Origin of the sequence: Pseudomonas sp. MAG002Y, assembly GCF_019400845.1 — a bacterium.
In the GTDB taxonomy this organism is placed as follows: Bacteria; Pseudomonadota; Gammaproteobacteria; order Pseudomonadales; family Pseudomonadaceae; genus Chryseomonas; species Chryseomonas luteola.
In genome coordinates this window covers 1-94777 of record NZ_WOEJ01000021.1, presented here as the reverse complement: position 1 = coordinate 94777, position 94777 = coordinate 1, and the positions used below count along the sequence as shown (strand labels likewise).

The 94777-nt window shown below is 54.1% G+C and carries 66 protein-coding genes and 4 pseudogenes; 26 read left to right on the top strand and 44 right to left on the bottom strand.

Annotation, left to right across the window (positions count from 1 at the left end):
- Window positions 1-590, bottom strand: a 590-nt coding sequence (locus GM154_RS22610) for a cache domain-containing protein (protein WP_219653439.1), incomplete at its 3' end; no start/stop codon positions are given.
- Window positions 591-857: 267 nt separating this feature from the next.
- Between GM154_RS22610 and GM154_RS22605 the strand changes: the two genes are divergently transcribed.
- From GM154_RS22605 to GM154_RS22595, 3 genes are all read left to right on the top strand, one after another.
- Complete coding sequence (locus tag GM154_RS22605; protein ID WP_150346264.1) at window positions 858-1454, top strand: NAD(P)H-binding protein; 597 nt, start codon at window positions 858-860, stop codon at window positions 1452-1454.
- Window positions 1455-1597: 143 nt separating this feature from the next.
- The gene (locus GM154_RS22600) at window positions 1598-1819 is read left to right on the top strand and encodes a hypothetical protein (RefSeq protein ID WP_219653438.1); all 222 of its coding nucleotides are present in this window, start codon (window positions 1598-1600) and stop codon (window positions 1817-1819) included.
- Window positions 1820-2117: 298 nt separating this feature from the next.
- On the top strand, window positions 2118-2894 hold the full coding sequence (locus GM154_RS22595; RefSeq protein WP_019366715.1) for a hypothetical protein: 777 nt from the start codon (window positions 2118-2120) through the stop codon (window positions 2892-2894).
- A 78-nt stretch (window positions 2895-2972) separates the two neighbouring features.
- Here GM154_RS22595 and GM154_RS22590 read toward each other — a convergent pair whose 3' ends face one another.
- The 4 genes from GM154_RS22590 to GM154_RS22575 all read right to left on the bottom strand — a co-directional run bounded on the left by GM154_RS22590 (window position 2973) and on the right by GM154_RS22575 (window position 7798).
- Window positions 2973-4910: a diguanylate cyclase gene (locus GM154_RS22590; protein WP_219653437.1), complete on the bottom strand. Its 1938-nt coding sequence runs from the start codon at window positions 4908-4910 to the stop codon at window positions 2973-2975.
- Window positions 4911-5023: 113 nt separating this feature from the next.
- Entirely contained in the window at window positions 5024-5305 is a 282-nt protein-coding gene (locus GM154_RS22585) for a hypothetical protein (RefSeq protein ID WP_219653436.1), read from the bottom strand.
- 374 nt (window positions 5306-5679) lie between these two features.
- Window positions 5680-6939: a hypothetical protein gene (locus GM154_RS22580; RefSeq protein WP_219653435.1), complete on the bottom strand. Its 1260-nt coding sequence runs from the start codon at window positions 6937-6939 to the stop codon at window positions 5680-5682.
- 649 nt (window positions 6940-7588) lie between these two features.
- Window positions 7589-7798, bottom strand: coding sequence for a hypothetical protein (locus GM154_RS22575; protein ID WP_010798826.1), 210 nt, complete (start codon window positions 7796-7798; stop codon window positions 7589-7591).
- Window positions 7799-7934: 136 nt separating this feature from the next.
- On the opposite strand from GM154_RS22575, the gene GM154_RS22570 reads away from it, so the two are divergent.
- The 4 genes and pseudogenes from GM154_RS22570 to GM154_RS22560 all read left to right on the top strand — a co-directional run bounded on the left by GM154_RS22570 (window position 7935) and on the right by GM154_RS22560 (window position 12315).
- Window positions 7935-10196, top strand: a complete 2262-nt coding sequence (locus GM154_RS22570; RefSeq protein ID WP_219653434.1) for a bifunctional diguanylate cyclase/phosphodiesterase — start codon at window positions 7935-7937, stop codon at window positions 10194-10196.
- 152 nt (window positions 10197-10348) lie between these two features.
- A pseudogene (locus tag GM154_RS26095) lies at window positions 10349-11122 on the top strand (PAS domain-containing protein); the annotation flags it as partial.
- Between the two features lie 18 nt (window positions 11123-11140).
- Window positions 11141-11662 carry a methyl-accepting chemotaxis protein gene (locus GM154_RS26090; protein ID WP_374940342.1) on the top strand — a complete coding sequence of 174 codons (522 nt, stop codon included), beginning with the start codon at window positions 11141-11143 and terminating at the stop codon, window positions 11660-11662.
- Window positions 11663-12150: 488 nt separating this feature from the next.
- Window positions 12151-12315 carry a hypothetical protein gene (locus GM154_RS22560; RefSeq protein WP_010798829.1) on the top strand — a complete coding sequence of 55 codons (165 nt, stop codon included), beginning with the start codon at window positions 12151-12153 and terminating at the stop codon, window positions 12313-12315.
- A 333-nt stretch (window positions 12316-12648) separates the two neighbouring features.
- Here GM154_RS22560 and GM154_RS22555 read toward each other — a convergent pair whose 3' ends face one another.
- From GM154_RS22555 to GM154_RS22545, 3 genes are all read right to left on the bottom strand, one after another.
- Entirely contained in the window at window positions 12649-13674 is a 1026-nt protein-coding gene (locus GM154_RS22555) for a WD40 repeat domain-containing protein (RefSeq protein ID WP_219653432.1), read from the bottom strand.
- Window positions 13671-15020: a GTP-binding protein gene (locus tag GM154_RS22550; RefSeq protein ID WP_219653431.1), complete on the bottom strand. Its 1350-nt coding sequence runs from the start codon at window positions 15018-15020 to the stop codon at window positions 13671-13673. The genes GM154_RS22555 and GM154_RS22550 overlap by 4 nt, the downstream gene beginning before the upstream one ends.
- Before the next feature lie 195 nt (window positions 15021-15215).
- On the bottom strand, window positions 15216-15440 hold the full coding sequence (locus GM154_RS22545; RefSeq protein WP_219653441.1) for an iron chelate uptake ABC transporter family permease subunit: 225 nt from the start codon (window positions 15438-15440) through the stop codon (window positions 15216-15218).
- A 1034-nt stretch (window positions 15441-16474) separates the two neighbouring features.
- Here GM154_RS22545 and GM154_RS22540 point away from each other — a divergent pair.
- Window positions 16475-17491 (top strand): LacI family DNA-binding transcriptional regulator, encoded by a 1017-nt coding sequence (locus tag GM154_RS22540; protein WP_010798833.1) that lies wholly within the window; start codon window positions 16475-16477, stop codon window positions 17489-17491.
- A gap of 49 nt (window positions 17492-17540) precedes the next feature.
- On the opposite strand, the gene deoC is transcribed toward GM154_RS22540, so the two are convergent.
- Complete coding sequence (deoC, locus tag GM154_RS22535) at window positions 17541-18218, bottom strand: deoxyribose-phosphate aldolase (RefSeq protein ID WP_219653430.1); 678 nt, start codon at window positions 18216-18218, stop codon at window positions 17541-17543.
- Window positions 18219-18455: 237 nt separating this feature from the next.
- Between deoC and GM154_RS22530 the strand changes: the two genes are divergently transcribed.
- Both GM154_RS22530 and GM154_RS22525 read left to right on the top strand, forming a co-directional pair.
- The gene (locus GM154_RS22530) at window positions 18456-20915 is read left to right on the top strand and encodes a glucan 1,4-alpha-glucosidase (protein ID WP_219653429.1); all 2460 of its coding nucleotides are present in this window, start codon (window positions 18456-18458) and stop codon (window positions 20913-20915) included.
- 235 nt (window positions 20916-21150) lie between these two features.
- Window positions 21151-21423, top strand: coding sequence for an HU family DNA-binding protein (locus GM154_RS22525; RefSeq protein WP_010798836.1), 273 nt, complete (start codon window positions 21151-21153; stop codon window positions 21421-21423).
- Window positions 21424-21477: 54 nt separating this feature from the next.
- Here GM154_RS22525 and GM154_RS22520 read toward each other — a convergent pair whose 3' ends face one another.
- The 4 genes from GM154_RS22520 to GM154_RS22505 all read right to left on the bottom strand — a co-directional run bounded on the left by GM154_RS22520 (window position 21478) and on the right by GM154_RS22505 (window position 26394).
- Window positions 21478-22422, bottom strand: coding sequence for a DNA replication terminus site-binding protein (locus GM154_RS22520; RefSeq protein WP_258019996.1), 945 nt, complete (start codon window positions 22420-22422; stop codon window positions 21478-21480).
- A gap of 1337 nt (window positions 22423-23759) precedes the next feature.
- Window positions 23760-24650 carry a plasmid replication initiator TrfA gene (gene trfA / locus GM154_RS22515; protein ID WP_185749714.1) on the bottom strand — a complete coding sequence of 297 codons (891 nt, stop codon included), beginning with the start codon at window positions 24648-24650 and terminating at the stop codon, window positions 23760-23762.
- Entirely contained in the window at window positions 24643-25593 is a 951-nt protein-coding gene (locus tag GM154_RS22510; RefSeq protein ID WP_010798839.1) for a ParB/RepB/Spo0J family partition protein, read from the bottom strand. Before GM154_RS22510 ends, trfA begins: the two co-directional genes overlap by 8 nt.
- Before the next feature lie 9 nt (window positions 25594-25602).
- Window positions 25603-26394, bottom strand: coding sequence for a ParA family protein (locus tag GM154_RS22505; RefSeq protein ID WP_026004067.1), 792 nt, complete (start codon window positions 26392-26394; stop codon window positions 25603-25605).
- Window positions 26395-27582: 1188 nt separating this feature from the next.
- Here GM154_RS22505 and GM154_RS22500 point away from each other — a divergent pair.
- Window positions 27583-28491 carry a hydrogen peroxide-inducible genes activator gene (locus GM154_RS22500; protein WP_010798842.1) on the top strand — a complete coding sequence of 303 codons (909 nt, stop codon included), beginning with the start codon at window positions 27583-27585 and terminating at the stop codon, window positions 28489-28491.
- Window positions 28492-29448: 957 nt separating this feature from the next.
- On the opposite strand, the gene GM154_RS22495 is transcribed toward GM154_RS22500, so the two are convergent.
- The 6 genes from GM154_RS22495 to GM154_RS22470 form a co-directional block, all read right to left on the bottom strand.
- On the bottom strand, window positions 29449-30426 hold the full coding sequence (locus tag GM154_RS22495) for a tripartite tricarboxylate transporter substrate binding protein (protein ID WP_219653427.1): 978 nt from the start codon (window positions 30424-30426) through the stop codon (window positions 29449-29451).
- 33 nt (window positions 30427-30459) lie between these two features.
- On the bottom strand, window positions 30460-32574 hold the full coding sequence (locus tag GM154_RS22490) for an efflux RND transporter periplasmic adaptor subunit (protein WP_219653426.1): 2115 nt from the start codon (window positions 32572-32574) through the stop codon (window positions 30460-30462).
- Window positions 32575-32576: 2 nt separating this feature from the next.
- Window positions 32577-33950 (bottom strand): HlyD family efflux transporter periplasmic adaptor subunit, encoded by a 1374-nt coding sequence (locus GM154_RS22485; RefSeq protein ID WP_219653425.1) that lies wholly within the window; start codon window positions 33948-33950, stop codon window positions 32577-32579.
- A complete protein-coding gene (locus GM154_RS22480; RefSeq protein ID WP_219653424.1) occupies window positions 33947-34897 on the bottom strand; it encodes an efflux RND transporter periplasmic adaptor subunit in 951 nt (316 codons plus the stop codon). Before GM154_RS22480 ends, GM154_RS22485 begins: the two co-directional genes overlap by 4 nt.
- Window positions 34894-36456 carry a TolC family protein gene (locus GM154_RS22475; protein ID WP_219653423.1) on the bottom strand — a complete coding sequence of 521 codons (1563 nt, stop codon included), beginning with the start codon at window positions 36454-36456 and terminating at the stop codon, window positions 34894-34896. The genes GM154_RS22480 and GM154_RS22475 overlap by 4 nt, the downstream gene beginning before the upstream one ends.
- Window positions 36457-36667: 211 nt before the next feature.
- Complete coding sequence (locus GM154_RS22470) at window positions 36668-53257, bottom strand: Ig-like domain-containing protein (protein WP_219653422.1); 16590 nt, start codon at window positions 53255-53257, stop codon at window positions 36668-36670.
- Between the two features lie 311 nt (window positions 53258-53568).
- On the opposite strand from GM154_RS22470, the gene GM154_RS22465 reads away from it, so the two are divergent.
- Entirely contained in the window at window positions 53569-54300 is a 732-nt protein-coding gene (locus tag GM154_RS22465; protein ID WP_074828548.1) for an N-acetyltransferase, read from the top strand.
- A 63-nt stretch (window positions 54301-54363) separates the two neighbouring features.
- Window positions 54364-55473 (top strand): alpha/beta hydrolase, encoded by a 1110-nt coding sequence (locus tag GM154_RS22460; protein ID WP_185749713.1) that lies wholly within the window; start codon window positions 54364-54366, stop codon window positions 55471-55473.
- Between the two features lie 47 nt (window positions 55474-55520).
- Here GM154_RS22460 and GM154_RS22455 read toward each other — a convergent pair whose 3' ends face one another.
- From GM154_RS22455 to GM154_RS22400, 13 genes and pseudogenes are all read right to left on the bottom strand, one after another.
- Window positions 55521-56579: a chemotaxis response regulator protein-glutamate methylesterase gene (locus GM154_RS22455; protein ID WP_219653421.1), complete on the bottom strand. Its 1059-nt coding sequence runs from the start codon at window positions 56577-56579 to the stop codon at window positions 55521-55523.
- A gap of 16 nt (window positions 56580-56595) precedes the next feature.
- On the bottom strand, window positions 56596-57108 hold the full coding sequence (locus GM154_RS22450; RefSeq protein ID WP_219653420.1) for a chemotaxis protein CheD: 513 nt from the start codon (window positions 57106-57108) through the stop codon (window positions 56596-56598).
- On the bottom strand, window positions 57101-57907 hold the full coding sequence (locus tag GM154_RS22445; protein WP_219653419.1) for a protein-glutamate O-methyltransferase CheR: 807 nt from the start codon (window positions 57905-57907) through the stop codon (window positions 57101-57103). The genes GM154_RS22450 and GM154_RS22445 overlap by 8 nt, the downstream gene beginning before the upstream one ends.
- Window positions 57908-57912: 5 nt before the next feature.
- The gene (locus tag GM154_RS22440; RefSeq protein ID WP_219653418.1) at window positions 57913-58431 is read right to left on the bottom strand and encodes a chemotaxis protein CheW; all 519 of its coding nucleotides are present in this window, start codon (window positions 58429-58431) and stop codon (window positions 57913-57915) included.
- Window positions 58432-58436: 5 nt separating this feature from the next.
- Entirely contained in the window at window positions 58437-60089 is a 1653-nt protein-coding gene (locus GM154_RS22435; protein WP_219653417.1) for a methyl-accepting chemotaxis protein, read from the bottom strand.
- Window positions 60090-60107: 18 nt separating this feature from the next.
- Window positions 60108-60659, bottom strand: a complete 552-nt coding sequence (locus tag GM154_RS22430) for a chemotaxis protein CheW (protein ID WP_219653416.1) — start codon at window positions 60657-60659, stop codon at window positions 60108-60110.
- Window positions 60660-60662: 3 nt separating this feature from the next.
- A pseudogene (locus GM154_RS26085) lies at window positions 60663-61667 on the bottom strand (methyl-accepting chemotaxis protein); the annotation flags it as partial.
- Between the two features lie 189 nt (window positions 61668-61856).
- Window positions 61857-62798: pseudogene (locus GM154_RS26080) on the bottom strand (MCP four helix bundle domain-containing protein); the annotation flags it as partial.
- 36 nt (window positions 62799-62834) lie between these two features.
- Entirely contained in the window at window positions 62835-65018 is a 2184-nt protein-coding gene (locus tag GM154_RS22420) for a chemotaxis protein CheA (protein ID WP_219653414.1), read from the bottom strand.
- Window positions 65019-65028: 10 nt separating this feature from the next.
- Window positions 65029-65346, bottom strand: coding sequence for a lipid asymmetry maintenance protein MlaB (locus GM154_RS22415; RefSeq protein WP_219653413.1), 318 nt, complete (start codon window positions 65344-65346; stop codon window positions 65029-65031).
- 18 nt (window positions 65347-65364) lie between these two features.
- Complete coding sequence (locus tag GM154_RS22410) at window positions 65365-65739, bottom strand: response regulator (RefSeq protein ID WP_125888892.1); 375 nt, start codon at window positions 65737-65739, stop codon at window positions 65365-65367.
- 24 nt (window positions 65740-65763) lie between these two features.
- The gene (locus tag GM154_RS22405) at window positions 65764-66561 is read right to left on the bottom strand and encodes a methyl-accepting chemotaxis protein (protein WP_374940341.1); all 798 of its coding nucleotides are present in this window, start codon (window positions 66559-66561) and stop codon (window positions 65764-65766) included.
- A gap of 588 nt (window positions 66562-67149) precedes the next feature.
- Window positions 67150-67555, bottom strand: a pseudogene (locus GM154_RS22400) (low affinity iron permease family protein).
- A gap of 164 nt (window positions 67556-67719) precedes the next feature.
- On the opposite strand from GM154_RS22400, the gene GM154_RS22395 reads away from it, so the two are divergent.
- From GM154_RS22395 to GM154_RS22375, 5 genes are all read left to right on the top strand, one after another.
- Window positions 67720-68241: a hypothetical protein gene (locus GM154_RS22395; protein ID WP_125888891.1), complete on the top strand. Its 522-nt coding sequence runs from the start codon at window positions 67720-67722 to the stop codon at window positions 68239-68241.
- Window positions 68242-68250: 9 nt separating this feature from the next.
- Window positions 68251-68697 carry a DUF421 domain-containing protein gene (locus GM154_RS22390; RefSeq protein WP_219653412.1) on the top strand — a complete coding sequence of 149 codons (447 nt, stop codon included), beginning with the start codon at window positions 68251-68253 and terminating at the stop codon, window positions 68695-68697.
- 140 nt (window positions 68698-68837) lie between these two features.
- Window positions 68838-69269 carry a DUF3597 domain-containing protein gene (locus GM154_RS22385; protein WP_010798861.1) on the top strand — a complete coding sequence of 144 codons (432 nt, stop codon included), beginning with the start codon at window positions 68838-68840 and terminating at the stop codon, window positions 69267-69269.
- A gap of 309 nt (window positions 69270-69578) precedes the next feature.
- On the top strand, window positions 69579-69956 hold the full coding sequence (locus GM154_RS22380) for a VOC family protein (protein WP_219653411.1): 378 nt from the start codon (window positions 69579-69581) through the stop codon (window positions 69954-69956).
- Between the two features lie 310 nt (window positions 69957-70266).
- Complete coding sequence (locus tag GM154_RS22375) at window positions 70267-70698, top strand: HIT family protein (protein ID WP_219653410.1); 432 nt, start codon at window positions 70267-70269, stop codon at window positions 70696-70698.
- 118 nt (window positions 70699-70816) lie between these two features.
- On the opposite strand, the gene GM154_RS22370 is transcribed toward GM154_RS22375, so the two are convergent.
- The 3 genes from GM154_RS22370 to GM154_RS22360 form a co-directional block, all read right to left on the bottom strand.
- Window positions 70817-71350, bottom strand: a complete 534-nt coding sequence (locus GM154_RS22370) for a glyoxalase superfamily protein (protein WP_219653409.1) — start codon at window positions 71348-71350, stop codon at window positions 70817-70819.
- A 378-nt stretch (window positions 71351-71728) separates the two neighbouring features.
- Window positions 71729-72898: a Gfo/Idh/MocA family protein gene (locus GM154_RS22365; protein WP_219653408.1), complete on the bottom strand. Its 1170-nt coding sequence runs from the start codon at window positions 72896-72898 to the stop codon at window positions 71729-71731.
- Window positions 72899-72923: 25 nt separating this feature from the next.
- Window positions 72924-73847 (bottom strand): TIM barrel protein, encoded by a 924-nt coding sequence (locus tag GM154_RS22360; protein ID WP_219653407.1) that lies wholly within the window; start codon window positions 73845-73847, stop codon window positions 72924-72926.
- A 371-nt stretch (window positions 73848-74218) separates the two neighbouring features.
- Between GM154_RS22360 and GM154_RS22355 the strand changes: the two genes are divergently transcribed.
- Window positions 74219-75280, top strand: coding sequence for a LacI family DNA-binding transcriptional regulator (locus tag GM154_RS22355; RefSeq protein ID WP_258019989.1), 1062 nt, complete (start codon window positions 74219-74221; stop codon window positions 75278-75280).
- A 174-nt stretch (window positions 75281-75454) separates the two neighbouring features.
- Window positions 75455-75706, top strand: coding sequence for a DUF1654 domain-containing protein (locus tag GM154_RS22350; RefSeq protein ID WP_051370278.1), 252 nt, complete (start codon window positions 75455-75457; stop codon window positions 75704-75706).
- Window positions 75707-76190: 484 nt separating this feature from the next.
- Here the strand turns inward: GM154_RS22350 and yghU are convergent, their stop codons facing one another.
- Entirely contained in the window at window positions 76191-77030 is an 840-nt protein-coding gene (yghU, locus tag GM154_RS22345) for a glutathione-dependent disulfide-bond oxidoreductase (RefSeq protein WP_125888883.1), read from the bottom strand.
- Window positions 77031-77715: 685 nt separating this feature from the next.
- Here yghU and GM154_RS22340 point away from each other — a divergent pair.
- A complete protein-coding gene (locus tag GM154_RS22340) occupies window positions 77716-78594 on the top strand; it encodes a glycoside hydrolase family protein (protein ID WP_074828490.1) in 879 nt (292 codons plus the stop codon).
- A gap of 269 nt (window positions 78595-78863) precedes the next feature.
- On the top strand, window positions 78864-79235 hold the full coding sequence (locus GM154_RS22335) for a hypothetical protein (RefSeq protein WP_074828489.1): 372 nt from the start codon (window positions 78864-78866) through the stop codon (window positions 79233-79235).
- 402 nt (window positions 79236-79637) lie between these two features.
- On the opposite strand, the gene GM154_RS22330 is transcribed toward GM154_RS22335, so the two are convergent.
- Window positions 79638-80414 carry a hypothetical protein gene (locus tag GM154_RS22330; protein WP_074828484.1) on the bottom strand — a complete coding sequence of 259 codons (777 nt, stop codon included), beginning with the start codon at window positions 80412-80414 and terminating at the stop codon, window positions 79638-79640.
- Between the two features lie 517 nt (window positions 80415-80931).
- Between GM154_RS22330 and GM154_RS22325 the strand changes: the two genes are divergently transcribed.
- Window positions 80932-82338 carry an APC family permease gene (locus GM154_RS22325; RefSeq protein WP_010798877.1) on the top strand — a complete coding sequence of 469 codons (1407 nt, stop codon included), beginning with the start codon at window positions 80932-80934 and terminating at the stop codon, window positions 82336-82338.
- Window positions 82339-82421: 83 nt separating this feature from the next.
- Here GM154_RS22325 and GM154_RS22320 read toward each other — a convergent pair whose 3' ends face one another.
- The 6 genes from GM154_RS22320 to GM154_RS22295 all read right to left on the bottom strand — a co-directional run bounded on the left by GM154_RS22320 (window position 82422) and on the right by GM154_RS22295 (window position 88428).
- A complete protein-coding gene (locus GM154_RS22320) occupies window positions 82422-82883 on the bottom strand; it encodes an ester cyclase (protein WP_074828481.1) in 462 nt (153 codons plus the stop codon).
- 90 nt (window positions 82884-82973) lie between these two features.
- A complete protein-coding gene (locus GM154_RS22315; protein WP_219653406.1) occupies window positions 82974-84203 on the bottom strand; it encodes a multidrug effflux MFS transporter in 1230 nt (409 codons plus the stop codon).
- A complete protein-coding gene (locus tag GM154_RS22310; protein WP_167517181.1) occupies window positions 84200-84808 on the bottom strand; it encodes a TetR/AcrR family transcriptional regulator in 609 nt (202 codons plus the stop codon). The genes GM154_RS22315 and GM154_RS22310 overlap by 4 nt, the downstream gene beginning before the upstream one ends.
- 308 nt (window positions 84809-85116) lie before the next feature.
- The gene (locus GM154_RS22305; protein WP_219653405.1) at window positions 85117-85305 is read right to left on the bottom strand and encodes a hypothetical protein; all 189 of its coding nucleotides are present in this window, start codon (window positions 85303-85305) and stop codon (window positions 85117-85119) included.
- Window positions 85306-85516: 211 nt separating this feature from the next.
- Window positions 85517-87223, bottom strand: coding sequence for a bifunctional diguanylate cyclase/phosphodiesterase (locus tag GM154_RS22300; RefSeq protein WP_219653404.1), 1707 nt, complete (start codon window positions 87221-87223; stop codon window positions 85517-85519).
- Window positions 87224-87510: 287 nt separating this feature from the next.
- Window positions 87511-88428 (bottom strand): LysR substrate-binding domain-containing protein, encoded by a 918-nt coding sequence (locus GM154_RS22295; protein WP_219653403.1) that lies wholly within the window; start codon window positions 88426-88428, stop codon window positions 87511-87513.
- Between the two features lie 98 nt (window positions 88429-88526).
- On the opposite strand from GM154_RS22295, the gene GM154_RS22290 reads away from it, so the two are divergent.
- On the top strand, window positions 88527-89732 hold the full coding sequence (locus tag GM154_RS22290; RefSeq protein WP_010798884.1) for an MFS transporter: 1206 nt from the start codon (window positions 88527-88529) through the stop codon (window positions 89730-89732).
- A 12-nt stretch (window positions 89733-89744) separates the two neighbouring features.
- Entirely contained in the window at window positions 89745-90671 is a 927-nt protein-coding gene (locus GM154_RS22285; RefSeq protein WP_219653402.1) for a TIGR03571 family LLM class oxidoreductase, read from the top strand.
- A 37-nt stretch (window positions 90672-90708) separates the two neighbouring features.
- Here GM154_RS22285 and mrdA read toward each other — a convergent pair whose 3' ends face one another.
- The gene (gene mrdA / locus GM154_RS22280; RefSeq protein ID WP_374940340.1) at window positions 90709-92556 is read right to left on the bottom strand and encodes a penicillin-binding protein 2; all 1848 of its coding nucleotides are present in this window, start codon (window positions 92554-92556) and stop codon (window positions 90709-90711) included.
- A gap of 306 nt (window positions 92557-92862) precedes the next feature.
- Between mrdA and GM154_RS22275 the strand changes: the two genes are divergently transcribed.
- Entirely contained in the window at window positions 92863-93801 is a 939-nt protein-coding gene (locus GM154_RS22275; protein ID WP_219653400.1) for a L,D-transpeptidase family protein, read from the top strand.
- Window positions 93802-94777: the final 976 nt, after the last annotated feature.

The window sequence follows — 94777 nt, the reverse complement described above, 5'->3', positions numbered from 1 at the left end:
ACCAGAATCGCATGACCGATACCGCCCAGGTCGAGCGAATTGACGATACCCACCATCGTCTGCAGACTCAGATCGCCTCCCAGAACACCCGCCAGTTGCCCCTCGTGCATGACGGGTGTGGCAAGGCTCATGATCAATCCGCCCGAAGCGGCATCTACATAAGGCTCGGTCAGAATCGAACCGGCTTTGGTTTGGGCGCCCTGATACCAGGGGCGTGTTCTCGGGTCATAGCCGGCAGGCATACTGATAGAGGGTCGAACCGTAAACGTACCGTCCGCCTGCCCCAGATAGGTCAGGTCAAAGCTTGAGGTATATGCTTTCTGCTCCAGCACTGCAGTGAATGCCTGAGGGGCAAGATCACGCTGTACCGCCTGCGCCTCTCCTTCAAGCAGCGTGATACGCCCACTTACCCAGTTAGCAATATTGCTGGAGGCACTGGTGCCCAGTTCATTGAGGCGAACGGTCAGGTCCCGGGTGATTGCCGTACGTTGCAGATAATCGTTGTACGTCATGAACAACGAGAAGGCAGCAATCAGCACTACCGAGGCCGTTGCCAGGATCTTGTGGCTGAACTTTATTCTACTGAGCATACGACTCGGCCCTACTGAAGGTGGGGATATACAAGGTCTGGCTAACAGATTTCTGTTTGGCTATAGAGGCTATCGGCCAGTCATGTGCGGTCTTCAGCGGCGCGATAATATTTTCTACAGAGCGATGAGAATTGTCCTACTGTTTTCTTAAAGCCTATGACAATTCGGCCGATGTAGCCTAAGCAGTGGGATGGCCGGTACGGTCGCGGCAGAACCTTGGGCGCTCCGTCCGGTCAGTCATCTAGGATTGACAGAGGCGAGGTTCTCATGACGTATGCAGCAGCGCGAGCGCTCAAAGTCGCGGTCTACGGCGCGCAGAGCCCGCTGGGCCAGGCGTTGATCAACGAGTTGCTTAATCGCGAACATGAGGCCGTGCCGCTACAGGCGGATCTCAAGGCATTACCGCCCCGCCCCTATCCCCAATCGACCCCTGGCCATATGTTCAGCGCCTATAAAGTCAGCCAGGGGGTGGCGGGAATGAAGGCAGTCGTCGCGGTACTGGAACCACCTCGCGTAGTAATTGAGGTCGAAGATCCCAACTACCTGATCGATGCTGTGGCTGCACTCATCAGCGGCCTACGCAAAGGCAAGGTATCCCAGCTCATGCTAGTGGGTGATTTCGCTGCGCTGGAAGATGAGGATGTCGACCCTCGCTGGCGACGTGTCTGCCAGAAGATTCACGAGCGGCTCGATACCAGCCCGCTTCACTGGACGCTGGTCAACTGTCCCATTCTGGATGAACGGGAAGCCGACGACTCGACCAGTCTCGAAGAAGATTATGAGCTTCTTCATCTCGCCGCCGAGGTCGCCGATGTACTTGAAAAACCCGGGCATAGCGGTCGCCAGCTGAACCTTGATCCCTGACCGGCTCGTTCGCTGGCCTGAGGCAGCATGGCCGCCTTTATCAAACAGAAAGCTGGACACTTCTTATACGCACCGCTTCACAAATCCATCAGTTGTGATATACCACGCGCCCCGTTACCCATGAGCAGGAAGCAGGAGTCATCATGGACCCGTACTGGAAGCGTTATATCCGCTGCATCAAAAACCCGGACAGCTTGGGAGAGATTCGCTGGAACAAGAAGGCGGCTGAATCCTATGCCTCGCAACTGCTGCTGGAAAACCTGATCACGGAGGATCAGTACGCGGCATTCCTGGAACAGGAAAAAGCTGGCCGGTATATCGATGAGGATGTCGTTGAGCCTCAGCAGGGCTCACAAGCGAGCTAAGCCTCACTCTTAAAAAATTGCTCTTATTAGGCAAACAAGACTATTTAGTCTTGATTTTAGCTATTATTTAGCTATTAAATAGCCACCATCATCGAAATCTTGGGAGATTTTATTTCCCTGAACTTTGCACGCGTTCGCCGTTTCGCTTGTTCCAAATAGCAGTACGTGACTCCCCGCACAGTCACTCCTTATAAATACCGCCTCCTCCTCGCACAATGCGCCCCCGCAAACGCACCAGGATGCCGTTTGCAGCCCACACCTATTGTTTAACCCTCATAAATGTATGGAGGATAGGGTCTTGTTCACCCGTTCCCTGAAGCTTGCCACACTCTTTGCTGGATGCATCGCCAGCGCACATTACGCCGCTGCTGCTCAGAGTTCTGAGGCTTCTTCGTGCACCATTCGCATGTTGTTCGTTGGTAACAGCTACACCTATGCGAACAGTTTGACGACCACCCTGATGGGAATGGCGTCACGCGCCCACGACAGCGCATCATCGTCTTGCACCATCGAGGCGGACTCGATTGCCAAACCCTCATATACCCTTGAGCAGCACTGGAACAGTGGAGCGGTACAAAGCAAGCTGGCAAGCAACACCTATGACTATGTTGTCCTGCAGGAGCACGCCGCTCGGCCATTGCTTCAGCCAGAACGGCTGGAAGAATATGCGCTGAAATTCAATGACCTGATTCGTGCCCACCATGCCAAGCCGATTCTGTTCGAAACCTGGGCCAACGAGAATCAACAGGGTAAGCAACCACAGATCTATAAGGAGTACGTGAGCCTGGCGCGCAAGATGGGCGCCCAACTCTCCCCTTGCGGTGAGTCTTGGAAGGGTACGTTTGCAAGCGATTCAGTGGCCAAGCTGTACATAGCTGACGGGCGCCATGCCTCTTTCTCAGGCGGGTATGCCTGCGCCGCCTCCTTCTACACCTTGCTATTCCGTCAGAAGCCTCTTCAGCCCAGCGCAGAAGAGGCCAATATCCTCGCGTCGGATAAGACATCCGCACCGGAGCTGCACCAGGCGGCTCACCAAGCCGTCGGTAAGCTGGCTCCCGATGTACGCGGCTGGTAAGCGCTTGGTCATCTACTGATCGCGCATACCGCAGGCCAGTCTCTTGCAGGCTGGCCTGTTGCAGGAGAGGTGTGCTGACTAATGGACAGTAATGGCAAAACAAGACTGATTACGTCCTGCGGCCTTGGCCTGGTAAAGCGCTGTGTCAGCCGCTCTGGAATAGTCGACACGCGTATCGTCTGGTCGAGGAAAGCGGCATTCAACGCCAATGCTTACCGTAAAACGCAGCGTTCCGCTGTCCGTCTTGATGCCAAGGGAGGCCATGTCGACTCGAATACATTCGACAAGCGTTGCCATTTCAGTCGGGGTGCGATTCATGAAGAGTAGAATGAATTCCTCTCCACCAAAACGCGCCGGATGATCGCCTGCCCCCTGGGTATGATTCAGCAATACCTGCCCAGCCTTGACCAGACATTCGTCACCTGTCGAATGACCATAGGTATCGTTAATTTGCTTGAAGTGATCGATATCGATCATAACAACACTCAGCATTTGCCCAGTTGCCAGGGCCTGTGCAAGCGAGGCGGTAAAGTTTTCTTCAAAAGCACTTCGGTTTTGTAACTGGGTCAGGGCATCCAGTCGGCTCAGGCGTGACAGCTGAAGGTTTGCCTCCTCCAGGGCCAGAGTCCGCTCCTTCACTCGCCGCTCGAGTGCTTCGTTGGTTTCCTGCTGAAGAATCAATAGCTTCTCTTGTGCCTGCAAGGTCGCCAACCGCTCTCGTGCCAGATGCTCGCTGGTTCTTATCGCCTCCTGCTTTGCCTGTATTCGTGCTGCACGCTCACGGTTTATCCGCTCGGCCAAGGCCATCGACAGCAACAGGAACTCAAGCGCGAACCCAAGCATCTGGACATACAACGGATTGACCCACCCTTTGCTCAAGCCGGACATGACCAGCGTCATATATAAGGTGGCTAGATTGAGCACTACCCAGGCGATGGTGAAATAACGGGCCGATACATGGCCTCGCCACCACAAGGCAAGGCCAACCCATAGCCCCGTGAGGCAGCTGAGAAAGACCATGACATCGATACCGAGAAACGGAATGAACGCAGGGTCGATCGCGATAATCAGCGAGGCGCCAAGCCAATAGATCAGAAAGCTTTTACACAAGACTGAAAAGAAGCGGCTGTGGCTGGATAACTGAAGAAAGTGCTTGATGAACTGGGCGGCACCGGCTATGCAAAGCGAAATGGACAGAACGGTGGCACGCACTGCCAGTTCAGTCCATTCCGGCCACAGATACAACCGTCCAAAGCCGGTCGCACAGACCATATAGAAGATGGCACCAGCGAGATAACCGCTATACCAGAGATAGGCCCGGTCCCGTATGAAGACATAGAGTGATAGGTTGTAAGCCAGCATGATTACTGCTGCGCCCAGAAAGGCGCTCAGGCTCAGGGCTGTTTGCGTATAGATGCGTTCATACGCGGCAGGAGACATGATCTCCATCGGAATGGTCAGCGGCTGGCTCGCACGCATGCGACCGTACAGAACCATGGCCTGATTGGGCGGCAAGTCAAGCGTAGCGACCGGATAAGGGCCGCTGGTGGCTTGCCTACTCAAGGGTATGCGATTACCAAGCGATTCGACTGAAGACCACCGCTCCAGAACAGGATCGAACAGGCGCAGCTCAAGCTGATCGATCAGAGGGGTTTCGGCCACCAGTAACCATCGGCGAACCTCGGACGAGGGGTTTTCCAGCCTTAATCGGATCCAGCTACCGTCCTGCTGATACCCAAGACTGATTAATGCCTTTGCGTTCGGCTGCCACGCGCTATCAGGTACAGCGTAGCGAATAGCCTCGAATGTCTCGGCGAAGGGGTGCAACAGATAGTCCGTCTGGTAGCCTGCAGGATAGTTATCCTGGTTATCCAGAACCAATACGCGTCCTGGTGCAGCAGGTGCTTCTGCTGCCAACGTGGAGCAAGCGATCAGCACCACGGCGAGCGACGTAATACCTGCTGAACAGGACAGCCTTCGAAGGCAAGCGTGTAATACAAAAAGCAAAGCGCCCATCGAAGAACCTGTCATACATCATCAAGAATAAAGCAGATCGTCAGCCTTACGAGTGGCTTGTCACTATCTGGCTCCATAATGAGCCGGTTACCAGCCAGCTACTTAACGGCGGCTCATTCAACACCCAACCTTTCCAAACGGTGTGCCTGTACCCGAGAAACAAAACCGCCGATCAACATGGCGGATGTTCCACTGACAAGCCCGGCCCCTTCCAGCGCAATCATGAAACCGTCAATCTTGGCAGCGGCCAGCTCCAGCTCAGATACATTCCGGGCGGTACGCAAAGCGTCCAGAAAGAAGTAGAAGCTATCGATATTGGCGGCCGGCAGTCGGGCACCGCAAATATTGTCCAGCCGGTTTTTCAGTTGATAGCAATCGAATTCGGTCAAGATCATGGATGTCTGCCCCTACCCAGTCGAACTGCCAGCTGATGTCTAGATGACACTTCGACTACAAGGAACGAAAACGTTTCCACTCGATATAACTGAACACTGCCGCTCTGCTTGCACTACCTGATGTATTGCAACAAGTATAATGGCGCGCAGCCATCATCGTAATCAGCAGTGAGCGCTACTGGATAAATGGAGCAACAGAGGTGACGGCATGACAACAATAGACTGAACGGCTAGTACCTTTAGCATGTACTGGTGTATCGGTTTATCTTTTTCATGCATTCATGCACGCATTGCCTGATATTTCCAGCTCGGGATACGCAGGCTGGTAGGTAAAAAAACGGCCCTCCACGGGCCGTTTTAATGTCAGATGCGGTTCAGGCCAACTGATAAGGCTCCCGCTCAGGATGATTGGACAGCGATTCGTTGGGCATCTGGCTATGAAACGTTTTAAGTGCCTGGAAAACAAATAACAAGGCAGTCATACCCTCCTGATATTCGAAGATACCTTGCAAAGGCCAGATAGAAAGATGGGCCAGGAACACAGCCAAGGTAAAATCCAGACTGGGATTCAGCCGCTTGGCCACTTTGAAATACACCAGGAAGCTGACCGGAATGATCGCGATGGTTAGAAAACCAAAGCGGAACAGCGTACCGATCACACCTACATCGGAAAGGAAGAAGTAGTAACTGAAGTAGTGCTTGAAACCATCATTCCACATCAGGCTCAGACTACCGCTGGGTACCCAGTTGTACTCATGCAGATGATCCATGATCTGGGCGATGGTAGCCTCGCGCACATTATCCGTAGCGCCGTTCTGGGCTGATTGCATGTAGAAATCGATATTAACCCCGAAAAGCTCGAGCAGGTCAGGGTCGATAACGAAGGGGGAAACGAGCAAGCCGCCAATCACCGCCAGCTTCACGGACTTAACCCGCAGGCACAGGAACGTAAAGATGATGCACAAGAGAATGACCTGCCGGGTCTGTGTGACGAACACCAGTGTCGCAAGGTAAACGAGCGCCAGCAGTCCATAGCGAAGACTGGAGCGAGGGCTGCCGTCTATAGGTGACTTTCCTTTGCCCCAGAAGTAGATGCTCAGGCAGTAGCCAATGATTAGGGCAAATGCCCCGGTCGAGGCACGGCCCGGTCGGCTGAGGTCCAGGTCTATCCCATCTCGCAGATCTGGCAACACCTCGAAATAGCACAGCCAGGACAGGACAACAGCCCCTAGCGCCACGATCAGAATGCAATTTTCAAACTGTGCCGCCGATACATGTTTGGCTAGGTACAACAAGGGAATGACACTAAAGCAGAGCAGCACCCTGCGTTCTTCGATTACCCCATAGACCAGCGGCTGACCATAAAAGAGCTCGGCAAACAACGCCGGGAGGAAGGTAAAGGTAAAAGCCGAAAACAGACAGAACAGGAACGCAACACTGTAATCTTTTCGTTCAGCTCCAACGGTTCCCACTAGAAACATGGCGCTGAAACCCAAACAGGCGGCCAGATAAAGCTCTGTCAGGTATTTAATACCAATAGGGTTCTGGGGATTCTGCTCAAGCAGCCCGAAATGCAGCACAAACGCCAACCCCAATAAACCACAGTACAACGTATTTGTACTTACTTTCTTCATTGACTACCCGTCCTATTACCTGGACATGACGTGCCGCCTGATGCGGCTACACAACCGATACGCAATCCTTGATTGCACCACTCTGAAACACCAACAACCTGCCGCGCTCACGCCATGTGGACGCACTTGCTACTGAAGTCACTGGTCAAAAGCGCGAACGCAACTGATCGACTTGCAGCATAAAATGGTTACATTTATACATACAAAAATAACTGAAATTGACTTGACAGGACTAAATGCCAACAGTCGGACTCTAGGATTTAAAAGAGTTCAATAGGGCGCAATGAAAGCCATCAAGGCGATGCATAAAGGGAGAAGTCGCTAACACTTACGGGTGAGAGGAACCAAGAAGATACTGCGCCCAGCAGATACAGGGCGCTGCGCAAGAGCCTTATACGCAATAGGACAGAACATCGCGCCTGTAATGCCAAGCGGCGAGTTCATTCAACAGTAGTGGCGTTGACACAAGTTAACCCTGAATGGCAGCGTTGAGCTTTTCCTCCGTGTCGACATCCTCGGTCACGGCCAGCTTGCCCTGGGCATGACATAGCGAAAGGATGGATGCGAGGCTGCTCAAATAAGGGACATTGCCAGCCGCTTGACGATAGGCATGTCGAGCCTGATGGTGTCGGTAGGAAATTGGTGGGCATTAGCCAAAGAACACGACAGCGCCTGCAAGAACAAAGGCAAACAGTCCGATATAGGCCAGAGGCCGATCAAGGCGAACAGTACGTGTCGCCTTATAGCTGCGCCCCATGTGCCCTAGCACAAGCGCTACGATCAACATCCCTGCTGCAATGAACATTCCTGTTAAACCTGTACTCAAACCGCTGCGCTGTTCTATTTCAGCGCTTGCCATTGACAAACGTCCCGAATAACGGGCTCAGATCGCTGTTATCCGACGATTGGGCCGCATTTATCTAGCAATTTTGACTCAGACGTCTATCTGAATGCCAGTACGGAATTGCGCCTAGGCGAAGGAGACCAAGGTCGCCATGTTTGTGGATTTTCTTTCTAATGCCGCTCTACTTCTGGCGCTCTGCTGGCTACGGGACTACCTCTGGCGTACCTGGCCACACAAGGTACTGTCATCGGAACTGATTGTTGGATGTGCAACGGGCCTGATCTGTATTGCCGTCATGATACATCCCGTACCGATTGGCCTCGGGATCTTTGTAGATGCGCGGCTGGCCATACTGTCGGTAACTGCCCTGATGGCAGGTCCCCTGGTTGCCAGTATTGCAGCAGCAATGACGGCACTGTATCGGTTCTGGCTAGGCGGCGTAGGGGCCTACCCCGGCGTATTGAATGCCTTCATGGCCGTGGCGTTAGGTCTCGCTTATCGCATGGCCTACCACCGAGGCTGGATCAGGCAAGGCCCTTTTCAGGTACTGTTGCTGGGCGGTGCGGTACATGCCCTCGCCCTGCTCACGCTTACCCTCGTATATGGCCCTTTCGGCCAGGCGGCTCAACGTACCATGCTGGCCATGATGGTGACGATGCCCCCTACAGGCCTACTCGTCTGGCTTCTGCTTCGTGACCAGGAGAAACGTAACCAGGCTGAACAGGCCCTTGCGCGAAGCGAAGCGCGACTGAGCGCCATTACCCAAGCGATTCCTGACATCCTGCTGGTTATCGATCAGGACGGTCGCTTTCAGGAGGTCGTCTCGTCCTCTCATGATGCCAAGAAGATCAATGAGCATTTGGCGAAGGTGGGCCAGCGATTGCAGGATGTGCTGCCTTATACCCAGGCGAACTACCTGACCACCTGGGTCAGAAAGGTCCTGAAAAGCCCGACACCTCTCACCGTGGAATACCAGCTCAGCTCTCCTTCGGGGGAACGCTATTTCGAGGGCAAGGCCCAGGCGATCGCTTCGGATGCAGAACATAAGCAGGCGATCGTCATGGTAACTCGTGATGTCACGGCCAGGCATGAGTACGAAGAGCAGATCCGTCGGCTGGCGTTTTACGACACCCTGACCGAACTTCCCAATCGGCGCTTTTTCCTGGAGCGGCTCAAAACGGCCCAGCTTGCCTGCCAGCGACACGGACATAGCGGCGCCCTGCTATTCATCGATCTGGATAACTTCAAAAACATCAATGATCTGTATGGCCACGATGCCGGCGATACCGTCCTCAAGGAAGCAGCACACCGTCTGAAACAGATCGTGCGGGTAACTGATACCGTGGCTCGTCTGGGAGGAGACGAGTTTGTCATCCTGCTGGAAGGCTTGTCGGAAGACGAGCAAGCTGCCGCGCACCAGGCAAGTCACATCGGCCAGCAGGTGCTGGCGGCCCTGGAGCGTCCTTTCGAATTCGAACAAGGTAATCAGACTATTAGCGGTAGCGTAGGCATTGTGTTGTTTGACAGCAGAAGTGCAAGCCACGACTTGCTTCAGCAGGCCGACATCTCCATGTATTCAGCCAAGAGCCACGGCAAGAATGCCATTCGCTTTTATGATCCGAGCATGCAAAGCAGCATTGCTGCCCGCCTGCAACTGGAGCAACAGATCCGGCAAGGGCTGCTCGACAATGAATTCCGCGTTTACTATCAGCTTCAGTGGAGCGATCAGAGAGGGCTTATCGGCCTTGAAGCGCTTCTGCGCTGGCAGCATCCGGATTGGGGCTTGGTAGGCCCTGCCGCGTTTCTGGAAGTCGCAAGCAACACAGGATTACTTACCGAACTGGACCGCTGGCTGCTCGATGAGGTGTGCTCGCAGTTGCTTACCTGGTCAAAAGAGCCTTCTCTCGCCCACCTACCGGTTTCGGTCAATGTCTGCGCGTCCCATCTACGGCAATCCAGTTTTGCCACTGAAGTCATGGACGTCTTGAAACACAAGCATATCGACCCTGCCCTGATCAAAATCGAGCTGACTGAGGCAACTCTGATACTGGACCTCGACCAGGCCTGTTCGCATATCGAAACACTCAGAGGACAAGGTGTTCGCTTCGCCCTGGATGACTTCGGTACCGGGTACTCATCACTCAACTATCTGCAGAAGCTGCCCATCGATCAGGTCAAGATCGACCAGAGCTTTGTGCAACGGCTGCCAGGGTCGGAGAGTGTTGCTATCATCCAGGCCATTTCCGGTCTGGCTACGACCTTTGGCCTCGATATCGTAGCAGAGGGTGTGGAAAGTGAAGCGCAGCGCCAGCTGCTGGCCGAAAATGGTTGCACCACCTATCAAGGCTATCTGTTCGCTAAACCCTTGCCGGCTAGAGATGTAGTTCGTGCGGCAGAGCTGGCCAGCACCTGAAGGGAGTGATTGCCCAATTTGACAGACCAGCTGCCTAATCCTGCCGCTGGTCTGTCATAAATATTTAATGACCATCTTCCTTTAATTAAATCCTGTGGGCGCCGATAAATGAACCAAGCCTCCCCTTCCGGCCATTCACCCAAGGATCAATCATGTTCTTCAAACGCCTCAAACAGGAACTGGCCGCCCTGCGGGAAAGCCTCTCGGTTGTACAACAGGTCAAACAAAGCCTCGACACATCGATGATAGGCTTCACCCTGAATTCACGAGGCGTGATTGAACAGGTCAATGAGCAATTCATGCTTGAAATGTTCTACAAGAGCCATGAGATCATCGGCCGCAATATTGATGAGCTGGTTCCAGCACCTATCAAGCAAACCGATATCTATCGCCGGATGAAGATTGCGCTACAGAAAGGTGAGCATTTTAGTGGCGTTGTTCGTCTGCTCAGGGCAGACGGTAAGGAGGCCTGGCTACGCTGCCTATGGCAACCGATACGCAACGCCTCGGGTCAGGTTGATCAGTTTTATATCTACGCCAACAACCTGACCCGTACGATCGAGACTTCCCGCGAGCACGAAAGCCTGATCAAGGCCCTGTTACGCTCTACCGCCGTCATCGAGTTCAACCTGAACGGCGAAGTGATTACCGCCAACGACCGCTTCCTCAGTGCTATGGGTTATACGCTGGATCAGATCAAGGGCAAGCATCACCGCCTGTTCTGCGAGCCGGCCGAATACAATTCGTCTGAGTATCAGGATTTCTGGGCCAAGCTCAATCGCAGCGAGTTCGTCAACGGTCGCTTCAAGCGCGTGGACCGATATGGTCATGTCGTCTGGCTTGAGGCCTCCTACAACCCCATCCTCAATGCGGAAGACAAGTTGTGCAAGATCGTGAAGTTCGCAACGGTCGTCACAGATCAGGTCAACCGTGAAAACGCTGTCATCGAGGCGGCCGGTATCGCCTACGGTACGTCGCAACAAACCGATGCTGCAGCCAAGAAGGGCGCAGGCGTAGTCAACCAGACCATCGGTATCATGCAGCAGCTGTCCAGGCAGATGGAACACGCTGCTGAAGGCATTGAGGCATTGGATAAGCAGTCGCTCGTAATCGGCTCGATTGTTAAGACCATCAGTGGCATTGCCGAGCAGACCAACCTGCTGGCACTCAACGCGGCTATTGAAGCCGCCCGCGCAGGTGAGCAGGGCCGTGGATTCGCAGTAGTGGCCGATGAAGTGCGTCAGCTGGCAGCCCGAACGAGCAAAGCAACCGAAGAAATCGTTGGCGTCGTCCAAGAGAACCAGGCACTGGCTCAGGAAGCCGTCTCCCGCATGTCTGAAGGCAAGAACCAAGCAGAACAGGGTCTGGCGCTGGCCTCTGAAGCCGGTGTGGTCATCGTTGATATCCAGGACGGTGCCCAGCGTGTAGTTGATGCAGTGGGCCAGTTCAACCAGCTGACAACATAAGCCACACAGCGCCTTCTCGCATAAAAGGGCTCTGAGAGTGACTGTTTGCAGACCGCGTGCTGGCCAGACCAAGCTCTATGGAGCTTGGTCTGGCGCTGAATGTATACAGTTCGTCCAATAACGTAAAAAGCAACCCAAAAAAATTAAATTTTTTTTGGGTCAGCTAAGTCCGTGCCAGCAAAAGATTTTTTTACACGTCAATGCAATATTACGGAAATATTTGCGTGCCATTGGGCAGAACCCCCTAGAGGGAACGAGCGGTCATCATTAGAATGCGCGCCCCTAACCCATGGAACTCGAACCGGTAGCGGCTAAAGGTCGTTGCTAGGCAGTCCATGTGCGCACGGCGGCCGGCAGTCCACACGATATGCCTTGGCCCTGTGAAGTCGAATTACTCATTGAAATTGACAGACCTCCTGTGAGAACGCCTCGCGCGTACTAACAGGAGGTAATACGCCATATCGATCTGATTATCCCACGAGGACATGATGGACGTTACCCAATTTGATACGCTTATCCAGCTGCTTGAAACGCTTCCCCTGCATAATCTGACCGAAGCCCAACTGGACCGTCTGCATGCTGCAGCCGATGTCTGTTTCTGTGAAGTTGAAGAAGAGTGGGACAAGCGGGAAAGCACGACGGTAGTCGCCTGATACGCCTTGCTTGGCTACAGGGGGCGCCTCCCCTGTCTGAAGAGCCCGCCGGTTGTTTTTATCTCCATCTCGTGACAAGACGCTCAGTCTGAAAACACAGCGGCTCGATGATCAAACAAAGCCGCCCCTGACCCAGGGGCGGCTTTGTCGTTTCTGGGTATAACGATCAACTCTGCCTATCCACTCTCACAAATAACTGCTTCATACGCTGGGCTTTACCGGGGCCACTAAGACATTTGACCACCAATAGGTGTACGGAGACGTACCGAACCCGACAATTCTGTAATTCCGCCGACGCAGTGCGGCACGCCCTGGCGTACTGCACTGCTGCGTTCAAGGCTTCACAGGCACCGGGCACAACCGCAAGCGGCCGGAACTGTAGCCAATCGCCAGGACCTGATCATCTTCGCTCCAGGCCATGGAGCTTACACCCGCCTCATCCAGCAAGCCTGCCAATGGTTGACCACGGGCCAGATCAAAAATAACTGTGAGACCATCGTCTCCACCGGAGGCTAGGCGGCTGTCTGCATGGCTGAACACAATAGAGCTGATGGGTTTGGTATGTACGGGCAGTACTACCGGCTTGCTGCTTTGTGGCCCTTTACCTGAACAATCCCAGATAATCAGAGAAGCTGCACCGCCTGTTGCGAAGTAGCGGCTGTCAGCACTCCAATCAAAATGTCTGACCTTGGATGGGTACCCACTCATGCGAAAATCTTCGCCGCTTTTCAGATACCACAGGTGAATAGCATTGGCCTGGCATCCGGCGGCAATAAACCGCTGATCTGGACTGACCGAGAGACTCAGCAGAGAGTCTTTCCAGGGGAAGTGCCGCAGGGGCTGCTCACGCTCCGCAGACCATTGGTTGACCAGCCCATAGCAGCTGCTGAGCAGGGTAGCATCAGCCAGCCATAACAACCCTGTGACCGTACTGGCGGTCTGTCCAAAGCTTTGCTTCAGCTGGCCTTCGGCGGTCCAGAGCTGGATCTGCCGGCCAGCTGCTGAAGCCAATCCGCCCTCGGCTGACCAGCATAAGAACTCAACCCAACTACGTCCGCTATCCAGCTGATGTACTTTACTGCCCGTATCGGGTTCCCACAGGATAATACCGCCCTGCTGCCCACCACTGGCCAAAAGGTTACCGTCAGGTGACCACGCTAATGCACTGGTCGCCAGCCCATGCACCGCATGACGCCATACTTCGCGACCATTAGCCGTGTCATACACCGCAACCGAACCGTCTGCATAGGCCGTCGCCAGCCGGGTATTGTCTGGCGACCAGACCAGCGTGTTGATGTGCTCGCCACCCTCCACTTGCCAGAGGCTCTGCAGGCGTTGTACCGCTGTGGAGTCGCTCATGCCAGGCAACCTTTCAGTCCTGCTATCAGCTCTTCGCGGTCCAGATTACGGCCAATGAATACGATTTCGCTCTGGCGTTTCTCATTGGGCTGCCACAACCGATCCGGGCCGCCATCAAGCAACATATGAACGGCTTGGAAGACGAATCGGCGATTCTCCTGTGCAATGTTTAGAATGCCTTTGGTTCGCAGGATGTCCTGCCCCTTCCGAGCCAGTAGCGGACCTAGCCATTGATTGACCTTTGCCTCCAACAGCGCCCCTTCCAAGGTAATGCCAACAGAGCTGATTTCTTCATCATGGCTATGGGACGCGGCAAACTCGCGTTGACTGCTCGGCTCAAGGCGAACGCCTGACTGCTCCAGTCGCAGCCCAAACTCTTCGGGCCCATGCTCAGTTACCAGAGCATAGTATCCCGCCGCCGGAATCAGCAGATTAACCGTCTGCTCTGCATCGTCTTCCGGCACTTTCAAATTGACGGCCTGACGACCAGGCATCAGCTTGGTACCTGCACGGATCTTTTTGGCCTCTCGATCAAAGGCTCCTTCGGCGATAACAACAGCCCTGTCCAGATCACCCTCACTGTCGCCATTGACAGGCATCAGCAGCGCGCCAATAAACGGATCGGGGCCTGCCCCATAACGGAGCTCGGTAATGCCTGCCGGCAAATGCCAGATTCCAGCCCACTCAAACGGATATTCCTTCTGTAGAAAGTCTGGCCGTTGGTCCAACACCCGTTCCAGATCAAAGCCGCCCACGTTCATGACAGTAGGAATGTCGACTTCGGCATTGACGGTCCGATGGATACGAGCCAACGAATTCATCTTGCGGATTCGTGTTTCCAGCTCGTCCAGCCTGGCGGGCTCGACCAGATCCGTCTTGTTCAGCAGGATGACATCGGCAAAGGCAATCTGTTCTCCTACCTCACTGCTGTCCTCCAGGTGCAACCAGACATGGTGAGCATCGACCACGGTAATGATGCCGTCCAGCTGGAGCTGCGCTCGGATTTCGTCATCGACAAAGAACGTTTGCGCCACCGGGCCGGGATCGGCCATGCCCGTGGTCTCCACCAGAATATGATCGAACTTGTCACGCCGGTTCATCAGGTTGCCCAGGATCCGGATGAGGTCACCCCGTACCGTGCAGCAGATACAACCGTTATTCATCTCAAAGACTTCTTCGTCGGCATTAACCACCAAGGCGTCATCAATGCCGATCTCGCCAAACTCATTTTCAATCACAGCAATACGCATACCATGCTGCTTGCTAAGGATGTGATTGAGCAACGTCGTTTTGCCTGAACCCAGAAAGCCGGTCAGCACCGTGACAGGGACGCGTAGATCTGACATAAAACACCCAACCGGTAATGTTATGAGATAACGTAACCCATCAAATAGCTAGCGTCTATATGCGCTTGATAGGGTAATTAGCTAATCCGGTGTCCCTAGTCGGGAAAAACGTCCTGTTTCATCGAGTAACATGTAGGTGTCATGTACTCCCTTTCGAGCAAAGGCTTCATGTTTTCTGGATTCATCGTTTCTGCCTCAATATAAGAAAGAACCGCCGCCCAGAACAGCCGTTGCGATACCAATAGGAAGATCGTCGGATGTGAATAAGGTATGCGCGGCCATGTCAATCCATAGCAGAAACAGCCCGCCTAGTAGTGCTGCCACCGGTAAAGGTTGCCGATGTTTGGCCCCGATAAACCGCCTCGCCAGATGTGGGAGCATTAGTCTGAAAAATCCAATGGCGCTGCTGACCACCACCATGACACCTGAAAGCAAAGAGGCACAGATATAGGCTAGCAAGGGAACCCTGGTTTACTCAGGTATTACTGGCTTACTGAGTAAGGTTGAGCTGAAAACTGAACTGCTCTTTCAACTATCCTTCGCCATCAAAGGCCATCTGCCACAGGTCATAGCTGCCGTAGCCCAAACGTAGATGATTTTGGATCGGCTCTTGCAGGGACTGTTTTGACAGGACGTTGTCCACTACACCAGCCGCGACTTCGCCATGAAATAGAGAGGCGAGTCCCCATAGCAGCTCAATCAGTCCAACTAATTACAGGTCCGTTGGAAACGTAGCCGTCCCGTAATCGATATAAAGGCTCGTTCCGTCATGGAGCTGAATGACCAAACGTTACTCCGTAAAACCACCACGCTCATGCAGTACCGTACCACCCTATATGACTAATAAAAGGGCAACCGTAAAAAAGCGTCTTAACAGATAGATTTACATCCGATGAGCCTCCTCCTCGTCTATCCCCGACTGGGCTGGCAGACCTTTCCGGAGGCGTAAGACTACTCAAGGAGCTGTTACAACTTCGGTTTTAAGCCTGTCACCGGGTTGCACTCCAAACCAGACGCCTACCGTCGCATCTGGTAATGCTGGCGGTGTCTCGGCAGCCATAACTGAAAAATGAAAAGATAACGTTGCCAGGCCATGCAGCACGCTTCATGGGATACGTCCACGGTATAAATTGAGAGGATTAGCAATCCAATAAGTCAGCTGAATCGGTTACGTTATGACGTATTATTAATGAAGGAGTGTAGGCCCGATCTAAAATTCAGAAGCCTGCTGCCAGCTCCTAGGGAGAGTGTTGTCTCAGCGAGACGCAATCCTTTCAGCTTTGATGGTAATGCAAAACCATAGGTGTGCTAAGAATTGCCTCGTCTTCTGCATTCCCGAGCCGCCTTATCCGTCCAGATAGAATCATTTGCTTGTAAGCCCCTCTTGGACAGCGCTACCTTAGACGACTATATCCCGGATGTACGACTCATAACAACAACGCACTGATTAACCTATGCCCAGAACAGGTTCCCGTACCACTGGCCGCCCTACGCTGGCCGAAGTAGCCAGACTGGCCGCTGTTTCGCCCATTACTGCATCACGAGCCCTGCGAGGGGTTGCCACGGTTGCGCCCGAGCTGGTCGAAAAAGTCCGCGAGGCCGCCCGTGCCCTGGGTTACGTTGCCAACCCTGCCGCCCGCACCCTGGCCTCCGCACAAAGTCAATCCGTTGTGGTGCTGATCCCTTCGCTGTCAAACCAGCTATTCATTGAGAGTCTGGAAGCTATCCATCAGGTTTTAAGACCTCACGGGCTGGAGGTACTGATTGGCAATTATCACTACTCGCCTGAAGAAGAAGAAAACCTGATTCGCAATTATCTGGCGTATCAGCCCAGGGGAATTCTACTGACAGGCTTTGACAGAACGGAGCATTCACGTCAGCTATTGGCTGGCAGTCGTGTTCCTTGCGTATATATGATGGAACTGGATGCGGATACGGCTACGTGCAGCGCTGGTTTCTCTCAATATGCTGCGGGGGCAGCGGCGGCCCGGCACCTGATTGAGCGTGGCCGCCAACGCATTGCCTATATTGCGGCCCAGCTCGATCCACGCGCGCTAAGGCGTGGCGATGGATTCCGGGAAACCCTACAGCAAGCCGGCATGTATGATCCTGCTTTGGAGATACTTGATGTCCGGCCCTCCTCGATCGAATTGGGAGCTACCTTGTTCACCGATCTCATGCACCGGCATCCTGACGTGGATGGGATCTTCTTTTGTAACGATGACCTGGCACACGGAGCGATCTTTCAGGCCCAGCGCCAGGGTATTTCCATTCCCCATCAGGTCGCCCTGGTCGGCTTCAATGATCTGCCGGCCTCGGCCCACATGGTGCCACGCCTTACGTCCATCCGGACACCCCGGGAAGCCGTAGGTCATCAAGCCGCCACGTTACTTCTGGACCTGATGGCAGAACGTACCGGACCAACCCAGATCGACCTGGGATTTGAGCTGGTTGTGCGGGAAAGCAGCTAGGCTGGGTGATATAGGGCCATCTGTTGGAATGCATGCTCATACGCAGCGGTTAGTAGGGCTTGTCTGATCCCGCCCCTTGTACGATCGCCACACCAGAGCTGGTACCAAGGCGGGTAGCACCCGCCTCAATCATGGCAACGGCGGTGGCGTAATCCCGAACACCGCCCGAAGCCTTGACCCCCATATCAGGCCCGACGACTCGGCGCATCAGGCGAATATCTTCAAGGGTTGCGCCCTGATGACTGAAACCGGTAGACGTCTTTACAAACGCAACGCCCAGCTCCCGACAGATCACACAAGCCTGCTCCTTCTGCAGATCATCCAGCAGGCAGGTTTCCAGAATGACCTTGAGCGGAACGGAACCGCAGGCAGCAAGTACCTGCGCAATGTCGCTGCGGACCTCTTCCAGCAAACTATCCTTCAACCAACCGATATTCAGCACCATATCGATCTCCTGAGCACCATTTGCAATGACACGTTCGGCCTCGAACGCCTTGGTTTCGCTTAACCCTGCTCCAAGCGGAAACCCCACTACAGCGCACACACGCGACGGAGCCTCTTTCAAGCATTGAGCCACATAGGGCACATGCGCCGAATTTACGCATACGGAATAAAACCCATACTGCTGCGCCTCTTGGCACAGCTGCCGAAGCTGTTCGCGCGAGGCATTGGCAGCCAGTAGCGTGTGGTCGATGTAGTGAGCAAGGCTAGCCGGTTCGATAGTCATGGCGTTACGTCCGTAGCGGTCGCATTAAAGACGCGTACGTTAAATAAAAAACAGCCTGCAAGGCAAACGCCTGCTGGCTGCTCTTTTTCCCCTCACTCTCAAGATGACTGGGCAGTCATATAATCCTTGTCTATAGTTGCCTAGGACTGGCGCTGCGCTTATTCGACATCCTCGCAGGGGCGTCGCTCTATAGCCGCAGCGTGCTCCCCTACCTCATAAGAAAAGCAAGAAGGTCCTATGCGCATCACGTTGCTTCGAAACAGCCTGCTTACCCTGTGTGTAAGCCTTTCCACTGCCGTCGCTGCCGATTCGGCTGTTGCACCCGGGGCACCGGGTAAATCGCCCTTTTGGTCGTATTCAGGCAAGACTGGCATCGGAACGTCCTATGAGCAATACCATAACGGGGCTTATTCCAGCGATGCCGCGACAGGACAGGTGTCCAGGGTGTGGTTTTCCCTGGCCAACGGCATCGTGACAGAAACCATGTTCGGCCTGATACATGAGGCACAGCTGCGTGCAATGCAGGTAGTGGTAAAAGGACCTGACTTTGTCGATCTTGAAGAAGCCGATACGACCAGCGAAACGCACTATCTCTCTACCGACAGCGAGGGCAGACCTACGTCCTTGGCCTACCGGCTGATCAATCGCGCCAAAAACGGCCAGTATGAAATCGAAAAGCATGTATTCACTGATCCAGACTCCGACGCATTGGTCATGCGAGTCATCTTTCGCAGTACCAACCCTGCACTCGAGGCTTATCTCCATATTGACCCTGCCATAAATAACAGCGGAAGCGGTGATCATGCCTTTACAGAGCGAAACGCACTGTATGCCCAGGAACAGGAAACCACTCTGGTGATCAAGGCTAGTCGTGATCTGGAGCTACCAACCGTGGGCTTTGCCGGAGTCTCGGATGGGCTTGAGGAGTTGCGCAAGAAAGGATCGCTCGAGTCACGCTATACCACTACCGGCAATACACCCGGCAATGTAGCCATGATGGCCCGGATACCCCGTACGGGGGACTTGACCACCGTCGATGTCGTAGTCGGATTCGGTCGTACTCGACAGGCTGCAGACCAGGCAGCCGATAGCACCTTGCAGCGTGGCTACGAACATGTGCTTGCGCACTATAACGGTGAGGGAGATGCTATAGGTTGGCAGGACTATCTGGCCTCGCTGACCAGTCTGCCAACGATGCGGCAACAGACGACAGATAACGGCAAGCTGCTCAATGTCAGTGCGATGGTGCTGAAAGCCCAGGAAGACAAGACTCATGCAGGCGCTCTAATCGCCTCGCTGTCCAACCCCTGGGGTGAAACGGTACCCGCTACCAAAGGCACTACCGGCTACAAGGCCGTCTGGCCACGGGACTTTTACCAATGTGCCATGGCTCTGCTGGCTCTGGGCGATACACAGACCTCCAGGGTAGCGTTTGAATATCTGAAAAAGGTCCAGGTCACAAAAGACACACCTCCCCTGCAGGCAGATGGCTCTGCCTATATCCATGAGCAAAAGCAAGAGAGTGCCCAGAAAAGCGCTGAGTCTGGAGCAACCGGCTGGTTTCTTCAGAAGACCCATGTCGACGGCACGATTGAATGGGTAGGTGTTCAGCTCGATCAAACCGCCATGCCGATCATGCTGGGCTACAAGCTCTGGAAAAATGGCGTGCTTTCTGACAACGACATCACCCGGTGGTATCGGGAGATGCTCAAACCGGCCGCGGACTTCCTGGCTCAAGGTGGGCAGGTCAGGCTGGGCTGGAATGACTGGACCGTAAAACCTCCACAAACACAGCAGGATCGCTGGGAGGAACAATGGGGCTACTCCCCCTCTACCACCGCGGCCGTCATTGCAGGTCTTGTAGCCGCATCGGAACTGGCCACCCAGGCAGGTGACCAGGAAGGAGCCAAATCCTACCTGGATACTGCCAGGCGCTACTCCAGTCGTATCGAATCCAGCATGTTTACACAAAAAGGTGTTTTTGGAGACAAGCGCTATTACCTGCGGATCACACAAAACGATAACCCTGACGACGGCGGGATGCTGCTGGACAACAACAGCCGGCCAGGCCTTCCAGAAAACCAGATACTGGACGCGGGCTTTCTGGAGCTTGTCCGTTACGGTGTTCGTCCAGCCACAGACACCCACATCGTCAATAGCCTGAACGTACTGGACAATCAAGCCATTCCGGAAAACCTCAGGGTCAAGTACACCTTTACCTACCCGGGCGTTTCAGGAGAATTTCCCGGCTGGAGACGCTACGGAAACGATGGCTACGGTGAAAGTGAGACCACGGGTATCAACTATCCCGCGACTGAAGAGCCGGTCATGAACTCAGGGTTGCGTGGCCGTGTCTGGCCTATTTTCACAGGCGAGCGCGGCCATTACGCCCTGGCACTTGCCAAAGCGCAGCAGCCGGGTGGAGAAAAGATCTTATCCGAGGATCAGTTAAAGGGAATCCGTGACACCTACGTCAAGGCCATGGAGCTTTTCGCCAATCAGGGGTTCATGCTTCCCGAACAGGTATGGGACGGCGTGGGTAATAATGAACGTCATCAATATACCAAGGGCAAGGGGACTGACAGCGCAACGCCCCTGGCATGGTCCCATGCCGAGTATGTCAAATTGGTGCGTTCGCTCAGTGATCAGCGTGTGTGGGACCGTTACCCCGTTGTCTCAGAGAAACTCCAGCCATAAGGCCGGAATACGGTATGCTGAGCGGGATACACTTCATCCTGACAGTTCCATTGAGCAGAATGAAAAGGAGTTCACGCTGTTGGATGAGAAAAAGACCTTATTGGGCATCAGGTTGTCTGTTGAAGAGCCTTATCTCTTTGGCAGGCTTCCTATACCATCCGGGATGAGAGATAACGCATAATGGAAAGCAAGGCCGCGATTCCATCAAGACAACTGACTACTCTGGAGTATTTGCATGAATAAAGGGGAATTGATCGATCAAGTGGCTGCAGCAGCAGGCCTAACCAAGGCTCAAGCTCAAGCAACTGTGACCGCCATCACCGACACTATCAGCCAGGAATTGGCCAAGGGTAACGATGTTGCTCTGGTTGGTTTTGGTACCTTTACCGTCAAAGAGCGCGCCGCCCGTGAAGGCCGCAATCCTCAGACTGGCAAGACCATTAAAATCGCAGCTGCCAAAGTGCCTGGCTTCAAGCCTGGCAAAGGCCTGAAAGACGCTGTGAACTGACAGACGTCCGACGCGGTAACAAAAGGCCTGCTTGAAGCAGGCCTTTTTCATTTCTCAGGGCTTATACCCTGTCCGGGCCCGGTAGGTGCTTTCAACGACTAATGGACTGACCTCCAGGCCAGGACGCGACCTCCCCCACAATTCGTCCTCATCCATATACAGACCGTATTCGGGAAGTACAGGAATTCGCTGGCTGCTCTTGTTGCTGCGCCGTAGTGCAATGCGGTTTTCGATATTGAAATTCTTTAACCCCACCACCTCTGTAGGCTGCTCACCCGCCAAAAAGAACAGGGGTAGGTTGGCGTGCAACATGGCGTCGTAGCGAGAGCGATGACTGAAAAACACATTGACTCTTGGGTGAGGCGCTACCTTCTCGACCTTTACCAGCCGGGCATGATCGGCCAGATTGAAGATCACCCTCAAGGCCGCGCCTGCTGGTGTCCCTTCAATATCGCTCCCCTCACGCTGTGCCTGTAGCTGAGCCAGCTTCTCCAGCCGACGTCTCACCTCCCCCACGGGTACTCGCTTGGTCTTGCCGGTATGGCCTGCCCAGGTAAAGCTCAACAGCCGCGGTGTCGCATCAAAGGCCTGTATATGACGTGTTAGTTGTTTAAGGCTGATACTCGCTCCCAGGGCCTCTCTTACCAAACGGGTACGCGCCGTCTCAGCCAGTCCCTGCTTCAGCCTTACACGCTCAATAGCAGCCTCTACAGCCCCTTTCATTTGATTGACCTGTCGTATCGGCTCCAGCATTGATTCGCTCAGCAGAAACCAGCCTGGCAAACGCCTGACTGTTCCCGGAGCCTGATCGGCTTCCCGTTCGAACTGCTGAAGTACTGCTTGGCTGAGTTCAATGGCCTGCCTACCTCGCACGGACACGGGAGTAATCGCTTTCGGTGCAGCTTGCTCAGTGAGTGTCGGCAATGACCACACCTCACCTGAAACCACACAGGTAGACCATCGCGAATTCAAATCGGCGACAGCCTGCTTAAGGTGCATATAAGCAGTTTCGATACTTTCAGGCATTTCTTTTAATACCACTCCTCATATATACCTCATATTAACATCTGTTTATCGTGATTACTTTACCTGTACCCTGGAATGAAAGCTTTTAAAGTCAATATGAGGTATCTGCAAGCTTAATCGTATAAATTCCTGTATGGAGTGGTATTATTACGAGTATAATAGGTGCAAGTGATTCCCTTCCTGATAGACAAACGTGCTGAAGTCATGGCTCTTTCAAACAGTATGGATTGTCTCGACTGTGCAGGCCGAAGCATGGGCCTGTGTAATCAATAATCCCAGGACCGTTTATTAATATTGTCAGCTTGAGGTAGAACGCGACTTCTATAGGAGGTTCTACCCTCTCATTTCACCCACGTTCTGTCTTCTGTACAGACTCATGAGCTTCGCTCAGCACTGTAAACAAATCGCTTTACCCATAAAAATACACTTTAATGGGTTAAAAGATGGTTATTTAAGGTTAAAGAACGGTTAAGGGCTGTGGATATAACTGCTAACTTATTGATATATAAGGGTTTTATTGGGTATGTGGAAACGTCAACATGACGTTTATATACGTCAACATGAGGTATGTGCCTGTCAACATGACGTATAGATGCGTCATGTTGACGTATATCGTACCCTAAAGCCCTTCTTAACAACGTAACTCATTGATTTTTAAACACTTTTTTAATATTCAATACCTAAGTCATTATGAGGTATAGATACGTCATTATGACGTATCATATGTCATTATGAGGTATGGTTTTCCATAAGTTACTGATATTTAAGTACTTTGTTCCATTGCCCAATCGGTCTGACAGACCATTTTGAGGCCATCAAACAAGGGTGAGCCCTCCTTTTTTGGTGATAACTCCCTAATTTTTAAGCGGTTTTTAACTTTTCCCTAGGCTTGCAGTACCTTCGCTCCGTTTACTTAGCTAATACAAAGCCAATGTCAAAATGAGGTATTTTTTCATAAGACATTGATTTATAAAGACTTTTTATAGAATTGACGTAGAGTAAGTAGTCATTTGCTTAAAATGTCGCCATTATTTCCAGCGCATACTTGTCAAGCCATGCCCTTTCGCTGCTTAAAAGCTACCTCATCCTGACATGCAGCTTGGAAAACCTCCGGTTTCAGCAGAAAAACTACCTCATCCTGACATTTTCGCCGTCTTTTACTCTTACAAGATCCTAAAATGGGTTCTCGACCGCTATAAAACCCCTGAATTAGATGATTTAGCGGCATGAATCGGTGTTAATAGGCATACAGAATAAAACACTTAATAAAAAAACGGAGCCACTAGGCTCCGTTTTTCGAGAGTTTTACGTTATTCGCTCTTTAGTAAGGGCCTGTTGTTTCGGACTACCCTTACAATATTGTCTTTGCCTATATCCCATTCCTTGAGAAAATCGATGTTCTTTAACTCATCGAGTGCGTCCCGCAACATCTGTTTGAACTTTGCCTCTGTCTTGGCTTTGGATCCACATGATTCCCGGATGGTTTCTACCTTAATGCCATAGGGCTCACGATGGGTACCATAGAAGCCATGTAACCACTTAGCCAGCGGACGTAGTTCCAGGCGTGACTGCCAATCGAGACGTGTTGTATACACATCGGCTGCAAAGAGAATAGCCATTTCTGGCTCAATTTCGACATGCCACGTGTCGCTCAAATCACCTTCTTCTGTTGTGTACTCAAAACGCCGCAATAGAGAGACGCCCACCCCTTTACCCAGGCGGGTCGATTCGATACGAACAGACGTCGCTTTGAGGCGCTCCAATACATTCAGGAGCTTTTGGGTGTAGTCTTTCCCTCTCGGCCAGCGCAATTCCTTCTTCATTTCCGAAGGGCGGAAACTCACTCGGTTGCCAAGCTTCTCTGTACGAGCCATATGGACAACCTGCAGCCAGACATCCATATCGTCTTCCTGACGAAGTTCCTGGCCGGTGTAGTAGATTCTTGCGTTACCGTAACAGTGCAATTCACGCCCATTGATGAACTCGCGGGCCTGGTTTCGGTTACCAACCGTAAACAGCGCACTACGCAGCATTTCATTGGGCGCACTGCGTAAATCATCTGCCCATAATGGCAGTTGATTGACCTTTTCCTCGATTACCTTTTCAGCGCGCTGTTGTATGCGAGTAAGTGCTGTTTCTCGGGGGGACCTGCCTTTACGCTCCGTTTTTTCAGGAGCGGCTGGCTCTTTCTCATCACTCACGAGGTTCTGCTCCCTGTTCAGCCAGATTACTGATCAGAGCTCTTAGCTCTTTGAGTTGGTCATCGCTAAATGTTTTGCGGTCCAGCTCAAATATCACCCTGTCCTTCTTGGTGGAAACGCGTGCGACCTTTCGCTCACCAATAACGATATCTTCACTGGGCGTCGAAGCCTTGGGTGCAGAGACTGATTTGGTCAGCAAGTCTTCACGAATACGTTTGGCCAGCCCAGCTTGTGCCAGTTTTCCGTTGGCCAGATCTCTAAGGGCCTTGTTCAAGGCAGACTCATAATCAAGACCTGCTGCCTGAACTTCCTTAATAACAGGTTTCAACGCATCTACTGCGTTCGCGCCCAGCATTTTGGGGTTGGCCTTGAGCATATTAAGGCTCGACTCTGGCAGAGCGCCAAAAGCCATGATGCGGTAGAGCTGAGATTTGCTGATATCCAGTTTGCGCTGCAAATCATTGACTTGAGTGAACGAGGTGCGCATTCGGGTAATAGCATGGTACTTCTCAAAGTCCGAGAGGTCCTTGCGGTGTATATTTTCGAACAGACTGCGCAGTGCGCTTTCGAAATCATCGACGACTTCTACCAGGGCATCGATATATTTCTTGCCAAGCTTTTTGTGAGCACGTAGTCGGCACTCTCCGGCAATTAGCTCATAGCGCTCACCAGCGATTCGAACGTTGATTGGACTTAACAGCCCTTCCTCTTCAATCGATAATGCCAGCTCTTCAATATATTCCTCGTCAAAAACCAGGCGAGGTTGATAGGGGTTAGCGTCAACCAGATCGACAGGAATCGAGCGCGGTACTCGATGGGACTTTAAATTCTCTACCTGTTGAACCGCCGAATGACGAGATATCTGGCTGACCAAGCCCTGAGCGAGAATGGAGCCCAACTTTTGCTTGGGTGCGTTTTGTGAGGAAGTCGATTTCTTTTCCATAATATGCTCTTACGCTGCGGTCTCTTTGTCGATGTACTTGGCCAATTCCTTGTACTGCTTAGCCACTTTGTTCGTTGAGTCGAACATCCGCAGGGAGGTTTGAACGGTTGATGACTGGTTGATCTTCGTTGTTGTTCCTATCTTTACTGGAACAAGCTTGCCAAATAGGCCCATCGCTTTTTGCTCGATGTTCTGACAGACCAGCTGACGATCATCATGACGAATCAGCAGTGCGCCTAAGTTGATCAATGTCGGGTTGATCCGCGTGATCTGCTGAACTCGTTTGGTCAGATCAGCGAGGCCGTACAAGCCATAAGGCGATCCTGACTCTACGGGAATCAATAAATGGGTCGCCGCGGCCAATGCATTGGAAGTCAGAAGCCTAAGGCTAGGCGGGCAATCAATGATGATGTAATCCGCTTTACCCAGTAGAGGCTGAAGCCGGTCCCGTAATACTTCATTAGGGCGAGGCTCCATGCGAAGTGCATCGTCTGCATTATCCAGAGCCATGCTTCCATAGATAAGTGCAACGCCATCGATCCTAGTTTCATCATGAACAAAATAGGTGAGTGGTAGTTCAGGATTCGTCAGTAATTCGGCTGTTGTATAATTTATCTCAGCAGGGTGAGACATCCCGATATGTTGACTTGCGTTAGCCTGGGGATCCATGTCTACGACACAAACCAGTTTTCCCATTTGTGCCAGGTTATCTGCCAAGTTGATACAGGTTGTCGTCTTGCCAACTCCGCCTTTGTGGTTGGCGATAGCGATTACAACCGTTTTCTTCTCTTCTTTCTGCACAGCCGATCCACTCCGGGCCATTTTCTATCCTCTTCGTTGAGGCCATGTGTTGGAGTAATCGTAACAGACAAACATACTGCTTTTAACGGTTATTTGGCTTTGGTCAGGATGTTTTAGGTCTATATCTCCTTAAGAGTCCCTAGTAGGGAAAATACTGAGGTTTGGTATGCTTAGAGGATTAGTAGAGTCCCTAGTAGGGAATTAATGTTATAGGAAGCTACGACCTGTTCTTTGCGTTTATTAAATTCTTTTAAAGTCTATTTATACGATAGGGCAATATGCATAACTATTAAGTCCCTACTAGGGAATCTATTAAGCGTGACTCAGCAGATATGGATAGCTGTTCTATCGACAGGGTAACCAAATAACTTTCCAAATGAATGCTTTTTCTTGCTTAATCTTATTGAGACTCGCAAGCGGCATGCCTTGTTGGACACGGGTAGGTAAGCTAGGGTAGACGTAGTAACCTAGGATAAATAAGGATGCGCTGAAAGACGTGGCGTAGCCGCTGTGTTAAAGCAGACATGGCTTAGGGAGGTCAAGCTATAAAAAAACGCCCTGCAGGCGTTCTTTTATAAGAGGATATGAGGTAACTACACACCTCATACTGACATAGCATTAGCGAGTCCGACTGTTACGTCTGGAGTTCAGTCGCTCAGACCAGTTTCCCAGGTCTTGTAGGGAAACATTGTCATCCCAGGCGTTTAGGGAGAATCCCTTATTGGTAAGCTCTCTTCTTACTTTACATAAGTAAAGACGCAGCGCACGCCGATTGGCGTAAAACAAGGGCACCAGTCGTTCTGACCTGTATACGATGCGACCCGATTCGTCGGATGCAGTAAAGGTCATGAAACCGAGAGTTGTTTTGGGTGTGAAATGACAGACAAGGGGCGCTAACCCTGCGCAAATCATTTCCTGAGCCTGCTCATGATGAGGCACTACCATATCGCTTACCGTCCTTGTGATATGTGAGAACCACTAGACACTTTCGATGGGGTTAAGTTCCTGCTTCTTATAAACCGTAGACCAGGATCGTCAGTATTGACAGGCAGAGCAGGTCGCGGGGGATCAAAGGTCGGAGCATGACGTCATTGCTTGGGGCTGTCATACGGTTTTACCCAAAAGAAATCGAGCTTTCAGCCGATAAATGATTCAACAAACCTAACTGCATAAGTGTGTAGATCCAAGATGACTCTGACAGAACTGCGCTATATCGTAACGCTTGCCCAAGAACAGCATTTTGGCCGTGCCGCTGAGCGCTGCCACGTCAGCCAGCCAACGCTGTCAGTAGGCGTCAAGAAGCTTGAAGACGAGCTTGGTATTCTGATTTTTGAGCGCAGCAAAACCAATGTTCGCCTTACACCTACCGGCGAAAGCATTATTGTTCAGGCGCAAAAAGTCCTGGAGCAGGCGCAAGGTATTCGTGACCTTGCCAAGGCCGGTAAAAATCAACTGAGTGCACCACTTAAAGTGGGTGCTATTTATACGGTAGGCCCGTATCTCTACCCTCATTTGATTCCGCAGCTGAATCGTGTTGCGCCGGAAATGCCCCTCTATATAGAGGAAAACTTTACACCGGTTTTGCGTGACAAGCTGAGAACAGGCGAGCTGGATGCAATCATCGTTGCGTTGCCTTTTAGCGAAGCGGATGTACTGACCAAGCCGCTTTACGATGAGCCGTTCTATGTGATGATGCCGGCGAAGCACCCCTGGACAGAGCTCAAAACCATCGAAAATGCAAAACTGGACGAAATGAGCCTCCTGCTGTTAGGGGAGGGGCATTGTTTCCGAGAACAGGTGTTGGAAGCGTGCCCAACGATCAAGAAACCAGGTGTGGAGTCCAAGCATACCCAGGTCGAGTCCTCATCTCTGGAGACGATTCGTCATATGGTTGCCTCGGGCTTGGGCGTGTCGGTGCTTCCCCTCTCTGCTTTGGAAAGCCACCATTACGCACCAGGAATGATCGAGATTCGACCATTCAGCGCTCCCGTGCCTTTTAGAACAATTGCAATTGCATGGCGTGCAAGTTTTCCACGTCCCCAGGCCATTGATGTGCTTGCCGATTCTATCCGGCTATGCTCGGTTAATAGGGACTAACAACGACGCTCGCGTAGCCTGTTTCTCCCACAGGCTACCGCTATTTCAGCCTGTTGAAGCCTGGGGTCTTGCGCCTAAACGCTACCTGCTAATTCTTATAAACAGACCTTTTACGTTTGTCTGATCAAGCGGTGGGGTCGTAAATTCTACTAATTTAGGTGGCTGAGCTAGGTCTTGCCCAAACGAACCGTGCAGTCAATAAAGAGACTGAGGCGGCTTGTATCAAGTATTGAAATTAACCTGAAGTACTAGGCCCTCCTTGGTGTTGCCTAAAGGGGAGAGTTAACCGTGATACTTAATGGTATAGCGGATAGGTATAGCCATGATGTAGCAGCGGACATCAAGCGGGGCACTAAGTGGAATGGCCCATGTTCCACCATAGGACTGTTCTTACCTTTAAGACGCCGCGATTAAATACGACCGGAAACAAACAGGCCGATCTCTTTACTGGCTAGCTATTCGCTTGGTAGCCCCATCTTTGTTGACATCGCATGCTTAGGTCAGAATGACATATCAGCCTTCTCTTATAGGTTTGGATAAATAACCACTTTAGAGAAGCAGGTTAAAAGACATGCGACTCTTGTGCTGTAGATGGACCAAAACCATTTATATTCAAAAAGATAACGGTGCTCTGACCCTCAAAAGCGGGAGGTAAAGTGGTTTGTCTGGATGTGTTTCACTTTTCTAGGTGTCAGGATGAGGTATCGCCTGAATGAAAAAGCCCGTGCTCGGGCTGTTTCAGAAAAATTACTGCATTTTCAATTTCTTCACTCAAGGCAGTAAAGACGTGGCTTCTGGTTAGCGTATGTCTAAACTAGACGTCTTGTGCCTTACAGAAATAAGCCTGAGATACCACCTGAATGACCGATGTCAGGATGAGGTATAAAGGATAGCGCTAGATGGAATGCGGTTATCCAACCTTTTATAGTTGAGTCTAGACGACCTAGGTCTTGATTTTCAGCTCATCTGACTTAATCCGTACTCTTGGATCAAGGCTCGGTACGTAGTGATTTCCTGGCGTATGCGTTCAGTGATTTGCTCGGATGACAGCGAGACGGGAGATATCAGCATCCGGCTTTGAAACGTACTGAACTCATGAGCACTTTGTAGAAGTGCAATACTTTTAAATAGCGAGCCAGATACAGCGGAAGACAAATGCGCAGGCGCAAACCATCCTATCCAGCCATTGATATCCGTCGGGACGCCTTGTTCCCCCAGTGTCGGCACATTAGGCCATTTGGTGAATCTTGTCCTACTCGTGACCGCAAGCGCACGTAGCTGGCCTTGGGCCTGACTTGAAGTGACTAGTCCCGTCACGATGATAGAGGCAGCCAACGATTTGTTGAGCATGTCCTTAATCGCGGCCGTCACTGCCATGTAAGGCTGTATGCGTAAAGCAATGTCTTTTTTTCGCGCGAGCATAAGGCCCGCCAGATGACCAGGGGAGCCATATAACGCTACGCCCAAGTCCCGGTATTCAGGATTTCTCGATACCCAGGCAATGTAGTCATCAATGGTATGCACGGTGGGCGGTACCGCAGGACCAACCGCCAGCGTATAAGTAAAATCGCCGACCACCATAAGCGGTGTGAAATCCTTAAGAGGGTCGTAAGGCAGATCGGTATAGACGCTGGGAAACAAGCTCATGGAAGCTGACATGGTCTGTAGCAGCGTCTTTCCATCGGGCCGTGCCCTTTTGACAGCTTCTCCTGCTGCTCGGGTATTGCGCTGAGTAACGTACTGCACCTGGTAATCGAGCCCGGCATAGGTTGCTAGCATGGGTAAGAGACCTTCTGCGACCTTGGCGCCGTAGCTACCCGGAGGCTGGCCGAAAATCAGAGCCCCGTTCGCAACTCTCTCCTGTCCCAGCGAGGGAAGGGCGGCGCCTAGCAGCGTAACTCCGGAACCATACAGAAAGGCCCGACGATTGATCATGGTGTTACTCTCCAGCAGTAGAGATAGGCTGCCCTAGGTGCGCCATTCGGTAATAAGCAGGTGCCATAGCCGATCAATAATCTGTTCGACCAAGCTTACAGGCGCTGCGTTCAAGAAGACCGTGCCGCGCATTTTGAGCGGCGAAGCGAGTACCTCTGTACCCTCAACTGCGAAATTGGCACGATGCTGCGCGGTTACCGGCACGGATTTGCCCTGGTCGTTTGGTTGTGTGGGAATAGGGCCGCCATGATGAGAGCTGAGGCTGTCCGGCGATATGAATTCGCTGGCTGTGGTTTCGATTGCATTCAGTGTGACGTTAAATCGAGGAAGTGCAGGCTCGTCAGCGATAAATACGCCCGTATTTCCTGGCGATAAGCGGAGCAGGTCCTTTGCCGCGACGTAACCATTAGCATCCAGATGTTCACCGTGGAGCAACCGGCCTAGATTCTGATCAGGCCGAACCCATTGTCCAGCCTGAAGCGTTGCTGGCATATCGACGAATACGCCTGCTTCTGGAGCATGCCACTCAAGCAGGCGTGCACGTTCTGAAAGGCCTTCCAGCTCGGCCTGCGCCTGTTGCTGTTGCTGTGAGAGAACTATCGTTTCGGTGCGATCCTGAGCGTCGCCGCCAATACGGTTGAGCCGTTCATTGGCAATGGCCAAATTGAGTCGGGCCTTGGCCTGTTTGCTTTCCAGCTCGGGTGAATAAAAGCGAAACAGCAGCTGACCTTTACTGACAAACACTCCAGGCTTAACCAGAATGGCTTCAATGCGTGCGTTTTCAGGCGCCTGGATCGGTGTCTCATGCTGCCAGCCAAGCATGACTGGCACGCTAACCTGACGATCCAGGGGCAGGCAGAGCAGCACAAGCAGAGCGCCACCCAGGCCGCCCAATACAACCCACCGCTGCAAACGGATCTGGTCACGCAACTGCCACCAGTGCTCTATCACGTGGAGGAGTCTGCGTATGACGTAATACCAGACCGTATAGAGCAGAATCATTACTCCAAGGCTTTTGAACAAGGTCTGGTATGCAAAGTAGGCAATACCACAGCTCAAGGCCATCTGATAACACCAGGAAAAGGTGCCATAAAGGACAAAGAACGCTGCACGTTGACGGGTCAAGGGCTCCGGTACATCCTCGATCGAGCCGAACAACAGGCGTCCCAGCAGCCACTGATTATAGGCGAAGGCCCGGGGCTGAAGATTATCGATACGCAGCGCATCGCTCAGGAAGTAATAACCATCAAAGCGTGACAGAGGATTCAAGTTAATCAGCAGGCTGGTTAGCCAGCTGGAGGTAGCCAATACGAACGCAACGCTGCGTACGGTTCCATCTGGAAAGACAGCCCAGGCCAGTGTCGCCAGACCGGCTACGAAGGTCTCGGCCATTACACCACCTGCAGCAATCCACATGCGCTGATGGTAATTGTCCAGCCGAGACACATCACCCATATCCGTATAGAGCATGGGCATTCCCATGAAGACTGTGATACCCATGCTGCCGACCCGGCAACCTTGTACCGTAGCGACATAGGCATGACCCAGCTCATGCAGTATTTTCAACCCGATTAGCGCACAGCCATAGGCCGCCAGGCCGGCGGGCGAGAAGAAGTCACTGAAGGTACCGATGAATTCGTCCCACTGACGGGTCGTTAGGTAGAGCCCCAGCCCGGTCAGTAGTGTCCAGATCAGTATGAGGGTGCGCTGACCTAAAAGGGCAATAACAGGCATCAGAATATGCAACAGCCGATGGGGATTCCAGAGCGGCAGTCTGAAAGCCAGCAGACGGTTCAGCAGACCGGTAATGCCCTGACCACGCAGCGAAGCGCGCTTCTCGGCCAACCGATCATATGCCTGGCGATTCGTGAGCTGCAGTAGATGATGCGTATTGAGAAAGCGCAGCAAGCCCTCGAATAGTTCATCATCCAACCGCTGTTTTTTCGCACCCATGGTGGTGCGTAGCGCTCCCAGGGTTCCAGCTGACCAGCGTGACAGCAGCGCTACATCTTCTTGAGAGATGAGATAGAAGCGGTGCTGCAATGGATCATACAGACGCCAGCGGGGAATACCTTCGGAGTTTGCCGAGGCAGGCTCGAGGCGTAGCTCCTGACGTAACGGGGGAAGTTCCAGGTCATCGCTGAGCATCATCAAAAACCTACGAATTGACGTACTGCAGCAATGGGGCGACGCAGCAACTGATAGATCAGCGGCGCATATTCCCCATAAACCCGAGCTGTACCGCGGGCTCCAATAGTGGGGGTAGCGCCATCATCGGGCACAGCGGTAAGAGTGTAGCTGGTGGTGCCGGCCGCTGTAGTATGTGGGGTGTAGCTGATCGACTGAAGTGAGCCCTTGAGTCCTCCCAGAGGCACATTTTCAAGGTAGACGCCTACTGGACTGCCTGGCTTGAGTGAGATGGCATTGCCAGTCGCCAAGTCTATGCGATAGCTCACATGAGTCGGATCGGCTACCTGCAGGATTTCTTCTCCAATCATCACAGAGCGACCTTCCCAGTCCCGTCGGTCCGTGTAGACCGCCAGCCCCTTGAGGGGGGAGCGTATAAGGGTGCGCTGCAGGACTTCCAGGGAGTAGTTGTAACTGAGCTGAGCCAGCTCGTGCTCCGCGCGGGTAATGGCCATCTCATGCGTGGCCGTCCGGTCAGTAAACGCGGCGGCCGAGGTTTTGCTGTCCTTTGCCTGTGCCACGGCCAGTTGCTGCTGCGCCAGCACCATCTCATTGCGTGGCTGTATGTCTTCGAACTGTACCAAGGGCTGATCGAGTTGCACGGTTGTGTTGGGCGCAACCAGGATGCTTTTGATCACGCCATTGATAGGCGATGTCAGCACAAAGGGATTGCTGGCGGTTACCTCAACAGGCGCCATGACGCTGAGCCGTACCGGTATGCAGGAGATCCCTATGCTCAAGGCAGCGGCAATAGCCAGGGTTCTGCGTGACAACGGTAGACTGTCCAGCACGCTGCGGCGCTTGCAGAAGGCTCGCCAGGCATGCCCATTGGTTTCCCCCATGCGTTTCAGCAGACCTTGCTCCCGTTCTGTAAACGGCGTAGCGCGCAGGTACAGTACTCCTGCCATCAACCGGCCGTTACGGTCTGCCAGTGGCGTCCATACGGCGTGGCGCAAGGGGAAGTCCACCAGGCCTGACAATGCCTGCTCATGGCCTGCTGGAAGAGGAAAGGTTTCTGCATGATCAAGGCGCCCGGCCTTATCGTATTGTCCGATCAAGTCTTCTACGGCGCGTGCAAAGGGTGTGTGCCGGTCGGTTACCGGCAGACCCGAGATGAGGTTTAACCGCAGCGGGCGCCTGGTGCGTGTGCGTTTCAGGACGACTGCCTGTCCATAGGGCACCAGTTCCTGCGTGGCATTGGCCAGGTGAAAAAACAGCTCCTGTTCACTTTTCTGCTGGCGTACCTGTGCCTCGAACATCAGTAGTTGCAGGGCTGCGTTATAAGCCTTTTCCGTTTCTCCCGGCATAGGCGGGGAAGCTTGTACTTGGATGGTCATGGCAGTTTTTCTTCACGGGCAGCAAACAGACCGGTACCGCTCATGCCGGGCAGGATCAGATCGTTTTTGGCTTTTTCTTCAAAGTGGCCAACAACTTTGACGGTTTTGCTAACGGGGTCTACCGAGGGCAGTAATCGATCAATGACTGCGGTGCTGGTCACGCCGGTTTCATCAACGTTGAAGCTGAGCTTGTGGCCGGGCTGAAGCCATTGTAGCCACGAGGATGGAACGATTAGCTCCAGCTCAAGCACTTGTGTATCCACGATATGCAACAGGGGATCGCTGAGCGAGACGGACTCATACTGGTGAGCCATACGCTCCATAACCCGGCCTGCAAAAGGTGCATATACCTTGCAACCTTTAATTTGCGCCTTGAGTGCCTCGGATTCTGCCTTGGCTTTGTTCAGTTTGGATTGCGAGATCAGCAGCTCGAACTTTCCAATGGACTGAAAGTGCTCCAGTTCTTCATTGGTTTCTACCGTTTTCTTTTCGACCTGGACGGCGGCTTCGGCTGCTCGGGCCTCAGCCATTGGCCGCTCGCAATCGAATTCAACCAGGAGATCACCTTTCTTGAAGGATGCCCCTTCGCTGAATGGCATCTTGAGGATTTGAGCAGCCATGCTGGATGACAGGGTTGCCTCATGGGCAGCCCGTACGACGCCTCGGGCGCGCCCCGGCTCTGCCGCTATAACAGCCTTGTGGGTGTCAGATGATGACTGCACCGGTTGCATGGTAGCAGCGGAAACCGGTGCAGCCGGCGTGGATACCGATGTGGTGGCGGCTGCTTTGACCAGAACAGGACCTTGCGCGGTGCCGGCAAGGTTTTCACGCCAGGACGCGGGCATCATGTTCGCACCCTGAAGGTCAATTGTTGCATACGCTGGCGATGTAACTGCCACAGCGCTTAACAGGCCGAAGAGTAGAATGGAGTAAAACGAGCGGTTCATGAGTGCTCCTCAGGTTCTTCGGGCTTCTCAGGTAGCGGTGGGAGGGTGGAGGCGTGCTCTATCCAATGCTCTTTGAGTTGGGCGGCAATGATTGCAACCGACGTATGAGCATCGATATTGATATCGAAATTATCCAGCCCCATGGAGGCATACAGGTTGGCGTAGGCGTTCTGCACATCCGCGTACGCAGCGTCATAGCTGACTTCGGCCAAAATCGAGTTCATCTCCTCCCTGACCAGGTCTTGCTGACTGACGGTATGGGCTTTAAAGCCCCCCCGGGAAAGCTTGAGGATATTGTCCTGCACTTGCTGCGCTTTGCGGATGGTACCCAGCTCCTGGGAGAAGCGAATAAAGCGAACCCGGGCGACATGCACCTGCGTCATGATAGCCATGGTCAGTGCCAGCTCGCGCTGCTCGATGACTTGCCCCTCTGCCTTGATGGCGTCCCGTTGCCGGGGATAGCGGATCAGGCTCATGAGGTTCCAGCTGACCTGGCTGCTATAGCTCAGCCACTCGTTGTCCGTCAGGTATTTATTGGAATCATAATTAAGGCCAAGCACGGCTTTGACGCTTGGGAAAGCCTTGATCAGCGCAGCGTTGAGTTCGTTTGCGTTGATTCGTCGGCGATAAAGCGACTCGTGCATTTCGGAACGGAACCGAAGGCCGGTAATGACCATTTCGCTGGCAGAGCCGGGCAGCTCCGGTACCACATCGGTACGGTCCGGCAGGATCAGCGTAAAACGTGTGTCAGGCTTCAGGTTGATCAGCGCGGCCAACTGGTTTTTGGCCAGAGCTAGCTCCCGTTGTAGTTTCTGTACAGAGTTCTGAACTTGAAGCAGATCACGCTGATACGACAGGACGGTCAAGGGAGGTACCAGACGACGGGCTTCCAGCTGCTCGGTCTGCATCAATGCTTTCTGCGCCAGCCCCTCAAGATCTACAAGCTTCTTGTAGTTACGGTCGGCGCTCACGGCACGCCAGTAGGCGGTACGGACGTCTTCGAGGATACGGTTGATCACTTTGCGGCGATGTTCTGCCGAGATAAGCTTTTCATCAGCCTGCTGCTTGGCGCGGAAATAGGACAGGCCGAAGTCGAGCACATCCCAACTGGCTGACAGGTCGGCAGTGTTGACCTGTTTTTCGCTGGAGGTGGACGGCTCAAGTGATTGCCGACCCGACAGTAATGAGCGACTGCTAGAGCCGGCTTCGTTGTTCCGGCCGCTATAGCCAAAGGTGGCGGCTATGTTGGGCAACATGGCAGCATTGCTAAGGTCCAGCTGCTTCTCCTTGAACACTTCATCCATTAACTCGATTTTCTGGTCGAGGTTGTACTTGAGCGCCCGTGCCATGGCGTCGTACAGCGAAATAGGTCCATTGACCGGTTCTTCGGATTCGATGATGGCGTCTAGCTTGGCCTTGAAGGATAGGGCTTCAGCATCGAAGTCAGCCGGAACAGGCTTTACGGCGCAGGCCGTAAGGCCCATGCCAAGTAAGGCGACCAGCACGATGTGCTTGAGCGTCTTGCCAAAAGGCTGTGGGGTAGTCCGTTGAATGGCCATGGTTACTGCTGGGTCTACACAAGAGTCATGGGATGAAACAGGCCAGACCAGATGAGCCGTTTCGCGCTGTGTCCTTTAGCGTCAAACTCGGAGGTCAACCGACATGCAAGCCGATGAATAGACGCAATGTTGCTTCTACTTCATCGGCCCTGCCATCGGGATCTGTAGACCTTTCATCCCTTACTCAGACAAAAGTTGTACACAGGGAGGGTTAGCCTATGAACAGGCGGGACAAGGCCTCCAACTGTATATCTCGCTGGCGAGTGGCCTGTTGAAGCTGCTGCTCCAATGTAAGCGGTATCTGGACTTGCGCAATGGCGTCCTGAGTTGTCTGGCTATTGGCCCCCTGGGCAGTCGCGGGAGCATCCTCTGGCGTGAAGGGTTGATCGGCAACCACCGTCGACGGGGTTGTAGCATCTCCTTGATTTTCAGCATTCTGGTTGATCTGCAGAGGCTGACGAAGCGCCTCGTTCAGGTCCCCCACTGCATGCGCCATGGGGGCCTGGTTCTCTTCGATTTCTAGATTGCTGCCCAACGGCTGGATACTGTGGGTCACGCCTGCAAGCGGCTGGTCAAAATCCAGTGCCGCTACCTGATTGAGCCGCTTGACTCCATCGATGGTATCCAGAAGTACAGGCTCGTATTCGGCCTTGCGGCGTTCTTCCAGGCGTTCATCCGAGGCCGTTTCCGGCAAACGCCCCAGGCCGCTACGGTTGACAACGAAGGGGTCGATATCCGCTGCGTCCATGTTCCGCGGCGAAACCGTAATCAGAAGCGATGCACGGGTACTGGATTGGCCGTCGCTTACGGTATAAACAAGCGTATCCGTACCGGTGAAACTATCAGTGGGTATGTAAGTCAAGGTTCCATCAGGATTGATCGCCACCGAGCCGTTGATGGCTGATCCATCTGTTATGGTAAGAATGTCGCCATCGGCATCACTGACACTCCCTAACACCGGAATGGTGACGCTGACGCCTTCTGATGTCGAAGCCGTACCACTTGGTATGGTGAGTGCGTCGTTCGCCGGTGTGACGATGATAGTTATTGTTGCGGTGGTAATACCGCCGTTACCATCGTTCAGCGTATAGCTAATGGTATCCGTACCGTTGAAATTCAGTTGTGGTGTGTAGACGACTGTGCCGTCTGGATTGACTGTAACGGCCCCCTGCTGAGCGGTGACGGTGGTTAACGTGAGCGGGTTACCTTCTGCATCTCTTGCCGTACCGATAAGGTTCAGCGTGGCAGAGGTATCCTCGGCAATGGTAACCGTACGGCCAGACACCGTTGGCGCATCGTTCACTGACGTGATCACCAGGGTTACGGTCGCTTGTGTCACGGCCCCATCGGTATCGCGGACCTGATAGACGAAACTGTCGGTACCGTTGTAGTTGGCAGCAGGTGTATAGGTGAAGCTGCCATCGGCGTTCAGTACGAGCGAGCCGTGGCTAGGCTCTTCGCGAACGCTGAAGCGGACAGGATCATCGTCCTGCCCCACAAGTCTGCCGGTAATTGCAGTGTCTTCAGCCAGGGTAAGGGTGCTTGAGGTCGATACAGGGAGGGGGTTGGTTACGATGAGCACAAAGGTCTGGCTCACCGATAGACCTTGCTCATCCCTGGCCGTCACGTTTACGGTGTAACGGCCATCCGTAACCTCTGAGGACGCATTGTTTAACAGGGTACCGGCGATCTGGCCAGTGACCGGGTCTATTTGCAGCCCCGCAGGCAGGTCCGTGGCACTGTAGTTCAGCGTTCGGCTGCCCATATCGCTGAAATAGCGGCCTACGTCCAGATTGAATGGCTGGCCGTCAATCGCCTGCTGAATGCCGATCGGTTGAGCAATAGGTGCATCGTTGGCAGGCGTGATCGTGACGGCGACCGTGGCTGAAATCGCACCGCCCTGACCGTCATCGAGTGTGTAAGTAATGACATCCTGTCCAACGAAATGGCTGGCTGGTGTGTAGACCAGTATTCCGTCAGAGCCAATGACAACGGTACCGTTGCGAGCTTCGGCCTGCGTAATGCTCAGGCTATCTCCATCGACATCGTTGGCACTGCTCAAGACATCCAGGCGTAGCGGCGTGTCTTCCAGCGTAGTCGCGGTTATCGGCGCTGCTACCGGTGTATCGTTGACGGGGGTTACCGTGATCGTTGCAGTCAGAGTAGTGGTGCCGCCTATACCGTCACTCACGGTATAGGTCAGCGTATCGCTGCCATTGAAATTGGCCGCAGGCGAATAGGTAATCGTACCGTCAGTGTTGATCGTTACCGTACCATTGCGGGCCGAGGCGTCCGTGACGACCAGCGGATCTCTATCGGCATCGCTGGCCAGTGCCAGAACGTCAAGCGTGACGGGAGTGTCTTCTGCCGCTGTCGCCGTCAGGTCGCTGCTTTGCGGAGCCTCGTTGCCATCAGTGTCTGGAGCCGAAACAGACGTAACGGAAACGCTGACGGTTGATGTGACCGTGCCGCCTTTACCATCACTCAAGGTGTAGGTGACGATGTCGGTTCCGCTAAAGCCGGCATCAGGTGTATAGGTAAGTGTACCGTCCGGGTTGGTTTTAACTGTACCGTGTGCTGCCGCGCTTTCAACAATGCTCAGGCTGTCACCATCCGCATCGATGGCGCTGGCCACAACATCAAGCACAACCGCTGTTCCGGCCGTTACCGCCACGGTGGTGGGGGCAGCTACAGGCAATTGGTTGACTGGCGATTCCGGGATAACCGGCGTGACCGTTACCACAACGGTAGCGGCAACGCTGACGCTACCATCACTAACCTGATAAGTAATGGTATCGGTCCCGGTAAAGCCGGCGGAGGGCGTATAGACGAGACTGCCTTCAGGGGTAACGGTCACGGCGCCGTGGCTTGCCGTTGCATCTGCAATCGTTAGCCTATCTCCATCCACGTCGCGGGCATCAGCCAGGACGCTCAGGACGATTGCGTTGTCCTGTGCTGTTGTCGCTGTTTTGTCTACAAGAGTAGGCGCATCGTTAACGGGTACGATCACGATGGAAAGTGTGGCTCGGGTAGTGCCGCCGTCACTATCGGTCACCTGATAGGTAAAGCTGTCAGTGCCGTTGTAGTCGGCATCAGGTGTATAGGTATAGCTACCGTCTGTGTTCAGCGCCAGCGTGCCATGTGCCGGACTGTTGATCAGGCTAAAAGTCAGTGCGTCACCGTCTGGATCAGCTGCCACGAGTGTGTCGGAAAGGGGGACGTCCTCGACCGTGGTAATCGTAGTATTTGGGCTCTCCGGCACCGAATTGGTTACGGTAAACGAGACCTGCTGGCTAACGCTGCTACCCAGCCCATCGCTAGCCGTTAGGGTCACGGTATAGATGCCATTGTTACCTTGGCTGGATGCATTGCTGGCCAGAGTACCCGCAATCAGGCCGGTGACAGGATCAAGACTCAGGCCTGCCGGCAAGCCGATGGCCGTGTAAGTCAGCTGTGCGTCATCGACGTCCGCGAAGTAAGCGGAAATATCCAAGCTGAACGGCTTGCCATCAGCAGCCTCCTGGCTAAGTAGCACGCCCTGGCTGACCGGCGCGTCGTTGACGGGGGTGACGGTGATTACCACCGTTGCGGTGACCAGGCCGCCGTTACCATCGCTTATGGTGTAGGTCAGCGTGTCAGTGCCATTGAAATCGGCGTTGGGCGTATACAACAGCGTACCGTCAGCATCGAGGGATACGCCGCCATTGACTGCCGAAGCTGATACTACGGTAAGCCCGTCGCCATCCACGTCACTGGCATTTGCCACTACATCCAGGCGCAGGGGTGTGTCTTCAGTCGTTGTGGCGGTGTTGGAGCTGGCAACCGGTGCATCATTAACCGGCGTGACGGTAATATTGACGGTAGCGGTTACCACGCCACCGTTGCCGTCAGTGACGGTATAGATCAGTGTGTCGATACCGTTGAAGTCAGGCTTGGGCATGTAAGTCAACGTACCGTCAGGATTGACACTGACAAGACCATTGGTTGCCGAGGCGGTTACGATGCTCAATGCATCACCGTCGATATCGACGATGTTTGCCAGAGTATCGAGTGTAATGGGTGTATCTTCTAACGTAGTCGCCTGTGTTGCTGACGCAATGGGCGCATCATTAACGGATGCTACGGCGATTGCTACCGTGGCAGTTGCTACACCTCCATCGGCATCGCGGACCTGATAGCTGAAGCTATCAGGTCCGTTGTAATTGGCGTCAGGAATGTAGATATAGCTCCCATCGGCATTGAGCTGCAGCGAGCCATGAGCGGGTGCGCCTACCAGCTCGAAGCGCAAGGCATCACCATCCGGATCTGTTGCCTGCAAGGTGCCTGACAGAGGCGTGTCTTCCTGAGTCACGATCACGGAGTCAGCCGTTACCGGTAGCGGGTTGGTAACAGTCAGCAGCAAGGGTCGACTGACACTACCTCCCTGGCCGTCGCTAGCCGTGAGGGTAATACGGTAGGCACCATTAATCGCTTGGCTGGAGGCATTGCCTGCCAGCGTGCCGCTAATGACTCCAGTTACCGGATCGATGGACAGGCCTGCCGGCAAGCCACTCGCGCTGAACGAGAGCAGATCAGTGTCGACGTCGGCAAAGTAGCTTGAGACATCAAGGTTGAATGTGCTGCCGTCGTCGACCGTCTGGTCCGGCATAGGACCATTCGAGGTTGGGTCATCATTGACCGGCGTAACCGTGATAGTGATAGTCGAACTCACAGTGGCGCCGTTGCCGTCACTTACGATGTACGTCAGTGTGTCGCTGCCATTGAAATCGGCGTTCGGCGTATACAGCAAAGTACCATCAAGATTGAGGCTCACTGTGCCGTTGAGTGCCGAGGCAGTGGTCACCGCCAGCGTATCGCCGTCGATATCGGTCGCACCGGCCAGTACGTCCAGACGGATCGGGGTATCCTCCGCTGTGGTAGCGGTTTGTGCCGGGACGACCGGGGCATCGTTGACGGGCGCAACCACAATGGTTGCCGTGGCGGTTGCCAGCCCGCCATCGGCGTCGCGGACTTGATAGATAAAGCTGTCGGTGCCGTTGTAATCAGCCTGGGGTGTATAGGTAAAGCTGCCGTCGGCGTTCAGCACGAGCGAGCCATGGGCCGGGCCCTGGATCATGCTAAAGCTTAGCGCGTCGCCGTCAAGATCGGTGGCAACCAGCGCACCGGTCAGGGGTGTGTCTTCAGCGGTGCCAAGCGTTGCAGGCTGCGCTATGGGTAGTGGGTTGGTGACGGTCAGGGTAAAGCGCTGGCTGACCTGGGCGCCCTGATTATCCTGGGCGGTAACGGTCAGGGTATAGACGCCGTTGTTTCCGCCGGTAGAAGCGCTGCTAGCCAGCACGCCGCTGATCAGGCCGGTTGCCGGATCAAAACTCAGGCCCTGGGGCAGGCCGGTAACGGCATAGCTCAGTACTGGGCTGTCGATGTCGGCAAAGGCAGCGGAGACATTCAGGCTGAATGCGCTGCCATCGGTGGCCTGCTGGTCAGCCAGCGGCGCTGCAACAACCGGGGCATCATTGACCGGAGTGACAATGAGCGTCAGGGTTGCCGTGACAACAGCACCATCGGCATCAGTGACCTGGTAAACAAAGTTGTCCGTCCCGTTGAAATCAAGGTTGGGCACATAGATAAAACGCCCGTCATCATTCAGGCTCAGTGTGCCATGGGCCGGACCCTGTAAAATCGAAAAGCTCAAGGCATCGCCATCTGGATCGCTGGCTAACAGCGTGCCGGTGTATAGGGTGTCCTCATTGAGTGTGAGTGTTTCTGTCAGGGGAGCAGGCAAGGTATTGCTGATAGTCAGAGTGAGCGTTGTGCTGGCTATCGCACCGGCAGAGTCCTGAGCGGTGATGGTAACGGTGTAGACGCCGTCCAATGCTTGGCTGGACGCACGGCTGTCGATCACACCGTCGATAAGCCCTGTTGCAGAATTGATATTCAGACCTGCCGGTAAACCGCTGGCACTGTAAATGAGTACATCGTTATCACGGTCACTAAACAGGCCGGAAACGTCCAGGCTGAACGGGCTGCTATCGGTAGCGGAACTGTTGAAAGGAATGCTGACTGAATCAGGTGCATCGTTGACGGGTGTAACAGTGATAACCACTGTTGAGGTAACGGTTTCGCCGTTGCCGTCGCTCAATGTATAGGTGAGTGTATCGATGCCGTTAAAGTCGGCATTGGGGGTATAGGTCAGTGTGCCGTCGGCATTGATTATTACCGTGCCATTAATTGCGGTCGCCGATACCGGAGACAGGACATCACCATCGATATCGTTGACGTCAAGTCTGGGATCCAGCGTGACAGGCGTATCCTCGGTGGTAATCAACGTGCCCGAGACGGCAGTAGGCGCATCGTTAACCGGCGTCACGGTGATAGCGACTGTCGAAAGCACGATGGCGCCCTGACCGTCCGTCACGGTGTAGGTAATGATATCGGCGCCGTTGAAGTTCGTGTTGGGTGTATAGGTGATCGACCCGTCCGGATTCAGGGCAACGGTTCCATGAATGGCCGAGGCACTGTCGATACTGAGCAAATCGCCATCCACGTCGCTGGCATTGGCCAGTACATCCAGGCGGATCGGTGTGTCTTCCGGCGTTGTTGAGGTCGCGGGTAGAACAACCGGGGCATCATTGACTGGTAGCACTGTAATCGTCACGGTGGACGTTACCGTACCGCCATTGCCATCGCTTACGGTATAGGTGAGCGTGTCGGTACCGTTGAAATTGGCATTGGGCGTATACGTCAGGGTGCCATCAGCATTCAACGTGACGGTGCCTTGGGTAGCCAAAGCACTTGAGAGGCTAGGAGTATCTCCTTCGGGATCATCGATACCTGCCAGAACATCAATCGTCAGCGGTGTATCTTCCCGCGTGCTGGCGCTACCGGGGAATGCACTAGGCGCATCGTTGACCGGTGTTACAGTAATAACAACCGTGGCGACGGTAGTGCCCCCGTCGGCATCAACGACCTGATAGGTAAAGCCGTCCGTACCGTTGAAGTTGGTGTCTGGTGTATAAGTGAAACTGCCGTCAGGGTTTAGTGCCAGCGAGCCGTGTGCAGGGTTGATTACCTTTTCGAAACTCAGCCTATCGCCATCTGGATCGATCGCGGTGAGTACGCCTGAAGCAGCTGTGTCTTCGCTGGTGGTGATAACCGCTGCGGGAGTCTCCGGAGTTGGATTGGTCACTGTCAACAACATGGTCTGGCTGATGGATCCGCCCAAGCCGTCGCTGGCAGTAAACGTAATGGTGTAAAGGCCATTATTGCCTTGCGTTGAGGCATTGCCTGCCAGGGTGCCAGAGATCATGCCGGTTACAGGATCAAGGAAGAGGCCTTGTGGAAGGCCGGTTGCGCTGTAACTCAGGGTATCACCGTCCACATCAGCAAAATAGCCAGAGACATTCAGGACAAATGTACTGCCATCGCTTACTGCTTGATCCGGTAGGCTGGTACGAATGCTTGGCGCATCGTTGACGGGCGTGACGGTGATCAACACCGTTGAGGTAACGGTGCCGCCGTTGCCATCGCTCAGGGTGTAGGTCAATGTGTCGCTGCCGCGGAAGTCGGCGTTGGGCGTATACAGCAGCGTACCGTCAACAGCAAGGGATACGCTGCCATTGGTTGCCGAGGCGGATACTACAGTGAGTCGGTCGCCATCCACATCGCTCGCATTTGCTGTTACATCCAGGCGCAGGGGCGTGTCTTCCAGTGTCGTGGCAGTGCTAGGGCTTGCAACCGGTGCGTCATTGATCGGCGTAACAGTAACTGTCACGGTCGCAGTTACGGTACTGCCATAGCGATCGGTAATCGTATAGGTAACGGTATCGACACCATTGAAATTGGCCTCCGGTGTGTACAGCAGGGTGCCGTCCGTGTTGAGGCTTACCGTGCCGTTGAGCGCCGAAGCGGTGGTAACGGTCAGCGTGTCTCCGTCCACGTCGCGGGCATCAGCCAGGACGTCAATCCGCACTGGAGTGTCTTCTGGTGTAACGGCAGAATGTGATGCAGCGACAGGTGCGTCATTCACCGGAGTGATGGTAAAGATGATCATGGCGCGGGTAACTGCACCGTCTGCATCCTGTACCTGGTAAGTAAAGCCGTCCGTGCCGTTGTAATCAGCCTCAGGAATGTAGGTAAAGCGGCCCTCTTCACTGAGCAGTAATATGCCGTGGGCCGGACCTTCTATAACGCTAAAGCTTAGCGCATCACCATCGATATCGGTGGCAACAAGCTGTCCGGTATAGGGAGTGTCTTCAGCGGTGATCAGACTGGCTCCCGCTGTTATAGGGAGTAGGTTACTTACTGTCAGGGTAAACTGTTGGCTGACCTGGGCGCCCTGATCGTCCTGTGCGGTCACGGTAATGCTGTAGCGGCCATCCGGTGCGCTGGAAGAAGCATTGCCTGCCAGCGTGCCACTGATCAGGCCTGTATTGGGATCGATTGAGAGACCCACGGGCAACCCGTTGGCACTGTAGCTCAACTCAGGGCTGTCGAGGTCGGCAAAGTAGGCTGCGGTGCCCAGCGAGAAGGGCGCAGCATCGGTAGCGCTCTGGCTGACTATGGTTCCAATAAGCACTGGCGCATCATTGACCGGGGTGACAGTAATACTAACTGTTGCGGTTACTAGTCCGCCATTACCATCGCTTATGGTATAGGTCAGTGTGTCAGTGCCATTAAAGTCCGCGTTGGGCACGTAGACCACCGTGCCATCTGAACTGAGTGTTAGTACGCCGTTCAAGGCAGAAGCGGCTGTAACGCTTAACGTGTCACCATCCACGTCACTGGCACCTTCAAGAAGATCCAGAGTGAGCGGCGTATCTTCCAGTGTACTGGCGGCTCGGTCAGAGACGGTGGGTAGATCGTTAACGGGCAGGACGGTAATGATCACGGTCGCGGTTACCAGACCGCCGTTACCATCGCTTACGGTATATATCAGCGTGTCGGTACCGTTGAAGTTGCCCTTGGGTGTATAGGTCAGCGTACCGTCTGGATTGACCGTAACCGCTCCGTTTGCAGCAGAGGCTGTTGTGACGGTAAGGCTGTTACCGTCAATATCAATAACATTGGCCAACACATCCAGCGTAATGGCGGTATCTTCGGTGACCGTGGCAGTGCTCGGGGCAGCGACAGGCACATCATTGACTGGTGTAACCGTGATGCTGATAGTCGCGCTAACCGTGGCGCCATTGCCATCGGTAATGGTGTAGGTCAGCGTATCGATGCCGTTGAAGTTGGTGTTCGGCGTGTACAGCAGCGAGCCGTCGGCATTGACCGTGACCGTCCCGTTTGCCGCAGAAGCGGCCACAACGCTGAGCGCATCACCATCCATGTCCTGGGCATCGGCCAGCACGTCCAGGCGGATCGGGGTGTCTTCGAGGGTGGTTGCACTGGCAGGCGTAGCGGTTGGGACATCGTTGACCTGCGTAACCACGATCGTGACCGTTGCCGTCACACTGCCGCCGCTACCGTCTGTGACGGTGTAGGTCAGGGTGTCCGTGCCGTTGAAATCGGCGTTCGGCGTATACAGCAAAGTACCATCAAGATTGAGGCTCACTGTGCCGTTGAGTGCCGAGGCAGTGGTCACCGCCAGCGTATCGCCGTCGATATCGGTCGCACCGGCCAGTACGTCCAGACGGATCGGGGTATCCTCCGCTGTGGTAGCGGTTTGTGCCGGGACGACCGGGGCATCGTTGACGGGCGCAACCACAATGGTTGCCGTGGCGGTTGCCAGCCCGCCATCGGCGTCGCGGACTTGATAGATAAAGCTGTCGGTGCCGTTGTAATCAGCCTGGGGTGTATAGGTAAAGCTGCCGTCGGCGTTCAGCACGAGCGAGCCATGGGCCGGGCCCTGGATCATGCTAAAGCTTAGCGCGTCGCCGTCAAGATCGGTGGCAACCAGCGCACCGGTCAGGGGTGTGTCTTCAGCGGTGCCAAGCGTTGCAGGCTGCGCTATGGGTAGTGGGTTGGTGACGGTCAGGGTAAAGCGCTGGCTGACCTGGGCGCCCTGATTATCCTGGGCGGTAACGGTCAGGGTATAGACGCCGTTGTTTCCGCCGGTAGAAGCGCTGCTAGCCAGCACGCCGCTGATCAGGCCGGTTGCCGGATCAAAACTCAGGCCCTGGGGCAGGCCGGTAACGGCATAGCTCAGTACTGGGCTGTCGATGTCGGCAAAGGCAGCGGAGACATTCAGGCTGAATGCGCTGCCATCGGTGGCCTGCTGGTCAGCCAGCGGCGCTGCAACAACCGGGGCGTCATTGACCGGAGTGACGATAATCGTGACGGTAGCAGTAACCAGCCCGCCATTACCGTCAGACACTGTGTAGGTGACGGTATCGGTGCCATTGAAGTTGGCACTGGGAGTATAGGTCAGTGTTCCATCGGTGTTGACGCTGACATTGCCGTGATTGGCATACGCGGCGCTGACCAGTAGGCTATCACCATCCACATCGCTGGCATTGGCCAGCACATCCAGGCGAATCGGGGTGTCTTCCGGTGTTATCGCCGTAGACGGCGTGGCTGTGGGAGCATCATTGATCGGGGTGACGATGACGATTACGGTCGAAGTGACCGTACCGCCATGGCCATCACTGACCGTGTAGGTAATCGTGTCGGTGCCGTTGAAATTGATCTTAGGTGTATAGGTTAGCGTACCGTTCGGATTGAGCGTAACGGTGCCTTGTTCAGCCGAGGCATGGGAGATAGTTAAGGTATCGCCGTCCGGGTCGGTGACGTTTCGCAGGACATCCAGCGTAACAGGCGTATCTTCTGGCGTAGTGGCCGTGCTGCTAATGACGGTAGGGGCATCGTTGACGGCCGTTACGGCAATCGTGACGGTTGCCGTACTGATCCCGCCGTCTGCATCACGGACCTGATAGGTAAAGCTGTCTGTACCGTTGTACCCAAGGGTCGGCACATAGACATACATGCCATTGGGGTTAAGCGTCAGCGTCCCATGAGCAGGTCCTGTTACGGTGCTGAAACTCAAGGTGTCGCCATCGGGATCGCTGGCCTGAAGCATGCCGGTGTAAGGCGTGTTTTCCGGTGTAGCCCAGGCGGCGCCACTCGTAACGGGTAGCGGATTGGTTACGGTAAGCGTGAAGCTTTGACTAACCTGACCGCCTTTTCCATCGCTTGCAGTGACCACGACGGTATAGAGCCCGTTAGGCGCCAGGACGGACGCATGGCTATCCAGCGTACCGGAGATGAGACCAGTAGCCGGATTGATACTAAGGCCTGCCGGCAATCCGCTGGCCTTGAAGCTCAAGGTGTCGCCATCGATATCACTGAATGCTTTTCCGGCCTCGATAGCTAATGTTTGGCTGTCCGTTGCCGCTTGGGAGGGGAGCGGTGCGGCCACGGGATCGGCATTGGGAGCGGTGTTGACCGTCAATGTGACGGTTGCGGTTTCGTAGGTCCCGTTAGAGTAGACCGTGTAGGTAAAACTATCGGTGCCCGCATAACCGTTATCTGGCGTGTAGACAGCATTGCCCTGGGCGTCCAGCGTCAGCACGCCATGCGCTGGCGTGGTAAAGCTCGAAATCGCTCGCGCCGCGTTCTCAAACGTATCGTTCGCCAGTACGTTAAAGCCAGCCGTCTGGCCTGTGACCAGAGACACATGATCATCCATGATGTCGGCCACCGGTACGATCTGCACGGGCAGGTCTGCCTTGACACTGAGCAGTTGCCCCAGCTGACCCAATTCAAGAGTGATCTTGAGCGGGCCGTTATAGTCGGCGCCGGGGGTATAGACCAGGCTGTTCAGGGCAGCGTTGATGTCTGCCATGCTGCCGGAGACGCGCAAGGTACTGCCAGCGGTGCCGCCGTTACCTTCGCTAAAGGTAAGGCCTGCGGTCTGGCCCAGCATAAAGGTGCCTACCGGGACGCTTAGCCGCAGGTCAAGAATCTGCCCATCTACATCGCCTACGCTCAGATGCTGACCGAGCAGGTTGGCGAAGATCAGCGGTGTGTCCTCGTTAAGCAGAGGAAGGTTTGGGAGCTGTAGCGTGGGCAGATCGGCAACCGGTTGCAACGTGACGGCTATCAGGCCGGTTGCCGTACCGCCGTCACTATCGACCACCGTATAGGTGATGGTATCGAGACCGTTGTAGTCAGCGTTCGGCGTATATGTCAGTGAGCCATCAGCATTGATCGTCACCGTGCCATGCAGGGCAGTGGCCTTGGTGATGGTTAGACTGTCATTATCCGGATCGGTAATGTTCAGCGCTGTGATATGCAGGGGTGTGTCTTCCTGCACGATGATTGTACCCAGGGACGTTACCGGTGGTGGGTTACTGACGGTGATGACCAGGAGCGAGGATACGGACGCGCCAGCCAGATCCGTTGCAGTCACCGTAACGGTATAAGCGCCGTTGGGGGCAGCGGTCGAGGCATGATTACCGAGCACCCCGCTGATCAGGCCGGTGGCGGAGTCAATGGCCAGCCCCGCAGGCAGGCCGCTGGCAGAAAAGCGTAAGGCGTCGAACAGGTCGGTATCTCGGAATGCCTGTCCAGCCGGGATAGCAACCAGGGCACTGTCCAGCGTGGCGACGGTTCCAAGCGAGCCTGCCGTGGGCGGTGTGTTGGTTCCCACCGTGACGCTGACAATGACCTGCTCGGTGACGCCACCGGAGCTGACGGTGTAAGTAAAGCTGTCGACACCTCGATAACCCGGCGCTGGTATATACGTGACAAGACCGTTCTGGCCAAGGGTTACGGTTCCGTGCTGCCCCTGGCTGACGGCTTCAAGACGGGGCGTACCCTCGAAGGTATCGTTTGCCAGTGGATTGAAAACCACCGGTGACAGCGGCTCCGTGTAAAGACTGTCCGGCACGCCGTCGGTAACTGGCGTGAGGGTGAGCAATGTTGTGGCCAGTTGAACAGGCGCCTTGCCGTCGCTGGCCTGCAAGGTCAATGTGGCTGTGCCGTTATAGTCAGCCGTAGGGGTGAACGCAAGGCCTTCTAGCGCGGCATTGATGGCGCTGACCTGACCGCGGAAGGTGAGGGTCGCATCGTCTCGCCCATCCCCGGCAATAAACGTCAGACCCGACGTTTGAGACAGTGTCAGGCTGCCGTGGTTGATCTGCAGGGTGACGGTCAGCTCATCACCATTGGCGTCGTTTACGCGAAGTGCGGTACCGGTAGCCGATGAAAAGATCTGAGGCGTATCTTCAGCCAGGGTCAGGCTTGCCGGCATGGTGATGACAGGCGCGTAGTTGGGCAGGGCCGTTGTCAGGGTAACCGTAGCCGTTTCGACGGTGCCGTTCGACGTCACGGTATACGTGAAGCTGTCGGCCCCCAGGTAGCCGACGTTAGGGGTATAGACCGCGTTACCCTGAGAGTCGAGCGTCAGGTTGCCATGGGCCGGCAGGGTATAGCTGGTCAAGGTGCGGCTGGCATTTTCGAACATATCGTTCGCCAGTACATTGAAGCTGACTGGCGTATTGAGCGTAACGTTGACCTGATCGTCAAAGGCATCCTGTACAGGCGCAATGCTAATGGGTAGCGTCGCCTGGACTTTAAGCAGCCCTCCTGTAAGTTGACCAAGGTCTATCGTGATCTTGACCGGGCCGTTATAATCAGCCGCGGGGGTATAGATCAGGCTGTTCAGCGCGGCATTGACCTCTACGGCGGTTCCCGAAATACGCAAGGTACTATCATTAACCCCGTCGCCTTCGCTCAGCGTAACATTGGCGGTTTGGGTAAGGGTAAAACTGCCGACCGGCACACTTAGACGCACGTCCACCAGGGTGCCATCGATATTGCCTACACTCAGCTGTTGTCCCAACAGGTTGGCGAAGATCAGCGGCGTGTCTTCGGTAAGCAGAGGAATGCTGGGCAGGTTGATTACCGGCAGATCGGGAACGGCCGCCAGTACCACAGCAATGGAGCCGGTTGCTGTTCCGCCATCGACATCACGAACGGTGTAGGTAATGGTATCCAGGCCGAAGTAATCAGCGTCCGGTTGATAGCTCAGCGAGCCGTCGGTATTAATCGTGACGGTTCCGTTCAGGGCTTTTGCCTGAGTAATGGAAAAGGCGTCGCCGTCTGGATCGATGATGCCCAGGGTATCAAGGCTGATTCCGAGCAGCGTGTCCTCTGAGCCGCCCAGTGTCAGGCCCACCAGCGGAATCGGAGCCGGATTGCTGACGTTGAGAACTAGTGTGCTGGTCGCTTTTGCACCGGCAAGGTCGGTGGCAGTCACGGTCACGGTATAGACGCCGCCGTTGACCATCGAGGCGTGCGTATTCACCACGCCGGTAATCAACCCGGTAAGCGGGTCGATGCCGAGCCCAGCGGGCAGGCCCGTGGCGCTGTAAGTCAGCTTGTCGAGCAAATCCGGGTCGCGGAAGGCCTGGGCGGTAGACAACAGGACCAGGCCGCCATCAAACGTAGAAGCCGTACCCAGTGACGTACCCACAGGTGCAGAGTTGCCCACGGTCACGTTTACCGTGACCTGTTCCGTCACGCCACCGGACGTTACCGTATAGGTGAAGGTGTCCGAGCCGGTATAGCCCAACGAGGGCGTATAGGTGACCGTACCGTTGGGGTTAAGCAATACCACGCCACGTGCGCCCTGGCTGACAGCCGTAATACTGGGCGTACCCTCGAAGTTGTCGTTGGCAAGTGGGTTGAAGGTGACAGGAGCTAAGGGGCCGGTCTGGATCGAATCCGGCACGCCATCGGCCACGGGCGCCAAGTTAAGGGCAATATTAGCTGTTTGCACGGCAGCAGTGCCGTCACTGACGCTAAGGGTGATGGCAGCCGTGCCATTGTAATCGGGTGTTGGGATATAGCTCAGGCCATTAAGCGCCGTATTGATGGCGGCCACGCTGCCACTGAACTTCATAGTGGCGTCGGCTACACCATCTCCGCTGATAAAGGTCAGCCCGCTCGTTTGCGAAAGCGTCAGGTTGCCCTGTGTTGCCTGTAGGGTAACGGTCAGAGTATCGCCATTAGCATCCGCCACCGTAATAGCATTGCCATTGCTCGAGGAAAAGACGCATGTAACGTCTTCCAGAAAACTCTGTGTGCCAGGAACGCTGAGAGTAGGAGCATAATTCGGAATAACCGTTGTTACCGTGACGGTTGCCGTTTCCGTTGCGCCGCCGGAGGTTACGGTGTAAGTGAAGGTATCGGTGCCGGTCCAGCCACTGGCGGGTTTGTAGACAGCATTACCCTGTGCATCAATGGTAAGGGTGCCGTGGCTGGGGGTGCTGTATCCCGTGACGACACGCCCTGTGTTCTCGAAATGGTCGTTACTGAGAACATTGAATGTACTGGACGTATCTTTGTAAGCCACCACGCTGTCCGCCACGATATCCGTGACAGGGGCAAAGTTCATGGCAATGGTTGAGCTTGCACTCAGGCCGGTTGGATCCTGTGCAGTAACGCTCAGGTTTACCAGACCATTGGCGTCGGCTACCGGAGTGTAGACTAGTCCATTCAAGGCATTGTTGATGTCTGTAATCGAGCCGGAAAGCGTCACGCTTCCCGTATTGTTTCCGCTGACGGTAAAGCCGCTCAAGAGGCCTGACGTAATCGAGGACAGGACGTTACTGTTAATTGCCAGCGTGCCCTTGGGAACGGAAACCACTACTGTCTCGCTGGTACTGTCGGCGTCCGTTACCCTGATCTGGGTACCCAGTGCGCTGGAGAAGGTGACGCTGGTATCTTCGACAAGACCGCTCAGGGTCGGTACGGTCAGAACAGGTGCCGCATTGACGATAATGCTGACCGTGCCGGTGGTTGAAATGGCGCCAAGCAGTGCATCACGGACGTAATAGGTGAAGCTGTCCGTTCCGGCATAGCCCTTGGTAGGCGTATACGTAACTGTATTGTCGCTATTCACGACGAGACTGCCGCTCTGTGCAGGACTGGCGATGACCAGCTTGGGCACGCTGAGCACCAGTACATCATTGGATAGCGGGGCGATTCTAATGCTGCTGCCCTGGTTGACCGTTACGCTGTCATTAACGGCAACGTTTGCCAGTAGGTCATGGTGCCAGTCAGTCGCCTGGAGCGATGTGGTTTCGATGGAGCCAATCTGCTGCTCCAGTACCCAGTCTCCACTGCTGCCTGTAGTATTGTCAGAGGCGGCAATATCAGCGCTCAGCGCATGTGAAAGCGCCCGAAGCGTTTCTTGACCCTCTGCACCAGCGGCAAGATTACACCCGTAGATCAGTACATCCGCTTGGCTATCCAGATGCCTGCCGATTTCGGCAAGTACATCATGAAATTGGCTTTGGATGGAGGTCGCGGTCAACTGCGTTGAACCTACCTCAAGAGCGCCTGTGTTGGCATGGGTTACGATATGCAGGGCATCTATGCCGCTACGCCCTTGGAGAGCAGAAGCAATCTGTTCCAGACCGTCTTTTGCCGGGTCAAGGTAAACGATGTCTGCGCCCTTGGGCAGCGCAGCTAGCAGCGAGCCCTGATCGGGCAGACTGCTGTCAATAAAGTAGATTTCCTGGCGGGCAGAAGAAGCCGATGCGGCATCTATCAGAGGATGCATCTGATCCGTTACATCAGGATGCGTATGAACGGCGGGCTGCGCCGATGCTTCATGGGCAGTACCGTCGCCGCTGGCTACCGCGTGAGCATGATCGGACTGGGGCTGTACCGCTAGCAGTGCTTGGCTTAGCGCCTCGCTGGCCTCATGGCTGGCTTGGCTGGCCTGAGCCTCATGAGCATGATTGCTATCGTGGAGCGTATTCTCCGCTGTGACGACAGCTGCTGCATCGAACATCAATCGCGTTTCCAACGCGATTCGGATAGAGGCCCCTAGAGAGTGACGACGCTTCATGCGAACTCCTAGCTGTAAAGCAACGGCAGGTCCTTAGCTTGCTAATAAAACAAGTGGACAGTGCGAAAGATAGGCTTAAAGAGCTATCGGTAATAACCTCGTAAAATTAAGGGACTTGAACAGCGAAACGGCAGTACCGGGCACTGTTGTCGACCAGTGGTCGTACCACGTCAATTACAAGGCGGTTGGAGAAGCTTGAGCAAATCTTGTACCGAGCTGATATCGATGTAGAGGAAATCCGACCAGCTGCATCGCACTTGAATTATCGTCTTGTGTGAGCTCATGCTTAAGGAACAGCACAGGAGCGATTCATGACTGATATCTTTACGTTGGAAGCCTGTGCCTTTAATGCCTGGCCTGCACAAAAGACGGTCTTTCACGAGGGGTGGGTGCTGCGTCTGGCAGGCGGCTATACCAAGCGCGCTAATTCGGCCAATGCCTGGCAGCCAACGGCCTCGTTCGATAGCGTACGCTCCTATATCGAGTCGCTGTACCGCCGGCAGGGTTTGCCTGTCATCTTTCGATTGACGCCTCTGGCAGGTGATGCGCCGGGCAGGCAGCTCGAAGCGGCGGGTTATGAGCGGGTCGACCCTACCGAGGTGATGACGCTGGGCTTAGGTAATCTAAAAGAGAGCCAGGGTACGGTCACGCTTGAATCGTTGCGTACACAGGCCTGGGGTAACGGCTTTGCCTTGCTCAGCGGCCTGGATGCGCCCCGTCGCCAACACCATGATACCTTGCTGGACGCTATCGTCTGGCCTGTGGCCTACGCGACGGTTTACAGAGAAGGGCAGCCTGTTGGCTATGGCTTGGCAGTGGCGGAAGGTGACTGGGTGGGCCTGTTTGATCTGGTGGTAGCGCCAGCCTGGCGTGGGCGTGGTCTCGGGCGTCAGTTGGTTAGCGCACTGTTAGCGTGGGGAAAGCGCCAAGGTGCCCGACAGGCATACCTGCAGGTAACAGACTCAAACACCTCTGCAATAGGCCTTTACCACTCGCTCGGCTTTGAGCGTCGCTATGGCTACCACTACCGTGTTTTGATGTGAAATGGCAACGTTCCTGAACCTGTGTGGTCGTTTTTAACATGACATCACACAACAGGAAACCCTATGCGTTTACAACCTTCCCGACTTAAGAACGGCATTCTTCTCATGGCTGCGGTGGGCATGGGCGTGTCGCTGGCGGCCTGCAGCAACCGGTCGCCGGAAAAGAGGCCCTTGTCCGAACTGGCGATAAGCGGGGCTAAAAGCTCGGTACGTAATGATGCGGACATGCAAAAAGTACTGAATCAGTACGCCCGCTTCGATCCGAAAGCCATCGAGAAGATCACTCCGACTGAGGCGCGTCAGCAGCCAACCATTGCAGACGCGGTAAAGGCGGTGCTTGAAAAGGAAGGGCGCGACAGTGCGCCTGAAGCACTGGTCCCCGGGGTCAAAAGCGTGGATACCAGCGTATCTGGCGCCGCAGGTACGTTACCGGCTCGCGTGTATACTCCTGAAGGCAAGGGGCCTTTTCCAGTCATCCTGTACTTCCACGGTGGCGGCTGGGTGTATGCGGATCGCAATGTTTATGATGCAGGTGCACGTGGGCTCGCGAAGCAGGCCAATGCTATCGTGGTTTCGGTCGACTACCGTCTTGCGCCCGAGCATAAATTCCCGGCTGCCCATGATGATGCCATCGCAGCCTACCGTTGGGTGATCCAGAATGCCGGCTCGCTGGGTGGTGATCCTAAGCGCCTGGCACTGGCTGGCGAAAGCGCCGGTGGTAATTTGGCTGTTGCAACGGCCATTGCCGCAAAGAAGGCCGGCCTGACGGCGCCCAAGCATATTCTATCGGTTTACCCGGTGGCCCAGACCAACACCCACACCGAATCCTATGACAAGTACGCCGATGCGATGCCACTCAATCGACCCATGATGCTGTGGTTTGTGGCCCAGGCTACGAAGTCTCCGGTCGACCTGAACGACCCACGTATCGACTTGGTCCATGCCGACCTGAAAGGCTTGCCGCCAGTCACAATTATCAATGCCGAGGTGGACCCTTTGCGCGATGACGGTGCTCAGTTAGAGACTGCCCTGCGCAATGCGGACGTAGCGGTAGATCGTCAGTTATATTCAGGGGTTACGCACGAGTTCTTTGGTACGGCAGCGGTCGTTGAGAAGGCCAGACAGGCTCAGCAGTATGCAGGCGAGCAGTTGAAGGCGGACCTTACGCGTTAATTGAAATCCTACGGACAGGCGCCATGCTGCGATTGTCCGTAGAATGCCTAGCGGGCCATGTTCAAAATAGCTGCCGGAATCTGGTCCAGAGGCAGTTCACGCTCCACGGCCCCCAACTTGAAAGCCTCCTTGGGCATTCCATAAACCACACAGCTCTGCTCATCCTGGCCTAATGTCTTGGCGCCTGCTTCACGCATTTCCCTAAGACCTCGTGCCCCGTCGTCTCCCATACCGGTCATGATGATACCTAGGGCATTCTTGCCGGCGCAGCGCGCCGTTGAACGGAACAGGACATCAACAGAAGGGCGGTGACGGCTTACTGGCGGCCCGTCAACGATCTCTACCTGATACTGCGCGCCATTGCGCTTGAGCAGCATGTGCCGTCCGCCGGGTGCGATCAAGGCGCGACCGGGAATGACGCGATCACCATGCTGGGCCTCGCGTACTTCGATCTGACAGAGTCCGTTCAGGCGCTCGGCGAAGGCGGCCGTAAAGCGCTCGGGCATATGCTGAACGATGACGATGCCTGGACACACCCGTGGCAGGGCGGTCAGAACCACTTCCAGCGCCTGCGTACCGCCAGTAGAGGTGCCAATGCTGACCACTGTATCGGTCGTGCGGGTCATCGCCTGGCCCGGCGGCAGGATGACATCTGCGCTGAGTTTCGGCGGCGGGCTGGCCGGTGGCGCGGACGTTGCGATACGGCGAACGTTGGCGCGGGCCGCTGCCTTGACCGCGGAAATCAACTCCTGGCTACTTTCTACCAGAAACTGTCGGAGCCCAGCCTGTGGCTTGGTGACAAAGCTGACCGCGCCGGATGAGAGAGCCTGCATGGTGGTCGCGGCACCTTTTTCCGTCAGCGTCGAGCAGATCACAACCGGAGTAGGGCGCTCGGCCATGATCTTCTTGAGAAAGGTAATGCCGTCCATGCGGGGCATTTCCACATCAAGGACGATGACATCCGGCCATTGCTTATTCATCTTGTCCATGGCGAAAAGCGGATCAGCCGCCACGCCAATCACTTCGATGGCACTGTCGGCAGACAGCGTCGTGGAAAGCACCTGACGCACCACGGCGGAGTCGTCGACGATCAACACTTTGATCATGGGTAATAGGTTCTCTTCAACGCGACGAGAGCTTTACTGGAGGTAATTGCTCCAGGCTGATTTCACCATTCCAGATGGAAAAGCTTAGACGGCGATGGCCTACGCCTTCTACGTGGCTTGCGCTATACACGAGACCGTAGGCTTGTACCAGCTGTTTTGCCGCTTTGACATTTTGCAATCCGATATGGTCTTTCTCGTTTCGGGCGATGCCTGGAAACATGTTGCCGCCTCCAAAGATGCGCAACGTAAACTCGGTTGGGGCGGCGCCGGTCGCTTCGATATATTGCAGCAGCAGGGCTAATGCCTCGTCCCCATAATGTCCGTCAAGCCCAGGCGATGACGTCGCCGCACCTTTCTTGCTGCGGGTAGGCAATAGGTAATGACACATACCGCCTAGCAGGCGCTGAGGGTGCCAGAAGACCAGCGCCACACAGGAGCCCAGCAAGGTGCGTATGCGGGTATCCGAACCGCCGAAATGCAGATCGCCCGGCTTGAGATACACATCCCGGATAACACGAGATTCAGCCATGGGGTTTCTGATAGATCGAAGGCTTGACCATTTTGAGTGCCTCGGTAATGCCGTTAAGGCTTTCAGAATGGCTAACCAGAAAATAGCCGCCTGGCCGCAGGTGATGCAGCAAGCGCTGAACTACCTGGCGTTTGGTGTCATTGTCAAAGTAGATCATGACGTTTCTCAGAAAGATCACATCGAACTCTCCAACATCAGGCAGACGGGTATTCAGGTTGATCTGCTGAAAGGTGATACGCGCCGCCAAGGCAGGATCCACGATAAAGGTTCCCGCATTTTGTCCAATGCCCTTGAAGCAATGTTTATGCAACAGCGGCTTGGGAATTCCCTCGGCATCCTCCAGTGGATATTGCCCCTGCCTTGCTTTTTCCAGTACCCGGGTGCTGATGTCGGAAGCAAAGATCTCCCAAGGGCGCATTCCGAGCACGTCCGCCAAGACCAGTGCAAGCGTGTAGGGCTCTTCACCGGTGGAGCAGGCACCACTCCAGATCCGCAGCGGCGACCGATCCCGACAGGCTGGCAGGATGACGGTACGAAGAAACTCGAAATGCTTGGGCTCGCGGAAAAAATAGGTTTCGTTGGTCGTCAGCAGATCGACCGCCGTCTGAAATTCATGGCGGTCATTCATTAGGGTATCGAAATAAGCGCTGTAGCTCGTCAGCCCTCGCTGGCGTATCCGTTTGGCGAGCCGGCCACTGACCAGCGGTTTCTTGGCATCGGACATGCTGATGCCAGCGGCCTCGTAGATCATGCCACGAAACTTTTTGAACTCGTTATCTGACAGGGCTAGCGTATCCATAGTGATTACAGCGTCCGGTTCAGCCCCTGGGCTGCAAGGTGGTCGAAGTCTGCGGTATCGAGTACCTGCTCGATGTTCAACAGGATCACAAAACCCTGCGCGCGCTTGGCCATACCGGTCATGAAGTCGGTGCGGATATTCGTACCGAATCGAGGGGCCGGCTCAATATCATTTTTGGCAATCTCAAGCACTTCATTAACCGCATCCACAATGATGCCAAATACCTGCCGCTGACCATCGATAGCCAACTCCAGCATCACGATGCAGCTACGGCGGTTGGCTTCGGTTGGCACACCTGCAAAACGAACACCCAGGTCAAAGACCGGCACGGCAGCGCCACGTAGATTAATGACCCCGCGAATGCTGGGAGGCAGCATCGGCATATTCGTAATCGGCCCGTATTCGATGATTTCCCGGACACAGGTCGTGCTCACCGCGTACATCTCGCCGTTAAGCGAAAAGGTGAGGTATTGCCGCGGCTGCTCAATTGCCGCGGAGGTAACTTTAGCCTGATGAATACCCATGGCGGTTAGTCCTTGAAGCGAACGAAGCCTGCCGGAACACCTGCTGCCTGGCCCATGGTCGGCGCGAAGTCACGGATAGGCGCTGAAGCCTTGCGGGCAACAGCTACTGGTAGCTGACTGCGAGGCGTTTCCATTGGCATAGCCACAGACATGGCCGATACCGTGAAAAATTCCATCAGTTGCTGCAACTGCTCAGCCTGACCGCTCATTTCCTCGGAAGTGGCGGCAAGTTCTTCCGAAGCCGAGGCGTTTTGCTGGGTAATCTGGCTAAGCTGACTCATGGCGGTGTTGATCTGGCCCACACCGGCGCTCTGCTCTTCCGAGGCAGCGGCAATCTCTTGCACCAGATCGGACGTCTTGCCAATGGAGGGCACGATTTCATCCAGCAGCGTACCGGCGCGTTCGGCCAGCGCCACGCTGGTCTTGGCCACTTCGCCAATTTCCTGGGCCGCGACCTGACTACGTTCGGCCAGCTTGCGTACTTCAGCGGCTACCACGGCAAATCCCTTGCCATGCTCACCGGCACGGGCGGCTTCGATAGCGGCGTTCAAAGCCAACAGGTTGGTCTGGTAAGCGATGTCATCCACGATGCCGATCTTCTCAGCGATCGTTTTCATCGCGGCGACAGTATCCTTTACAGCCTTACCACCCTCGGCGGCCTCTTGGGCGGCCTTGCTGGCCATGCCGTCGGTAACCTTGGCATTTTCGGTGTTCTGGGCAATGGACGCCGACATCTGCTCCATGGACGCACTGGTTTCTTCGACGGATGCGGCCTGTTCGGATGAGGACTGACTCATGCTCTGAGCCGTGGCTGATACCTGCTCGGATGCACTGGAGAGCGCATCGGCCGAGCCACGTACTTCGCTAATGATATAAGCCAATTTGTCGGACATCGTCTTGATGGCAGCCAGCATGCTGGTGGTATCGCCAGCCTTGATTGCCACGTCAGCACTGAGATCACCTGCTGCAATGCGGCCAACCACTTCAGCGGCATAGGCAGGCTCGCCGCCCAACTGATTGAGTAGGCTGCGGGCAATAATGAAGCCCAGCAACAAGGCGATGATTACCGCAGCAACACCAATGCCAAGCATCAGCAGGCGGGCCTTTTCATAGGCCTGGGTCGCCGCTGTACCCGCCGCTACCATTTCCTCACCCATGTAGGTATTCAAGGCTTTCAAGGCCTCGACATAGGCATTATTGGTAGGAGCAAAATCATCCAGCAGATAACGGGTTGCCTGGTCGCGGTCTTGGTCGACCAGCTTGAAGAGCGGCTCGTATTTGGCCTGCAAGGCCGCACGCTTAACGCTCAGTTCCTTGAACAGCTCCTTGCCACGCGCGCTATGGATGCTCTGCTCGAGCTGCGTCATGGTTTCTGCGTTACTGGCGCGGTTCTTCGCAACCTGATCTTCATAATCCTGGATTTTGGCCGGATCGGTAACCAGCAGCATGTTGCGCAAGATACGGCCGGTGTCCAACGCGATACTGATCATCTCGTTGGACATCACAGTTTTAGGGTAGCGGTCCTGGGACATGTTATCCGAGGATTGTTTCATCGAGGCCATATTGACGATGCCTACAATGATGACCAATGCAAGCAGGGCGACAACAGTGCCAAAGCCCAGGCCCAACTTGGTGGTAACGCGCATGTTTCTAAACATGGCTAAAGCTCCGGAAAATTATAACGAGCGCTGCGGGAGGGCCGCACGCGCGTTACCGACAGACGTTTGATAGCTGACAAGCCCTGCGATTTCAGTGAGCGACAGCACCTGGTCAACGTTCAACAACACTACAAAGGCTTCTTCGATCTTGACGATGCCCTGAATGAAATCAGTGCGAATACGGCTGCCGAAGGCCGGAGCAGGGCGTACCTGCTCCAGGGAAATCTCGAGCACCTCGCTGACAGCATCCACTACCACGCCAACAACCTGAGGCTGGTCTTCATCCATGACCTCCAAGATGACGACACAGGTGCGAGGTGTTACCGGTGTACGGGCTCCGCCGAAGCGCGCCTCCAGATCAATGACCGGGACAACGGCCCCCCGCAGGTTGATTACCCCACAGATGAATGCCGGCATCAGCGGTACGACCGTCAGCTGGCCGTACTCGATGATTTCCCGCACCCGCAACGTATTCACGGCAAAGGTCTCGCCCTTGACCACGAAGGTCAGATGCTGGCGCTCGGAGTCGCCCGGTTCACTTTCCAGAAATGCAGTCAGATCAGTGCTCATGCTTTATTCCTCGAACCGGACAAAACCATCCGGTGACGAACCCGTACGCAGCGGGCGTTGCACAATGCGGCGCTCTCCACCCTGCACCGGCCGGTTGAAACTGGCCGTGCCATGGTCCATGGCACGGTGCAGTTCACCCACCGCACGGTTGGCAGAGAAGAAGCTCATCATCTGTTGTAGCTTTTCGGCCTGGCTGCTCATTTCTTCAGCCGTGGCCGCCAATTCTTCCGAAGCCGATGCGTTTTGCTGAGTGATCTGGTTGAGCTGGCCCATTGCCGAGTTGATCTGGCCTACGCCGGCGCTCTGTTCTTCCGACGCGGCTGCAATTTCCTGTACCAGATCAGAGGTCTTGGTAATCGACGGGACGATCTCATCCAGCAGACTGCCGGCACGCTCAGCCAAGGCTACGCTACCCTTGGCAACATTGCCGATTTCCTGGGCGGCAACCTGACTACGCTCGGCCAACTTGCGCACTTCAGCGGCTACCACAGCGAATCCCTTGCCATGCTCACCAGCACGGGCGGCTTCGATAGCGGCGTTCAGAGCCAGCAGGTTGGTTTGATAGGCGATGTCATCCACGATACCGATTTTCTCGGCAATGCTCTTCATGGCGGTGGTGGTTTCACGTACTGCCTGGCCACCTTCGACGGCTTCCTTGGCGGCCTTGCTGGCCATGCCGTCCGTCATACGAGCGTTATCAGTATTCTGGCTGATGGACGCTGACATCTGCTCCATGGAAGCGCTGGTCTCCTCGACAGAGGCGGCCTGCTCGGATGACGACTGACTCATACTCTGGGCGGTAGCGGAAATCTCTTCCGATGCACTGGCAAGCGCATTGGCGGCATCGCGCACATCCGTGATGATCTGGCCCAACTTATGGATCGTAGTATTAACCGACTGCTTGAGCTCCAGCAGCTGGCCTTGATAATCGCCTTCGATCGTGCGGTTCAGGTCGCCATTGGACAGCGCGGCCATTACGCTCATCGCTTCGTTTACCGGAGCTACGATGGCGTCCAGCGTGCCGTTGAAGCCCTCAATGATGCGACGGAAATCACCCTGATGCTGGGTTGCGTCGGCACGGTTCTGTAGCTGACCGGCGATGGCCGAACGGCTCAGGCTGTTTACGTCTGTGGTCAATGCCTTGATATTGGCACGAACCTGCTCGATGTTGTCATTGATGACTGCTTTCTTGCCTGGCAAACGTGCCAGCGGGGCATCCAGATCACCTTCACCAAAACGCTTTACACAGGCCATGGCGCTGTGCGAATCGCTCAAGTGGCCTTTGACCATGTCGTTGACGCCCTGAGCCATGGAGCGGAAGCTGCCCTGGAACGATTCAACTGGGATAAAGGCATCCGTTTCGCCCTTGTCATGTTCGGAGGACATGCGGCTCATCTCGCCCAGCAGGTTGCGCAGTGTACCAACCATCCGATGCATGGCTGCCATCAGGCTGGTGGTATCGTTCGCGCTTACCTTCAAGTCATCAGGCAGGTCGCCGGCTGCCACGCGATTGGCTACAGCAATGACCTGTTGCAGACTGCGAATGATAAAGAAGCCAAGCAGACCGATGATAATGAGTGTTGCCAGCGCAATGGCGATAGCCGTTAAAGTGGCGCTGTCCTTGATCGCCTGTGCCCGTTCCGCCCCTTCGCTACCGAGCTTTTGGTTGAGCTGGCGGTGGGCGCCCAGGGTATCGCTCACCTTGCTGAAAATAGCGCGGTTGGCCACCAGGGTGGCCTTGGCTTCGTCAATGCGGTTCTGGCGTGACAGGTCGAGCAGCTTGTTTTCAAAAGCGATCAGCGAGCCGATGATTTCGCGATCTGCGTCCAACATACGACGGTCTTCGTCACTGTCAATATTCTCTTCATAATGCTTGAGTGACTCCTCAATCTTGGCTTGCAATCCTGCAAGGTCCTGGTCGATCTTCGCTTTTTCGGCGGCATCATCGCTGAGCAGGTGCAGATACAGATTACGGATAGAACGGTTCACCGGATCGTTGATGGCCGTGATGGCCAACAGACTGGGAACTGTGTTGCTGTTTCCGAAATTGGCGGCCTTGAAGACCTGTCCGATCTGATATTGAGCAGTACCGGCCAGCAGAACGATGCCTAGCAACGCTGCAACTACCAGCAAAACCATCTTTTTCGTTTCGTTCATGACTGTAATCTCTTGGCATCAGGCCGTGATGGCCATTGCAGCGTTTGGAAGAGGTTGAGGCTGGCGCTCGGCGATCTCCTGCACCACACCGGAAATATTCAGGATCAGCGCCACGGCGCCACTGCCCAGGATGGTGAAGCCACCCAAGGCCCGGTTATTGTCAAAAATCTTGCCCAGCGGCTTGATGACGGTCTGGAACTCACCCATAAGCTGATCCACTACCAAGCCGACCCGCATACCCGCGTAGTTCACCACCACGACGTTCTGCCGACGGGGAGCGTCTTCCTCGATGGCAAACAGCTCTCGCAGTTTTACAAAGGGCAATGCATCGCCGCGCAGATCTATAAAGTGACTGTTTTGGGTCGCTGTTGTCGATTGCTCTTGCGTCAATTCGATGCATTCCTCAACCATGTCGAGCGGCACCACATAGGTGGCTTTGCCAACGCCGATCAGGAAGCCGTCGATAATGGCAAGAGTCAGTGGTAGACGAATCCGTGTAGTGGTCCCTACGCCTTCCACGCTATCCAGCTCGACGGTTCCACGCAGGGCCATGATGTTTTTCTTGACCACATCCATGCCGACACCGCGACCCGACAGGTTGCTGACCTGGTCTGCGGTAGAGAAACCTGGCTCGAAGATTAGGTTGAAGATCTCCTTGTCGGTCAGGCTCTGGTTGTCTCCGACAAGGCCGCGCTCGGTGGCCTTCCGTAGAATGCGATCACGATTCAGCCCGCCGCCGTCATCCGACACTTCAATGACAATGCTGCTGGATTCATGATAGGCGTTGAGCCGTACGGTGCCTTGCACCGGTTTACCACGCTCCAGACGAACCTGGGCTGGCTCGATGCCATGGTCCATAGAATTGCGAATAAGGTGAGTCAGCGGGTCGCCAATCTTCTCGACAACCGTCTTGTCCAGCTCGGTTTCACCGCCGGTAATCTCCAGCGCAATATCTTTGCCCAATTCCTTGGAGACATCCCGAACGACACGCTGGAAGCGATTAAACGTGGTCCCGATCTGAACCATGCGCAGGGTTAATGCGCAGTCGCGGACTTCTTCAACGAGGCGGGACAACACGCCTGTGGACTCGACCAGTTCTGCAGCGCCGCTTTGCTGGGCGACCAGCTGAGTGCCGGCTCCAGCAATGATCAGTTCGCCGATCAGGTTGATCAGCTGGTCCAGCTTGCCGGCATCGACCCGTATCAGGTTACTCTCGGCCGTGCGGTTGTCCTTGACCTGCTTCTGCTTTTGCAACGCCGCGGTTACAACCTGCGGCTGTACGGCCTGCTCGTTGATCAGGACCTGTCCAATGGGTTGAGGCGATACCTCCGTGCCTGACTGCTTGCGTAGGGCTTCGTCCAGCTCTATTTGCGTTAGGGCACCACAGCGCACCAGCATTTCACCCAGGCGCAAATCTTCCTCGGGCATATCGCTGATCAGCTGAATATAATCTGCTGTTTTGCTGTGCGGCGGGAAAATGCGAATCTGGCTGTCTTCTCGGACGAACTCGAACGCGCCCTCAATGGTTTCCTTGTCAGCATCGGTCGCAAAAGCAACTTCGAACCCCAGGTAGCAGGTCTCGGGATCCATTTCGGCGGTGGCAGGGATGTGCTCGGTCAGCGTCACGATGTGAACGATCTGCCCAAAGGTGTTGAGGTAGCGCATGAAGGCAAGCGGGTCCATGCCGTTACGCAGTACATCAGGGCCGAAGCGAAGCGACAGGTGCCAATGCTCGCCAGGTTTGTCACTGATTTCACGGGCTACAGGCGCAGGCGCTTCCACAATTGAGGCCGGCGCGGTAGTACCAGACAGATACTGGCTCAAGGTGTCGACCAGTGCAGCGCCCTGCTTGTGGAGAGCCGGTTCCAATTCATCCAGCGAGCCACCGGCTTCGACATGGGCCACCAGCGCATTGAGTTGATCGCATACCTGCAGGAACAGGGCGGCCAACGCATCGTTGAAGGCAAGCTCGCCACTGCGAATGCGATCCAGAACGCTTTCTGCCACATGAGTAAAACTAACGATACCGTCCAACCCGAACAGGCCTGCCGAACCCTTGATCGTATGGGCTGCCCGGAAAATTGCATTGATCAGGTCCGGGTCATGCGGGTTCTGCTCAATCTGAAGCAGGGCGTCCTCCATCTGCTGGAGAAGCTCCTGACTTTCGGCAATAAAAATTTTCAACACGTCATCGATATTCATAACGTGGCCTTCATGCCATCTGCGGCTGAATGAGGAGAGGGTCGCCGAAAAAGCTCACAAGCCCGCTCAGTTCCAGAAGTTCTATGACAGCCGGACTGTGGTTGCACAGGCTAAGCGTGCAATTGATCCGCGCCGCTTCATGCTTGGCGAGGATCAGAAGTTGCAAGCCAGCGGAGTCAAATTCGTCTACTGCTGCCAGATCGAATTCGACATGCGCATTGGCCTTGAGCGGCTCAAGTACCTTGGCCTTGCTTTCGGCGGCGGTGTAAATGGTCAACGGCCCCTCGAAAATTACAGGGCTTTGCCGTTCGGAAAAGGCTTCGGTCATGGGACGCTCCTAGAGCGATTACGGCATTATCAGTTTGGAAACAGCCGCCAGCATCTGAGCGGGCTGGAAAGGCTTGACCATCCAGGCTTTGGCGCCTGCGGCCTGACCGGCTGATTTCTTGTCGGCGCCTGACTCGGTGGTCAGCATGATGACCGGCGTGAACTTGTAGGCTGGCAGCTTCTTGGCTGCTGTAACAAACGCAATGCCGTCCATATTGGGCATGTTTACGTCGCTGATGATCAGGTGGATCTTGCGGCCGTCGAGCTTGCCCAGTGCGTCCTTGCCATCACAGCCCTCGATCACGTCGTAGCCGGCGCCCTTGAGTGTCATGCCGACGACTTGGCGGATCGAAATGGAGTCATCAACGATAAGAACGGTTTTTTTCGTGCTCATAATGGTCTCGAACAGAAGGGTGGCTTAAAAGAAAGTGATATCGGACGAAGCGGCTGACGTCGGCGTTTTGCCGTGATGAACAGCCAGTTGCTCCGCCGTGGTATACGTCCTGGCCAGCTCATCGAGCCAGGCTTTGGTATCGATCGGCTTTAACGCCGCGCCTTGCGCTGCCTGCGTACGCCGGTCAAGCAGGCGCTGCTCTAGCTTATTCAGGTCATTGCGGATATGGCTCAGCATCTGGCTGACGCGATCCTGGAATTGCAGCGCTACCAGGACGTCCGAGATTTCAGCGCCCACGGCTTCGCTTTGCTCGCGCAAGGTGTTGCTCTGCTGCACCAGATGACTGGCGTTGGCATTGAACTGGGTGATGACGTTTTCAATGACGCTTCCGGAGTTCGCCAGGGTTTCAGCATCCTGACGGGCGTACTGCTCGGACGCCTCCAGGGTGCGGCGAATGGCGGCATTAACGGTCTCCACCGTTTCGCTGATCTTCTGTCCGGTGTTGCCTGACAGAGTCGACAAGCTGCGAACTTCATCGGCGACTACCGCAAACCCACGTCCTGCCTCGCCTGCACGTGCAGCTTCGATAGCCGCGTTCAAGGCCAACAGGTTCGTCTGCTTGGCAACATCGGCAACATCCTTGGCCATGGCTTGAAGTTGGCCGGTGAAGTCGTGCAATTGAGTAATTTCACGCTGAAGCACTTCTTTGCTCGACAGGGCTTCACGCAGGCCGGTAATGATGCCGTTGAGTTCGTTCTGGCTGGAGGACAGGAGCGCAACAAGCGCCTGAGCACTGCCATCATGGGAACCTTCAACGGACATCTGGATACGGCCTGCCAGTTCGGCAAAGCGATGGGTCAGCTGGGTAACGGCTTCTTCCGTGTGGCTGCGTGCTGTTTCGATCTGCTGTGCCCACACCGGGAGCACTTCAATACAGATCCCATCTACAGCACCTTCTTGGGCCTTTTTGCCAGTCGTACCGCGTGCCTCACTTTGTGAGGCAGAAAGTGCTTTCAACATCTGCTGCTGGCGAGCCTGGCCCCAAGCGCCCAAAAGTCCGGTTACAACAAGTAGTGCAGCTGCCAGCACCCAGCTCAATAAGGAAACGTTTCCCGCCCAGACGATCCCGGCTCCGCCAGCTACGCCACACAGCGCAAGCGGTATCCAGACGGCACCTGTCATCGAGGAATGGTTGGAAGCTCCAGAAATGGAGTGATCGAGAGAAACATCAGAGGAAGGCATCAAGCACCACCATTAAGTCGATTGCGCAGAGAACCGCATTGGGTTGGTTATCGTTTTCTACGCTTGAAACTTGATGGCGCTTTTTAAATTTATTTATATGTCAATGATGTAGTGATGGTTTAGTGCCATTAATAAGGGTTAATTTTTATAATCGTGATTTATGTCACGTTAGTTTGAGGCCTGTTCAGTCTTTTCTTCGGCCTCCAGGTCCCGACTCTTGAGCGCACTGGCCTCTTTTCCTATTTCCTCATACTTCTTGCGCAGCGCTTTAAATTCATGGCGTCGAGACTTTCCAGGTAGAGCAGGCGATCCTGGGCGCCTTGGGTAATGCGCAAGAGTTCGTCGAGCTTGATGTGCAGGGCATCGTTGTCACGGTTCTGTGTGTTCTGAATCAGGAACACCATGAGAAACGTAATAATGGTCGTGGAAGTGTGATGATCAGCTGCCACGTATCGTTGTAATGAAAGATCGGGCCTGTAATAGCCCAGAGAATGATGCCTGCGACAGCCAGCTGAAACGTGCGGGCTTGGCCTGCCCAGTTTGAGAGTTTTGCCGAGAGTTCATTGAATGTCATGGTGCCCCTCAAGGTATTACCTGCAGACGTAATGCTTAAGGGCTTGGTTCCTGGCTGCTGTATGCGGTGTGCTGCAATAGGGGATGAGGCGAGGCACGGCGTGTGCGCGCAGAACTAATGAGTGTCCCGGCTTTCAACCGTAACAACAGGCCAGGGATGTAAATATGTCAATGCCAGACGATAAGAACGAGTTTTCCAGCCGCCAGTATCCGATCCAAGAAGACCTTTGCGTACAGAAACGGATCTGGATGATCGAGCGTATAGGCTGGTACGTGCTGTGCGCCATTGTCATCCTGACGTTGCTTGGTCTGTTCTCCAAGGGTCCACTAAGTCATACCGAAATCCAGAGTCCTGATGGCGAACTGATCATTGTCTACGAGCGCTTTGCACGTAATGGTGCATCCATCCCGATTACCATCAGGGCCAAGGCTGGGGCAGATGGAAAAGCGACCATCCTGCTCGACGGCAGTCTGCTGGACTCATTCAGTGTCGACAGCCTGCAACCCGAGCCAGTCGAATCCCGCAGCTACGGTTCAGGGATGCGCCTTACCTACCTGGCTGATGATCGAGGCTGGGTCCAGACGCACCTGAGTCTTCGGGCACAGGGGGTTGGTCTGTCTCGCAGTGTCGTTTCAACGCTGACTTCAGGGCCCGCCCTGCAACTGACGCAATTCATTTATCCGTAAGGAGCAATCATGGACGCGGTATTACGCGCTGCGGCGGTTTATCTGGTGGTCTTTGTTATCTTCAAGATTGCCGGGCGGCGTACCCTGGCTGAAATCACAACGTTTGATTTTGTGCTACTTCTGATTATTGGCGAGGCGACCCAACAGGCGTTGCTGGGCGATGATTTTTCCGTAACCAACGCAGCGCTCATCATCGTGACCCTGGTAGTCATCGATATCGGGTTATCGCTGGTCAAGGAGCGGTCGCCCAAGCTTGCGCGGTTCATAGACGGGATGCCCATGATCATCGTAGAGAATGGACAGGTGCTTAAGGCGAGACTGAACAAGGTACGTCTGGCCGAGGAGGACATCCTGGAGGCGGCCCGTACCACGCATGGGCTTGAGCGAATTGATCAGATCAAATATGCGATTCTGGAAAAAAATGGTGCCATCTCCATTATTCCGAAGGAGAACTAACACCAACTGGAATGAAGATGTTGGGTCTGGTCTCAAACTAATGGCATTTATTTCAAACTAATTCCATGACACAGCGGTCGGAAGATAGGCAAGCCCTGCACAAGCAGGTCACCGTCTCGATTGATAGATGAGGAGTTTATATGAGCCTATTTGGCAATATCCTGTCCAAGCTTGGTATTGGTAAAGAAGCACACGCTGCCGAACCTACCGCGCAGCAGCCGGGCAGCACTGATGCAGCGGCAGGTACGCCCGCTGGCACGTCATCCTCGTCCACGGATACAGCTACCGGAGCCGCACCACAGGCCATCAGTCAGGTGGATGTGGCTGCCAAGCTCGACGGGCTGGCGGCCAACCATGCCGAAAAGCTCAACTGGAAAACGTCCATCGTCGATCTGCTCAAGCTGCTTGACCTGGACAGCAGCCTGTCTGCTCGTCAGGAGCTCGCCAAAGAACTGAACTGCCCAGCAGACAAACTGCAGGACTCCGCGCAGATGAACATGTGGCTGCACAAAGCTGTACTGCAAAAGCTGGCTGAGAACGGCGGCAACGTACCCGCAGATCTGCTGGACTAAGCATCACTAGCGAAGCCTTACTGATGAGCGCAGGCAGGTAATATCTTGGATAAATAGGCCAAGGAATATCTAGCCTGCGCTCGTGAGAAATAACATTGAAACTGACCGATAGCTGCTATAAAAAAATATGTAGCCGTTGAGTTATATCCCAATGTCTACTATGAAGTTGCTTTCGACTGCTTCTAACTACTCGTAGTTAGAGTCGGCTTTTAAAGGAGGTTGGCTTTTTAATTTTTGGTTTTCGAAGTGGTAGTTGCCGAAGCGGTATATGCTCGACTCCATTCATAAATCAAAAAGCAGGCTACAAGCATGTACCCAAAGCTGAATCGCATCATGCTGTACGTCAGAGACGTTCAGGTTACTTGCACCTTTTATGAGCGCTATTTCGGTTTCGCTAGTAAGATTGACGTTGATGATCTTATCGCTGAACTAATACCAAAAGATAAAAACGGCGGTGCCATTATTATGGTTCATCCTGCCGGGAAGGGCATAAAAGTAGGACAAGCTGCCGTCAAACTCGTTTTTGATGTTAAGGATGTAGATAGCTTCAAAGAGCAGTGCATGACCCAGGGGTTAAGGTTTGGCATTACTCATCATGCTGACGGTTATTCTTTTGCGAATGCTAAAGACCCAGACGGCAACTCAATATCTATATCCAGCAGGGCGTTCGCTGTGCTCAGTAGATAAGACAGTTGAGGTCAATCCATAAGCTCTACCTCTTACCTTAACTGATATGCCTGTATGGTATGCGGTAGTCGCTGGGTTATATCTGGAAGACAACAGCATTTTAAATGCAAATTATTGGCTGGAAGTGATAATTCGAAAATTTAATCAACGCTGCCTTTTTAAAGGGGCGCCACACGCTTTAGTGTTTGATACGGAAGATTTAGTACTTGCGAGAAAGTGCGGTGGCAATCGTCATAAGGGAAATGATCAAACCAAAGTCAGAGAATTCTGAACAAAGACCTAGCCGGTAATGCCGCTATTAAGGACACGCATGTCACTCATTTCAGATCGTGTGGCGCTCGCACGTACTGGAGCAAACGACAAAGTTATTTGCCGTATGGCCTCTGGCTGGGCAGTGATGGGCGATGTACAGTTTCTTCCAGGCTATTGCCTGTTGCTTCCAGATCCTGTTGTTCCTAGCCTGAATGATCTTGATGCTGAATCTAGAACCACCTACCTACTCGAAATGACACGTATCGGCGATGCTGTTCTAGAGGCTACCGGGGCACTGCGTATGAATTATGAAATATTGGGTAATTCAGAACCAGAACTCCATTGTCACATTTTTCCCCGCTATGCATCGGAACCCGAGCAGCATCGTAAAATGCCTGTTTGGTTCTATGACTGGAAAGCCGCTCCCCCATACACAGAAGAAGTTCATGGAAATCTGCGTAAGAAAATTGCTCAACTTTTGGCTTCATGAAGCTGAGTGGTTGCTTTACCGAGCAGAATCAAACCTCCTTTTGGCTGATCGCTATTGTCATTCAGGGCTGGGTAGTCGTTGAGCTATACCCAAGCGACTATCCAGCTCAGTGAGCTAATCAGTCCTGGCAGAAACGAATGCGATTACCAAAAGGATCATGGACTTCCATAACCTTTCCCCACGGCTGGTGAACAATCTCTGGGCGTCCGTAGCTATAGTGTTTTGCTAATAGCTCATCGCGAAAGGCCTTGATGTTTTGCATCGGTACAAAGATCGTGGACCCCGGACTGGCGTCGCCATGATGTTCGGATAAATGAAGTTTGAGACCGCCTCGGTCAATACCAAGGTAAAGCGGCAGATGAGCTTCAAATCGATGTTCGAACTCGACGCTGAAACCCAGGAAGTCCAGGTAAAATTCCCGTGCCTTGGTTTCATCAAATATCCGAAGTATAGGGACAGATCTTCCGAAGATAGGGTTGTTTTGCGTTTGGTCTTCTTTTGAAAGTGCTGCTGAGGCAGTGTTCCAATCCTTGTAACCCAGTTGATGTGAGACCAACTCAAGCGCAGTAGAGTGGGGTATGTCTTGATTACGCTCTGCCAATGAAGCACGCAATCTTCTAGCCATCTGTTTGGCTTGCTCAATTGAAATCATCGTTCCTCCTGAAAGCGAAGCATTCTGGAGCTCGCATTACCAATGCTTCGGTGATCAGAGAAGCGATTTGGGAGAAAACATGGATGCTTTCACCTTACCCAAGGGGTGCGAGCGGCAGGCAGCAACGACCCGCCACGATAGTACTCCTTTAAGCCCTTCATGCCGAGCCGTTTAGAAGGAGCCTACCCAATTCCAAGGGGGCAGGCAGCGGTGCCTGATCAGGGCAGGTGGTTGCTATTATCTCATGCGCAGCGAGGAAGCCAGAATGAGTGGTATTTTCAGTGATGAGAAACTTTCGCTGAGCAGGTCGCAGCTGCACTGAATGTAGGTTGTTCATAGAGACGACCATCGTAAAGGCTTAGCTGTTCAGGATGCAGGTCAATAGTCAACCCATGCGCCGTCCTGATCTGCAGACTGTACGCAGCGCTCAACCCAACGCACTCCCTCGACGCCAGCATGGATGTCTGGGTAACGAAGCGTTTTTAATAGCGTGCTATCGTTACGGTCCGTCGCGTCCATGGCCAGGGCGAAGCGGTAGTAGAGATTGGCCCACGCCTCGAAAAGCCCCTCGGGGTGGCCTGCGCCGATGCGGTCGTCGATCAGGGCGTTGGCGTGGAGGTAGGTCATGCCGCGCTCCAGCACTTGAGCTGGTTGACCCTGGATTTCGAATGAAAGCTGGTTAGGACGTTCATCCCACCATTCAAGACTGGCCCTGGAGCCGATCACGCGGACCTTCTGACCATGCATGGAACCTGCGTTTACAGCACTGGACCAGACCATGCCCATGGCACCACTGTCATATTCCATGAGGGTATAGGCATTGTCCTCCAGCGGGGCACGGCTTTTGACAAAGCTCTGGCGCGAGCACATCAAGCGCTTGATCTTCAGATCAGGCAGCATAACTTCTGAAATATACAGCGGATGGGTACCTATATCGCCTAGTACGTAGCTAGGGCCCGCTATGCGCGGGTCCATACGCCATAGGGCGGCCCCGTTTTGTGACTCTACGGCGTCACTGTGAAAACCGTGGGCAAATTGCATGTGTACCATCCGAATTTCGCCCAGTTCGCCTTGGGCAATCATTTGGCGGGCCTGCTCGATCAGTTGATGGCCGGCGTAACCATAGGTCACGCCTACGATTCTGTTTTTCGCCAAAGCTACTTCACGCAATGTTTCAGCTTCCGCCACTGTAAAGCACAGGGGCTTTTCGCAGATTACGTGCAAGCCTGCCTCCAGAGCCGCCTTGGTAATAGCGTAATGCGTGCCATTGGGTGTGGCGATGGATACCGCCTGAATACTATCTGGTCGCTGGGCCTCCTGTTCAAACAGACTGAGGTAGTCCGGGTAACAGCGTTCAGGATCGACACCTAGTGTTATGCCAAATTCGAGACCGCGTTCAGGATTGATATCGAATGCTCCGGCTACCAAGGCAAAGTTCTGATCACGCAAGGCGGCCGAACGATGAATATAGCCGATCTGGCTATCACGACCGCCTCCTACCATGGCCCAGCGGATGGGGTGGGGGATACGCTTGCTGCCATTAATCATTGTTATTGTCCTTTAGCAGAGTGGGTTAGAAACCGATCGTAGAGAGATAGCTGCGGCTGGCCGCAACATCGTGCAGGGTACCCTTGGCGTTGCGTGGGTCGCGCTCCTGTTCGACGGTGATGTAGCCCTGATAACCCAGTGTTTGAATGAGTTCGTATAGGGCGGGGTAGTTGATGACGCCGCGTCCAATTGGGCACATGACGCCTTTGGCACAGGCATCAAAGAAGCTAATGCGTTCATCCATGACCTGATCGAATATCGCCTGATCGATATCTTTGAAATGCAGGTAGTCAAGGCGACTTCCGTACTGGCGGAGCGTCGCTACCGGGTCCATGCCGGCGTAATACAAATGGCCTGTATCCAGGCACAAACCCGCAACATCGTCGGAAATATCTTCCACCAGCTGCGCCAATTCATCGGCGAACTCGATATAGCCACCGGCGTGCGGGTGAATCACCGTTCGCACGCCATATTCCTTCCAGCTGAGGTCGGCTATGGTACGGATGTGACTCATCATGTGCTGCCAGTCCTGCTGGGGAAGACGCGGAGCTTGGTCAGAATGGCCAGCGTTATAGTCGCGTTCTTCATGTCCCCAGTCGATTACAACCAGATAGGGCATACGGAAACGTTGGCCGGGCTCCTGCTCGATAACGGGTAGGTGCGTAAGTAAGGAGCAAATAGTGTGCGTCTGCTCTAGAAGATTTGACAGGTTTCGAGGGTCAACAAGGTTATCGAAGATAGTTCCGGCAACCACATGCAGATCATGTGCGGTCAGAACATCACCAACTGTGTGAACGTCTAGCGGAAGATATCCATAAGGACCTAGTTCAATCCCGCGGTAACCGGCCTGCGAGGCTTCGTGCAGTACATGCTGCCAAGGGGGAAGAAAAGGATTGTTGACGTCATCAACACCCCAACAGCAAGGGGCAGTGGATATTTTTATGGCCATGTTGCGCTCCGAGGCTTGTTGTTATGACGGGGCTGTAGAACGTGATCGAAAGGCTAGAAGGCCTAGAAAAGTAAAGCTAGAGAAGGGATGGCGTTATCTGTCAAAACCTTTCAAACAAATAGAGTAGACTTTCATTTCCTGGCAGAAACGCACGCATGCCATTTAGGAAGGCATTGAAGTCTTTCTGGTGGACTTAACTATCGAAAAGAGAACGCATAAGTCTTAAGAGAGCTATGCTACAAACAGCGTGTAAGCCAATCCATTTGTAATAGAGTAGCCTGCAGCGCAGGGCCTCTTTGCTAGTAGCAGGTGCTATAGTCGCGACGGAACCTATCAAAACCTGTCAAACAAGCGGCTTAGGTAATCCACGCATGTCAGAGCCTTCTAGTGTCTCGTCGCGTCGCCCTACTATGGAAGATGTAGCCCGTCTGGCAGGGGTCAGCCTGTCAACAGTGGACCGGGTCATCAATCTGAGAGCCAGAGTGCGTGCAGACACAGCGCGGCGTATCGCCGATGCCGCATCTCAACTGGGTTTTCATGCACGGGGCATTATCGAACAACATCTGGCAGGGCAGCGGCCCATCGTGCGGCTGGGCTTTCTGCTCATGAAGCAGGGCGTGGCGTTTTACCAAAGGTTAGCCGAAGCGCTAGCCGAGGCAGCCGCCACCACGCTTAAGGCACAGGTAAGGGTTGTGATTACCTATCTGGATGACTTCGACCCTTCTACCACGGCGCAGCGGATTCTAGCGTTGCGTGGTCAGGTAGATGCACTAGGTGTCGTTGCAGCCGATCACCGCGAAGTATGCGAAGCGGTGGCCTCCTTGCGCGCAGACGGTATGCCTGTAATCGCACTAGTGTCTGATCTGGCAGCCTCTGCGGGTGCAGGTTATGTAGGGCTTGATAGCCGCCGGGCGGGACGTACAGCCGGCTGGTTCATTACCCAGCTGGCTCGCCAGCCAGGGGCGGTGGCGCTATTGATCGGCACTCAGCGCTTCCAGTGTCAGGAGCTGTGTGAAATGAGCTTTCGAAGTTATTTGAGCGAGCGGGCCGGGGAGTGGGAGCTTCTGGTGCCCAGGCTTACGCTGGAAGATGAAATGTTCGCTTATGAGAACACCTTGGATTTATTAAGAGGCCAGCCTGATCTGGCAGGGCTGTACGTGGCGGGAGGAGGGATAGAAGGGGTACTGCGTGCGCTCAGGGAGGTACGCGAGCGGCAAGGACGCTTACCCGTAGTGGTCTGTCATGATCTGACGCCTCTTACCCAGGCTGCCTTGAAGGATGGTCTCGTCCAGGCGGTATTGTCGCATCCGCTCGGTGTCATGGCGCAGGATGCTGTGCATGAATTGGTAAAGGCGGCTCTTGCTGCACCAGAGCAACTGCCGATGGGGCGAAATGCGCTTGCGCCGCATATCAGTACACCCGAAAGTGTGTAATCACTCCTTAAGTAATAACTTCGTGGAGGGCCGAACGTCCTGTGAGAGGACAGCCACACACAGGATGAGCATCGGTCGCGTAACTACATACGCTCGGGAGCTGGTTCATGAAACGGCATGATCTCCACACCACAAATATAATACTGTAAATATATACAGTATTGAACTATGCGTATGGCTAAGAAAACCACATCTTCTCCACCTACCCCCAAACCCTATGACTTACTTGCTATGCGTCTTCAGCGGGTTATCAACAGTCCAGCCGCACAGCGCGCAAAAACAGCCCTGCTTGAGCGGCTCGAAAGCGATCCGGATGAGGTGTGGGAGCAGATCATGGCGGAGCTTGAGGAAACCGACAACGTAACCTTGGCTTTTCGTGATGATGGGAACGTCCAGATTTTTTGGACCGTTCCGCAGGAGGGCTAATCTAAAGTCTTTTTTGGTTTCTGTGCGGCCCAATAGATACAGAGACCTAACTGTGTACCGTTCACAATGGATCCAGCCATGAGGTTTAGCTCTGGATTACCAGCTGGCTGGCTTTAGAGATGTAGCTCTAAAAGTTCATTTCGATAAGACATCTGCTCAGTTTATAAATACAACGTTTTCCGCTAACCGGACAGTTCAATGTTGCGTTGCGCCTGGGCAGAAACAATCACTATCGTAATACGGACATCAAGAGCAAAAGGAGACTTTCGTCTTCCAAGCGCCTGAGCGGAGTACTTCTAAATGACTAATATATCAAGGCGTTAAGACTCTTTATGCTATTAGAAAGAGTTTAATAACCTGTTGAGCTTAACTGGCACCACTTTGGCAAATAGTGTTTAACCCGAAACAAGCAGGACGGTGACTGAAAGCAGAGCCGTTTGCTTGCGTGTGGCGTCGGCCATCAGATGGCCGACGCTGCTGACGATCAGTCCAGATCCGACGCGTCGTGCCGCTCGGGTACTTGGTCTGTCTCTTCACCCCATGTGCGGTTGACCTTACGTCCGCGAATCACGGCGGGGCGTTTGGCAATGTCAGCTGCCCAGCGCTGCACATGAGTGTAGTCCTGCACCGAGAGAAACTCGGCGGCATTGTATAGACCACCCTGTACAAGAACGCCGTACCAGGGCCAAATGGCCATGTCGGCAATGGTGTACTCATCGCCTGCAATATAACGACGTTCGGCCAGCTGCCGATCCAGCACGTCGAGCTGGCGCTTGGTTTCCATGGCATAACGGTTGATAGGATATTCGAGCTTTTCTGGAGCATAGGCATAAAAATGCCCGAAGCCGCCGCCTACGAAGGGGGCCGAACCCATTTGCCAGAACAGCCAATTCAGGGTTTCGGTACGTGCCAGTGTGTCGGTTGGTAGAAAGGCACCAAACTTTTCGGCCAAATAGACAAGAATGGAGCCCGATTCGAATACTCGAACAGGCGTGTCACCGCCATGATCGGCGAGAGCAGGGATTTTTGAATTAGGGTTGACCTCGACAAAGCCGCTGGAGAACTGGTCGCCCTCGCCAATCTTGATCAGCCAGGCATCGTATTCGGCGCCGGTATGGCCCAAGGCAAGCAATTCCTCCAGCATGATGGTGACTTTTACGCCGTTTGGCGTAGCCAGCGAATACAACTGCAGGGGGTGCTTACCAACCGGAAGAGCCTTTTCATGTGTTGGCCCGGCTACAGGGCGATTGATATTGGCAAAGGTACCACCTGAGGCAGTGGTAGGTTTCCAGATCTTGGGTGGGACGTAAGTGGTATCACTCATGACAGTTTCCTTGGCCGGAGCTAATAAAGTGCGGTCGTCAAATGTGATGATGGGACCGCCTGACCAGCAGTACGTTTCCAGTTGCGCCAGGCTATAGGCTAGCGAAAGAGCAGAAGCACTCGGCATGGCTGGAAATCAACGCCCTGACTGAGGGGCAGCCGCGGGTATGACTGCATCAGACTGACTCAATCGCTTTGAAGCGTTTCAACCGAGTATGACAGAACAGTAGCTTTATGATGGAACCGTATCTGCTCTTTCATGATGCAGTAAGCGAGCATAAGTCAACGAAGATCAAGATACCTGCCCATCGTACTGGATACAACGAATAGACTTGGTATTCGCTTAGGATTATGTATATCGATGTTTAAGGGCATATCTTTAAGAGCGTATATTCAAGCGGTATAAAATATATAAAGGCTACTGCTTGATATATTCTTGATTTAATAGAATGGCGGCTTTAGTCAACTATTTATACGGGTATGTCGTTGTAATGATTAAACTTGGTTGTGCTATAGCTAGACTTGGACCTATTTTTAATAAGTAAGGTGACTAGACTATAAAAGTCTCACCGTAATCTGCTGAAATTGACCAGTTAAGCGTCAGGTTGACAGAGAATTATAGTCGCCTACGCTCCATAGATACTGTCTGAAACGGCACTTCTGAGGCATTTTTACAAGGAGAGGGGATGAGATCTTTTATACGGCGACTAGCAGTAACGCTGGGCATACTCGTTACGCTTGTAGGTTCACCATTGATTCAAGCGGACCCATCTAGTAAAAGTCCTAAACGGGGCATTGCATATGATCTAACCTCTGGAAAGGATATGAGTGCGTTATCTTCGGGCATAAGTTGGTGGTACAACTGGAGTCCCCGTCCTAGTGATGCCGTAAGTGCTTATAACTATGCGGACGTATATAAAATGGATTTCATTCCCATGGTATGGAATGAGAACTTTAATGATGGAGAGTTGCAGATGTATCTGACAGCTCATCCCGCTATACGTTATCTGCTTGTGATCAACGAACCCAATCTACTGGATCAAGCTAATTTGACGCCCCAGGCAGCAGCCGCCCTGTGGCCTCGCCTCGAGGCCATCTCCCGCAACACGGGCGTCAAGCTGGTGGGTCCAGCAATGAATTGGGGCACTCTTTCAGGCTATTCAGACCCGGTTGCGTGGCTCGACGCTTTTTTTGCTGCATACAGTTCGGCCCACGCAGGTCGAGATCCGCAAATCGATTATCTGGCATTTCATTGGTACGACTATGGGCTGTCTGGAATGCTTGATCGCCTTGCCCGCTATGGTCGGCCGTTCTGGGTTACTGAATTTGCGAATTGGCATTCCTTGCCTGACGGAGCGCAGATCGACTCCGTAGAAAAACAGAAGCAGCAGATGACCGAAATGGTCGCCCTGCTAGAATCCCGTTCCGATGTATTTCGTTATGCCTGGTTTTCCGGTCGAGTCGATAATGATGTGCATCACTCGAGTCTCCTGGCCAATGACGGCACGCTGACGGAGCTGGGCCGACACTATATATCGCTTCCATTCAATCAGGGCGCCCAGTAAATATCGTCTTTATAGCCGTTATAACAATGTGTGGACAGGCCGCTTCGACGTTTGCTCGTCCTGTAAGCAGCTAGCTTAATGAGAGCGCTGTTGCGGTTTATTCTGAGCAGCTCCTTCAGCAGGTGCCAGATTGAATGAGGTGACTGACGCAGGGGCCGGACTTGAGAGATAACTATCTTTCAACGTAATAGAAGGTATCTCGGCAAACAATTTTTTGAGTGTCAGGTTGCCTCCTACCATAGTGCTCATACCCACCTGAGCACTCAGCCATGACTCTCTCATCTCTCTTTCATAACGCCAGCATGGGCGCCTTACTGTTCGGACTGATCCTGTTGTCAGGCTGTGCCACTTCCCAGACGGCTTATCTGCAGGACGGAACAGCTGGATACGCCGTGGAGTGCAACGGCTTGTTAGGCCATTGGTCGTCCTGCCATTCGGAAGCGGCGCTACTGTGTGGAGATGAGAGTTATCGTGTGATCAGCCGCAACCGTCTGGATGGCATCACAGAGGAAGAGGCGGAAACCCTTTCCTCCCGCGAAGCGTATCGTGAGCGCAGCATGCTCGTTCAATGTAATGGTCATCAAATTTCCTGGCGTGTAGGCCTGCTGCCACACAGATCATCCCTGGAGCGCTCCTCTTGAGACCTGACGGCTATTCAAAGCGGCTTTGGTAGAGCAAAGGGTTCGCCTGCCTCATGCGGAGGGAACCTGGAGAGATGGGTCTAGCACGATTGAACGGTGCGCTATCGATACCTGCAAACGTCAGGCGTTCATCAATTTGCCTACCCGGGCAGCAAGAGCATGTCGATTGCAAAAGGTTTGGTCAGTATCTGCATGCCAGGATCAAGGTGACCGTTACCAATAGCTGCGCTTTCGGTGTATCCCGTGATAGACAGGGTTTTCAGCGTGGGACGAACTTCTCGCCCTGCATCGGTAATTGCTGACACAGATAGGGGAGTATTAATTGAATGAATATGAGCATGGCCGTTTTGCTTATGGCCATGCCCAGTGGTAGTAACTTGAGCGTCCGCTTGGACGAATAGCTTATTGAATGACGCGTGCACTATTGCCGGTTCCTGTCTGGGTCAGCGTCGTGTTACTGCCCGCATAGTGCCGTAACTGCTCCACGTAGGCATTATTAAACGTCCCGGTTTGTGACATAACGGTGTGGCTGGCGCCTTCGTATGAGGCCTGATCTATAAAGGCGCTATTGAAGCTGCCCTCTTGATCCAGCCTGATCGAACCGGTGTATTGTCCACTCTGCTGTATCTCTACGGTATTATTATTGCCTACTGTGGTACCGGCAATGGTCTCATACATAGTGGCTTGGTCAATGTGAACAGTATTGGCATCTCCAACCACATCATAGTCAAGGCTGTTACCATCTGAACTTTGCTTGATGGTGATACTGTTGTCGTTACCTTGAGCATTGGTGCGTATGGTTGAGCTAGAAAGATACTCACCTGATGATATGAGAAGTTCGTTGTTAGAACCGACCTGCGATGCAGTTACGCTGTTGTAATAAGTGGTTTGCTGTATATCAGCCTTGTTGTTACTACCACTCTGAACTAGATCGGTTTGGTTACTTTCTTTCCTTTGTGTCACTACCGCTTGGTTACCGTCGCCCTGTAACTGTTGAAGATTAACAACACCCTCATTGCCTTGCTGATAAACAATAGCATGGCTATTGGTCGCTGTTTGTTCAATTGATGCAGAGATACGATCCCCTTCCTGAGTAAGTTCTGCGGTATTCATTTCCGCTAAAGCACTAAAACTGACTGACAATAGGGCAGTGACAACAAGTGGTTTATGGCCAAACATAGCGCGCTCCATCCTTTCCATGACAGTTGACCGGGACGAACTGAATTCTGATTCTCTGCCTGTAGCCAGGATCAGGCTATCGCTCTAAAGGGTGGAAACGATGCGGTTTACTGGTTTAAAGAATTAGCTCTAGGCCTTAATGCAAATGTTTCAATAGCACTTGTGCTGACCGTGAGTGACCATGACGTTCCAAAATCAGGTTTCGACATGACAATAGCCGCAAGACTCGCATGACCAGTCTGTAACAGGCAGGTCGATTGTTTGGCATCTTCTATCTCCCAGGCCATTTTCAGATTGCTGCCCGTGCGCGCTCACCATCGATTCGCTGAAGGCGTAGTAATGGCTCATGGCCGTGTCAACGGCTGTACGATCAAGCTGACACCCTCATGCAAAAAGGGCGGCATCCAGAGACAAGTAATCCTGGCGGCTGCGCCTCACAGTAGCAGGCATCTGTAGGCACATCGTCCTGCAGCGCAGCAGTTAATGCTCAACGCCATGATGCGGAGAGGGTGACACTATGAATTCGAAAAGTGCTTCAGTGCTTGCGAACGCCAATGTTTCTACCGGAACAACAGTACCCATAAGGAAAAAGCTGGGCTTTCTCACCATGATGTCGATCTGCGTCGGTGTGGTCATCGTGCAGGGGTCGATGATTTCAGCGACGCAGGGGATTGGCTTGGGCGGAATGGGGTTCATTGCCGCCATGATCATGGCATTTACGCTTGCGCTATTCAATGCCATGACGTTCTCCGAATTGTCCCTGATGTATCCTCAGGCCGGGACGTTGGCTACGTACACGCAAAAGGCGATTGGTCATTTTCCCGCTATCGTGGCGGTATTTGCTGGTTATGTCGTGGTCGCAATGCTAGCACTGCCTGTGGAGATGTTTCTGGTAGATGCTATTGTCGGTCAATTGCTGCCTGGCCTGTTTCCGCCCAAGGTAGTGCCTATCGCCATTCTGATCATTCTGACGATTACCAATCTGGTGGGGGCCGATGTGTTTGCTCGGGTGCAGAACATGCTGGCCTTTATTTTGGTAGGCGCCCTAGTCCTGATTGGCTTGTCTGCCGTAACGGGTTTTGTGGCACCGCACCCGGATATTACGGAAACCGGAGTGGATTGGAGCTTTGTCTCTATCCGGGATGGAAGCTTTCTGGGATTAGTCGCGCTGGCCATGTGGTTGATGGTAGGCGTCGAATTCATCTGTCCCATGATTGCAGAAGTCCATCGACCTGAACGCAATATTCCTCGTGCAATGTTCCTGTCGCTGCTGGTAATGCTGGCGATCTTTCTGACCTTTGCCGTCGGTGCGTCCTACTATCTCGGCGTCGAGACATTGACTACTTCACCGCTGCCTTATCTTGACTATGCGAATGCGGTGTTTGGCAAGGCAGGTCTGCTGATTGCGACAGTCATGGCTTGTGCCGCAACGTGCAGTACCATCAACACGGTTCTTGCCGCGGTTGCACGTATGCTGCAGGGGATGGCTGAGAACGGCCAGGTTTTTCCGCAGTTCAAGTGTGTGAGCAAGCGCTTTGGAACGCCATGGGTGGCGATTCTTTTTCTCTCTGCAATTGTTTCCCTGCCAGTATTGCTCGGCAGCATTGAATCGCTCATCACCCTGGTCATTGCTGCCTCTACCAGTTGGTTGCTGGCTTACATGGTAGCTCATATCAATGTGATCGTTCTTCGCTGGCGCATGCCTGAGCACGCTCGCCCCTACAAGACACCGTTTTACCCATTGCCTCAATTGCTGGGCATTCTGGGGATGGGCTATGTCGCGCTCCATAACTCACCTTCGCCAGAGATAACCGAGCAGGTCTACAAGATTACCGGCGGTATTCTGCTAGTGGTCAGCCTTGTTGCGGCGTTCTGGGTAAAGGTCTACATGAAGCGCAAGCTGTTCGAGCCTGATCTTTCCTGAGCCAGCGATGTAGAAAAGGGCACGGGTGTGCCCTTTTCATCAAGCAGGCCGTTGATTCTTTCATCAACGGCTATTAACGGTCGCTAGAACATGGTGTTTTCGTTGGCAGCCTGCTCAGGGACATCCTGAATAACATCCCAATGCTCGACGATCTTGCCTTTCTCGACCTTGAATATATCTACCACCGCCTGGCCTCGATCATTCGTCCCGTTAGTGGAATGTACGTGCAGATACACGAGATCCCCTTCGGTAGCGCTGCGTACAACCTTGGCCTTTGAATTGGGATTGTCCTTGAAGAAGCCTGTGAAATAGTCCACAAAAGGTGCCTTCCCATCCGGTACTTCAGGGTTGTGCTGCCGGTAGTTATCAGCAATCACTGTGGCGGCCTCGGCTGTTTCATGACGATTGAAGAACTGATCGTAAAATGTAAGGACCAACGTCCGGTTGGCTTCTTCAGCTGTCAGGTCTCGAGGTGGCTGCGCCAACGCAATGCCACTCATGACCAGACCAAGACCCGCAACACTCAGCTTATACATAATGTTCATGGTGATGTCCTTTTGGATGGAACGCTGTTGCTGCTTCGCCTGATGTCAGGTGAAGCTTGGATAACAAGACCCTTTGCTTGCCATGCGACTTCAGTGCGAAGAGGCTTCTTCCATGGCATGACCAGAGCGTATAGACGCGCACAAGACCAGCGCCAGTGCACCGCAGATCCCTATGGTTGCTGGAAGCGAAGTTATGCCGGCGGCTGCAAAACTCACCACATAACCCACACCGGCAGACATGAGATAGTGCATGACGCCCATCAGTGCAGATGCAATACCGGCTTGCTTACCTGCATCGGCCATGGTCAGTGCGGTAAGGTTGCCAAATACCAGACCCAGCGCACCGATTGCGAGTGCGAGCAGGCTGCCATAGATCTCTAGCGTTGCATGCCCTGCCTGAGCCAGTAAAAACAGCCCGGCTCCTGCCAGCGCATGTAATCCCATACCAGCCAGTGCAATCGCTCGGGCGCTCCATCCACGTTTGAGCAGGCTGTTGCTAATCAGGCCTCCTATGACCAGCGCTATTGAGTTGGCGGCAAATAAATAGCTGAACTGGATTGGGGAAAGGGTGAAATGTTGGGTAAAGATAAAGGCTGATGCACTGATGTACGTAAACAGCGAGCCGAGGATAAATCCTCCAGCTAGGGTATAGACCATGAAAACGGGCCGGCGCATCTGCCGAACGTAAGCAGACATGATTCGGCCAACATTCAGCGGCGCACGTTGAGCTTTGGGCTGAGAGTCGGGCAGAACCGCAAGGCTCCATACAAACCCGGCGAGACCAAGGCCGCATAGGCACCAGAAAATAAGTCGCCAGCTACCGTGCTCAAGAAAGAACCCACCCAAGAGGGGCGCGGTGATTGGAGCGATCATCATCACCTGCATCAGCAGTGAGAAAATGCGTGCGGATTCCTTCACGGTGCAAAGGTCGGCGACGATGGCTCGTGGCGTCACCAGACCAGCCGCTGCGCCCAAGGCCTGCAGAAAGCGTGCAGCCATGAGCCACTCTATCGAAGGGGCCAGCGCGGCAAGGGCAGAGCCGGCAACAAATATACCGACACCGATCAGTAAAGGGGTACGTCGGCCAAAGCTGTCGAGCAGCGGACCATAAACGCCCTGACCAACCGCCAGGCCTGCCAGGAAGATGGAAAGTGTTTGTTGAATACGACCCTCTGAGACCTGCAAATCCATTGCCATAGCGGGCATCCCAGGAAGATACATGTCGATAGCCATCGCATCCAGGGCAGTGACCAGCGCAAGCAGGAGAACCAGTGCCAAGCCAATCGTGTTGGCGTCTCGTGTAGCTGATATCCGGCTCATGCCACTGCCCCCGACTTGATTGCAGTTGCCAAGGCGTTCGATAGCATGCGCTCCAGTGCCGTGAGTCGTACGGCTGCATGGGCAGTATCGGTATAGACCAGCTTGACCTGAAGGCTGTCGACTATTCCGATATACGCGTGGCTATAGAGCTGGACATCTTCATCTGCCAAGGTGTCTGGGGTATCGGTCCAGGCTCTCAGGCGACCCGTAAAGGCTTCCTGCAGTTGTGCGAGATAAGTTTCATGGCCGCTGTAGATAGGTACCGCCAAAACGGCTGGCGGCATATAGCCTGCACGTAACAGAAACTTAAGGTAATCGGACTCATCGTAGCGCGCGATCAGGTTGGTGCAATAGGTGAGTCCGGGTAGGGTTTTGGATTCTTCCGATACAAAACACTGGTGCGCTATGTCCTGCTCCATGCGCAATGCCTCTGCAAAGATCTGCATATACAGATCGTCCTTGCTATCGAAGTGCGCGTACAGAGAGGCTTTACGAATACCGACCGCTTCAGCGATGTCGGCAAGAGACGAGGCGTCATAACCGCGGTGGGCAAAGTGAGTGACGGCTGCTGAAACAATGCGGTCGGCAGCGGGAGAGCGATTCATAACTGGAGCCTTTAAGAGGGACATTACTGGTTGTTCAAGCTATTATAATAACTACCTACCGGAAGGTAGGTAAAGAGACGATTATTTCTATGTGTGTGCCCTTCAAAAAGCTAACCAGATAGAGGCGTGAGCAGGTATTACGTCAAACAGGGCGGGATTGCAGTATTAAAAGCGAATAATAAAAAGCTACTCTTTAAAAGCATTCCTATGCTATCCGCTTGTCGTCCTTGGCCTAGACGCCTGCAGCTAACGACACGTTGGAGTACAGTCGCTGACTCCAACGTATCCTTCTGGTCTCAGTACCAACTTCAGCAGCTTTTCTTCTGCTGATCAGTCTGCTTGACGGATGCGGTAGCGGACGCTTCTGCTTTTTCCTTCTGCATTAGGATGGTTTGCTGATTTTTGATCAGTAGTTTGTCCTGCATCAGGGATGATTCTTCAGCGGAGGCACCTTGAGCAGCGAGAAGGAGAGTGGCGGTGACAAGGGCAGCTTTCATAATGGTCATTGCGGTGACTCGTGTGGGTTGATGTGTCCATTATGCAATGCTTGAATTAGGAAATAATTAGGCCGCCAGTGAATGGATTATTTCGATTTTTAAAACTATAAAGCCGATATCGCAACTGCGTGTGCCATGCTGCTCTGATGAAGGTGTCATAGAGGTGAAACACATTCCGATATGCAGGCTGCTGTAAAAGCGTACGGTCTGTTTATGGACTCAAATCTTGCTGGTTCTCGCCTTCCCAGGAAGGCGATCGGGAATAATGTTCGACCCATTTCAAGACCTGATCGGCAGGCATGGGCCGGGCGATGCCATATCCCTGGGCCAGCTGGCATCCTATCTCAAGCAGCATTTTGCCTTGAGAGCGCGTTTCGACGCCCTCGGCCAGTACCTCTCGGTCAAAGGCCTTGGACAGACCGATAATGGCTTCGGAAAGGGCTAGATCTTCCTTGTCAGTCAAAATATCGCGCACGAACGATTGATCAATTTTAATGGTCTGGGCGGGCAAGCGCTTGAGGTAGCTCAGGGAGGAGTAGCCCGTCCCAAAGTCATCCAGTGAGAATGTCACACCCATGGCTTGGCAGGCCATCAGGCAATGCGTGACATGCTCCATGTTCTCGATGGCAGTTGACTCGACGATCTCGATGTCTAGCAGGTTTGGTGAAACTTCCGGATGCCGGTCCAGTATCGTCCGCAGGCGCTCGACAAAGTTGGGTTTCTGAAAGTGCCGGGCAGCGATATTGACACTCACCGGCCAGCTATGACCCAGGAGACTCCACTGCTTGATTTGACGCAGGGCTTGATCGATGACCCATTCACCAATCTCCACGATGAGGTCATTACGTTCGACGAAAGGCAGGAATTGAAGCGGAGGAACCAATCCCTCATAGGGGCTCTGCCAGCGTAGCAGGGCTTCGAATCCGATAACCTTGCCGGTCTGCAGGTTGACCTTAGGTTGGTAATACAAGCGCAGTTCCTGCCTCATCAGGGCCTGCTCCAGGCGTGCCAGCATCAGGGAGGCTGCCCGCGCTTCGTTGTTGGTTGGCACATCAAAAATCTGAAAGCGGTTTCGTCCGTCTTGCTTGGCCTGATACATGGCCTGGTCGGCATGGCGCAAAAGGGTATCTGGATCCTCGTTATCATTGGGGTAGATAGTAACGCCGATGCTGCCGGCAATCTCCAGACTCTGGCCATCAATCTCGTAGGGCTGGGAAAGCGTTTCGAGTAGGCGGCGCAGGCTGATGGGGAGTGTTTGCAGTTGGATGTCGTTGAGGATCAGGACAAACTCGTCGCCCCCCATTCGGGCCAATGTATCCTCCTCACGGAGCGTTTCGTGCAATCGATTGGCCACTTCTACCAGCAGGCGATCCCCGATGGCATGCCCGTAGGTATCATTGATGATTTTGAACCCATCCAGATCAAGCATGCCCAGCGCGAGTAGGCGGTGATGGCGGCGAGCTGAGGAAATAGCCATGCCTAGGCGCTCATGCAGCAATGCCCGATTGGGCAGGCCGGTCAACACGTCATGGGATGCCCGCCACTGTAGTGCTTGAAGCAGCTCCTGATGCTCGGTCACATCGAAGCGGATTGAAATGTATTTGACGACTTCCTGGGTTTCGTCGTCCGTAATCGGCACGATGGTGCTGTTTACCCAATACAGGGAGCCATCCTTGCGGCGATTGCAGATCTCTCCCTTCCAGATCTCACCCCGGGTGATGGTGGCCCAGATGCTATCGTAGAACTCCTGCGGATGCTGGCCCGAGTTCAGAATACGATGGTTGGAGCCTAGAAGCTCCTCTTTGCTGTAACCCGACACGGCACAGAACTGATCGTTGACGTAGGTAATAGTCCCGTCTGGATCGGTTTCGGAGAAAATGGCAGCCGCGTCTACCGCAGTCCTGTATTTATCGGTCATGTTAGATAGCAACTACCGCAAAGAATGATATTCAAGCAGCTTGATCTATCGAAGCGCTTCCCGCCTACCGAAGCCAGGACTAGAGATTGGAGTACGATCCGGGCTTACAGCGACGTTAGCACTGCCTCGGCGGTTTGTGCCCGCTGCAAGCACACCGTTGATCCGATAATCGCTGTTCTAGGTCGGGCATAGCGGAAGTGCCTGGCTCTATAACATATGGGACCAGAAGAACACGATTAGTGTTCTTGGTTATGGGTGCTGCTTTGCCAGCTAGAGTTAGAGCCTTTCTAAGGCGGCGTGCCCACCTGAGCCCAAGGCTCCTGGCCCAGCGCAGCGGTCACGTAATCCAGAAAGCATGTGATGCGGGAGGCGAGGGCGGTGTTGCGATAATAAACCGCATGAATAGGTTGTCGCACCTCGACCGTTTCCCGGGTGAGCAGCTCTATCAGCTCACCGGAGACTCGGTCGCGCTGCGTCATGAAGTCGGACAGGCAAACGATCCCTACGCCTTGCAAGGCCATATGACGGAGCGTCTCGCCGCTGGAAGCCTTGAGCGCAGGGTTAACAGAGAGGCTGTCTCCCAGTGGGTGACGCAGGGGCCACTGATTTAGACTTTCGGGTTGGGTAAAGCCGAGCAGCTGGTGATGATCCAGCTCGTCAACGGAATGAGGCTGGCCGTTCGCTTTCAAGTAAGTGGGGCTGGCCAGTACCCGTAACCGGCTGCTGCCAAGCGGTCGAGCATGTAGAGTTGAGTCCTTCAACGTACCAATCCGGATGGCGATGTCCGTACGGTGTTCGATCAGGTCGATGATTTGGTCACTGCTGTGCAGCTCCAGTTCGATTTCGGGATAACGCTTGTGAAACCCTTCTACAAGCGGGACCAGTGCATGCAGCATGAAGGGCGAGGCGGCATTCACGCGCAAACGTCCCGCCGGGCGTTGCCGCCGTATGGCCATCTGCTCTTCGGTTTCTTCAACGGCCGCCAGGATCTTGCGCGCCTGAGTCAGCAACGTCTCGCCTTCCTCCGTCAACTCAAGCCGGCGCGTCGTCCGCCTGAGCAGGGTGACGTCGAGCTTTTCCTCGAGTCGGCTGAGAGCCCGGCTGACACCAGAGGCCGTTTGGTCCAAATGGTCGGCGGCTGCGGTAATGGAACCGGTATCCACTACGGTGGTAAACGCAAGTAATTCATCAAGAGTCGTTTTCATTCGTGAATTTTAATCAAAAATAATATGCTTGAAACCCTATTTTTAGGCATGAATAAGTCGCGCAGACTGGCTTCATCTACTTCAACGGAGTCTCTTTCATGCCTATTGCCTTGTTGGCGCTAACGCTTAGCGCCTTTGCCATTGGGACTACTGAATTTGTCATTGTCGGTCTTATTCCTACCATTGCGGCTGATCTACAGGTTACGTTGCCGTCAGCGGGTCTGCTGGTCAGTCTGTACGCCTTAGGTGTTGCGGTAGGGGCGCCTGTATTGACCGCCCTGACCGGCCGGGTTCCACGTAAGTTTCTCCTGCTGGCGCTGATGGTGTTATTCACGCTAGGTAACCTTCTGGCGTGGCGGGCACCTGGATATGAGTCGCTGATTCTGGCTCGTATCGTGACTGGCCTGGCCCACGGTGTGTTCTTCTCCATCGGATCGACCATCGCGACTAGTCTGGTGCCAAAGGAAAAAGCGGCAAGTGCCATTGCCATCATGTTTACCGGCCTTACGGTTGCGCTGGTGACAGGTGTCCCGCTGGGCACATTCATTGGGCAGCATGTGGGCTGGCGAGAAACATTTCTGGCTGTTTCGGCATTGGGAATAATGGCTTTTATTGGGAGCCTGATGTTTGTTCCTTCAGACATCAAGCACAGCAAGCCTGCGTCTTTGCTACAACAGCTGCAAGTACTGAAAGCCCCTCGGCTACTACTGGTATATGCCATGACTGCAGTAGGTTACGGTGGCTCCTTCATTGCCTTTACGTTCCTGGCGCCGATACTGCAAGACATCACCGGGCTTGGTGCGAATGCGGTCAGCCTGGTATTGCTGATATACGGTATCTCGGTGGCTATTGGTAATATCTGGGGCGGTAAGCTGGCCGATAAACGAGGTCCTATCCGTGCACTGATGATTATCTTTGCACTGTTGGCTGCGGTGTTGTTCGTATTGACCTTTACCGCAAGCCATATCTGGCTGGCATTGGCAACCGTACTGGTCTGGGGAGCGGTGGCGTTTGGCAACGTGCCGGGTCTGCAGGTATATGTTGTCCAGCAGGCGGAGCAGCATACGCCGCAGGCGGTGGATGTGGCCTCCGGTCTTAACATTGCCGCGTTCAACCTAGGCATTGCCGGGGGCGCTTGGTTGGGTGGGCATATTGTTGCGCAGGTCGGGCTTATTCATACGGCCTGGATCGGCGGGCTGGTGGTCTTGGTTGCATTGGGGCTGACCCTACTCAGTGGCCGATTGGATCAGCGTAACCCGAGTGCAGCGATGCCATCCCGCACTACACTCACGCCAAGTCACTGATAGGAGTCTTGTATGTCGTCTGCATTGAGAGCATTGACTGCCGAAGGCTTCAGCATTGGGATCGAGCTTCCTCTGGATAATGACTGGACGGCAGCGGGTGGGCTGGCACGGCAGCATGCCGGCCGCCTACCCGGCGAGCCTGACCTTGAGGCGCATGCTGAACTGGCAAGGCTGGCGGATCGGTTAGGATACCGGGCCCTGTGGATACGCGATGTGCCGCTATACGATCCGGAGTTTGGCGATGCCGCCCAAGTATTCGAGGCGTTTAGTTATCTGGGTTATCTGGCCGGTATTACGGAGCGCATTCTGCTTGGTACGGCCGCCATTGTGTTGCCGCTGCGTGAGCCGATGCTGACCATGAAGTCCGCCGCAACCATTCACCAACTGAGCAAGGGACGGCTGCTATTAGGTGTCGCCAGCGGCGACAGGCCAGTGGAGTATCCGGTGTTTGGCAAAAGCTATGACAGCCGCAGCCATGCGTTTCGAACCCAGATCGGCATGTTCCGCGATTGGGGCGCGACCAAACTGCCTGCGGGTATACGGTTGCTGCCCCGTCCGGTAGAGCCGTTACCGCTGTTAGTCGCCGGTATGGCCCAGCAGCGGCCAGACTGGATCGGTGAGCAGATGGATGGCTTGCTGGCTTATCCTGGAACACCTGTTGAGCATGTACAGCGCAGCGCACTCTGGCGCAGTGTTGCCGGTGACAAGCCATACATAAGCTTTATCCATCTGGACCTGCTGGCGGACCCGAACGCCTCCCTGGTGCGACATCGCTTTGGTATTGCGGCAGGGCGTCGGGAGCTGATCAAAGAGCTTGAGGCCATGAAGGCAGCCGGTGTGCAGCATATCGGCCTGCATTTCCGGCGTAATCAGCGGCCTGTATCCCAGACGATGGAGGAGATTGCAGAGTACGTTCTGCCGGTTTTTCACGCTAAATAAGAAAACCGGGCCGTAAACCGGCCCGGTCACTCCAGATTTAGCCGTGTACATCCGAGGAGTTTTTGGGGCTGTGCGCGTACTGCTCCTTCAGATGACCGTCTGCATTGAGAAGCCAGGCGTCCATGACCTCCCGCACCACAGGGCCTGCTACACGGCCTCCCGCCTCACCGTTCTCGATCATGACCGCCACCACGATCTTCGGATCTTCTGCCGGGGCAAACCCTACAAACAGCGCATTGTCACGGTTACGTTCCTTGACCTTAGTGCGGTCGTACCGTTCACCCTGCCGTATGGCGACCACCTGCGCCGTACCACTCTTGCCGGCGATACGGTACTGCGCCCCCTGAGCTGCCTGTCGTGCGATGCCTCGTGGGGCATGCATCACCATCTGCATGCCTTCGTTCACGGCATCCCACTCGCGCGGGTCATGCAGCTTGATGTTGGGCATCGGGTTTGGGTCCTGTATCGGCGAGTCACCTATGAGCTTGGCCAGGTGGGGGCGATGCCATACGCCTTTGCTGGCAATCAGCGATGTAGCCTGGGCGAGCTGAAGCGGTGTGACCTGCATATAGCCCTGGCCAATTCCCAGGATAAGCGTCTCACCGGGATACCACATCTGGCGACGTGTGGCGCGCTTCCATTCCCGCGACGGCATCAGGCCGGTCGCCTCGCTATCCATGTCGATGGACACACGCTGTCCTAATCCAAAGTGCGACAGATAGTCGTGCAGGTTATCGATACCCAGACGATGGGCCACCTCATAAAAGTAGGTGTCGTTGGAGCGCATGATGGCGGCATCCAGATCCACCCAGCCATCGCCATTACGGTTCCAGTTCCGATATTTGTGATCGTAATTGGGCAACTCGTAATAACCGGGATCGAAGATGCGCGTGGCCGGTGTGATCACGCCGGTATCCAGCCCTGCGATGGCGACTTCCGGCTTGATGGTCGAGCCGGGAGCATAAAGACCGCGCAGCACCCGGTTGTAGAGGGGACGGTCGATGGAATCCCGCAGTTGGGCATAATCCTTGAAGCTGATGCCTTTGACGAACAGGTTGGGGTCGAAGCTGGGCTTGCTCACCATGGCAAGAACCTCGCCTGTGTTGGGGTCGAGGGCCACGATGGCGCCTCGGCGATCACCCAGGGCGTGTTCAGCGGCCTTTTGCAGGTTGATATCCAGACTCAGCGTAATGTCTTTGCCCGGTATTGGATTGGTGCGGCTCAAGGTACGCAGGATGCGACCACGGGCATTGGTTTCAACCTCTTCGTAGCCAACCTGCCCGTGCAGTTCGTCTTCATAGAAGTGTTCTACACCCGTCTTGCCGATGATATCGGTGCCGCTGTAATTGGTCTCGTCGAGTTTCTTCTGCTCTGCATCATTGATGCGCCCGACATAACCAACTACATGAGCAAAGTCATCACCGTAGGGGTAATGGCGAATGAAGTGCGCTTCGACATCCGTACCGGGCAGCATGAACTGATTGACGGCCAGCTTGGCAATCTGCTCCTCCGACAGATCGGAAATCAGCGTGATGGGCTGGTAGGGGCGATGAACCTGATGCACAACGTGTTCGAAATCTTCCAGGTCTTCCTCAGGAAGATCCAGCGTCTTGATGACGTTATGCAGGACCTCATCCAACTTTCCGGCACGCTCTTTGGTCAGGGTGAGGTCAAAGCTTGGCTTGTTGTCCGCGATCACGACACCGTTGCGATCATAGATCAAGCCCCGAGCCGGTGGGATAGGAAGAACATGAACACGGTTATTTTCCGATAGGGTCGTGTTGTAGCCATAGGTGATGACCTGCAGGTAATACATTCGGCCCATCAGGACGAGAAACAGAAAGAACGTGATTACCGAAAAAACGAAGACGCGGCGGTTCGCCATCTTGGCGTTGCGCTCGTGATCCTGAAGCGGAATTTTTGAGAACATGAATAAACGCTGAGCTAAAGAATTAAGACCGGCCAGCCACAGAGTGAGAAGATGAAGGCGTACTGGCGTAATAACTGCCCTAGTGTACCGGCGAAACGGCTTCGCGAGCCGATTAATGAAATGACAGGGGTGCAAATGATGCACCTGGACGGTCTTAGTAGAAGAGCGTCAAGTAATGTTTGTTTACTAAGTGTGTCTTAAGTCGTGCCAGCTCAATCTAATAGTCATCTTATTGATCGAGTACTATCGAAGGATCTTCCTATGTGGACACGTGCCTTGTCTGTGGTCGGGATGACGTGGGCGGTCAGCCTGTTTTCAAGTCCGCTTATGGCGCTTGAGTTTCCTCTGCCTCCGCCGGGTGAGGACATCATCGGGCAGGTTCAGGTGATCGAGGCCAAGTACGAAGACACGTTCGCTGATCTGGATGACACCTATGATCTGGGCTACAACGCAATGGTTGCTGCCAACCCGGGCGTCGATGCCTGGCTGCCGGGGGCAGGTACCAAGATTGTACTGCCTACCCGTTTCATTCTGCCGCCGGGGCCTCGTGAAGGCATCGTAATAAACCTGGCGGAGTATCGTCTTTACTACTTCCCCAAAGACGGTCATACGGTCTTTACTTATCCTATCGGTATCGGCCGCGAGGGATGGGGATCGCCCGTAACCACAACGAAGATCACCGGCAAGATCAAGGACCCTAGCTGGTATCCGCCCGCGTCCATCCGCGCGGAACATGCAGCGGAGGGTGACATCCTGCCTACGGTTGTACCGCCCGGGCCGGACAACCCGCTGGGGCCCTACAAGCTGACCCTGGGCCTGCCGGGCTATCTCATCCATGGTTCCAATCAGAAATTTGGGATTGGCATGCAGGTCAGCCATGGGTGCATTCACTTGCTCAACAAGGATATAACGGAACTGGTAGGCATGGTTCCTGTAGGAACCCCAGTGCGCTTCATCAATGAGCCCTATGAGTTTGGTGTCAGCGGCGGAAAGCTCTATATCCAAGCCCACCAGCCGTTATCGACAAAAACAGGGCAGCCAGCGGTGATCGATCAGAAAACTGCCTTGGTCAATGCGCTCATTCAGCGTACGGATCTGGGGCCGAACGCCCAAGTGGACTGGACCAGAATTGATGAGGCTGTAAAAACCTTGAGCGGCGTGCCGGTTGAGATTGTGACGCTAGGCCAGCCTGGTGTATAGACCTCTTAGGTAACAACAGCAGTATGCCCCGTATTGAACGTAGTGTTGGAAATTAAGCTCTGAACCTACTTTATAGTGACTCAGGGCTTTTAATTGTTCTTGCTGCTTAGTGATATAGGGCAGTAATCCGTCTGCTCGCAAGATCGCCATCATGCAATCGTTTATTTTCTTACAACGCTGGCCGCTTCAATCAAGCGCTCAAGAGCATTCACAAAGAATTCTTTCTCCAGTAGCCGACGCTGACCAAAACAGTATGAGCCAGGGAAAGGCATTTCCCTGTGTTATCTATTGTTATGGCCCAGCGGTCCGGTTTTAGGCAGGAAAATAAGGATTAATTATCTCTCCTGCCATAGGCAGGCGAGGACTTGTCATTGCTGTGATAATTGCTTGTGTGTCAGCAGTGACAACGTTAGTAACGCTTGTGGTTTACGGACCTAATCCAAACCAGCAAATACATATTGCTATATTTCCGTAGGTTTTCGAACAGCTTATCAAGCTTAAAACAACTGTTCGAAATGTGACGCAAGGGCGTAGCGTGACCAAGGTCTCCATCAAGTGCGGCCCTCGTCTGCTTTTGAGAAATCTTTCCTGTTGCCTCATCGCAAAAATCCAAAATCTGTGACAGCACCGTAAGATTTGCCTTGTCGATGCATAGTACTGCAGTCGTACTTACCTAAATTCGCTATTTGCCAAGCCCAATCTATTTCTCTACAGGGTTGTGGGAACAGTTGCGCCTGCCAAAAGCTTGTTTCCATTGTTTTTAGGGTCTGTCTGAAAAATACTAGATTGCCATCATGAACAGTCTGGGGCACCTTTCTAAATTATTGATTTTCCGTAACGGCAAAACGCTAAAAAGAAGCTTTAGGGTCGGTAACAAGACTTTTCAGACAGACCCTAGATGTTTGGTCCCAGGGAGAAAGGGTTTATGGTATAGACCTTTATCGGAGGAGGATCCATGGCTCAAGTTCTACACAAA

Bases quoted from the DNA above. Each gene is read 5' to 3' on its own strand.
- GM154_RS22305 (WP_219653405.1), bottom strand. From the start codon at position 85,305: ATGAAAGCTGCCCTTGTCACCGCCACTCTCCTTCTCGCTGCTCAAGGT.
- GM154_RS22370 (WP_219653409.1), bottom strand. From the start codon at position 71,350: ATGATTTCAATTGAGCAAGCCAAACAGATGGCTAGAAGATTGCGTGCT.
- GM154_RS22445 (WP_219653419.1), bottom strand. From the start codon at position 57,907: ATGGATACGCTAGCCCTGTCAGATAACGAGTTCAAAAAGTTTCGTGGC.
- GM154_RS22500 (WP_010798842.1), top strand. From the start codon at position 27,583: ATGACTCTGACAGAACTGCGCTATATCGTAACGCTTGCCCAAGAACAG.
- GM154_RS22330 (WP_074828484.1), bottom strand. From the start codon at position 80,414: ATGTTTGGCCATAAACCACTTGTTGTCACTGCCCTATTGTCAGTCAGT.
- GM154_RS22530 (WP_219653429.1), top strand. From the start codon at position 18,456: ATGCGCATCACGTTGCTTCGAAACAGCCTGCTTACCCTGTGTGTAAGC.
- GM154_RS22355 (WP_258019989.1), top strand. From the start codon at position 74,219: ATGTCAGAGCCTTCTAGTGTCTCGTCGCGTCGCCCTACTATGGAAGAT.
- GM154_RS22340 (WP_074828490.1), top strand. From the start codon at position 77,716: ATGAGATCTTTTATACGGCGACTAGCAGTAACGCTGGGCATACTCGTT.
- GM154_RS22585 (WP_219653436.1), bottom strand. From the start codon at position 5,305: ATGATCTTGACCGAATTCGATTGCTATCAACTGAAAAACCGGCTGGAC.
- GM154_RS22380 (WP_219653411.1), top strand. From the start codon at position 69,579: ATGTACCCAAAGCTGAATCGCATCATGCTGTACGTCAGAGACGTTCAG.
- GM154_RS22600 (WP_219653438.1), top strand. From the start codon at position 1,598: ATGGACCCGTACTGGAAGCGTTATATCCGCTGCATCAAAAACCCGGAC.
- GM154_RS22485 (WP_219653425.1), bottom strand. From the start codon at position 33,950: ATGACCATCCAAGTACAAGCTTCCCCGCCTATGCCGGGAGAAACGGAA.
- GM154_RS22435 (WP_219653417.1), bottom strand. From the start codon at position 60,089: ATGTTTAGAAACATGCGCGTTACCACCAAGTTGGGCCTGGGCTTTGGC.
- GM154_RS22460 (WP_185749713.1), top strand. From the start codon at position 54,364: ATGCGTTTACAACCTTCCCGACTTAAGAACGGCATTCTTCTCATGGCT.
- GM154_RS22285 (WP_219653402.1), top strand. From the start codon at position 89,745: ATGTCGTCTGCATTGAGAGCATTGACTGCCGAAGGCTTCAGCATTGGG.
- GM154_RS22475 (WP_219653423.1), bottom strand. From the start codon at position 36,456: ATGGCCATTCAACGGACTACCCCACAGCCTTTTGGCAAGACGCTCAAG.
- GM154_RS22430 (WP_219653416.1), bottom strand. From the start codon at position 60,659: ATGAGCACTGATCTGACTGCATTTCTGGAAAGTGAACCGGGCGACTCC.
- GM154_RS22360 (WP_219653407.1), bottom strand. From the start codon at position 73,847: ATGGCCATAAAAATATCCACTGCCCCTTGCTGTTGGGGTGTTGATGAC.
- GM154_RS22375 (WP_219653410.1), top strand. From the start codon at position 70,267: ATGTCACTCATTTCAGATCGTGTGGCGCTCGCACGTACTGGAGCAAAC.
- yghU (WP_125888883.1), bottom strand. From the start codon at position 77,030: ATGAGTGATACCACTTACGTCCCACCCAAGATCTGGAAACCTACCACT.
- GM154_RS22325 (WP_010798877.1), top strand. From the start codon at position 80,932: ATGAATTCGAAAAGTGCTTCAGTGCTTGCGAACGCCAATGTTTCTACC.
- GM154_RS22490 (WP_219653426.1), bottom strand. From the start codon at position 32,574: ATGCTCAGCGATGACCTGGAACTTCCCCCGTTACGTCAGGAGCTACGC.
- GM154_RS22525 (WP_010798836.1), top strand. From the start codon at position 21,151: ATGAATAAAGGGGAATTGATCGATCAAGTGGCTGCAGCAGCAGGCCTA.
- GM154_RS22545 (WP_219653441.1), bottom strand. From the start codon at position 15,440: ATGGTGGTGGTCAGCAGCGCCATTGGATTTTTCAGACTAATGCTCCCA.
- GM154_RS22560 (WP_010798829.1), top strand. From the start codon at position 12,151: ATGGACGTTACCCAATTTGATACGCTTATCCAGCTGCTTGAAACGCTT.
- GM154_RS22335 (WP_074828489.1), top strand. From the start codon at position 78,864: ATGACTCTCTCATCTCTCTTTCATAACGCCAGCATGGGCGCCTTACTG.
- GM154_RS22590 (WP_219653437.1), bottom strand. From the start codon at position 4,910: ATGGGCGCTTTGCTTTTTGTATTACACGCTTGCCTTCGAAGGCTGTCC.
- GM154_RS22365 (WP_219653408.1), bottom strand. From the start codon at position 72,898: ATGATTAATGGCAGCAAGCGTATCCCCCACCCCATCCGCTGGGCCATG.
- GM154_RS22415 (WP_219653413.1), bottom strand. From the start codon at position 65,346: ATGACCGAAGCCTTTTCCGAACGGCAAAGCCCTGTAATTTTCGAGGGG.
- GM154_RS22275 (WP_219653400.1), top strand. From the start codon at position 92,863: ATGTGGACACGTGCCTTGTCTGTGGTCGGGATGACGTGGGCGGTCAGC.
- GM154_RS22395 (WP_125888891.1), top strand. From the start codon at position 67,720: ATGTCAATGCCAGACGATAAGAACGAGTTTTCCAGCCGCCAGTATCCG.
- GM154_RS22480 (WP_219653424.1), bottom strand. From the start codon at position 34,897: ATGAACCGCTCGTTTTACTCCATTCTACTCTTCGGCCTGTTAAGCGCT.
- GM154_RS22455 (WP_219653421.1), bottom strand. From the start codon at position 56,579: ATGATCAAAGTGTTGATCGTCGACGACTCCGCCGTGGTGCGTCAGGTG.
- deoC (WP_219653430.1), bottom strand. From the start codon at position 18,218: ATGACTATCGAACCGGCTAGCCTTGCTCACTACATCGACCACACGCTA.
- GM154_RS22440 (WP_219653418.1), bottom strand. From the start codon at position 58,431: ATGGGTATTCATCAGGCTAAAGTTACCTCCGCGGCAATTGAGCAGCCG.
- GM154_RS22520 (WP_258019996.1), bottom strand. From the start codon at position 22,422: ATGCACCTTAAGCAGGCTGTCGCCGATTTGAATTCGCGATGGTCTACC.
- GM154_RS22570 (WP_219653434.1), top strand. From the start codon at position 7,935: ATGTTTGTGGATTTTCTTTCTAATGCCGCTCTACTTCTGGCGCTCTGC.
- GM154_RS22405 (WP_374940341.1), bottom strand. From the start codon at position 66,561: ATGTCCGTTGAAGGTTCCCATGATGGCAGTGCTCAGGCGCTTGTTGCG.
- GM154_RS22540 (WP_010798833.1), top strand. From the start codon at position 16,475: ATGCCCAGAACAGGTTCCCGTACCACTGGCCGCCCTACGCTGGCCGAA.
- GM154_RS22465 (WP_074828548.1), top strand. From the start codon at position 53,569: ATGACTGATATCTTTACGTTGGAAGCCTGTGCCTTTAATGCCTGGCCT.
- GM154_RS22320 (WP_074828481.1), bottom strand. From the start codon at position 82,883: ATGAACATTATGTATAAGCTGAGTGTTGCGGGTCTTGGTCTGGTCATG.
- GM154_RS22315 (WP_219653406.1), bottom strand. From the start codon at position 84,203: ATGAGCCGGATATCAGCTACACGAGACGCCAACACGATTGGCTTGGCA.
- GM154_RS22510 (WP_010798839.1), bottom strand. From the start codon at position 25,593: ATGGAAAAGAAATCGACTTCCTCACAAAACGCACCCAAGCAAAAGTTG.
- GM154_RS22550 (WP_219653431.1), bottom strand. From the start codon at position 15,020: ATGTCAGATCTACGCGTCCCTGTCACGGTGCTGACCGGCTTTCTGGGT.
- mrdA (WP_374940340.1), bottom strand. From the start codon at position 92,556: ATGGCGAACCGCCGCGTCTTCGTTTTTTCGGTAATCACGTTCTTTCTG.
- GM154_RS22470 (WP_219653422.1), bottom strand. From the start codon at position 53,257: ATGAAGCGTCGTCACTCTCTAGGGGCCTCTATCCGAATCGCGTTGGAA.
- GM154_RS22450 (WP_219653420.1), bottom strand. From the start codon at position 57,108: ATGGCTGAATCTCGTGTTATCCGGGATGTGTATCTCAAGCCGGGCGAT.
- GM154_RS22555 (WP_219653432.1), bottom strand. From the start codon at position 13,674: ATGAGCGACTCCACAGCGGTACAACGCCTGCAGAGCCTCTGGCAAGTG.
- GM154_RS22385 (WP_010798861.1), top strand. From the start codon at position 68,838: ATGAGCCTATTTGGCAATATCCTGTCCAAGCTTGGTATTGGTAAAGAA.
- GM154_RS22350 (WP_051370278.1), top strand. From the start codon at position 75,455: ATGGCTAAGAAAACCACATCTTCTCCACCTACCCCCAAACCCTATGAC.
- GM154_RS22310 (WP_167517181.1), bottom strand. From the start codon at position 84,808: ATGAATCGCTCTCCCGCTGCCGACCGCATTGTTTCAGCAGCCGTCACT.
- GM154_RS22420 (WP_219653414.1), bottom strand. From the start codon at position 65,018: ATGAATATCGATGACGTGTTGAAAATTTTTATTGCCGAAAGTCAGGAG.
- GM154_RS22300 (WP_219653404.1), bottom strand. From the start codon at position 87,223: ATGACCGATAAATACAGGACTGCGGTAGACGCGGCTGCCATTTTCTCC.
- GM154_RS22295 (WP_219653403.1), bottom strand. From the start codon at position 88,428: ATGAAAACGACTCTTGATGAATTACTTGCGTTTACCACCGTAGTGGAT.
- GM154_RS22290 (WP_010798884.1), top strand. From the start codon at position 88,527: ATGCCTATTGCCTTGTTGGCGCTAACGCTTAGCGCCTTTGCCATTGGG.
- GM154_RS22410 (WP_125888892.1), bottom strand. From the start codon at position 65,739: ATGAGCACGAAAAAAACCGTTCTTATCGTTGATGACTCCATTTCGATC.
- GM154_RS22495 (WP_219653427.1), bottom strand. From the start codon at position 30,426: ATGATCAATCGTCGGGCCTTTCTGTATGGTTCCGGAGTTACGCTGCTA.
- GM154_RS22575 (WP_010798826.1), bottom strand. From the start codon at position 7,798: ATGGCAAGCGCTGAAATAGAACAGCGCAGCGGTTTGAGTACAGGTTTA.
- GM154_RS22390 (WP_219653412.1), top strand. From the start codon at position 68,251: ATGGACGCGGTATTACGCGCTGCGGCGGTTTATCTGGTGGTCTTTGTT.
- GM154_RS22580 (WP_219653435.1), bottom strand. From the start codon at position 6,939: ATGAAGAAAGTAAGTACAAATACGTTGTACTGTGGTTTATTGGGGTTG.
- GM154_RS22605 (WP_150346264.1), top strand. From the start codon at position 858: ATGACGTATGCAGCAGCGCGAGCGCTCAAAGTCGCGGTCTACGGCGCG.